This window comes from Mesorhizobium sp. WSM1497 (assembly GCF_001672455.2).
Classification (GTDB): Bacteria; Pseudomonadota; Alphaproteobacteria; order Rhizobiales; family Rhizobiaceae; genus Mesorhizobium; species Mesorhizobium ciceri.
This window is the reverse complement of sequence record NZ_CP021070.1, coordinates 1,129,097-1,243,367: the sequence shown is the minus strand read 5'-3', so window position 1 is coordinate 1,243,367 and position 114,271 is coordinate 1,129,097. Positions and strand designations below refer to the sequence as shown.

At 63.8% G+C, this 114,271-nt stretch carries 101 protein-coding genes, 1 tRNA gene and 2 pseudogenes (2 of these 104 cut by a window edge); 50 read left to right on the top strand and 54 right to left on the bottom strand.

Annotated elements, in window-relative coordinates; translation table 11 throughout:
• The 3 genes and pseudogenes from A9K65_RS36460 to leuS all read right to left on the bottom strand — a co-directional run.
• Nucleotides 1–1,942 (bottom strand): annotated as a pseudogene (locus A9K65_RS36460) (DNA translocase FtsK); it reaches 739 nt to the left of the window's first position.
• A gap of 301 nt (nt 1,943–2,243) precedes the next feature.
• Nucleotides 2,244–2,822 (bottom strand): LPS assembly lipoprotein LptE, encoded by a 579-nt coding sequence (gene lptE / locus A9K65_RS06055; RefSeq protein WP_013529029.1) that lies wholly within the window; start codon nt 2,820–2,822, stop codon nt 2,244–2,246.
• Nucleotides 2,809–5,433: a leucine--tRNA ligase gene (gene leuS / locus A9K65_RS06050; protein WP_064995945.1), complete on the bottom strand. Its 2,625-nt coding sequence runs from the start codon at nt 5,431–5,433 to the stop codon at nt 2,809–2,811. The genes lptE and leuS overlap by 14 nt, the downstream gene beginning before the upstream one ends.
• A 155-nt stretch (nt 5,434–5,588) precedes the next feature.
• Here leuS and A9K65_RS06045 point away from each other — a divergent pair, with 155 nt between their 5' ends.
• Nucleotides 5,589–6,251: a YggS family pyridoxal phosphate-dependent enzyme gene (locus A9K65_RS06045; RefSeq protein WP_063173292.1), complete on the top strand. Its 663-nt coding sequence runs from the start codon at nt 5,589–5,591 to the stop codon at nt 6,249–6,251.
• Nucleotides 6,252–6,361: 110 nt separating this feature from the next.
• A complete protein-coding gene (locus A9K65_RS06040; protein ID WP_064995946.1) occupies nt 6,362–7,411 on the top strand; it encodes an aldo/keto reductase in 1,050 nt (349 codons plus the stop codon).
• A 44-nt stretch (nt 7,412–7,455) separates the two neighbouring features.
• Here the strand turns inward: A9K65_RS06040 and A9K65_RS06035 are convergent, their stop codons facing one another.
• Nucleotides 7,456–8,364, bottom strand: coding sequence for a LysR substrate-binding domain-containing protein (locus tag A9K65_RS06035; RefSeq protein ID WP_064995947.1), 909 nt, complete (start codon nt 8,362–8,364; stop codon nt 7,456–7,458).
• A gap of 119 nt (nt 8,365–8,483) precedes the next feature.
• Between A9K65_RS06035 and A9K65_RS06030 the strand changes: the two genes are divergently transcribed.
• Nucleotides 8,484–9,665 carry an MFS transporter gene (locus A9K65_RS06030; RefSeq protein WP_064995948.1) on the top strand — a complete coding sequence of 394 codons (1,182 nt, stop codon included), beginning with the start codon at nt 8,484–8,486 and terminating at the stop codon, nt 9,663–9,665.
• Nucleotides 9,666–9,716: 51 nt separating this feature from the next.
• The gene (locus A9K65_RS06025; protein WP_064995949.1) at nt 9,717–10,751 is read left to right on the top strand and encodes an aldo/keto reductase; all 1,035 of its coding nucleotides are present in this window, start codon (nt 9,717–9,719) and stop codon (nt 10,749–10,751) included.
• A gap of 240 nt (nt 10,752–10,991) precedes the next feature.
• Here A9K65_RS06025 and A9K65_RS06015 read toward each other — a convergent pair whose 3' ends face one another.
• Entirely contained in the window at nt 10,992–11,264 is a 273-nt protein-coding gene (locus A9K65_RS06015) for an usg protein (RefSeq protein WP_013529022.1), read from the bottom strand.
• 302 nt (nt 11,265–11,566) lie between these two features.
• Between A9K65_RS06015 and acs the strand changes: the two genes are divergently transcribed.
• Both acs and A9K65_RS06005 read left to right on the top strand, forming a co-directional pair.
• The gene (acs, locus tag A9K65_RS06010; RefSeq protein ID WP_064995950.1) at nt 11,567–13,522 is read left to right on the top strand and encodes an acetate--CoA ligase; all 1,956 of its coding nucleotides are present in this window, start codon (nt 11,567–11,569) and stop codon (nt 13,520–13,522) included.
• The gene (locus A9K65_RS06005; protein ID WP_024504213.1) at nt 13,522–14,265 is read left to right on the top strand and encodes an MOSC domain-containing protein; all 744 of its coding nucleotides are present in this window, start codon (nt 13,522–13,524) and stop codon (nt 14,263–14,265) included. The genes acs and A9K65_RS06005 overlap by 1 nt, the downstream gene beginning before the upstream one ends.
• A gap of 1 nt (nt 14,266) precedes the next feature.
• Here A9K65_RS06005 and A9K65_RS06000 read toward each other — a convergent pair whose 3' ends face one another.
• From A9K65_RS06000 to A9K65_RS05990, 3 genes are all read right to left on the bottom strand, one after another.
• Nucleotides 14,267–15,535, bottom strand: coding sequence for a cyclopropane-fatty-acyl-phospholipid synthase family protein (locus A9K65_RS06000; RefSeq protein WP_064995951.1), 1,269 nt, complete (start codon nt 15,533–15,535; stop codon nt 14,267–14,269).
• A gap of 364 nt (nt 15,536–15,899) precedes the next feature.
• The gene (locus A9K65_RS05995; protein WP_064995952.1) at nt 15,900–17,378 is read right to left on the bottom strand and encodes a pilus assembly protein; all 1,479 of its coding nucleotides are present in this window, start codon (nt 17,376–17,378) and stop codon (nt 15,900–15,902) included.
• Between the two features lie 524 nt (nt 17,379–17,902).
• Nucleotides 17,903–18,772, bottom strand: a complete 870-nt coding sequence (locus A9K65_RS05990) for a transglutaminase family protein (RefSeq protein WP_064995954.1) — start codon at nt 18,770–18,772, stop codon at nt 17,903–17,905.
• A 166-nt stretch (nt 18,773–18,938) separates the two neighbouring features.
• On the opposite strand from A9K65_RS05990, the gene A9K65_RS05985 reads away from it, so the two are divergent.
• Nucleotides 18,939–19,604, top strand: coding sequence for an HAD-IA family hydrolase (locus A9K65_RS05985; protein WP_064995955.1), 666 nt, complete (start codon nt 18,939–18,941; stop codon nt 19,602–19,604).
• A gap of 7 nt (nt 19,605–19,611) precedes the next feature.
• Here the strand turns inward: A9K65_RS05985 and A9K65_RS05980 are convergent, their stop codons facing one another.
• Nucleotides 19,612–19,833, bottom strand: coding sequence for a DUF1674 domain-containing protein (locus A9K65_RS05980; protein WP_013529015.1), 222 nt, complete (start codon nt 19,831–19,833; stop codon nt 19,612–19,614).
• Between the two features lie 105 nt (nt 19,834–19,938).
• On the opposite strand from A9K65_RS05980, the gene htpX reads away from it, so the two are divergent.
• The 4 genes from htpX (at nt 19,939) to purH (ending at nt 25,917) form a co-directional block, all read left to right on the top strand.
• Nucleotides 19,939–20,958, top strand: a complete 1,020-nt coding sequence (gene htpX / locus A9K65_RS05975) for a zinc metalloprotease HtpX (RefSeq protein ID WP_013529014.1) — start codon at nt 19,939–19,941, stop codon at nt 20,956–20,958.
• Complete coding sequence (locus A9K65_RS05970) at nt 20,949–22,343, top strand: RsmB/NOP family class I SAM-dependent RNA methyltransferase (protein WP_245322105.1); 1,395 nt, start codon at nt 20,949–20,951, stop codon at nt 22,341–22,343. Before htpX ends, A9K65_RS05970 begins: the two co-directional genes overlap by 10 nt.
• 147 nt (nt 22,344–22,490) lie before the next feature.
• A complete protein-coding gene (locus A9K65_RS05965; RefSeq protein WP_013529012.1) occupies nt 22,491–24,215 on the top strand; it encodes a heparinase II/III family protein in 1,725 nt (574 codons plus the stop codon).
• Nucleotides 24,216–24,300: 85 nt separating this feature from the next.
• Nucleotides 24,301–25,917 (top strand): bifunctional phosphoribosylaminoimidazolecarboxamide formyltransferase/IMP cyclohydrolase, encoded by a 1,617-nt coding sequence (gene purH / locus A9K65_RS05960; protein ID WP_064995957.1) that lies wholly within the window; start codon nt 24,301–24,303, stop codon nt 25,915–25,917.
• Between the two features lie 250 nt (nt 25,918–26,167).
• On the opposite strand, the gene A9K65_RS05955 is transcribed toward purH, so the two are convergent.
• Nucleotides 26,168–27,544, bottom strand: a complete 1,377-nt coding sequence (locus A9K65_RS05955) for an MFS transporter (RefSeq protein ID WP_013529010.1) — start codon at nt 27,542–27,544, stop codon at nt 26,168–26,170.
• A 352-nt stretch (nt 27,545–27,896) separates the two neighbouring features.
• On the opposite strand from A9K65_RS05955, the gene A9K65_RS05950 reads away from it, so the two are divergent.
• On the top strand, nt 27,897–30,041 hold the full coding sequence (locus A9K65_RS05950; RefSeq protein ID WP_064995958.1) for a TonB-dependent siderophore receptor: 2,145 nt from the start codon (nt 27,897–27,899) through the stop codon (nt 30,039–30,041).
• Nucleotides 30,042–30,120: 79 nt separating this feature from the next.
• On the opposite strand, the gene A9K65_RS05945 is transcribed toward A9K65_RS05950, so the two are convergent.
• Nucleotides 30,121–34,935, bottom strand: coding sequence for an NAD-glutamate dehydrogenase (locus A9K65_RS05945; protein WP_064995959.1), 4,815 nt, complete (start codon nt 34,933–34,935; stop codon nt 30,121–30,123).
• A gap of 136 nt (nt 34,936–35,071) precedes the next feature.
• Between A9K65_RS05945 and A9K65_RS05940 the strand changes: the two are divergent.
• Nucleotides 35,072–35,634 (top strand): annotated as a pseudogene (locus tag A9K65_RS05940) (peroxidase-related enzyme).
• A gap of 138 nt (nt 35,635–35,772) precedes the next feature.
• Complete coding sequence (locus A9K65_RS05935; RefSeq protein ID WP_013529006.1) at nt 35,773–36,096, top strand: hypothetical protein; 324 nt, start codon at nt 35,773–35,775, stop codon at nt 36,094–36,096.
• Between the two features lie 9 nt (nt 36,097–36,105).
• Here A9K65_RS05935 and A9K65_RS05930 read toward each other — a convergent pair whose 3' ends face one another.
• The gene (locus tag A9K65_RS05930) at nt 36,106–36,720 is read right to left on the bottom strand and encodes a LysE family translocator (RefSeq protein ID WP_024504201.1); all 615 of its coding nucleotides are present in this window, start codon (nt 36,718–36,720) and stop codon (nt 36,106–36,108) included.
• 394 nt (nt 36,721–37,114) lie between these two features.
• Here A9K65_RS05930 and A9K65_RS05925 point away from each other — a divergent pair, with 394 nt between their 5' ends.
• Complete coding sequence (locus A9K65_RS05925) at nt 37,115–37,741, top strand: DUF1062 domain-containing protein (RefSeq protein WP_064995960.1); 627 nt, start codon at nt 37,115–37,117, stop codon at nt 37,739–37,741.
• Nucleotides 37,742–37,801: 60 nt separating this feature from the next.
• On the opposite strand, the gene typA is transcribed toward A9K65_RS05925, so the two are convergent.
• Nucleotides 37,802–39,631, bottom strand: a complete 1,830-nt coding sequence (gene typA, locus A9K65_RS05920) for a translational GTPase TypA (protein WP_013529003.1) — start codon at nt 39,629–39,631, stop codon at nt 37,802–37,804.
• 197 nt (nt 39,632–39,828) lie between these two features.
• Between typA and A9K65_RS05915 the strand changes: the two genes are divergently transcribed.
• A complete protein-coding gene (locus A9K65_RS05915; protein WP_224618852.1) occupies nt 39,829–40,110 on the top strand; it encodes a hypothetical protein in 282 nt (93 codons plus the stop codon).
• 48 nt (nt 40,111–40,158) lie between these two features.
• On the opposite strand, the gene A9K65_RS05910 is transcribed toward A9K65_RS05915, so the two are convergent.
• Both A9K65_RS05910 and A9K65_RS05905 read right to left on the bottom strand, forming a co-directional pair.
• On the bottom strand, nt 40,159–41,733 hold the full coding sequence (locus A9K65_RS05910; RefSeq protein ID WP_064995978.1) for an alkaline phosphatase: 1,575 nt from the start codon (nt 41,731–41,733) through the stop codon (nt 40,159–40,161).
• Nucleotides 41,734–41,913: 180 nt separating this feature from the next.
• The gene (locus A9K65_RS05905) at nt 41,914–43,197 is read right to left on the bottom strand and encodes an MFS transporter (protein WP_064995962.1); all 1,284 of its coding nucleotides are present in this window, start codon (nt 43,195–43,197) and stop codon (nt 41,914–41,916) included.
• A 74-nt stretch (nt 43,198–43,271) separates the two neighbouring features.
• On the opposite strand from A9K65_RS05905, the gene A9K65_RS05900 reads away from it, so the two are divergent.
• Together A9K65_RS05900 and A9K65_RS05895 are read left to right on the top strand one after the other, a co-directional pair.
• Entirely contained in the window at nt 43,272–43,889 is a 618-nt protein-coding gene (locus tag A9K65_RS05900; protein WP_064995963.1) for a TetR/AcrR family transcriptional regulator, read from the top strand.
• A 45-nt stretch (nt 43,890–43,934) separates the two neighbouring features.
• The gene (locus A9K65_RS05895) at nt 43,935–44,528 is read left to right on the top strand and encodes a hypothetical protein (RefSeq protein WP_064995964.1); all 594 of its coding nucleotides are present in this window, start codon (nt 43,935–43,937) and stop codon (nt 44,526–44,528) included.
• Between the two features lie 9 nt (nt 44,529–44,537).
• On the opposite strand, the gene ppa is transcribed toward A9K65_RS05895, so the two are convergent.
• From ppa to A9K65_RS05860, 6 genes are all read right to left on the bottom strand, one after another.
• Nucleotides 44,538–45,071 (bottom strand): inorganic diphosphatase, encoded by a 534-nt coding sequence (gene ppa / locus A9K65_RS05890; RefSeq protein WP_013528997.1) that lies wholly within the window; start codon nt 45,069–45,071, stop codon nt 44,538–44,540.
• A 112-nt stretch (nt 45,072–45,183) separates the two neighbouring features.
• Nucleotides 45,184–45,690, bottom strand: a complete 507-nt coding sequence (locus tag A9K65_RS05885; protein ID WP_013528996.1) for a GNAT family N-acetyltransferase — start codon at nt 45,688–45,690, stop codon at nt 45,184–45,186.
• Nucleotides 45,691–45,808: 118 nt separating this feature from the next.
• Nucleotides 45,809–46,447, bottom strand: a complete 639-nt coding sequence (locus A9K65_RS05880; RefSeq protein WP_064995965.1) for a TPM domain-containing protein — start codon at nt 46,445–46,447, stop codon at nt 45,809–45,811.
• Nucleotides 46,448–46,455: 8 nt separating this feature from the next.
• A complete protein-coding gene (locus tag A9K65_RS05875) occupies nt 46,456–47,334 on the bottom strand; it encodes a YgcG family protein (protein ID WP_064995966.1) in 879 nt (292 codons plus the stop codon).
• 4 nt (nt 47,335–47,338) lie between these two features.
• Nucleotides 47,339–48,190 carry a YgcG family protein gene (locus A9K65_RS05870; protein ID WP_063173306.1) on the bottom strand — a complete coding sequence of 284 codons (852 nt, stop codon included), beginning with the start codon at nt 48,188–48,190 and terminating at the stop codon, nt 47,339–47,341.
• A 177-nt stretch (nt 48,191–48,367) separates the two neighbouring features.
• Nucleotides 48,368–49,006 (bottom strand): LemA family protein, encoded by a 639-nt coding sequence (locus A9K65_RS05860; RefSeq protein WP_024504707.1) that lies wholly within the window; start codon nt 49,004–49,006, stop codon nt 48,368–48,370.
• Between the two features lie 163 nt (nt 49,007–49,169).
• Here A9K65_RS05860 and A9K65_RS05855 point away from each other — a divergent pair, with 163 nt between their 5' ends.
• From A9K65_RS05855 to A9K65_RS05830, 6 genes are all read left to right on the top strand, one after another.
• Nucleotides 49,170–49,421: a hypothetical protein gene (locus A9K65_RS05855; RefSeq protein WP_013528991.1), complete on the top strand. Its 252-nt coding sequence runs from the start codon at nt 49,170–49,172 to the stop codon at nt 49,419–49,421.
• A gap of 13 nt (nt 49,422–49,434) precedes the next feature.
• Nucleotides 49,435–50,319 carry a pyridoxal kinase PdxY gene (gene pdxY / locus A9K65_RS05850; protein WP_064995967.1) on the top strand — a complete coding sequence of 295 codons (885 nt, stop codon included), beginning with the start codon at nt 49,435–49,437 and terminating at the stop codon, nt 50,317–50,319.
• Nucleotides 50,316–51,086, top strand: coding sequence for a DUF429 domain-containing protein (locus tag A9K65_RS05845; protein WP_064995968.1), 771 nt, complete (start codon nt 50,316–50,318; stop codon nt 51,084–51,086). Before pdxY ends, A9K65_RS05845 begins: the two co-directional genes overlap by 4 nt.
• Before the next feature lie 148 nt (nt 51,087–51,234).
• On the top strand, nt 51,235–51,879 hold the full coding sequence (locus A9K65_RS05840) for a carbonic anhydrase (RefSeq protein WP_027037320.1): 645 nt from the start codon (nt 51,235–51,237) through the stop codon (nt 51,877–51,879).
• Complete coding sequence (locus A9K65_RS05835; protein ID WP_013528987.1) at nt 51,876–52,310, top strand: hypothetical protein; 435 nt, start codon at nt 51,876–51,878, stop codon at nt 52,308–52,310. Before A9K65_RS05840 ends, A9K65_RS05835 begins: the two co-directional genes overlap by 4 nt.
• Before the next feature lie 96 nt (nt 52,311–52,406).
• Entirely contained in the window at nt 52,407–54,461 is a 2,055-nt protein-coding gene (locus A9K65_RS05830) for a M3 family metallopeptidase (protein WP_064995969.1), read from the top strand.
• Between the two features lie 194 nt (nt 54,462–54,655).
• On the opposite strand, the gene A9K65_RS05825 is transcribed toward A9K65_RS05830, so the two are convergent.
• The 4 genes from A9K65_RS05825 to A9K65_RS05810 all read right to left on the bottom strand — a co-directional run bounded on the left by A9K65_RS05825 (nt 54,656) and on the right by A9K65_RS05810 (nt 59,548).
• Nucleotides 54,656–56,131: a M81 family metallopeptidase gene (locus A9K65_RS05825; protein WP_064995970.1), complete on the bottom strand. Its 1,476-nt coding sequence runs from the start codon at nt 56,129–56,131 to the stop codon at nt 54,656–54,658.
• 24 nt (nt 56,132–56,155) lie between these two features.
• On the bottom strand, nt 56,156–56,980 hold the full coding sequence (locus A9K65_RS05820) for a carbohydrate ABC transporter permease (RefSeq protein WP_013528984.1): 825 nt from the start codon (nt 56,978–56,980) through the stop codon (nt 56,156–56,158).
• Entirely contained in the window at nt 56,977–57,846 is an 870-nt protein-coding gene (locus A9K65_RS05815) for a sugar ABC transporter permease (RefSeq protein ID WP_024504714.1), read from the bottom strand. The genes A9K65_RS05820 and A9K65_RS05815 overlap by 4 nt, the downstream gene beginning before the upstream one ends.
• Nucleotides 57,847–58,315: 469 nt before the next feature.
• On the bottom strand, nt 58,316–59,548 hold the full coding sequence (locus A9K65_RS05810) for a sugar ABC transporter substrate-binding protein (RefSeq protein ID WP_064995971.1): 1,233 nt from the start codon (nt 59,546–59,548) through the stop codon (nt 58,316–58,318).
• A gap of 183 nt (nt 59,549–59,731) precedes the next feature.
• Between A9K65_RS05810 and A9K65_RS05805 the strand changes: the two genes are divergently transcribed.
• From A9K65_RS05805 to A9K65_RS05795, 3 genes are read left to right on the top strand one after another with little or no spacing between them, the layout of a single operon-like run.
• Nucleotides 59,732–60,520, top strand: coding sequence for an SDR family oxidoreductase (locus tag A9K65_RS05805; protein ID WP_064995972.1), 789 nt, complete (start codon nt 59,732–59,734; stop codon nt 60,518–60,520).
• Between the two features lie 2 nt (nt 60,521–60,522).
• Entirely contained in the window at nt 60,523–61,590 is a 1,068-nt protein-coding gene (gene ugpC / locus A9K65_RS05800; RefSeq protein ID WP_013528980.1) for a sn-glycerol-3-phosphate ABC transporter ATP-binding protein UgpC, read from the top strand.
• A gap of 10 nt (nt 61,591–61,600) precedes the next feature.
• Nucleotides 61,601–62,482 carry a MurR/RpiR family transcriptional regulator gene (locus A9K65_RS05795; protein ID WP_064995973.1) on the top strand — a complete coding sequence of 294 codons (882 nt, stop codon included), beginning with the start codon at nt 61,601–61,603 and terminating at the stop codon, nt 62,480–62,482.
• Nucleotides 62,483–62,498: 16 nt separating this feature from the next.
• Here the strand turns inward: A9K65_RS05795 and A9K65_RS05790 are convergent, their stop codons facing one another.
• Both A9K65_RS05790 and A9K65_RS05785 read right to left on the bottom strand, forming a co-directional pair.
• A complete protein-coding gene (locus A9K65_RS05790; protein ID WP_013528978.1) occupies nt 62,499–62,816 on the bottom strand; it encodes a DUF167 domain-containing protein in 318 nt (105 codons plus the stop codon).
• A gap of 13 nt (nt 62,817–62,829) precedes the next feature.
• Entirely contained in the window at nt 62,830–63,120 is a 291-nt protein-coding gene (locus A9K65_RS05785; RefSeq protein WP_013528977.1) for a YggT family protein, read from the bottom strand.
• A 160-nt stretch (nt 63,121–63,280) separates the two neighbouring features.
• Here A9K65_RS05785 and A9K65_RS05780 point away from each other — a divergent pair.
• The 6 genes from A9K65_RS05780 (at nt 63,281) to A9K65_RS05750 (ending at nt 66,958) form a co-directional block, all read left to right on the top strand.
• Nucleotides 63,281–63,356 (top strand) — tRNA-Ala (locus tag A9K65_RS05780).
• Nucleotides 63,357–63,687: 331 nt separating this feature from the next.
• Nucleotides 63,688–64,437: a helix-turn-helix transcriptional regulator gene (locus A9K65_RS05775; RefSeq protein ID WP_013528976.1), complete on the top strand. Its 750-nt coding sequence runs from the start codon at nt 63,688–63,690 to the stop codon at nt 64,435–64,437.
• Between the two features lie 530 nt (nt 64,438–64,967).
• Entirely contained in the window at nt 64,968–65,930 is a 963-nt protein-coding gene (locus A9K65_RS05765; protein WP_245267615.1) for a SagB/ThcOx family dehydrogenase, read from the top strand.
• A gap of 144 nt (nt 65,931–66,074) precedes the next feature.
• Nucleotides 66,075–66,251: a hypothetical protein gene (locus A9K65_RS05760; protein WP_224700463.1), complete on the top strand. Its 177-nt coding sequence runs from the start codon at nt 66,075–66,077 to the stop codon at nt 66,249–66,251.
• 4 nt (nt 66,252–66,255) lie between these two features.
• Nucleotides 66,256–66,516: a hypothetical protein gene (locus A9K65_RS05755; RefSeq protein ID WP_027163011.1), complete on the top strand. Its 261-nt coding sequence runs from the start codon at nt 66,256–66,258 to the stop codon at nt 66,514–66,516.
• A 121-nt stretch (nt 66,517–66,637) separates the two neighbouring features.
• Nucleotides 66,638–66,958, top strand: coding sequence for a hypothetical protein (locus A9K65_RS05750; RefSeq protein ID WP_027163012.1), 321 nt, complete (start codon nt 66,638–66,640; stop codon nt 66,956–66,958).
• A gap of 41 nt (nt 66,959–66,999) precedes the next feature.
• Here the strand turns inward: A9K65_RS05750 and A9K65_RS05745 are convergent.
• The 5 genes from A9K65_RS05745 to A9K65_RS05725 all read right to left on the bottom strand — a co-directional run bounded on the left by A9K65_RS05745 (nt 67,000) and on the right by A9K65_RS05725 (nt 71,270).
• Nucleotides 67,000–67,945, bottom strand: a protein-coding gene (locus tag A9K65_RS05745) for an IS630 family transposase (RefSeq protein WP_198327564.1) whose coding sequence is annotated in 2 segments (ribosomal slippage) — nt 67,000–67,605 and nt 67,607–67,945 — 945 coding nt in all. Because the reading frame shifts where the segments join, the coding sequence is not laid out codon by codon here.
• Between the two features lie 83 nt (nt 67,946–68,028).
• On the bottom strand, nt 68,029–68,973 hold the full coding sequence (locus A9K65_RS05740; RefSeq protein WP_086081291.1) for an energy transducer TonB: 945 nt from the start codon (nt 68,971–68,973) through the stop codon (nt 68,029–68,031).
• The gene (gene exbD / locus A9K65_RS05735; protein WP_013528969.1) at nt 68,970–69,437 is read right to left on the bottom strand and encodes a TonB system transport protein ExbD; all 468 of its coding nucleotides are present in this window, start codon (nt 69,435–69,437) and stop codon (nt 68,970–68,972) included. Before exbD ends, A9K65_RS05740 begins: the two co-directional genes overlap by 4 nt.
• Nucleotides 69,438–69,441: 4 nt before the next feature.
• On the bottom strand, nt 69,442–70,413 hold the full coding sequence (exbB, locus tag A9K65_RS05730; protein ID WP_063173314.1) for a tonB-system energizer ExbB: 972 nt from the start codon (nt 70,411–70,413) through the stop codon (nt 69,442–69,444).
• A 65-nt stretch (nt 70,414–70,478) separates the two neighbouring features.
• Entirely contained in the window at nt 70,479–71,270 is a 792-nt protein-coding gene (locus A9K65_RS05725) for an ATP-binding cassette domain-containing protein (protein WP_063170397.1), read from the bottom strand.
• A 212-nt stretch (nt 71,271–71,482) separates the two neighbouring features.
• On the opposite strand from A9K65_RS05725, the gene A9K65_RS05720 reads away from it, so the two are divergent.
• The 5 genes from A9K65_RS05720 (at nt 71,483) to A9K65_RS05700 (ending at nt 79,109) form a co-directional block, all read left to right on the top strand.
• A complete protein-coding gene (locus A9K65_RS05720) occupies nt 71,483–73,666 on the top strand; it encodes a TonB-dependent siderophore receptor (RefSeq protein ID WP_245321988.1) in 2,184 nt (727 codons plus the stop codon).
• Between the two features lie 25 nt (nt 73,667–73,691).
• Complete coding sequence (locus A9K65_RS05715; RefSeq protein WP_064992579.1) at nt 73,692–74,552, top strand: ABC transporter substrate-binding protein; 861 nt, start codon at nt 73,692–73,694, stop codon at nt 74,550–74,552.
• Nucleotides 74,549–76,552 carry a Fe(3+)-hydroxamate ABC transporter permease FhuB gene (gene fhuB / locus A9K65_RS05710; RefSeq protein ID WP_064992580.1) on the top strand — a complete coding sequence of 668 codons (2,004 nt, stop codon included), beginning with the start codon at nt 74,549–74,551 and terminating at the stop codon, nt 76,550–76,552. The genes A9K65_RS05715 and fhuB overlap by 4 nt, the downstream gene beginning before the upstream one ends.
• Before the next feature lie 109 nt (nt 76,553–76,661).
• Entirely contained in the window at nt 76,662–78,386 is a 1,725-nt protein-coding gene (locus tag A9K65_RS05705) for an ABC transporter ATP-binding protein (RefSeq protein WP_024504730.1), read from the top strand.
• A 36-nt stretch (nt 78,387–78,422) separates the two neighbouring features.
• Nucleotides 78,423–79,109 carry an isochorismatase family cysteine hydrolase gene (locus A9K65_RS05700; RefSeq protein ID WP_013528962.1) on the top strand — a complete coding sequence of 229 codons (687 nt, stop codon included), beginning with the start codon at nt 78,423–78,425 and terminating at the stop codon, nt 79,107–79,109.
• A 6-nt stretch (nt 79,110–79,115) separates the two neighbouring features.
• Here the strand turns inward: A9K65_RS05700 and A9K65_RS05695 are convergent, their stop codons facing one another.
• Nucleotides 79,116–80,057, bottom strand: coding sequence for an LLM class flavin-dependent oxidoreductase (locus tag A9K65_RS05695; protein WP_013528961.1), 942 nt, complete (start codon nt 80,055–80,057; stop codon nt 79,116–79,118).
• Between the two features lie 110 nt (nt 80,058–80,167).
• Nucleotides 80,168–80,323: a hypothetical protein gene (locus tag A9K65_RS05690; RefSeq protein ID WP_084015479.1), complete on the bottom strand. Its 156-nt coding sequence runs from the start codon at nt 80,321–80,323 to the stop codon at nt 80,168–80,170.
• Nucleotides 80,324–80,613: 290 nt separating this feature from the next.
• Here A9K65_RS05690 and A9K65_RS05685 point away from each other — a divergent pair, with 290 nt between their 5' ends.
• Nucleotides 80,614–81,381 (top strand): SDR family oxidoreductase, encoded by a 768-nt coding sequence (locus A9K65_RS05685; RefSeq protein ID WP_064992581.1) that lies wholly within the window; start codon nt 80,614–80,616, stop codon nt 81,379–81,381.
• Between the two features lie 27 nt (nt 81,382–81,408).
• Here A9K65_RS05685 and A9K65_RS05680 read toward each other — a convergent pair whose 3' ends face one another.
• The 7 genes from A9K65_RS05680 to A9K65_RS05650 form a co-directional block, all read right to left on the bottom strand.
• The gene (locus A9K65_RS05680; RefSeq protein WP_013528958.1) at nt 81,409–82,353 is read right to left on the bottom strand and encodes an ABC transporter permease; all 945 of its coding nucleotides are present in this window, start codon (nt 82,351–82,353) and stop codon (nt 81,409–81,411) included.
• On the bottom strand, nt 82,350–83,405 hold the full coding sequence (locus A9K65_RS05675) for an ABC transporter permease (RefSeq protein ID WP_024504732.1): 1,056 nt from the start codon (nt 83,403–83,405) through the stop codon (nt 82,350–82,352). Before A9K65_RS05675 ends, A9K65_RS05680 begins: the two co-directional genes overlap by 4 nt.
• Nucleotides 83,405–84,916, bottom strand: a complete 1,512-nt coding sequence (locus A9K65_RS05670) for an ABC transporter ATP-binding protein (protein ID WP_084015481.1) — start codon at nt 84,914–84,916, stop codon at nt 83,405–83,407. Before A9K65_RS05670 ends, A9K65_RS05675 begins: the two co-directional genes overlap by 1 nt.
• A gap of 236 nt (nt 84,917–85,152) precedes the next feature.
• Complete coding sequence (locus A9K65_RS05665) at nt 85,153–86,184, bottom strand: BMP family protein (RefSeq protein WP_013528955.1); 1,032 nt, start codon at nt 86,182–86,184, stop codon at nt 85,153–85,155.
• Nucleotides 86,185–86,329: 145 nt separating this feature from the next.
• A complete protein-coding gene (gene pcaF / locus A9K65_RS05660; protein ID WP_024504734.1) occupies nt 86,330–87,535 on the bottom strand; it encodes a 3-oxoadipyl-CoA thiolase in 1,206 nt (401 codons plus the stop codon).
• Nucleotide 87,536: 1 nt separating this feature from the next.
• Nucleotides 87,537–88,337: a CoA-transferase subunit beta gene (locus tag A9K65_RS05655; RefSeq protein ID WP_064992583.1), complete on the bottom strand. Its 801-nt coding sequence runs from the start codon at nt 88,335–88,337 to the stop codon at nt 87,537–87,539.
• A complete protein-coding gene (locus A9K65_RS05650) occupies nt 88,334–89,191 on the bottom strand; it encodes a CoA transferase subunit A (RefSeq protein WP_063173322.1) in 858 nt (285 codons plus the stop codon). Before A9K65_RS05650 ends, A9K65_RS05655 begins: the two co-directional genes overlap by 4 nt.
• A 119-nt stretch (nt 89,192–89,310) precedes the next feature.
• On the opposite strand from A9K65_RS05650, the gene A9K65_RS05645 reads away from it, so the two are divergent.
• Nucleotides 89,311–90,081, top strand: a complete 771-nt coding sequence (locus tag A9K65_RS05645) for an IclR family transcriptional regulator C-terminal domain-containing protein (protein ID WP_064992584.1) — start codon at nt 89,311–89,313, stop codon at nt 90,079–90,081.
• Between the two features lie 239 nt (nt 90,082–90,320).
• Here the strand turns inward: A9K65_RS05645 and A9K65_RS05640 are convergent, their stop codons facing one another.
• From A9K65_RS05640 to A9K65_RS05625, 4 genes are read right to left on the bottom strand one after another with little or no spacing between them, the layout of a single operon-like run.
• Nucleotides 90,321–91,622, bottom strand: a complete 1,302-nt coding sequence (locus A9K65_RS05640; protein WP_064992585.1) for an FAD-binding oxidoreductase — start codon at nt 91,620–91,622, stop codon at nt 90,321–90,323.
• A gap of 2 nt (nt 91,623–91,624) precedes the next feature.
• Complete coding sequence (locus tag A9K65_RS05635) at nt 91,625–93,004, bottom strand: glutamine synthetase family protein (protein ID WP_064992586.1); 1,380 nt, start codon at nt 93,002–93,004, stop codon at nt 91,625–91,627.
• Nucleotides 93,005–93,010: 6 nt separating this feature from the next.
• Complete coding sequence (locus A9K65_RS05630) at nt 93,011–94,294, bottom strand: glycosyltransferase (protein WP_064992587.1); 1,284 nt, start codon at nt 94,292–94,294, stop codon at nt 93,011–93,013.
• A gap of 10 nt (nt 94,295–94,304) precedes the next feature.
• The gene (locus A9K65_RS05625; protein WP_063169494.1) at nt 94,305–95,243 is read right to left on the bottom strand and encodes a GntR family transcriptional regulator; all 939 of its coding nucleotides are present in this window, start codon (nt 95,241–95,243) and stop codon (nt 94,305–94,307) included.
• A 238-nt stretch (nt 95,244–95,481) separates the two neighbouring features.
• Between A9K65_RS05625 and A9K65_RS05620 the strand changes: the two genes are divergently transcribed.
• From A9K65_RS05620 to A9K65_RS05580, 9 genes are all read left to right on the top strand, one after another.
• Nucleotides 95,482–96,546 carry a spermidine/putrescine ABC transporter substrate-binding protein gene (locus A9K65_RS05620; RefSeq protein ID WP_064992588.1) on the top strand — a complete coding sequence of 355 codons (1,065 nt, stop codon included), beginning with the start codon at nt 95,482–95,484 and terminating at the stop codon, nt 96,544–96,546.
• A gap of 103 nt (nt 96,547–96,649) precedes the next feature.
• A complete protein-coding gene (locus A9K65_RS05615) occupies nt 96,650–97,492 on the top strand; it encodes an ABC transporter permease (RefSeq protein WP_064992589.1) in 843 nt (280 codons plus the stop codon).
• A complete protein-coding gene (locus A9K65_RS05610; protein ID WP_063169496.1) occupies nt 97,485–98,279 on the top strand; it encodes an ABC transporter permease in 795 nt (264 codons plus the stop codon). The genes A9K65_RS05615 and A9K65_RS05610 overlap by 8 nt, the downstream gene beginning before the upstream one ends.
• A complete protein-coding gene (locus A9K65_RS05605; protein ID WP_027163035.1) occupies nt 98,276–99,349 on the top strand; it encodes an ABC transporter ATP-binding protein in 1,074 nt (357 codons plus the stop codon). The genes A9K65_RS05610 and A9K65_RS05605 overlap by 4 nt, the downstream gene beginning before the upstream one ends.
• A gap of 13 nt (nt 99,350–99,362) precedes the next feature.
• Nucleotides 99,363–100,637, top strand: coding sequence for a glycosyltransferase (locus A9K65_RS05600; RefSeq protein ID WP_064992590.1), 1,275 nt, complete (start codon nt 99,363–99,365; stop codon nt 100,635–100,637).
• Nucleotides 100,634–100,984, top strand: coding sequence for a cupin domain-containing protein (locus A9K65_RS05595; RefSeq protein ID WP_024504745.1), 351 nt, complete (start codon nt 100,634–100,636; stop codon nt 100,982–100,984). The genes A9K65_RS05600 and A9K65_RS05595 overlap by 4 nt, the downstream gene beginning before the upstream one ends.
• 17 nt (nt 100,985–101,001) lie before the next feature.
• Nucleotides 101,002–101,343, top strand: coding sequence for a cupin domain-containing protein (locus tag A9K65_RS05590; protein ID WP_064992999.1), 342 nt, complete (start codon nt 101,002–101,004; stop codon nt 101,341–101,343).
• A 23-nt stretch (nt 101,344–101,366) separates the two neighbouring features.
• Nucleotides 101,367–101,711: a cupin domain-containing protein gene (locus A9K65_RS05585; RefSeq protein WP_013528939.1), complete on the top strand. Its 345-nt coding sequence runs from the start codon at nt 101,367–101,369 to the stop codon at nt 101,709–101,711.
• A gap of 160 nt (nt 101,712–101,871) precedes the next feature.
• Nucleotides 101,872–103,380 carry an aldehyde dehydrogenase family protein gene (locus tag A9K65_RS05580; RefSeq protein ID WP_064993000.1) on the top strand — a complete coding sequence of 503 codons (1,509 nt, stop codon included), beginning with the start codon at nt 101,872–101,874 and terminating at the stop codon, nt 103,378–103,380.
• A gap of 147 nt (nt 103,381–103,527) precedes the next feature.
• On the opposite strand, the gene A9K65_RS05575 is transcribed toward A9K65_RS05580, so the two are convergent.
• The 6 genes from A9K65_RS05575 to A9K65_RS05550 form a co-directional block, all read right to left on the bottom strand.
• Entirely contained in the window at nt 103,528–104,235 is a 708-nt protein-coding gene (locus A9K65_RS05575) for a hypothetical protein (RefSeq protein ID WP_013528937.1), read from the bottom strand.
• Nucleotides 104,236–104,531: 296 nt separating this feature from the next.
• Nucleotides 104,532–105,293: a glucose 1-dehydrogenase gene (locus A9K65_RS05570; protein WP_064992591.1), complete on the bottom strand. Its 762-nt coding sequence runs from the start codon at nt 105,291–105,293 to the stop codon at nt 104,532–104,534.
• A 10-nt stretch (nt 105,294–105,303) separates the two neighbouring features.
• Nucleotides 105,304–106,116 (bottom strand): ABC transporter permease, encoded by an 813-nt coding sequence (locus A9K65_RS05565; protein WP_024504751.1) that lies wholly within the window; start codon nt 106,114–106,116, stop codon nt 105,304–105,306.
• A complete protein-coding gene (locus tag A9K65_RS05560; protein ID WP_064992592.1) occupies nt 106,116–106,979 on the bottom strand; it encodes an ABC transporter permease in 864 nt (287 codons plus the stop codon). Before A9K65_RS05560 ends, A9K65_RS05565 begins: the two co-directional genes overlap by 1 nt.
• A gap of 75 nt (nt 106,980–107,054) precedes the next feature.
• Nucleotides 107,055–108,218 (bottom strand): spermidine/putrescine ABC transporter substrate-binding protein, encoded by a 1,164-nt coding sequence (locus A9K65_RS05555; protein ID WP_063173327.1) that lies wholly within the window; start codon nt 108,216–108,218, stop codon nt 107,055–107,057.
• The gene (locus tag A9K65_RS05550) at nt 108,199–109,335 is read right to left on the bottom strand and encodes an ABC transporter ATP-binding protein (protein WP_013528932.1); all 1,137 of its coding nucleotides are present in this window, start codon (nt 109,333–109,335) and stop codon (nt 108,199–108,201) included. Before A9K65_RS05550 ends, A9K65_RS05555 begins: the two co-directional genes overlap by 20 nt.
• A 114-nt stretch (nt 109,336–109,449) precedes the next feature.
• On the opposite strand from A9K65_RS05550, the gene A9K65_RS05545 reads away from it, so the two are divergent.
• Nucleotides 109,450–110,256, top strand: coding sequence for a LuxR C-terminal-related transcriptional regulator (locus tag A9K65_RS05545; protein ID WP_024504754.1), 807 nt, complete (start codon nt 109,450–109,452; stop codon nt 110,254–110,256).
• Nucleotides 110,257–110,261: 5 nt separating this feature from the next.
• Here A9K65_RS05545 and A9K65_RS05540 read toward each other — a convergent pair whose 3' ends face one another.
• The 3 genes from A9K65_RS05540 to A9K65_RS05530 all read right to left on the bottom strand — a co-directional run.
• Nucleotides 110,262–112,328, bottom strand: coding sequence for a 3-hydroxyacyl-CoA dehydrogenase NAD-binding domain-containing protein (locus A9K65_RS05540; RefSeq protein ID WP_064992593.1), 2,067 nt, complete (start codon nt 112,326–112,328; stop codon nt 110,262–110,264).
• Between the two features lie 137 nt (nt 112,329–112,465).
• Entirely contained in the window at nt 112,466–113,413 is a 948-nt protein-coding gene (locus A9K65_RS05535; protein WP_064992594.1) for an ABC transporter permease, read from the bottom strand.
• 3 nt (nt 113,414–113,416) lie between these two features.
• Nucleotides 113,417–114,271, bottom strand: partial view of an ABC transporter permease gene (locus A9K65_RS05530; RefSeq protein WP_064992595.1) — the 3' portion only. Its footprint extends 126 nt past the window's final position; the window shows 855 of its 981 coding nt (coding positions 127–981); its start codon lies off the right edge, out of view; its stop codon occupies nt 113,417–113,419.

The following is a 114,271-nucleotide window of genomic DNA, read 5'->3' as shown; positions in this document are numbered from 1 at the left end:
GCTCGCCGGTGCCCTTTTCGAAGCCGGTCTGCACCGTCATGACCACGGTTTCGCCCTTGTCGCGGGCAGCGGCGGCGCGCTCGTTGTAGCCATCGATGTTGCGCACGCCGAGCCTGGCCATCTTGCGATACCGGTCCTCCATCTCGCGCACCGCCCATTTCAGCGCGGTGACGGCTTTTTTGGGATCGGTGACGACGGGCGTCAGCAGATGCGGAATGCCGTCATAGACGGACAGCTCGAGCATCTTGGGATCGACCATGATCAGCCGGCATTCTTCCGGCTTCAGCCGATAGAGCAACGACAGGATCATGGTGTTTATGGCAACCGACTTGCCGGAGCCGGTGGTTCCTGCAACGAGCAAATGCGGCATCTTCGCCAGCTCGGCAATGACAGGCTCGCCGCCGATCGTCTTGCCGAGACACAGCGCCAGCTTGCAGCTCGTCTTGCGGAAGCCCTCCGATTCGATCAGCTCCCGGAAATAGACGGTTTCGCGCATCTCGTTCGGGAGCTCGATGCCGATGACGTTGCGGCCGGGCACGACGGCGACGCGCGCCGAAATCGCCGACATGGAGCGGGCGATATCGTCGGCAAGCCCGATGACGCGAGAAGATTTGACGCCCGGCGCCGGTTCGAACTCATAGAGCGTGACGACCGGGCCGGGACGAACATGAATGATCTCGCCACGCACGCCGAAGTCTTCGAGCACGCTTTCCAGCAGATCCGCGTTCTGCTCGAGCCGCTCCTGCGACATGTAGAAACCTTGTCCCTCCGGTGGCTGCTGCAACAGCTCTTCCGAGGGAAGCTCGTAGGGATCGCCCGCGGTTGACAGCACCACCTTTCCAGCCCCAGGCAAGCGTGCAGAGCGGGCGCCAACGGCCTTGGCAGGGACGTTCGCATTTGGCGCGGCCGGCGCGGAAACGGCGACGCTTTTGGCGGCTGGAATTGCGACAGGCTGGACCGGCGACGGCGCATTGCTCGCCGGCACGTCAGGTTGGGCGACGGCCTGGTTCGAATTGGCCGGCCAAACATCCGGCAACGGCTTCAAGGCCTGGCCCGGCAGGCAGTCGATGACACGAAACAAGGCGGTGGCATCGGTCCCTGTCGTCGGACGGATGTCGATCGGCATAGTGGTGACTGGCGCTGCGGCGAGCGGCGCAGGCGACGCTGAACCGGTTTGCCGGGCCGGCGGCGAAACGTCGACCAGATAGGGTGCCATAGCCTCGAAGAAGGCATGATCCGAAAGATATGGCCAGCGCAGCCTTTCGGTTTTGATCGGGGCGCCCGGAGCAACGGACGCACGCGCGGATGCCCGTCCCGTTGCGACCGTCCTCGGCGGCACCGGCGCAACGGCTGGCACCCTCTCCCTGGCGCGCACGGGCGGGACAAAAGCAGCAGCCGGCGGCAGTGGCCCTTGCGTGGCGTGCCCGGTCTGCGGCTGGGAGGCAGGGCTTTTCACCGACGCCGGCAATGCCAGGAGCGAGGGCGCGGAGGACGCCCTGCCGACCATGGGTTGCGCAACGGCTTGCTGTGCCGGGCGCGTCGCGCCGTGTTCGACGACACGCTCGTGCTGCGGATGATGCTTCCTGGCCTCATAATCCGGCGTGCGTGTAAAACGCACGTTGGGTGCAAGGAAGAAATATTCCTGCCAGGCAGGGCTCTCGATATCGCCGATTTTCGAAGGCGTGTCGTCCGAGCCACTCCGCGGCTCCATATAGGGCCGCTTGTTGCCGCCGAGATCGACCATAGGCGCGGAATAGCCGGCCTGGCGTGTGGCGGGCTGCCGACCGTCCGGCTCCTTGCGAGCCATACGATCAAGGGCGCCTGCGGCGGAAGAACTTCGCTGATCACCCCTGTCGCCGATGCTCTCGAAGCGCTTCCCCTCGGGATCATCAGGCGGTGCGGCCGTCGACAAATTGACCCGGGAAAAACGCTTGGCTTCCATTCTCAAGACTCACTGTGAAATGTCTGCCGAGCAATAGGGAGCGAGTGGTTAACAGTTGCTTCCCGGATGGGTCGCCTACGATCCTGAGCGCCAAAATCTTCGCGAGCGACGCGGCACGATCGTCGCCTCGCCGCACCCACCGCGGTGGCGCGATCTACTCGCTGTGCCATAGCAGGCCGATGGGTCTCTTCGGCCAATCTCTGTTCAGAATCTGGCTCTGTTCGGGAATCTGGTCATGATCCCACGATCATCCCGTCATGCCTGGGGCGCCAGACCGTTTTCGTGAAGCAGATGAGGTGCGCTAGCCGGTCTTGCCGTGCCGGACAAGGTCCTGGGCAATGGACAGCTGCAGCGCTTCCGCCAACTCTCGCGCCGCGCGATTCTCGGCGTCGATCTGCGCCCGGTATGCGGCGAATTCCTGACGCGGCCTGTCGAAGGACGAGGTGATCGAACGCTTGCCGGATGCGATCACCACGCCGGTCTTCGCATCGGCCAGCGTATAGCTGCCGGTCAGCGTCACGGAACCGGCGGTCGGCTCGTCTTCGTCGGTTCCGACCTGCACAAGTGCCGCGGACTCGACCGCTTCGGTCACGCCGAGATTGAGCGAATAGGCCGGCGAGGCCGGCTCGCCGGCGCCTCGTCCAAACCCGAAAATGAGATTGTTGCGCACCTGTTGGCCGTAACGCGTATTGACCGGCTTGATGCCGATCAACGCCAGTTCGGCACTGGCACTGGCCTGCGAACCCGACAGTGGCGCGCTCGAATAGAGCGGCCGCACCGTGCAGGCCGAGACAAGCGCGAGCGAACCTATCAGGCCGGCAAGCGCCATGCGGCGCAGCAAATGGCTCAACTCTGTCTTTTCCCGATCAGGCAACGACATTGACGATCCTCTGCGGCACGATGATCACCTTGCGCGGAGCCTTCCCTTCGAGTGCTTTCTGCACGAAGTCGAGAGCCAATACCGCTTTTTCGACCGCACCTTGGTCCGCGTCGCGGGCAATTGTCAAATCCCCCCGCTTCTTGCCGTTGACCTGTACCGGATAGGTGACTTCGTTGTCGACGACCAGCGCCGGATCGAAGACCGGCCAGGGCCGTTCGGCAACGAGATCGGTGCCGCCGAGCGTTGCCCAGCACTCCTCGGCCAGATGCGGCATGACCGGCGCGATCAGATGCACGAGAATCTCCACCGCCTGCCGGCAGGCGCCTTTCAGCGTTGCATCGGCCTTGCCTTCGGCCACCTCGTTAAGCGGCGTGGTCAGCACGTTGGCCAGTTCGTAGATGCGGGCGATGGCGCGGTTGAAAGCGAGCTTCTCGATATCCTCTCCGACCGCCTTGAGGATCTTGTGCGCGGCCTTGGAAACCACCGCGGCCTCGCCGCTGCTGGCCGCCACGGGCTTGATGCCGGCCAGTGTTTCGGCCGCCGTCGACACCAGGCGCCAGATGCGCTGGATGAAGCGATGCGCGCCGGCGGCGCCATCGTCGGTCCACTCGACATCGCGCTCGGGAGGCGAATCCGACAGCATGAACCAGCGCGCCGTATCGGCGCCGTAGCCATCGGTGATGTCTTCCGGGCTCACCGTGTTCTTCTTCGACTTCGACATCTTTTCCAGCGGGCCGATGGAGACGGTCTCGCCGGTGGCGATCTCGATGGCGCTGCGCTTGCCGTCGACGTCCTCCAGCCGAACTTCGGTGGGCGCCAGCCAGCGGCCGTTCGATGCCGAGCCAACGCGATAGGTTTCGTGCACCACCATGCCTTGCGTGAACAGGCCCTTGAACGGCTCGGCCAGATCGACATGGCCGGCCTCCCGCATGGCGCGGGTGAAGAAGCGCGAATAGAGCAGATGCAGGATCGCGTGCTCGATGCCGCCAATATACTGGTCGACCGGCAGCCATTCGTTGGCCGCCTTGGGATCGGTCGGTTCATGTGCCCACGGCGCGGTGAAGCGGGCAAAATACCACGACGAATCGACGAACGTGTCCATCGTGTCGGTTTCGCGCCGCGCATCCCTGCCGCATTGCGGACATTTCACATGCCGCCATGTCGGATGACGGTCGAGCGGATTGCCCGGGCGGTCGAAATCGACATCGTCGGGCAGCTTCACCGGCAGGTCCGCCTTCGGCACCGGCACCACGCCGCAAGCCTCGCAATGGATCATCGGGATAGGGCAGCCCCAGTAGCGCTGGCGCGAAATGCCCCAGTCGCGCAGGCGGAAATTCACCTTGCGCTCGGCCATCGGCCGGTTGCCGATCGTCTTTTGCTCCAGCAGTTTGGCGACTTCGTCGAAAGCCTGATCCGGCTTCATGCCGTTGAGAAAGCGCGAATTGATCATCACGCCCTCATCGACATAGGCTTCATCGATGATCTGGAACGTCGCCGGATTCTCGCCTTCCGGCATCACCACCGGAATCACCGGCAGGCCGTATTTGTTGGCGAAGTCGAGGTCGCGCTGGTCGCCGGACGGGCAGCCGAAAATGGCGCCGGTGCCGTATTCCATCAAAACGAAATTGGCGACATAGACAGGCAGCGTCCAGTTGTCGTCAAACGGATGGACGACGCGGAGGCCGGTGTCAAAACCCTTCTTCTCAGCTGTCTCCAGCGCCGCGACCGAGGTGCCCATATGGCTGATATCCTCGATGAACTTCGCCAGCGCCGGATTGTGCGCAGCGGCCTTCTTGGCCAACGGATGATCGGCGGCGACAGCCATGAAGGAAGCGCCGAAGATGGTGTCGGGCCTTGTCGTATAGACTTCCAGCTCATGCTCGCCATCGGAGGCGTCGGCCAGAGGCCAACGGATCAGCAGGCCTTCCGAGCGGCCGATCCAGTTCTGCTGCATCAGCTTCACTTTTTCCGGCCATTCGTCGAGGCCTTCGAGCGAATCCAGCAGATCCTGGGCGAAATCGGTGATCCTGAAGAACCACTGCGTCAGTTCGCGCTGTTCGACCAGCGCGCCCGAGCGCCAGCCGCGCCCGTCGATGACCTGCTCGTTGGCAAGCACCGTCATGTCCTCCGGATCCCAGTTGACCTTGGAGGATTTGCGCGTCACCAGCCCCTTCTCGACAAAGTCGAGGAACAGCATCTGCTGGCGGTGGTAGTAATCGACGTCGCAGGTGGCGAATTCGCGCGCCCAGTCCAGCGACAGCCCCATGACCTTGAGCTGCTCGCGCATGGTGGCGATGTTCTGGTAGGTCCACTCCTTGGGGTGGACCTTGTTCTGCATCGCCGCGTTTTCGGCCGGCATGCCGAAGGCGTCCCAGCCCATCGGGTGCAGCACGTTGAAGCCCTTGGCCCGCTTGTAGCGCGCCACCACGTCGCCCATCGTGTAATTGCGGGTATGACCGATATGGATGCGCCCCGACGGATAGGGGAACATCTCCAGCACGTAGTATTTCGGGCGCGGATCGTCATTGTGCGCTTCGAACAGCTTCTTGGCGTCCCAGGCCTTCTGCCATTTGGGCTCTGACGCGCGCGGATTGTATCGTTCGGTTGCCATGGGACGTTTTTCACTTAAAAGCATGCGCGAACTGCGGGCGATGGCTCGGCAGTTCAGGGAATGTGGTCCGGGTGTTCACCATGGTTTGGCAAACCCGTCAACCATATGGGTACCGCGTCTGACAAAAACGCCGGTCAAAACAGCAGGATTTGCATATGGGTGACGCCGTTCAGCAATTTTTCGCGGTCAAGGCGAAGATCGCCGCCGCCGAACGCGAGGCCGGCCGCGAAGCCGGCGCCGTGACCCTGGTCGCGGTCTCAAAGACCTTTGATGCCGCCGACATCGGCCCGGTCATCGAAGCCGGCCAGCGCGTCTTCGGCGAGAACCGGGTGCAGGAGGCGCAAGCCAAATGGCCTGATCTGAAGGACGCATTTCCCGACATCGAACTGCATCTGATCGGCCCGCTGCAATCCAACAAGGCTAGGGAAGCGGTAGCACTGTTCGACGTCATCGAGACGGTCGATCGCGAGAAGATCGCCGCCGAACTCGCCAAGGAGATCGCCAAACAGGGCCGCGCGCCAAAACTCTATGTCCAGGTCAACACCGGCTCCGAGCCGCAGAAGGCCGGCATCGAGCCCCGCGACGCCGTGGCCTTCGTCGCCCGCTGCCGCGAGGTGCATGGCCTCGCCATCGAAGGCCTGATGTGCATCCCGCCGGCCGATGAGAACCCCGGTCCCCACTTCGCGCTGCTGGAGAAGCTTAGCAAGGAAGCCGACGTCGCCAAACTCTCGATGGGCATGTCCGGCGACTACGAAACGGCGATCGCCTTCGGCGCCACCAGCGTGCGGGTGGGCTCGGCGATCTTCGGCACTCGCTGAGACGCAACGGCCTTTGGGCCAATCCGACAGGCTCGTTGCTCCAGGACTGGAAACGAAACGTACCGTTCCTATTTGCTTTGCGTCATCACAAACTCTCTGGAGCCGCCACCATGCGCTACAACCAGCTTGGAAATACGGGGATGTTCGTCTCCGAACTGTGCCTCGGCACCATGACCTTCGGCGCCGCCGGTCAGAATGCCCAATGGGGCCTGATCGCCAGCCTCGACCAGAAGGGCGTCAACGAGATCGTTGCCCATTCGCTTGCCGCCGGCGTCAATTTCTTCGATACGGCCGACGTCTACTCCTTTGGCGAATCCGAACGGTTGCTCGGCCAGTCGCTCAGGGATCTCAAGGTCAACAGGCAGAATGTGGTCATCGCCACCAAGGCGCATGGCGCCATGGGTGAAGGCCCCAACCAGCGCGGCTCGTCACGCGGCCACATCATGGATTCGGTCGATGCCAGCTTGGAGCGGTTGCAACTCGACCATATCGATCTCTATCAGTTGCACGGCACCGACACCGTGACGCCGATCGACGAAACGCTGCGGGCGCTCGACGATCTCGTTGCCAGCGGCAAGGTCCGCTATGTCGGGGTCTCGAACTGGGCGGCATGGCGCATCGCCAAGGCGCTTGGCATCGCCGAGCGCAAGGGCTTTGCCCGTTTCGAGACCGTGCAGTCCTACTATTCGATCGCCGGCCGCGATCTCGAGCGCGAGATCGTGCCGCTGCTCAATGAGGAGAAGCTCGGCCTGATGGTGTGGTCGCCGATGGCCGGTGGCCTGCTCTCCGGCAAATATGGTCCCGGCGCACCCGGCAATGGCGAAGGCCGCCGCGCGTCCTTCAACTTCCCGCCGGTCAATGAGGACCGCGCCTGGGCGGCCGTTGCCGTCATGCGCGACATCGCAAAAAAACATGATGTGAGCGTCGCCACGGTGGCGCTCGGCTATGTCCTGGCCAAGCCCTTCGTGATGAGCATCATCATCGGCGCCAGCCGCATGGACCAGCTTGAACAGAACCTCGCAGCGACTGAAGTGAAGCTCGACACCGTCGATCTCGCCCGCCTCGACGAGGTCAGCGCGCTGCCGTCCGAATATCCAGGCTGGATGCTGGAGCGTCAGGCAGCGGGCCGCCGCCCGGCGGCGTTCACGCCGAAAACATAAATACAGCCCACGCTGACATCTCGGGAGCCGTGGCTCCGGAGATGTCAGGTCAGCCGGACGCTCTCGCCCAGAAAATCGAGAAAGGCGCGCACTCGCGCCGGCAGATGCCGGCCCTGACCGACATAGACGGCGTGGGTCGGCTCCTCGTCACCCGGATTGAATGCCTCCAACAGCGGCACCAGTCTGCCGGCCGCTATGTCTTCCGCCACATGCCAGCGCGCCAGCCGGGCGATGCCCACGCCCGCCAGTGCCATGAGCCGCATCGCCTCACCATCGCTGACCAGCGTGTTGCCGGTGATCGGAATCATGATGGCGCGGCCTTCCGCGTCGAGGAACGGCCAGCCATCGAGGTGCCTGACGAAGCCGAAGCCCATGCGGTTGTGCCTGTCGAGATCGGCTGGCGTCAGCGGTATGCCGTGCGTATCGAGGTAAGAAGGTGCTGCAACAACGACCACCGGGCTTTGCCCGAGCTTGCGCGCCACCAGCCGTGACCCACTCAATGGCCCGGCACGGATGGCAACATCGGCGCGCTCCGCCATCAGGTCGACGACGCTGTCGGTCAGCACCAGATCGACCGAAATCTCGGGGTAGCGTTCCAGGAACCGAGGCAGAAGCGGGACCAGCCGATGCACCCCGAAGGGCACGTAGCTGTTAATGCGCACACGTCCGCGCGGTGAAGCACCCGCCGCTGCCTCCTGCTCGGCTGCCGCCATGTCGGCGAGGATGCGCAGGCCGCTCTCGTAAAATGCTGTGCCTTCCGGCGTCAGTTGCAGCTTTCGCGTCGAGCGGCTGACCAGCCGCGCGCCAAGCCGGGCCTCCAGCCGCGCGATCAGCTTGCTCACCGCCGACGGCGTCATGCGCAACGCGCGTGCCGCGGAGGAGAAACTGCCTTCCTCGACGACGCGCACGAACACTTCGATCTCGCCGGAGCGATTGATGTCGGGCCTGGCCATTTATGAATCTATTTCACAGAAAATATGCCCAAGGCAAGTCTGGTTCACAATGCAGGGAAGCACGATCTCAGGGGTCGGGGCGCGGGACGGCGCTCTTCGCATCGAAGTGGAAAACCGCCATGCCTCTTGCTCTCTACGCCCTCGCCGCCGGTGCCTTCGGCATCGGCATCACCGAATTCGTCATTATGGGTTTGCTGCTCGATGTCAGCAAGGATCTCGGCGTTTCGATCTCGGCTGCCGGCCAGCTCATTTCGGGCTATGCGCTTGGCGTCGTCATCGGCGCGCCGTTGCTGACCATCGCCACCGGCAACTGGCCGCGCAAGACCGTGCTTCTGGCGCTGATGGCGATCTTCACGCTCGGCAATCTCGCCTGCGCGCTGGCGCCCGACTACTGGACGCTGATGGGCGCCCGCATCATCACCGCCTTTGCCCACGGCACCTTCTTCGGCGTCGGCTCGGTGGTCGCCACCGGCTTGGTCGCGCCCAACAGACAAGCCTCGGCGATCGCGCTGATGTTCACCGGCCTGACCATCGCCAACATCCTCGGCGTGCCCTTCGGCACCTGGCTCGGCCAGGCCTTTGGCTGGCGCGCGACCTTCTGGGCCGTGACAGTGGTCGGTGTGGCCGCCTTCGCCGTCATCCTGGCTCTGGTGCCACGCAGCCGGACGGCGCCCGAAAAGAGCGACCTGCGCGCCGATCTCGCCGTTTTGCGCCGCACCCCCGTCCTGCTCGGCCTCGCCACCACCGTGCTCGGCTATGCCGGCGTCTTCGCCGTCTTCACTTATATCGCTCCGTTGCTGACCGAGATAAGCGGCTTCAAGGAAGCAGCCGTGTCGCCGATCCTGCTCGTCTTCGGCGGCGGTCTCATCGCCGGCAATTTGCTTGGCGGCAAGGTCGCCGACCGCTGGCTTGTGCCGGCCGTGCTGGGCAGCCTCGTGGTGCTGGCCCTGGTGCTCGCAACGATGACCTTCGCCATCCACAGCCAGGTGATGGCCGTCATCTATGTCGGCCTGCTCGGTGCCGCCGCCTTTGCTACCGTGGCGCCGCTGCAGATGTGGGTGCTGGACAAGGCGCAAGGTGCCGGCCAGAGCCTCGCCTCGTCCTTCAACATCGCCGCTTTCAATCTCGGCAACGCCGCAGGCGCCTGGCTTGGCGGCGCGGTGATTGCCCAAGGGCTTGGCCTGGGTGCCCTGACCTGGGTCGCCGCCTTGCTGCCGCTCACGGCGCTCGGCGTGGCCGGACTGGCGCTGCGTCTCGATCGTACCCCGGCGCTCGGCGCACCTGCCTCCATCTGCTCGTGACTACCCTCGGCAAACCCTTCCGACACCCTTCATACCACCAGGAGTAAAAAGATGGATTATCGACGTCTCGGTGCATCGGGCTTGAAAGTGCCCGCACTCTCATTCGGCGCGGGAACCTTTGGCGGTTCCGGCCCGCTGTTCGGCGCCTGGGGCAGCAGCGACGCCAGGGAAGCGCGGCGGCTGATCGACATCTGCCTGGAGGCTGGTGTCAATTTGTTCGACACGGCCGACGTCTATTCGAACGGCGCTTCTGAACAGGTGCTTGGCGACGCGATAAAAGGCCGCCGCGATGCCGTGCTGATCTCGACCAAGACCGCGCTGCCGATGGGCGATGGGCCGGGCGATTACGGCTCGTCACGTTCGCGGCTGATCAGATCCGTGGATGATGCGCTGAGGCGCCTCGGCACCGACTACATCGACCTTTTGCAGCTACACGCCTTCGATGCCGGCACGCCGATCGAGGAGGTGCTGTCGACGCTGGACAACCTGATCCGTGCCGGCAAGCTGCGCTATGTCGGCGTCTCCAACTTCTCCGGATGGCAAGTGATGAAGTCGTTGGCGCAAGCCGACAGCCAAGGCTATCCGCGCTATGTCGCCCATCAGGTCTACTATTCGCTGGTCGGCCGCGACTATGAGTGGGAGCTGATGCCGCTCGGCCTCGACCAGGGTGTCGGTGCATTGGTGTGGAGCCCGCTTGGCTGGGGCCGCCTGACCGGCAAGATCCGCCGTGGCCAGCTCCTGCCGGAACAGAGCCGGCTGCACGACACGGCAAGCTTCGGTCCGCCGGTCGAGGACGAGCATCTCTATCGAGTGATGGATGCCCTCGATGTCGTGGCCGAGGAAACCGGCAAGACCGTGCCGCAGATCGCCATCAACTGGCTGCTGCAGCGCCCGACCGTATCGTCGGTCATCATCGGCGCCCGCAACGAGGAGCAGTTGCGCCAGAACCTCGGTGCCGTCGGCTGGACCTTGACGCCGGAGCAGATAAGGCAGCTCGACGCGGCAAGCGAAGTCACCGCGCCCTACCCGTACTTCCCGTATCGGCGGCAGGAAGGCTTTGCCCGGTTGAACCCGCCGGTGGTTTGAGCGCATCGGGCCGTCATGGCGCAAGGTTCGCGGCCAGCGCCCCCCTCTGGCCTGCCGGCCATCTCCCCCTCAAGGGGGGAGATCGGATGTCGCGGCGACTTTCGCCAATCGCAGGCGTAACAAGGGCGGCGTTGTCGGTGGAGCTGCCAATCTGCCCACTTGAGGGGGAGATGTCCGGCAGGACAGAGGGGGGCGTCGTAGAACGCCGACCTCAAGAAGCCGTTGCTGCGAAACTTGCCCCTAGTGCAGCACAAACTCCCCATCCACCTTGCGCCATTCATTCGGCGCGATCAGCTTTTGGTGGGTGTAGCTGATCGAATGCAGCGGCCCGTCCAGCTTGGCCTTCCAGAATTCGATGAACTTGATCAGCACCGGAAACTTCGGCGCGAGATCGTAGTCCTGCCAGATGAAGCTCTGCAGCAGATGCGGGTGATCGGGAAAGTGATAAAGAATCTTGGCAGTGGTCAAGCCATAGCCTTTGAGCATCAGGTCCATTTCGGCATGGTCGCGCATGACGGTCCCCAGGTTGATTCGCCTGTCCTCCCACGGCTGATTGTGCGCGCCGCTGATTAACCGTCTATTGATTTTTTCTTCATCTGAACCGGCTTTAGCATGCGAAAACATGCAGTTAGCAGCGCACCTCTTCGAGTGCTGACAGCCCTGGAGAAGCCCCCTGCGGCATCCCGCCGCGCGAATCCAACGTCTAATGTTGCCGTAACGGCGGAACTGGTAATAATGCCGCCGAATTCGCGGCCGTGTCGCCGCGATCCCGCCGGCATTTCAAGCCGGCGATTGGTTCGGGAGGAAAGTCAGGAATGTCCGAGGTTCATGTCCATCGCGTCCAGCCGGCGTGGAAGAAAAACGCGCTGATCGACAATGACACCTACCTGAAATGGTATGCCGACAGCGTCAAGAACCCGGACAAATTCTGGGGCAAGCACGGCAAGCGCATCGACTGGTTCAAGCCGTTCAGCAAGGTCAAGAACACCTCCTTCGACGGCAAGGTCTCGATCAAATGGTTCGAGGACGGACTGACCAACGTTTCCTACAACTGCATCGACCGGCATCTGAAGAAGCGCGGCAACCAGACCGCCATCATCTGGGAAGGCGACAATCCCTACGACGACAAGAAGGTCACCTATAACGAGCTCTACGAGCATGTCTGCCGGCTCGCCAATGTGATGAAGAAACACGGCGTCAAGAAAGGCGATCGAGTTACCATCTACATGCCGATGATCCCGGAAGCCGCCTATGCGATGCTGGCCTGCACGCGCATCGGCGCCGTCCATTCGATCGTCTTCGGCGGTTTCTCGCCGGATGCGCTGGCCGGCCGCATCGACGACTGCAAGTCGACCTTCGTTATCACGGCTGACGAAGGCCCGCGCGGCGGCAAGCCGATCCCTTTGAAGGAAAACACCGACAGGGCGATCGAGATCGCCGCGAAAGCCGGAACGAAAGTCGAAAAGGTGGTGGTCGTGCGACGCACCGGCGGCAAGACCGGCTGGGTTTCAGGCCGCGACGTCTGGTATCACGACGAGATCGCGACGGTGAAAGCCGAATGCAAGCCCGAGAAGATGAAGGCCGAGGACCCGCTGTTCATTCTCTACACCTCGGGTTCGACCGGCAAGCCGAAGGGCGTGCTGCACACCACCGCCGGCTATCTCGTCTACGTCTCGATGACCCACCAATATGTCTTCGACTACCATGACGGCGACATCTACTGGTGCACCGCCGATGTCGGCTGGGTAACCGGCCACAGCTACATCGTCTACGGCCCGCTCGCCAACGGCGCCACCACGCTGATGTTCGAAGGCGTGCCGAACTATCCGTCGCAGTCGCGCTTCTGGGAAGTCATCGACAAGCACAAGGTCAATATCTTCTACACCGCGCCCACGGCGTTGCGCGCGCTGATGGGCGCCGGCGATGCGCACGTGAAGAAGACGTCGCGCAAGTCGCTGCGCGTGCTGGGTTCGGTCGGCGAGCCGATCAACCCGGAAGCCTGGGAGTGGTATTTCAACGTCGTCGGCAACGGCAAGGTGCCGATCGTCGACACCTGGTGGCAGACCGAGACCGGCGGCATCCTGATCACGCCGCTGCCAGGTGCGACCGACCTCAAGGCGGGTTCGGCGACGCGGCCTTTCTTCGGCATCAAGCCGCAGCTGGTCGACGGCGAGGGCAAGGTGCTGGAAGGTGCGGCCGACGGCAATCTGTGCATCACAGATTCCTGGCCGGGCCAGATGCGCACCGTCTATGGCGATCACGACCGCTTCGTGCAGACCTATTTTTCGACCTACAAGGGCAAGTACTTCACCGGTGACGGCTGCCGCCGCGACGCCGACGGCTATTACTGGATCACCGGCCGCGTCGACGACGTCATCAACGTCTCCGGCCACCGCATGGGCACGGCCGAAGTCGAATCGGCGCTGGTCAGCCATGAGAAGGTTTCCGAGGCCGCAGTCGTGGGCTATCCCCACGACATCAAGGGCCAGGGCATCTACAGCTACGTCACCTTGATGAAGGGTGCCGAACCGACCGAAGAGCTGCGCAAGGAGCTTGTTGCCCATGTCCGCAAGGAGATCGGCGCCATTGCTTCGCCCGACAAGATCCAGTTCGCGCCGGGCCTGCCGAAGACGCGTTCCGGCAAGATCATGCGTCGCATCCTGCGCAAGATCGCCGAGGACGATTTTTCTGCCCTGGGTGACACCTCGACGCTGGCCGACCCGGCCGTCGTCGATGATCTGGTCGCCAACCGGCAGAACAAGAAGAGCTGATGCAGGCCGCGCTGGGCACTGTCAGCGAACTCTGGCGCTATCCGGCGAGTTCGCTTGCCGGCGAGCGCCTGAAAACAATCTCGGTCGACGTCGAGAGCATCGACGGCGACCGCCTGTTCGGCCTTGTCGACGTGTCCGACAACGAGATCGCACGACCGGACCGCGACGCGAAATGGCACAAGGTGCCGCGCATCCGCACCCGGCTGTCGCCGACCCTGGAACTCGAGATTGCCGTTCCCGAGGGCGACTGGCTGGCCGCGCCAAGCATCGAGAGCGACCGCGCGGTGTCGGCCTATCTCGGCTTCGAGGCCTCGCTCCGTCCGTTTCGCCGCGAGAATACCGGGCCTGACTATGCCGGCCCGCTGACCGCGGAGCGCTACCGCAAGGCGCCGATTCATCTATTGACCACGGCTTCGCTGGCACGCCTGAAAGCATTGCACCCGGAAGGGGTCGCCGACCCGCGCCGCTTCCGCCCCAACATCGTTGTCGACATGGCGGCGATCGAAGGCTCGTTTCCCGAAACGGAATGGATCGGCCGCAAGCTTGCCGTCGGCGATCTCCTGCTGACCATCTCGGAACCCTGCCGCCGCTGCGGTTTCACCATTGTCGCCCAGGATGGCTTCGACCATGATCCGGCGATCCTGCGCAACCTGGTCCGTCACAACGCCCATAACCTCGGCGTCTATTGCACGGTCGACAGGCCGGCGCGCGTCGAAGTCGGCGACGCGATGCGCTTCCTGTAAGCTATCGATACAGATTCGCCCGTGTCGGCGGCAGGCCGCTTGGACCGCGCGCGCGCTTGGTCACGACGGTCTGGAAAATCTGTGCCGATGCGCGCTCGAAGGTGATTGAACAGCCCGTCAGGTAAAGCAGCCATAGCCGCGCCCTGGCCTCGCCCACCTCGGCGATTGCCTCATCGAAGCGGGCCTGCAGCCGCTCGACCCACAGCCTGCAGGTGCGGGCATAGTGCTCGCGCAGGTTCTCGACATCGTAGACGAGAAAACCATGCGCCTCGAGATTGCCTGTTGTCATGCCGATGGTGTCGAGTTCGCCGCCGGGAAAGATATATTTGAGCAGCGCCTTGAACTCCGGCCCCTTGCGCAAGGTCTTCTTGATGTCGCCCTTGCTGCGTCGGGTGATGGCGTGGTGCAGATAGATGCCGCCCGGCTTCAGCAGGCGATGAATGGTCTTGAAATAAGTCGCATGGTTGGCGAGCCCGAGATGTTCGAACATGCCGATCGACGAGATCTTGTCGAAGCTGCCGGTGAGTTCGGCATAGGATTTGATCTCGATGGTGATGCGGTCCTCCAGCCCCTCGGCGCGAATGCGTTCGCGGGCCAGCTCGGTCTGCGCCTGCGACAGCGACACACCGTGGCCGACGACGCCGTAGTTCTTTGCCGCATGGATCAGCATGGCGCCCCAGCCGCAACCGATGTCGAGCAGTCGTTCGCCCGGTTTCAGCCGGAGCTTGCGGCAGATGTGGTCGAGCTTGTCGACCTGCGCCTCGTCGATGCCATTGGCGAAATCCTTGAAATAGCCGCAGCTATAGACCATGCGCTCGTCGAGAAAGAGCCGATAGAAGGCGTTCGAGATATCGTAGTGATGCTGGATCGCCTCCTGGCTCGAACCGCTGACATAGGGATTGCGCCCCGACAGATCGGTCCGCGCGCTCATCTGCTTGCGTGCCAAAAGCACGGAAGGCAGGTCGCGCAGGATCGCCATTTTCGGCAGCGACTTGAGCTTGGTTCTGAGCTTGCCTTGCGACGGCAGGGCATAAAAATCGAAGATCGTCCCGTCTTCGATGTCGATCGTTTTGGAAATCCACATCTCGATCAGCGTCGACAGGGACGGTCGCTTCACGATCTGCCAGACGATGTCCTGGTCGTTGATGGTGAGCACCGGACCAGTGGCGGGGCCGATCCGCTCCCCGGTCCACAGCCTGACCGCAAAACCCGGCTTCAATGTCTCGATCACCGTTCGAACGATGCGAGCGGCCTTTTCGGCTGCCTCCATGCGATTCCTCCGAATGCTGGCTCAGGGGCAGAAGTTTGCCCGGTCGGCCTGGCAATCGCAAGCCGGCCCGCACCAGGCCCGCCCGTTGGTTAATTTCAGACCTGCACCTTGTCTTTTGCTGCAATGCACCCCATCATGAGTATGTGTTCAACAAATCGAAAGGAGGTGATCCGATGTCGAGTGATTTCGTTTTCCAGAACGTGGCCTCAGCGGATTGCACTTTCGGGAAGCAGTCTTCCCGTTAAGGCGCGAAATGCGCGGCGGCTGACCTGATAGGTCATCGCCATGGGCCGCGCCACGGACGGAAACACGGAAGGCCGCCAGCTTCGAAAGAAGCGGCGGCCTTTTCCGTTTGCGGACTAGACTACTGGGTCAATGCGACCTTTTCGGTGTTGCGAATGATTTCCTGAAAGGCGTCGTCCAATTCGGCTCCGGTGGACACGTCGAAGAAATGCCTCTTGGCGCCGGAGGTATCCTTCGACGAACAATCCTTCAGCACCGCCTTTGCCTGGTCCCGCTCGGTTGTCGACATATCCTTGTCGTCCAGATCGAAGCCGATGGTGAAAATCTCGATGCCGTCGTTTTTCATGTTGTCGCACAGCGTTTCCGCGTTGCCGCGCGCAAGATTGCCCTGCCTGTTGTAGCTGTCCCCAGCACCGGCGAAGGCGGTATTGAACTGGCCATCGGTCATCAGGATCGCGACCTTGGCGATCTTCTTCGGATCGGCATCCGAGGCACCCTTGCCAAGACCGGCATTCCTGATCGCAGTGCGCCATTGCGGCGACAGCATATAATAGGTCCACTGAATGGCGATCGCGCCGGCCGTAAACCCATTGGCCCGGAAGTCCTCGATCGATCCAAGCAAGGCATCGGAATCGGCGGTCAGCGGGATCACTTTCGCATCAGGACACCTGTTCATGTCCCCGTCACCGAGATGATCGTCCCGGTTGACCAGGGCATAGTATTTCTTGCCGTTCCCGTCGGTGCGGACAGTATCCGGGCCGTCGGCGCTCATATCCGCGTTGCCGTTCTTGTCCTTGCGCTCGGTGGCGCAATTGTCGGGGCGTGGCATCGCCGCGCCGACAATGGAGATGTAGTCGCTGAACGACGGCAGCAGATTTTTGCCTGTCTTGGCGACGAGAAGCGGACTGCCGGCGATGGGTGGGAGCTCAGTGCTGTCTTGCTTCTCGGCATAGATGTTTTCCGCCAGCTTGCCGGCGTTGACGCCAGATGCATAAGGCACAATCGCGACGCGGATGCGGGGGTTCTGCGGATCCTGTTTCTGCAGCATCGTCTGGACGGCGTTTTTTGCAGCTGTTTTCAGATCGCCGATTTTGTCGACCTTGCCGCGCTTGGCCATCGACCCCGTTATGTCGAGCATCATCGCCACTTCGACGGTCTTGTCCGAATAGAGCGCCGTCGTGGAGGCGGCGACGCGTTTCATGTCGCCCGTGCCAAAAATCGGGAAATACAGCCCGACATCGACATGGGCGTCAGCCTGGACCGTCTTGGCGGTCCTGTTGACGATCAGCCTGTCGAGTACGATCTGGTCGGCCTGCAGAATGCCTGCCTGGCTGTTGGCGTCGAGAAAGGCCTGCACCGATTTGTTGGCATCGGCTTCCTTGATGGCGCCGGTCGTTAGGTCGCGTGCCGTCGATGTGACCGCGGCGTCGACGACGCCTTGGAGGCTCGATCTGGCATTGTAGAGCTGCGATACGTTGACCGAGAAGCCAACAGCCAGCGCCAAGACCGAGGCGCTGAGGCCGAACAGGATTGCGAAATTTCCACCGCGATCCCTGGCGAACCCGCCGACCGCGTGAACAAGACCCCCGTAATTCCGCATCCTACAGCCTCAATTTGCCTCGGCCTCGTCGCCGCGGACAGGGCAATGCAGGATTCCCGCCGGATGACGCCGCTGGCTGGCAGAAGGCCGGCCGCTTGCCGCCAAATCATTGTTTTTGTTCGGCTTCAAGCTCCGCAAAGGTGAATGACTGGTAAACAGAAAAGCGCGGCCGCGGCTGCGTTTACGAGCCGGTTACCATGCTCAAGACGAAGCAATCACGGAATCCCGATGACGTCCTGTTGCGGGACAGGGTCCGTGTGCCGAAGCGGGCCAGTTGTCCCGAGACTGCAAGGCGCGAAATGATCGGATCCAACGCCTCCGGCCGTCGAAAGACCAAAGCGCCATCACGTTTGAAAACCAGGGCCGCTTTTGGCCGCGCCTCAAGGGGGTGTTGAGATTCAGGTAAGGCCAGGTCGAAAATGATGGCTTTCGAGAACCGGAGCGGAGCGGACATTTGGTCCGTGAGCACCGGAAGCTCAGAAAGCCGTCATTTGCAGACCGGCCTCACCTGAATCGACATACCTTTAGGCCAGCATCTGTGCGCCGACGGTCCTGTCGATACCGTGGTAGGGCGGGTTGAACAGATTGCCTTCCTGTTCATAGGTCCATACCTTGAACAGGCTGAGCCGGTGGGCGCCGAAACTATGCAGCAGCGGCACGTCGGTGGCGTCGCGGCCGCGGGCGATGACGATGCGGCCGATTCTTGGCGTGTTGTGGCGAGGATCGAACGTGTACCATTTGCCGTCGAGGAACACTTCCAGCCACGCCGAAAAGTCCATCGGTGCCGGATCGGCTGGCACGCCGATATCACCGAGATAGCCGTTCACATAGCGTGCCGGAATATTCATGCAGCGGCAAAGCGTGATCGCCAGATGAGCGAAGTCGCGGCAGACCCCGACGCGTTCCTCATGCGCCTGAGCCGCCGTGCGGGTCGAGCGCGCATAGCCATAGCCGAACGACAGCCGGTTGTGGACATAGTCGACGATCGCGTGCACGCGCGCCCAGCCGGACGGAATGTCGCCGAAGAGCTGCCAGGCCAGGCTGCTCAGATGATCCGTCTCGCAATAGCGGCTGCCCAGGAGATAACCGAGAACTTCGTCCGGCAGGTCCGCCACCGGCACTTCCCTGGCCAGCGTGTTTACCTCGTCCGTCTCGCCGCTGTCCTCGACGACCGCGTCGTACTGGATGCGAAAACCACCGGCGGGCGCTGTGAAGCGCCGGCAGGCATTGCCATGCAGATCGTGGTACAGCCTTGTCGGCACCGCGGGCGAGGTCAGCACCCGCGTCTGCCGCTTGATATCAGCCTGCCTGTCCCGATGGATCTCGAGCACTGAAATCACCGGCGTGGCGGCTACGCATTCGATGGCGATTTCATAGCCGAGCCGGATCAGCATCGTTGGTCCCCCCCTTCGATCTCGTGAGAAGCAGTCCTTTCCAAACGCCCGGAGGATACCGTGGTTCCCTGGGCCGATCGAAAAGCCCACCCCGTGTCTTCCCCTGCCGCGGTCGAGACGTTAGATTCGGCAACCCCACCAGCGCTCCCCGGACTCGAGGAAAATCATGTATTCAAGCAGAAAATTCGCGGCCTTCCTCTTCGACATGGACGGCACGCTCATCAATTCCATCGCCTCGGCGGAACGGGTGTGGAGCGATTGGGCACGCCGCCAGGGCCTCGACGTCGCTGCCTTCCTGCCGACGATCCATGGCGTACGCGCGATCGAGACCATCACCGGCCTGGCGCTGCCGGGCGTCGACCCGGCACACGAGGCTGATCTGCTGCTGAAGGCCGAGGCGGCCGATCTCGAAGGCATTATCCAGATCGCCGGCGCCGTGGCATTTCTCGATTCGCTGCCGCCCGAACGCTGGGCGATCGTAACCTCCGCCCCACGTGAGCTGGCGCTGTTGCGCATGAAGGCCGCGGGCATCCCCGTCCCGGCCGTCATCGTCGCAGCGGAAGATGTCTCCCGCGGCAAGCCGGCGCCCGATTGCTTCCGGCTTGGCGCGGAACGGCTCGGCTTCGACGCGCGCGACTGCCTCGTGTTCGAGGATGCCCCGGCCGGCATAGCGGCAGCCGAAGCGGCGGGCGCGGCGGTCATGGTCATCAGCGCCACGCACAAGCACCCCTTGCCAACGCAACACGCCGCGATCGCGGGCTACGGCATGGTGGGCATCACCGTCGACGAGCGTGGCTGGATCGCGCTCGAGCCGCAGCGCAACGCCGCCTAGGCGGCGTCTAGAAATCGCTGGTCAGGCCCTTTACCTCCCAGTCGCCGTAGCGGCCGGGCTCCTTGCCGCCGCGGCCGCCGATTTCCTTCGGCGCCGAGGCTTCCTTTTCCAGGTACTTTGCACGCCTTGCTTCGGCTTCCGCGAGCGCACGTCTGGCTTCCGGCGTCAGCGCCTTTGGCTCGACATCATGGGCAAGCTCGGCATCGGTTTTACTGGCTTCGTCGTTCATGCGATATTTCCAGCGGATTGAAACGGGAACTGGTGTTTCCCATCATATAGCGATGAGACCAAGCGGATCGACCCCTTTTCGCTATCACCTGGACAGGAGCAGACGATGAACACACTTCGCACCGCCATGCTTCTTGCCGCGATGACCGCGCTGTTCATGGGCGTCGGCTTTTTGATCGGCGGAACCGGCGGCATGATGATCGCGCTGCTGATCGCCGCCGGCACCAATCTGTTCAGCTACTGGAATGCCGACAAGATGGTGCTGTCGATGAACCGTGCCGTCGAGGTCGACGAGAAGAACGCGCCCGAATATTACGCCATCGTTCAATCGCTCGCCAAACAGGCCGGCCTGCCCATGCCGAAGACCTACCTGATCGACAATCCGCAGCCGAACGCCTTCGCCACCGGCCGCAACCCGCAGAACGCGGCCGTCGCTGCCTCCACCGGCCTGTTGCAGGCACTGACGCCTGAAGAGGTCGCAGCCGTCATGGCGCACGAACTCGCCCATGTGCAGCACCGCGACACGCTGACCATGACGATCGTCGCCACCTTTGCCGGTGCCATTTCGATGCTCGGCAATTTCGCCTTCTTTTTCAGTGGCAATCGCGACAACAATCCGTTCGGCTTTGTCGGCGTGCTGGCGGCGATGGTCGTAGCGCCCTTTGCCGCGATGGTCGTGCAGATGGCGGTCAGCCGCACCCGCGAATACGAGGCCGACCGACGTGGCGCCGAAATCTGTGGACACCCGCTCTGGCTGGCATCGGCGCTTGACAAGATCGCCCGCGGCGCCGAACGCATCCGCAACCCCGATGCCGAGCGCAATCCCGCGACCGCGCATCTCTTCATCATCAATCCCCTTCACGGCGAGCGCATGGACAGCCTGTTCTCCACCCACCCCGCCACTGAGAACCGCATTGCAGCCTTGCAGGCGATGGCGCGCGACATGGCCGGCAGCGAAACCCGGGCTGCACCGCGCCAGGCCCCAACGCCACGCCAGGCGGACGAACTGCGGCCATCCGGCCCGTGGGATCAGACAGCACGGCCCGAGCAGCCGGCGGAGCCCGCCAAGCCCAAATCCAACCCATGGGGTCGCAATCCGACCGGGCCCAGGGGCCGGTGGTCGTGAGCGTGGCGGACAGAGGACCTCGACGCACGGTTTCAGGTGATCAGGAACACAGGGACGGCGGCGACTTCGTCGCCGGTCTCGCCGCGCGCAAGGCAGCGGCCCGCCTGCTGGCCGCCGTCATCGATGCCAGGACACCGCTTGACGGGCTGACCGATCACGAGAACGGCCACCCGCAATACAAGGTGCTCGATTTGCGCGATCGCGGCCTTGTCCGCGCCATTCTGGTCACCGCGCTGCGCTATCGCATGACCATATCGGGGCTCTTGGCGCGGCGCCTGGAAAAGCCGCTGCCGCCCAATGCCACGGCGCTGTCGCACATATTGCATGTGGCGGCCGCACAGATCCTGTTCCTCGATATTCCCGACAGCGCCGCCGTCGACATTGCGGTGACCCATGCCAAGTCCGATCCGCGCACGGTGCGGTTCTCCGGCCTCGTCAATGGCGTGCTGCGCACACTGGCACGGGCCAAGGAAACGGAATTGCCTGCCGCCCTTGCCGCCACCGACGAGGCGCCCAAATGGTTTTCCGACAGGCTGAAGACTACCTACGGCAACGAAAAGGCCAGACAGATCCTCGAAGCGCATCGCATTGAGGCGCCGGTCGACTTCTCGGTCAAGGCCGATCCCGGACTCTGGGCCGAAAAACTCGGCGGCATCGTCCTGCCGACCGGCACGGTGCGGGTCGAGAATCTTGTCGGTCCTGTCACCGAATTGCCTGGCTTTGCCGAGGGCGCCTGGTGGGTCCAGGACGCCGCGGCCAGCCTGCCCGCCCGACTGTTCGGCGATGTCACGGGATTGCGGGTTGCCGATCTCTGCGCCGCGCCCGGCGGCAAGACCGCGCAGCTGATCGTTGCCGGCGCGAAGGTCACCGCCGTCGACACGTCAAAAAACCGGCTTGCGCGGCTGACGCAGAATCTCGAGCGCCTCGGCCTGTCCGCCGAGATCGTCCAGGCCGACCTGCTCAAATTCGAGCCGAAGGAATTGTTCGACGCCATTCTCCTCGACGCGCCCTGCTCGTCGACCGGCACGGTGCGGCGGCACCCCGACGTGCCATGGACCAAGACTTCTGCCGATGTCGAAAAACTGGCCGACCTGCAGCGCAGGCTGCTCGCCCGCACTGTGACGCTGGTGAAGCCCGGCGGCAGGATCGTCTTTTCCAACTGTTCGCTCGATCCGCTCGAAGGCGAGGATCTCTGTCGCGCCTTTCTCGCCGGCACGCCTGCAATCACCAATGATCCGCTGCTGCAAGGCGAGATCGCCGGCATCGATCCATTCCTGACGCCGCAAGGCACGCTGCGCACCACGCCCGCCGACCTGGACCTCGGCGCGCCGGAACGCTCAGGCCTCGACGGCTTCTTCGCCGCTCGCATGCGGCGAGCCGGCTAGGGCTTGAACTGCCGGATTTGCTGCCTTTTTTAGGCAGGACCGGCGGCAGAAGCAGGTGAACCGGCCCGGGCTCGTGGAATTCGCCTTCGCACGAATCGTGCAATCATGTAGACTCGGCGCCGGGGTAGAGGACGATCAGGAGGGGTTTTGGCACTGGCTGCCAGCAGCACGACGCGTCTGTGGACACTTGTCGCGAAGGAGTTCTGGCGCAAAACGCGCCGGCGCCTGCGCGCCGGGCCTGTCTATCGCTGGCGCTATTCCGGCCGCACGCCGGAACGTGTGCTGATCGCACCGCCGGACCTGCGCCTCGCCGACCCGCAGATCGCACTCGAGATCTATTACGGCCGCTATCCCCTGTCGGGGCATCTGGTCGAGACCGGCGGCAAGTCGCCTTTCCAGATCAACGTGCCCAATCACGGCTGGCAGAAGACGCTGCACGGCTTTCGCTGGCTGCGCCATATGCGCGCCGCCGGCACGGAGCTTGCCGCTGCCAACGCCCGCGCCCTGGTCTCCGATTGGATCACCATGCATGGCAGCCATATTTCCGGCATCGCCTGGGAGCCCGGCACGACGGCCAAGCGCATCATCGCCTGGTTGCAGCACTCCTCGGTCGTATTGCAGGGCGCCGAGTTCCCTTTCTACCGCGCCTTCCTGAAGTCGGTTGCCATGCAGATCCGCTATCTCAGGTCGATGGCGCGCGAAATGCCCGACGGCAAGGACAGGCTGCGGGCCCGCATCGCGCTCGCCTTCGCTGCCTTGTCCCTGCCGGCGCCGGCATCGGCGCTGCGTGGCGCGACCCGCAACCTTGCCGAGGAACTCGACCGCCAGATCCTCGCCGATGGCGGGCACATTTCGCGCAATCCGATGGTCGTCCTGGAAATCCTCGCCGACCTTCTGCCACTGCGCCAGACCTATGCCAACCAGGCGGAAACGCCGCCGCAGGCGCTGATCGGCGCCATCGACCGCATGCTGCCGGCGCTGCGCTTCTTCCGCCATCAGGATGGCAGCCTCGCCCGCTTCAACGGCATGGGCGCCACCATCCACGACCGCATCGCCACCATCCTGCGCCACGACGACACCGCTGGCGCGCCGCTGCTGCATGCGCCGCATTCCGGCTATGAGCGCCTGTCTATGGGCGGCACCACGGTCATCGCCGACACCGGCCCGCCGCCGCCGGTCGACGTGTCCAATGCCGCACATGCCAGCTGCCTTGCCTTCGAACTGTCGTCCGGGCGCCAGCACTACATCGTCAATGCCGGCATCGACACCTACGGCGCGGCTGAATTCCGGCCGCTGGCGCGCGCCACCGCCGCGCACTCGACCGCCACCATCAACGACACCTCGTCGGCGCGCTTCAGCCACTCGTTGCGCGTCAACGACCTGCTCGGTTCGCCGTTGATCGGCGGCCCGCAGCATGTGCAGTGCAAGCGCACCGATCAGAAAGGCGTTCAGGGTTTCATCGCCCGCCATGACGGCTATGTCGCGCGCTTTGGTTTCCTGCATGAGCGCGAGCTGAAGCTGTCGTCGAACGGCAATGTGCTGGCCGGCCGGGACCGCTTCCAGCGCCCCGGCAGTGCCGCGATCCGCAACAATGGCCGCGACTTCGTCACCGTCCGCTTCCACGTTCATCCCGATGTCAACCTTTTGCAGGACGAGCATGACCGCCTGGTGCTGGCTGCCGATCAGGCCGACACCTGGGTGTTCACATCGGCCGAAGTGGTGCCGGAGGTCGAGGAATCGATCTATTTCGCCGGTCTTGGCGGCCCGCGCCGCAGCCGCCAGATCGTGCTTGCCTTCAAGGCCTCGGAAATCGCCGAAGTCCACTGGCAGCTGACCCGCACCAGCATCGCCGGCTACCCGGAAAACAACTGACCCACCTGACCGCTGGTTTGATTTCCGGGCGGCATGTGCTACGGGCCGGGCATCCACCACACCAGTCGTGAAAGGCCGCCAGCCCATGGCCGTCGCCGCCAAGAACATTCCCGCACCAGACCTGGTTCCCGTGCGTCGCGCCCTGCTCTCCGTTTTCGACAAAACTGGCCTCATCGATTTCGCCAAGGCGCTGGCAGCCGCAGGCGTCGAGCTGGTCTCGACCGGCGGCACGGCAAAGGCGATCGCTGACGCGGGCCTTCCGGTGCGCGACGTCTCCGAGCTCACCGGCTTTCCCGAGATCATGGATGGCCGCGTCAAGACCTTGCATCCCGGCGTGCATGGCGCGCTGCTTGGCGTGCGCGACGATCCGGAGCATTCAGCGGCAATGCGCAAATACGGCATCGAGCCGATCGATCTCGTCGTCTCCAATCTCTATCCGTTCGAGGAGGTCCGCCGCTCCGGCGCCGACTACGCATCGATCGTCGAGAACATCGACATTGGCGGCCCGGCCATGATCCGCGCCTCGGCCAAGAACCACGCCTATGTCGCCATCGTCACCGATCCCGGCGACTATGCCTCGGTGCTGAACGCGCTGGAGATGAACATCGGCTCGCTGTCGCTGGATTTCCGCAAGAAGCTGGCCGCCAAGGCCTTCGCCCGCACCGCCAGCTATGACGCGGCGATCTCCGGCTGGTTCGCCGAAGCGCTCGAGATCGAACACCCGACGTGGCGTGCCTTTGGCGGCAGGCTGGTCGAGGTGATGCGCTATGGCGAGAACCCGCATCAGAGCGCCGGCTTCTATATCAATGGCGACAAGCGGCCGGGCGTCGCCACGGCGCGTCAGTTGCAGGGCAAGCAGCTGTCCTACAACAACATCAACGACACCGACGCCGCCTTCGAGCTGGTCGGCGAGTTCGATCCGGCGCGTTCCGCCGCCGTCGCCATCATCAAGCACGCCAACCCGTGCGGCGTTGCCGAAGGCACCTCGCTGAAAGCCGCCTACGCCAAGGCGCTCGCCTGCGACCCGGTTTCGGCCTTCGGCGGCATCGTCGCGGTCAACCGCACCCTCGACGCCGAGGCGGCGGAAGAGATCGTAAAAACCTTCACCGAAGTCATCATAGCGCCCGGCGCCACTGACGAGGCAGCGGCCATCGTCGCGGCGAAGAAGAATTTGCGCCTGCTGGTCACCGGTGGGCTGCCGGATCCGCGCACGCCGGGCACGACGGTCAAATCCGTCGCCGGCGGTCTGCTCATCCAGGGCCGGGACAACGCTGTCGTCGACGACCTCGAACTGAAAGTGGTGACCAAGAGGGCGCCGACGCCGGTCGAAATGGCCGACCTGAAATTCGCCTTCCGCATCGCCAAGCACGTCAAGTCCAACGCCATCGTCTACGTCAGGGACGGCGCCACCGTCGGCATCGGCGCCGGCCAGATGAGCCGGGTCGACTCCTCACGCATCGCTGCCCGCAAGGCACTCGACGCCGCCGAGGCCGCCGGCCTTGCCGAACCGCTGACCAAGGGCTCGGTCGTCGCCTCCGACGCCTTCTTCCCCTTCGCCGACGGATTGCTGTCGGCGATCGCCGCCGGCGCCACTGCCGTTATCCAGCCGGGTGGCTCGATGAACGACAGGGACGTCATCGCCGCTGCCGACGAGCACGGCATCGCCATGGTGTTTACGGGCGTCCGGCATTTCAGGCATTGACGCACTTCTTCCTTCTCTCCTTGCGGGGTGAGAAGCGGTTCGCGCAGCGAACGAAAAGCCAATTGCCTGGCTTTTCGAGCTTCGAACGCCCTGAGCCCGCGAAGGGCCGGGCGGTGGACGATCCGCCCTGCCGGGTCCCCGCTGCTCCGCAGCGTCCCGGCGTTCGCCAGCCTTTCATCGTGCCACTGGCACGATGAATTCGCTTCGCGAACCGGCCGCTCACCCCACAGGGGGAGAAGGAAGAAAGAACTCAATCCGCCGGCCGGTCCGCTGGATAGGGCGTCTTGACCAGGATCGCCATGCCGATCCCGAGGAACAGCACGATCACCGCCATGCCGAGCCGTGCCGAGCCGCTGGCCAAGGTGACGGACGCGACCATGAACGGCGCCAGGAAACTGGTCGCCCGTCCGGCCAGCGCATAAATGCCAAAATAGCGGCCGGATTCTGCCGCCGTGACGCTGCGCGCCATGTAGGATCGCGACGACGCCTGCACCGGCCCGAAAGCCACACCGATCAACAGGCCGAAGAAGATGTAGGCCTTTTCCGCTGCGGTGCCGAACAGGCCGCCACTGTCCGGTCCAGGCATCATCCAGAGGCCGAACAAAGTATAGCCCGGTCCGGTCGAGACGATGCCGATCGTGGCGATGCTGAGCAGGACCAGCGAGATCATGACGATGGTTTTTGAGCCAAGCGCCGTGTCGAGACGGGCCGCAACCAGGCAGCCGAAGATGGCGACGACGTTGAGAATGATGCCGAAAATACCGATTTCGGTGATCGACCAGTGGAACATCGCTGCTGCGAAAGTGCCCCCCAGCGCCAGCACCGCATTGACACCGTCCTGATAGATCATGCGGGCGACAAGGAAGCGGAAGATGCCGCTGCGCTTGCGCACCTCGCCCAACGTCACTTTCAGCTCCGCCAACCCCTCTCGCACCGCAGGGCCGATCGGCAGGCCCTTGATGGCATCGGGGGTGAAAAAGAACATCGGCAGGATGAACAGGAAGTACCAGCCGGCTGACAAAGGCCCGGTTGCGCGCGCGTCCTCGCCGAGCTTCGGGTCGAGCCCAAAGAGCGGGTCGGTGCCGATGATCGTCTTGCCGGTCTCCGGCGAACCGGCCAAGCAAGCGACGACGAAGATCAGCGCGATCATGCCGCCGAGATAACCAAGGCCCCAGGCCATGTTGGAGATTCGGCCGATCTCGCTCTTCGGCACCAGGCGCGGCATCATCGAATCGTTGAACACGGTCGAAAACTCGGCCGCGACCGACGCCAGCGAAAAGAACAGCACGACCAGGAAAAGGTTCGAACCGGGGGCCGCGAACCAAAGCATGCAAAGGCAGGTGACCTTGACCGCGGCAAAGAATGCGATCCAGGGCTTGCGCGGGCCGGTCTGGTCGGCAATCGAGCCGAGGATGGGCGACAGCACGGCGATGACAAGACCGGCCGCGGCAATGCCGTAGCCCCAGGCCGCCTGGCCGGTCTCCGGATCGCTCGCCATGCGCGAGACGAAGTAAGGTCCGAAGATGAAGGTCGTCACGACCGTGAAGAACGGCTGCGCCGCCCAGTCGAACAGCATCCATCCCCAGATGCCGCGCCCGGACGCACGCTGCACTGTCTCTACCGTCATCATGATCCCTCGGCACCCGTTCCGTGTCGGGCGCCATGTCTGCATGTTTCATGCCCTCATGCAATGAACGAAGCTCGGTGCCGTACCCTTGACGCTGCCGGGCGTTCACTGTTCGAAAGCCATGCAACCGGCTTTCGTCCGCTACGCGAACCAAGCCCGTATTTTTCTCGTGGGAAGTCGGACCGCAGGTCCGGCGCCGTCCTCCACCCCCTGCTTCGCAACGATTGTCGCCGGCGTGGATCTCTTGATTATTAAGTTGACTCTTTTTGTCCGCTTTGACTAATTGCGCTCGCGCAGGGCCGGAACGGTGACCGGCCGAACTGCTCGAAATTGGTCTGACAGGGAATAAGAGATGACGATTGGTCGACAGGCATTGTTGCGCATTCAGGCAAGGCGATTGATTGCGAGCAGTGCCTTGATAGCGGCATCTTTTGGAATGGTGGGGACCGGCCGGGCCCAGGACGTTTCGCCGGACGATGCAACTCAACTGGAAACGATCGTCGTCACCGGCAAGTCGGACCGCGTTGGCGGGCCCGATCAAACGATCGTCGCCAAGGATACGGCGACCGCCACCAAGACCGATACGCCGATCGTCGACGTTCCCGCCTCGGTTTCAGTTGTAACCCAAAAGGAACTGGAGGCGCGCCATGTCGAAAGCCTCCAGCAGGCCGTGGCCTACACATCCAGCGTCCTCACCGACGAGTTCGGCAACGATGACCGATACGACTATATTCGCATCCGCGGTTTCGACCAGACATCGCTCGGTACCTATCGCGACGGCTTGACGGCGCGCATCCCAGCCTGGTTCACGGCCAGCCGTCTCGAACCTTACGGACTTCAGCGCGTGGAGGTCCTAAAGGGATCGACATCGACGCTTTTTGGTCTCAACGGCCCTGGCGGATTGGTGAACGCCATTACCAAGCGGCCGCTGGACCAGAAGCAGGGGGAGATTTACACGTCCTATGGCGACGGCACCAAGGAGATTGGCGTTGATTTTGGCGGGCCGATCGCCCCCGATGGCGTGTGGACCTATCGGCTTACCGGGCTGGCCAAGGATGGCGATCAAGGATGGGATTATTCCAACGACGACCGGCTTTACATCGCACCCGCGTTGACCATCAAGCCCGAGGAAGGAACCTCGCTCACCATCCTGACTGACTATTACAAGCGAGATGGCACAGGCGCACGCGGCACCCCCGCCGGCGCCAATATCGACATCGGCACCTTCCTGGGCGAGCCGGATTTCAACCGCTTCAACACCGAGCAGGTCGATATCGGCTACCAGTTCGAACATGAATTCAACGAGAATCTCACCTTCCGCTCCAATGCCCGCTACACGCATTTGAGCCTCGACTACGCCGAGGTCTACGGCGCGTCGCTTGACCCCACGGCGGACCGCACGGCATTTTCCGTCGGCGGCCTGTCCAACCGCTATGCCTTCGACAATCAGTTGCAATACGATACGGGCTGGGACCGGGTCGCCAGCAAGACGCTTGTCGGCGTCGACTACGCCAACGACAAGACCCGCGAAAACATCCTCTTCGGCACCGCCGGCCCCATCGACATCGACAACCCGACCTATTGCGGTCTGTCCTGCATCAACCTCGGTCCCTATGTGAACTGGCGGGTCAAGCAGCAGGCGGTCGGTGTCTATGCCCAGGAGCAATTGACGTTTGACGACCGCTGGATCGTCACCCTGGGCGGGCGCTGGGACCGTGTCCATACGACGGCGGACTATCTCGATCTGGGAACGCAGGACGACGACACCGCATCGGCCTTCACCAAGCGCGCCGGCCTGACCTACAAATTCACGCCGAACCTCGCGGTCTACGCCAACTATTCGGAAAGCTTCCAGCCGCTCGTGTCGCCAAGCGCCAACGGGTATGCGGTCTCGGGCTCGTTGAAGCCTCAGGAGGGCAAACAGTATGAGGCAGGCATCAAGTACAAGCCCGACGGCTTCGACGGCCTGTTCACAGCCGCGGTCTTCGACCTTACCCAAACCAATGTTCCGACCTATGTCACGCCTGTTGTCCAGCAGCAGATCGGCAAGGTTGGCGTCCGCGGCATCGAACTCGAGGGCAAGGCCGCCATCGCGGAAAACCTGAACCTGACGCTTGCCTATTCCTACTGGGATGCCGAGATCCTGGAAGACGGCATTGGCGGGAATGCCGGCAATCGGCCGCAGCGCGTTCCTCGCCACCTGGCGTCAGCCTGGGTCGACTACACGCTTCCCGAGGAAGGACCGCGTGGCGACCTGACCATCGGCGGCGGCGTGCGCTATATCGGACAAACCTACGGGGATGACGCGAACACCATTTCGATTGGCGGCTACGCACTGGTGGATGCGGCGATTAGCTACAAGATGACCAAGGACGTGACGTTGGCCTTGAACGCAACGAACCTGTTCGACCGGAAGTATCTGACAACCAGCTATTACGGGACCGAATTCTACGGCGACCGGCTGAAAATCGTCGGCACCCTCAAACATTCCTGGTGAGCTTGCTGAACGCCAAGCGCCGACAACATTGGAAAAGGCGCCACACGCACCCGACAATGCGTGTGGCAATCATCGACGGTCACATCCCCGTCAGATCGCTCATCAGCCCCGACGCCACCGACAGCCGCGACACGGTGATGTCGCCGCCCTCGGTCAACGCCTGCAGCCGCTCGCGGATGCGCGCCACCCGCTCGCCGCCGGCGTCCAGCCAGGCAGCCACCGGATCGGCCGTCTTGGCCTGGCCGGTGAGCGCCGCCACCGCGATGCCGCGCCGTGCCGCATCGATCGTGTCGGTGGCGCGCGAAAGCGCCAGCTGATCGTAGTAGTCCGATGGCGTGATCGAGCGTGCGGCATCCTCGACACGCGGAATGCGGAAGGCATCGCTGACGGCGAAGAACGCCTTGGCCGCGGCGACGATATCGGCGCCGGCGGTGCGCGCCGTCAGCGCGATGTCGGGGATGAGTTCCGCCACCTCGCTCAGTGCCAGCTGCCCGGCCAAGCTTTCCGGCGCGCCGGCCTTGAACAGCCCATGCCGCTTCTCCTCGATGCGCTCGCGTGAAAAGGCCGGCAGCAGCGAAACGAGCTTGGGCTCCAGCGCCTTGCGGGCTTCCTGCAACTCGGCAATGCGCTGGCTGAGGGGTGCCGTGCCGGCATCGTTCTTCAGATACCAGCCGCTGGTCACATAGATCAGCCGGCTGACCATCTGATAGAGATCAAGCTGCACCTGGCCGTCGATCTGGTTGTCGAGCGCGTCGATCTCGCGATAGAGCGCCGGCAAGGCAAAACCGTCACGCACCACCGCGAAGGTCCGCACCACGTCGGCGGCGGTGCGCCCGGTGGCCTCCTGCAGCCGGTTGACGAAGGATGGGCCGCCGCGATTGACCAGATCGTTGGCGACGACCCGTGTGATGATCTCGCGGCGCAGCCTGTGGCCATGGATCTCGGCGGCGTATTTCTTCGCCATCTGGTCGGGAAAATAGCCCATCAGGTCGCGGTCGAAATGCGCGTCATCAGGCACGTCGCTGGCGACGATGTCGGAAAACAGCACAATCTTGGCATAGGCGAGCAGCACGCCGAGTTCGGCTCTGGTCAGCGGTTCGCCACGCGCTTCGCGCTCGGCCAGCGCTGCCGGCGACGGCAGCGTCTCGACGGCACGGTCGAGCAGGCCGCGCGCCTCCAGCGCCGTCATGAAGCGGCTCTGATGCGCGATGTCGGCGAGGCCGCGCTTGCGGGCGATCGAAAGCGCCAGCGTCTGCTGGTAGTTGTTGGACAGCACCAGCGAGCCGACCTCCTCGGTCATCTCGGCCAGCAGCTTGTTGCGTGCCGGGCGTGTCAACGACCCCTTGCGCATGGCGGAAGCCAGCGCGATCTTGATGTTGACCTCGACGTCGGAGCAGTTGACGCCGCCCGAATTGTCGATGGCGTCGGAGTTGCAGCGGCCGCCATTCATGCCGAACTCGATGCGCGCCCGCTGCGTGACGCCGAGATTGGCGCCCTCGCCGATCACTTTCGCCCGGACGTCGAGCGCGGTGATGCGAATGGCATCGTTGGCGCGGTCGCCGACCTCGGCATTGGTCTCGGTCGATGCCCTGAGATACGTGCCGATGCCGCCGAACCACAGAAGATCGACCGGCGCTTTGAGGATGGCGGTCATGATCTCGACCGGCGTGGCGGTGGTCTTGGCCAGGCCGATCGCCGCCGCCGCCGCCGCCGGCAAGGTGATCGATTTCTGGTTGCGCGAGACGATGATGCCGCCTTCCGACAGTTTCGTCTTGTCGTAGTCCTGCCAGCTCGAACGCGGCAGCGCGAACATGCGCTCGCGCTCGGCCATCGAGGCTGCCATGTCGGGATCGGGATCGATGAAGATGTCGCGATGGTCGAAGGCCGCGATCAGCCGGGTTTTCGGGGACAAAAGCATGCCGTTGCCGAACACGTCGCCCGACATGTCGCCGACCCCAACGACGGTGAAGGACGAGGTCTGGATGTCGCGGTTGATCTCGCGGAAATGCCGCTTGACCGCTTCCCAGGCGCCCTTGGCGGTGATGCCCATCTTCTTGTGGTCATAGCCGGCCGAGCCGCCGCTGGCGAAGGCGTCGTCGAGCCAGAAGCCGTGCTTCTCCGAGATCGCGTTAGCGGTATCGGAGAAGGTCGCCGTGCCCTTGTCGGCGGCAACGACGAAATACGGATCGTCCGGGTCGCGTCTGATAACGCCGGCCGGCGGGATGACGCCGTCGAGGCCGATATTGTCGGTGATCGACAGCAGGCTGGAGACGAAGTTCTTGTAGGCCGAAGTACCGGCCTCGAAGATCGCGTCGCGGCCAGCGCTCATCGGCAGCTTCTTCGGATAGAAGCCGCCCTTGGCGCCCACCGGCACGATGACGGCATTCTTGACCTGCTGTGCCTTGACCAGGCCGAGCACCTCGGTGCGGTAGTCCTGGGCGCGGTCGGACCAGCGCAGGCCGCCGCGCGCCACCGGACCGAAGCGCAGATGCAGACCTTCGACCTCGGAGCCGTAGACGAAGATCTCCCGCCACGGCCGCGGCGCCGGCAAGCCCTCGACCGCGTGCGAGTCCAGCTTGATCGCCAGCGACTGGCCCTTTTCTTTCGTATCGGCAACGAAATGATTGGTGCGCAGCGTGGCTTCGATCAGATTGAGGTAGCGCCGGATGATGGTGTCGTCGTCGATGTTCGGCACATCCTCCAGCGCATCCTTGATCTTGGCCTTGAGATGCTTTGCGGCCACCACGCCTTCGGTCTCGGCTGTCGGGCCAAGCCGGGCGATGAACAGCGCATGCAGGCCACGCGCTATGTCGGGATAGCGGTTGAGCGCGGCGGCGATGAAATCCTGGCTTTGCGGAATGCCGACCTGCTGCAGATAACGGCCATAGGCGCGCAGGATGGTGATCTCGCCAGACCACAGGCCGGCGGTCTGGGCGAGGCCGTTATAGCCGTCATTGTCGACGTCGCCGCGCCAGACAGAGAGGAACGCATCTTCGAACAGCGCGCCGCCATCGGTCAGGTCGATCGGCTGGCCGTAGCTGTTCTCAAGCTCCATGTCATGAATAAAGACTAAGCCGGGCCGATCACTATTGATCGTGCCGACCTGGTCGTCGCCGACCTCGAAAGTGCGCTCGCTGATGACGCGGAAGCCGATGTTTTCCAGCACCGGCACGCGGCGCGACAGCGCCACCGGGCTGCCGTGGTGATAGATCTTCAGCGATGCCTGGTGCGGCTTCTGCTCGGCATGGCGATAATAGTCGATGGCGATCGGATTGCCGGCGCTGATCTTGGCAATGCGCCCGGCATCGGCCAGCGCCACCGCCGCGCTGAACGAATCGCGGTAGCTTTCCGGCAGCCGCGCGGCAATCGCCTTCAAAGCCTGGTCGCCGCCACTGGCCTCGGCCGCATCGGAAAGGGCGTCCTCCCAGGTACGCACGATGTCGCGGATCGCCGCCTCTATCGTCGCTTGCTCGACCTTCGGCGTCTTGCCGCCGGAGCGGCCGATGATGAAGTGCACGCGCGCCAGCCCGCCCTCGGGAAAGGCCGGGTAGTAGGCCGACAGCCGGCCTTCGAATACGGTTTTCAGATAGGAGCCAATCTTCTCGCGCACGACGCTGTCGTAACGGTCGCGCGGCACGAAGACGAGGATTGAGACGAAACGGTCGAACTGGTCGGCGCGCACCAGCGCCCGCACGCGTGGCCGCTCGACCAGGCCCAGAATGGCGGCGGCATGTTTGCGCAGGATCGGCACCGGCACCTGGAACAGCTCGTCGCGCGGATAGCTTTCCAGCACGTTGATCAGCGCCTTGCCGGAATGATCGTGCCGGTCGAAGCCGGACTTGGCGATGATGGTTTCGGCCTTGGACCTGAGATACGGGATCTTCATCACCGAGCGCGTGTAGGCGGTCGAGGTGAACAGGCCGACGATGCGCAATTCGCCCGCGAGCGTACCCTTGGCGGTGTAGGTCTTGATGCCGATGTAATCGAGATAGATGCGGCGGTGCACGGACGACTTGGCATTGGCCTTGGTGACGATCAGCGGCTCCGGCCCATGCAGGAAGGCGCGGATCTCCGGCGTCGTCGTTACCGCTTCGGTGCCGCGCCTGAGCACCAGCACGTCGGGATCGGACAGGATGCCGAGGCCAGGCTTTTCAGCGCGCTCCAGCGTGCCGCTTTCCTCGCCGCCGGTGTATTTGAACTCGCGCATGCCAAGGAAGGTGAAATTGTCGTCGCGCAGCCACTCCAGGAAGGCGAGAGCCTCGGCAACGCTCTTCTTGTCGAGCGGCACGGCCGTATAGCGGAATTCCGAGATCGCCTGATCGAGGCGGGCCAGCATTGGCCTCCAGTCGTGAACGGCGGCATGAACCTGGCCAAGGATCTTGCGCAGCCGCTCGCTCAATCCGCTCGCCTGCTCGGATGTCAGCCGCGGGATGTGGACATGGATGACGCTCAGCCGGTCGTGGCTGCCATCGTCCTTGGCGAAATTGCCGTCGCCGAGGATTTCTTCCACGCCGCCCTTGCCGTGGCGCACGACGATAACCGGATGGGTGACCAGGGTCGGTTCGCCCGATGTCTCGGTGATCTCGCCGAGGATGGAATCGAACAGGAACGGCATGTTGTCGTTGACGACCGTGACAACCGTCATCGGGCGGCCGTCTCGCACAACGCCCGAATCGGCATCGACGGCGACGACGCACTCGCCTTTCCTGTGAGTGGCGACTGCCTGGCCGGCGAGATCGGCAGCCCGCTCCAGGTCGGCCACATCGTAGGGAGCAATGTCTTCAGCTGGCGCGCGGGCGAGCAGATAGTCTGCAAGCCTGGCTGGCCTTTCCTCCGCTTTAAGCGCTGCCGTGGCTTTTTTCTTCGGCTTGCTCGCGGATTTCACGCTGGCCATGACGCACGTCCCTCCCGTCGAATGCTTTTACGACTATGGTAGCAGATGACCGCTGTTTGGCGACAAAGGTTTGACGGCTTGCCAAGAATTATCGGAATTTGGCGACAAGATGCCGCGCAACGAGGAGAAATGACCCATGACCGGCAAAATCAGCGCGCTTGATCTTGGCCAGGGAGAGCTGAGCGAGGCGACAAAAACCTATTTCGCCAAATGCGAGGAGAAGCTCGGCCTCGTCCCCAACGTGCTCAGGGCCTATGCCTTCGACGACAAGAAGCTGCGCGCCTTCACCGACATGTACAACGATTTGATGCTGGGTGAGTCCGGCCTGTCGAAGCTGGAGCGCGAAATGATCGCGGTCGCCGTCTCCTCGATCAATCATTGCTACTATTGCCTGACCGCGCACGGCGCGGCGGTGCGCCAGCTCTCCGGCGATCCGGCGCTCGGCGAAATGATGGTGATGAATTTCCGCGCCGCCGATCTTTCGCCCAGGCAACGGCAATGCTCGAATTCGCCGTCAAGCTGACGCAAGAGCCGGCCAAGATCGTCGAGGCCGACCGGGGCGCGCTGCGTCAGGCCGGCTTCACCGATCGCGACATCTGGGACATCGCCTCGACCGCTGCCTTCTTCAACATGTCGAACCGCGTGGCCGCGGCAATCGATATGCGGCCGAACGACGAATACCACGCCATGGCAAGGTGACGGATTGCGGCAGGATCCAGACCGGGGCGTTATATTAGCAGTGTCGCATTCTCGTTGCTTGTTTGCCGGTTTGGTCCGATGATCGGCAGGCGGCATGACCGCATGCCGGTTCGATGCCGCTCACCAAGGGAGGAGAACATGGCGAAGTATCTCTACGTCTATCATGGCTCGGGCAAGATGCCGACCGACGAGGCCGAGCGGAAGGCCGCAATGGACGCCTGGAACGGCTGGTACGGCAAGCTCGGCTCGGCTGTGGTCGACGGCGGCAATCCGGTCGGCATGTCGAAGATGGTGCTGCCCGGCGGCAAGGTCGAGAACAATGGCGGCAGCAATCCGGCCGCCGGCTACACGATCGTCGAAGCGAAAGACATCGACGATGCCGTCGCCAAGGCCAAGGACTGCCCGATCCTGATGAACCCGGCCTTCAGCGTCGAGATCGCGCCGATCATTGAAGTGATGTGACGCGCCGGCTCAGGACCGCGTCGCTATGGCGGCCGCCGCACCGGCCATCGTCGTGGCGCTGATGCGATTGGCGATCTTCATGGCGCGCTTGCTCTTCAAAAGCTTGCGCGCCTGTGATGCGGCGAGCACCCAGGCGAGATCGATGGCGACCAGCACCACGGCCATGGTCGCCGTCAGCTCGACCCAGCCGACGATGCTGACCGAAGCGAGGTCGATGATGGTCGGCAGCAGCGCCAGGTAGAACATCATGATCTTGGGATTGCCGAGCGTCACCGCCATGCCGGCGAAGAACAGTTTTATCGCCGAATCCTCGCGCGGCATCTCGCCCTCTTTTGCATCGACAGGCGCGGTCCACATCTTCCAGGCGAGGTAAGCGAGATAGGCAACGCCGACCCATTTCACCACGACGAAGGCGAAATGGAAGGTCTGCGCCACGACAGCCAGCCCGAACACCGCCAGCGATAGCCAGATGCCCTCGCCGATCCACATGGCGAGCAGGAACGGGAACACGTCGCGAAACCCTTTCGAGATGACGCGGGCGACAAGCGCCGCGATCGATGGCCCAGGCGAGCCCGCGGCAACGAACAGAGCGGCGGCGAAAATCAGGAGCGAGGTGGGGTGCATAACCGGGTCTCTGGTTGAAAACCTTCGATTTCGGATATTAACGCAAGTGGCTCGGCTGCGGTAGCACCGACAAAAGACCCTTGTCGGTCCGGCATGTCGCGGCTAGAAAGGCCATCGCGAAACAATTTTGAGCTTCACTTTGCCTACGTAACCGCCGGTCTCGCCAACTCCCCCGACACACTGCATGACACCGCATTTGCGGTATCTGTTTTCATGTTCATGTGTTCTTCTGGGCGGCGGTTCGAGACCGGTTTGGCACTGCTGAACCGTTGTTGCGCGCTGCCGCCCGTGACATCCGATTTCCAATCATAGCAAGCGACCGCCACGCCGCGCCCGCATGGGCATCTCGACATCGCCGGCCTGATGAACTTCCCGACGGGAAGGGCTTATCGGCATGTCTGGACTTCTGCGTATCCACTGGGCAATCGCACCCCAGACCGCACCTCGACCGCTCATCAATTGCAACCGCTGCGGCACCGTGAGGGCCTATTGCAGCAGCGGAAAGTTCCGCGTCAACGCCAATGGCAAACGCATCGACGTGTGGCTGATCTATCGCTGCATCGACTGCGACAATTCCTGGAATTTCGGCATTTTCGAACGCTGCAACCGCCGCGACATCGACCCGGCGCTGCTGGCGGCGCTCGAAAGCAACGATCCTGCACTCGCTCACCGTCATGCCTTCGATGCGGTGGCGTTGCGCAACCGGATCGGGCGCGTCGAGGAGTTCTCCGATGTCAGCGTTCACAAGCGCAGGCTCGGCGACACCAGGGAAGCCGCGACCGTGTTGGAACTCCAGCTCGGGCTCGAAATGCCGACATCGCTGCGGCTCGACCGGCTGCTCGCAAGCGAACTCTGCATCTCGCGATCATGGCTTCAGGCGCTGGAGGAGAAGCGGCTGCTCATCGTTGACCCGGATGGAGCAAAGGCCCTGCGCAAGCCGGCCCGTGCGGGAAACACGATCCGCATCGATCTGGCCGGCGAGGCCGATCGGCAGGCCATCATCGCGGCTGCCGGTGGATGAACGAAAAAGGGGGGGAACACTGGTTGCTCCGCCCCTCTCGATTATCGGAAAACAGAGAGCTTACGCCGCGCCGACCACCTTGGACGACTTCTCGAACCGCTTGCGCTCGTTCGGATCGAGATAGAGCTTGCGCAGTCGAATGGTCTTCGGCGTCACTTCGACCAGCTCATCGTCCTGGATCCAGGCCAGCGCGCGTTCCAGCGTCATGCGGATCGGCGGGGTCAGCTTGACCGCCTCGTCCTTGCCGGCGGCACGGATGTTGGTCAGCTTCTTGCCCTTGAGCACGTTCACTTCGAGATCGTTGTCTCTGGAATGGATGCCGATGATCATGCCCTGATACACCTTGACGCCCGGATCGATGACCATCGGGCCGCGATCTTCCAGGTTCCACATGGCGTAGGCGACCGATTCGCCCTGTTCGTTGGAAATCAGCACGCCATTGGTGCGGCCTGGCAGCTCGCCCTTGTAGGGCTCATAGGCATGGAAAAGCCGGTTCATCACGGCGGTGCCGCGCGTGTCGGTCAAAAGCTCCGACTGGTAGCCGATCAGGCCACGGGTCGGCGCATGGAAGACAATGCGCTGACGATTGCCGCCGGATGGGCGCAGTTCGACCATCTCGGCCTTGCGCTCGGACATCTTCTGCACGACGACGCCGGCATGCTCCTCGTCGACGTCGATGACGACTTCTTCGACCGGCTCCAGCAATTCGCCATTCTCGCCCTTCTGCATGACGACGCGCGGACGCGACACGGCGATTTCAAAGCCTTCGCGCCGCATCGTCTCGATCAGCACGGCCAGCTGCAATTCGCCGCGGCCGGAGACGAAGAACGAATCCTTGTCAGGCGATTCCTCGATCTTCAGCGCGACATTGCCTTCGGCTTCGCGCAGCAGGCGGTCGCGGATGACGCGGCTGGTCACCTTGTCGCCTTCGGTGCCGGCCAGCGGACTGTCGTTGACCAGGAACGACATGGTCACGGTCGGCGGATCGATCGGCTGCGCATGCAGCGGTTCGCTCACGCTCGGGTCGCAGAACGTGTCGGCGACGGTGCCCTTCGACAAGCCGGCAATGGCGACGATGTCGCCCGCCTGCGCTTCTTCGATCGGCTGGCGCTCAAGGCCGCGGAAGGCCAGGATCTTGGAAATACGGCCGGTTTCGATCTGGGTACCGTCATGGTGCAGCACCTTGACCGGCTGGTTGGCCTTCAGCGTGCCGCTCTCGATGCGGCCGGTGATGATGCGGCCGAGAAACGGATTGGCTTCCAGGATGGTGCCGATCATGCGGAACGGACCGGGATGAACGGTCGGCTCCGGCACATGCTTGATGACGAGGTCGAACAGCGGCGCCAACTGCTGGTCCTTCGGTCCTTCCGGATTTTCCGAAACCCAGCCATCGCGGCCTGAGCCGTACAGAATCGGGAAGTCGAGCTGCTCGTCGGTGGCGTCGAGCGCTGCGAAAAGGTCGAACACCTCGTTGACCACCTCGACATGACGGGCGTCCGGGCGATCGATCTTGTTGATGACGACGATCGGCTTCAGGCCGACCTTGAGCGCCTTGCCGACGACGAATTTGGTCTGCGGCATCGGCCCTTCGGCGGCATCGACCAGCACGATGGCTGAGTCGACCATCGACAGGATGCGTTCGACCTCGCCACCGAAATCGGCGTGGCCGGGGGTGTCGACGATGTTGATGCGGGTATCCTTCCAGTCGACCGAGGTCGCTTTGGCCAGGATGGTGATGCCGCGCTCCTTTTCGAGGTCGTTGGAATCCATGGCGCGCTCGGCCACGCGCTGATTGTCTCGGAAGGAGCCGGACTGCTTCAAAAGCTGGTCGACCAGGGTGGTCTTTCCATGGTCGACGTGCGCGATGATCGCGATATTACGGATTTTCATGTTCTGGTCTCGGAAGCGTTGCAGGCAGCAGGCCAAAAGGCGCTGCCTCTTTCGGTTGCGCGGCTCATACAGGGTTTTTCGCAGTTGCGAAAGAGGAGGCGCGTCACCAAATACTCATCAAATCTTAAGCATCTGCGTGTGAGATGATTTTGTTAACCAAGGCGGGAACCCTTCGGGGCCCGGGCAGTTCGAACGTCATGACCGATAAACTCAACCGATTCTGGCCGCTCATCGCCTCTGTTGCCTTCGCCGTCCTGCTGGCGGCCAACGCCGCGCAGTCGGCCGCGACGACGAAGGAATCACGGCCTGCCTTGCCGTCAGAGGCACAGTCGGCCGAGCAGATTTTCGCCGACGCGCCCGACGGCGTCGACCCGGTGGTGACCGGCCCGGTCAGCGCCGCCTTCAAGCAGCGGCAGGACGCCGCCAACTGCGACAGCGCCGTCTGGCCGAATATCCCCATGGTCTGCTACCCGGACTAAGGCATCGCGCGCCCTGGACGCGCGCGACACCTTTCCATCAGCGCGCGCTTATGCCGACCGCACCGGGTCGAGCGTCACCTTGTAGAGTTCGTTGTCGTCGCGATCCATCAGCCGCACCGTCATCTGCTCGCTGGCGCCTGAAATATCGACCAGCCCGAAGAATTGCAGACCTGCCGACGGCGGCAGGTTCTGTCCCTGTTCGGCGGTCGGCGCCTTGATGAACTTCAGCTCCGGACCGAACGTCATGTCGAAATCGTTCGGCCCGAATGTTCCGGCATGGATCGGACCCGAAACGAATTCCCAGAACGGATTGAAATCCTGGAACTGCGCCTTGTCCGGGTTGTAATAATGCGCGGCCGTGTAATGCACGTCGGCGGTGAGCCAGACGGTGTTGCTGATGCCGGCATTCTTGATGAAGCGCAGCAGGTCGGCGATCTCGAGCTCACGCCCTTTTGGCAAGCCATTGTCGCCATTGCTGACTGCTTCGGCACCAACCTTCTTGGTGCCGTCGTCCCAGACGACGAGGCCGAGCGGCATGTCGGCGGCGATGATTTTCCAGGTCGCCTTCGAATTCGCCAGTTCGCGCTTCAGCCATTTCGTCTGCTGCTCGCCGAGCATGCGCGATTGCGGCGTCATCTCATCCTGCATGTCGGGACCATTGGGGCCGCGGTAGGCACGCATGTCGAGGAAGAACACGTCGAGCAGCGGCCCGTAGGCGATCTTGCGATAGACGCGGCCGGGCTCGGAAGGTTCGTAGCGGATCGTCGTCATCTCGTGGAAAGCCCGCGCCGCACGGGCCGCCAGCACGTGGATGGATTTTTCCGTATAGCGGCTGTCGGCGCTGAGATCCTTCGAATCCGACCAGTTGTTCAGGACTTCATGGTCGTCCCACTGGTAGAAAGTCGGGCAGATGGCGCTGAGACCGAGCACGTTCCTGTCCATCATGTTGTATTTCCACTGGTCCCGGTATTCGTCCAGCGTCTCGGCAACCTTACGCTTGCCGTCGATCAGCACGACGTTCTTCCACTTGCCGCCGCCGGGCAGGTCGACCTCGTCCTTCATGGCGCCGTCGGCATAGATGGTGTCGCCCGAATGCAGGAAGAAGTCGGGCGTGTGCTTGCCGATCGTGGCGTAGGTCTTCATGCCGGTCTCATCGATGCCCCAGCCCTGGCCGGCGGTGTCGCCCGACCAGGCAAAGCGGATGTCGCGCTTCGAGGCCGGCGCCGTCCTGAAGCGCCCGGTGATCGGCTCGGAAACGGCGTTGATGTCGGCGAGATCGGCTGCCGTCATGCGATAGAAGATATCCTGGTCCGAAGCGAGGTCGGTGAGCAGCCGCTTGACGGTGTAGTCGCTGGCCGGCGACGTATCGAGCGACGCCAGGCGTGTCGCATTGACGAAATTCTCCGTCGACGACACTTCGAACATGACGCGCGACGGGCGATCGGTGCGCGTCCACACCATGCCGCTGGTTGCGTCGACATCGCCGGACTGGACGCCATGGGTGAAGGCCGGCCGCTGACTGGCGCGCGAATAGTAGGGCAGCGCCAGGCTCGAGACGCCGGCCAGGCCAACGGCGCTGGCGGAGGTGACGAAAGCGCGGCGAGTCATCGAAAGCTTGTTCACGGCTGTCTCCTGGATGGCTTGAACGGTGCCACCAAAATCCAGCGTCAATGTTTCAGGGACATCTCGGGATCATGAAGTTTTTCTGACGATCAACAGGCGGGTGGGCGTTTGCGCGGACGGCGAAGCTGCCGATCTTCCTCCGTGTGGGGGAGATGGCAGCTTGGCCGGTAGCGTCTCTCCCTACGCCGCCTGCGGCTCCGGCTCGAATGCCGGCTTGCTGGTGTTGATCAGCAGCGAGATACAGGCAGCGGCTATTGCCGTCATGCCGGCGATCAGGAAGGCCAGTTCGTAATTGCCCTGCAACTCGCGCATGGTGCCACCGAAGGCGGCGGCGGTCGCCGCACCGATCTGGTGGCCGGCGACGATCCAGCCGAACACGATCGGCCCACTGCGATCGCCGAACGCCTCATTGGCGAGCCTCAGAGTCGGGGGCACGGTGGCGATCCAGTCGAGACCGTAGAGCACGGCGAAGATGATCAGGCTGGTCGCTGAGAAGCCGGAATAGGGCAGGTAGATCAGCGACAGGCCACGGATGCCGTAATAGACGCCGAGCAGCTTGCGCGGGTCGAAACGGTCGGTGAGCCAGCCCGACAATGTCGTGCCGATCAGATCGAAAATGCCCATCATCGACAGCAGGCCGGCGGCCTGCACCTCGCCGATGCCCATGTCGCCGCAAAACGCGATCAGATGCGTGCCGACCAGCCCGTTGGTGGTGAAGCCGCAGACGAAGAAGGTGGCGAACAGATACCAGAACACCCGCGTTCCGGCGGCACGGCGCAGCGTCGAGAAGGTATGCGCCAGAAAGTTGCCCTGTGACGCAGGCGGCGTCGGCGGCACATCGTCAGCCTCGGCGCCATAGCGCACCATGCCGATCGATGCCGGCCGCTCCGGCACCAGCAGCCAGACCAGCGGTATCAGGGCAGCGGTCGCGATCGCGACCGCAATGACAACCGGCTGCCAGCCGCCCGACTGTGCCAGAGCGGCGATCAGCGGCAGGAACACCAGCATGCCCGAGGCACTGGAGGCCGACATCAATCCCATGACAAGGCCGCGATTGGTCTTGAACCAGCGATTGACGATGGTCGCGCCGAGCACGCTGGCGACGGCACCGGAACCGATCCCCGAGAACACGCCCCAGGTGATGAACAGATGCCACGGCTTGGTCATCAGCAGGCTGAGCATGGTCGAGCCCGACATCATCACCAGCGAGGCGAGCAGCGTGCGGCGCAGCCCGATGCGCTCCATCAGGGCTGCGGCAAATGGCCCCGTCAAACCGTAAAGCAGAATGCCGACACCGGCGGCCAGGGAGATGATGTCGCGGCGCCAGCCGAAACTGTTCTCGAGTGGCAGCATCATGACCGAGGGTGCGGAGCGCAGGCCAGCCGCGACCAGCAGGCTGAGGAAGATGACGCCGACCACGACGAAAGCGTAGCGCTGGCCAAAGGGGCGAGATTGAGTTATCATGTTACTGACCGGTACGTTGCAGGGTGGGAACATGTATACGTACCGATCGGTAACATTGTCAATCGAGTCACACGATGCCAACCGACAAAAATATTGAACTGACCATCAGCGACGGTCATGCATCCGCTCCGCCGAAAGCCGCCAAGAAGATCCTCGATGTGGCCTATGACCTGTTCTACCGGCGCGGCATCAGGGCGATCGGCGTCGACGAGATCGTCAAGCGTGCCGGCGTCACCAAGCCCAGCCTCTACCGCAGCTTTCCGTCAAAGGACGAACTGGCCGCTTCCTATCTCAGGCAATATGACCGTGAATACTGGGAGCGCTTCGACGAAGCGGTCGCCGCTCATCCCGGCGACCCGCGCGCTCAGATCAAGGCTTTCCTGACCCGCATCGGCAAGCGCACGCAGGTGGCGGACTATCGCGGCTGCGGCATGACCAATGCGGCGGTCGAATATCCCGACCACAGCCACCCGGCTCGCGTGGTCAGCGAGGCCAACAAGCAGGAACTGCGCCGCCGGCTGCGCGCCATGGCGGCTGCGATGGGCGCGCAAGACCCAGACACGCTCGGCGACGGCCTGCTGCTGCTGATCGAGGGCGCCTATATCAGCGGCCAGTTGTTCGGCCTCGGCGGTCCGGCGCGAGCGGTTGCCCGCAATGCCGACCTGCTGATCGAAGCCAGCTTGAAGAAATAGCGTTTGACGCTACGCTGCAATGGCTTGCAACGGAGATTGACCGCCATGCGTGCCATTCTGATCCCGCTTGTCCTGGTCGGTCTCGGTCAGGCGGCGCAAGCCGACGGCATTTCCAGCACCTACACCGATCTGGATTCGAAAACGGACTGCGTGACCTACGCGCAGGCAGAAGAAGGCGACGGCGACTGGGCCGAACTCGCCTGTTCAGGCTATCGCGGCTATCCCGTACTGATCGCCTATGACGACGCCCGTGAATCGCTGTTCTACGGTTTTCCGCCCGGCGGCGACATGACGACGGTCTGGGAAAGCTTTTCCGGCCTCAATTCGTCCGGAGCCAAAGTCGAATGGCGCATCGAAACCAAGGGCGACACGGCAGTGCCCTATGCCGTCATCCATCGCCGCTCGATCAGCAATCCCGAGGACGAGAAAAAGCCGACCGAGGTGCTGCTCGTCGCCAAGGTCGGCCAGATGGACGCCCGCGACGGCTGCACCGTCGGCCTGGTGCTGGCCACCGGCAATCCCGCCGCCAACGACCAGGCGCGCAAGCTTGCCGACGACAAGGCGCGCACCTTCGCCTGCGGCAAGGACAGACACACCGTCATCGGCAAAGTGCCGGCCTTCGGCCGGGTCGACAACTGACCGGTCGGGCTACTTGCTCGCCTTGGCCCGCTCGATCGCGTCGACGATCATCTTCTTGGCGTATTTGGAATCGTGCCAGCCTTCGATCTTGACCCATTTGCCGGGCTCGAGATCCTTGTAGTGCTCGAAGAAGTGCTGCACCTGCTGGCGCGTAATGTCGGGCAGCTGAGTGTATTCGGTGACGTTCTCGTAACGCAGCGTCAGTTTTGGCGACGGCACGGCGATGATCTTCTCATCCTGGCCGGCATTGTCTTCCATGATCAGCACCCCGATCGGCCGCACGTTGATGACGCAGCCCGGCACCAGCGCGCGCGTGTTGCAGACCAGCACGTCGATCGGATCGCCGTCGCCCGACAGCGTGTGCGGCACGAAGCCGTAATTGCCGGGGTAGCGCATCGAGGTGTGCAGGAAGCGGTCGACGAACAGCGTGCCGGCCTCCTTGTCCATCTCGTACTTGATCGGCTCGCCGCCGATCGGCACCTCGATGATGACGTTGACGTCCTCAGGCGGATTCTTTCCGCTGGCTATGGCTTCAATGCGCATGGCTTAAATCCCTCTCTCGATGGACGATCGATAGCGGGCGGCGCGTCATGGTGCAATGCGGCGAATGGTGCTGGGTGCGAATGGAACGCCCAATTGCCGAAAGGCCGGGTTGTCATTCCCAGACGAAAGCGACCTTCTTCAGCGCCTTCTGCTCGAAGATCTCGACGCCCTCGGCGACATCGCGGCCACCGGCGCCGGCATAGAAGGCAAGCGCGTTCTGGTTGTCCTCCAGCGCCCACACGACCATGCCTTTCAGCCCGTGATCGGCCAGCCGCGCCTTGGCCGCCGAAAACAGGCGGCTGCCGAGCCCGATGCCCTGATATTCCGGGCGCAGGTACAATTCGTAGATTTCGCCCTGCTGGCGCAGTTCACGGGCGCGGTTCTTGCCGATCGTCGCATAGCCGGCGATCTTGCCGCCGATTTCGACGACCAGAACGGTGGCGGCGCGGCGAATCGCATTCGCCCACCAGTCGGCGCCACGGCGGTTGATCATCGATGTCAGGGTCCGGTGCGGAATGATGCCGGAATAGGCGCCGCGCCAGGCTTCCAGATGCACCTCGGCGATGGCACTGGCATCGCGCGGGTCGGCTTTCCGGATGTCGATCGTCAGCGTATTCATGATTTGTTAACCATAAACCCGCATCGCCCGATTGCAAGGGTCCGGGCCGCCCGCCGACTGCTTTCTCACAGGCGATCACCGCGCTGGTGAGGGGCCTTCAAGACTTCTGTGGAAAGGCTCAAATCTCGACGAGATGGTCGTCGAGCTCGTTGCTGTCGCCCGCAGTGACCGGGAAATGCTCGGCCAGCACCGCACCCACCAACTCGATCGCCTTGACGAAGCCGTCGGCAAGCCGGTCGTCGCCGGCATGCACAGTAAGGTCGCGCACGACGCCATCCCAGACATGCTGGCCGACCTTGGCGTCGATACCCGAATCGGCGACCACCTCGGCATAGCGCTCGGCGATCGAGACAAAGATCAGCACGCCGGTGCGCGCCGTGGTGCGGTGGACGTTGCGGGCGAGGAACTGCTTGATCGCGTTGGCGTGCGCCGCCTGGTAGCGCAGCCGCCTCGGCACCAGGTGGATGCGCATACCAGGCAGCGCCCACAACAAGGCCAGCACGCAGGCAAGCGCCAGGAGCTGGGCGAGGACGAAATGCGGCAGCCGGATCGACAGCCACCAGGCCTCCAGACCGTAGCCGACCGCCAGGCTGACGATCAGCATGCACACGGTCGCCATGAAGGCGGCCGGGAAGAAATAGCCGTCGCTGGCATGCGCCACGACACAGTAGATTTCGCCGTCGGTTTTCTCCTCGGCGGCGCGGATCGCGGTTGCGATGCGCTCATGATCCTGCGGGCTGATTGGTCGCGTTGCCATGATCTGTCTCACCAGCTTCCTGAAGAACCGCCACCACCCGACGAGCCGCCGCCACCGGAAAATCCGCCACCGCCGCTTGACCCCGAGGGCCAGCCACTGCCCGAACCCGAAGACCAGCCGCCGCCCGACGACGAACCGGTTGTCCAGCCAGTGCCCGAGTACCCGCTCGGCCCGCGGCCATAACGAAACGTCATGCCCAGCCATTTGTACACGCCCGGCGACAGTTTCGTCCCAAACATCGGCGGCAGGAACGCCATCGCCATCCCGCCGAAGAACATCGTCGCCCACAGGATCAGGAACACGGCAAAGATCGGATCGATGGACGTGCCGTCATCGGCGGGATTGCGCTTGCCCCGCGCTTCCAGTTCTTCGGGATTGCCCTCCAGCACCATGACCATGTCATCGACGGCTTTGCTGATGCCGCCGGAGAAGTCCCCGGCGCGGAAGGCCGGCACCATGTCATTCTCGATGATGAGCTTGGTGTGCAGGTCGGTCAGCGTGCCTTCCAGCCCATAACCGACCTCGATGCGCATCTTGCGGTCGTTCGGGGCAACCAGCAGCAGGACGCCATTGTTCTCGCCCGCCTGGCCAAGTTTCCAGAAGCGGAACAGCCGGTTGGCGTAAGGCTCGATCTCCTCGCCATCGAGGCTGGGAATCGTCGCGACGACGATCTGGTCGGAGCCTTTCGTCTCGAAATCGGCGAGTTTTTGGGTCAGCGCCGCCCTGGTCGCGGCGTCGATGATGCCGGCATTGTCGACGACACGGCCGGTCAGCGCCGGCAGGTCGGCCGCGTAGGCCATGACGCAGGAGAACAGCACGACCGCAGTAATCAGGACGGCCGAGGCGAGGCGGTCGCGTTTCGACAGGCTGATGCTGGATACCATCATGCCATCACCAGCTTCCCGACGAGCCGCCGCCGCCGGACGAACCGCCGCCGCCGGAAAAGCCTCCACCGCTGCTTGACCCCGAAGACCAGCCGCCGCCGGAACTCCCCGACGACCAGCCGCCACTGGAGGATCGCCGGCTTGGCTCGAAGGTCATGCCAAGCCAGCGGTAGCGGCCGGGGCCAAGCTTCTGGCCGAAGATCGGCGGCAGCACGGAAGCCGCAATGCTGCCGAAGAAGATGATCGCCCAGATGCTGATGAAGACGGCGAAGAACAGGTCGTCGGAATCGAAAGGCGCTTGCTGGTTGCGCTCGCCGCGCGCCTCCAGCTCCTCCGGATTGCCTTCCAGCACCATGACCATGTCGTCGACGGCCTTGCTGATACCGCCCGAGAAGTCCCCGGCGCGGAAGGCCGGCACCATGTCATTTTCGATGATCAGCTTGGTGTGCAGGTCGGTCAGCGTGCCTTCCAGCCCATAGCCGACCTCGATGCGCATCTTGCGGTCGTTCGGGGCCACCAGCAGCAGGACGCCATTGTTTTCCTTCGCTTGGCCGAGCTTCCAGAAGCGGAACAGCCGGTTGGCGTAAGGCTCGATCTCCTCGCCATCGAGGCTGGGAATCGTCGCGACGACGATCTGGTCGGAGCCTTTTGTCTCGAAATCGGCGAGTTTTTGGGTCAGCGCCGCCCTGGTCGCGGCGTCGATGATGCCGGCATCGTCGACGACACGGCCGGTCAGCGCCGGGAGATCGGCCGCGAGGGCGGTGAAGGGGAGGAAGAGGAGGCTTAGAAGAGCGAAAAGGAACCCTAGGCTTGCGTTCCGGAGCGCCCCCCTCTGCCCTGCCGGGCATCTCCCCCTCAAGTGGGGAGATTGGCCGCCATCTCCACTTTCACCAATTTTCAACGTCGCAAGATGGGCGTCAGCGCCGAAGCTGCCAATCTCCCCCCTTGAGGGGGGGATGTCCGGTAGGACAGAGGGGGGTGTTTGCACGCCAGCAGCCCGTCATTTCGCGGGATTTATTCCGATGACAGTGGACGTTCACCCGCCCTGCTTCGTGCCGAAATCGACCTTCGGCGGCTGCATCTTGTCTTCGGCGACGGTGAAATTGGCGAAGGGCTCGTTGCCGCGGAACCAGAAGGTCGCCCACAGCACCGAGGGAAACGTCCTCAGCGTCAGATTGTAGTCCCTGACCGCCTGGATGTAATCGCGCCGCGACACCGCGATGCGGTTCTCGGTGCCTTCGAGCTGCGCCTGCAGCGCCAGGAAGTTCTGATTGGCCTTGAGGTCCGGATAGGCCTCCGAGACCGCGATCAGCCGCGACAGCGCGCTGGTCAGCCCCGCCTGGGCATCCTGGAACTTCTTGAGGGCTTCGGGATCCTTCAGCGTTTCCGGTGTTACCGTGATCTGCGTTGCCTTGGCGCGTGCCTCGACCACCGCGTCGAGCGTATCCTTTTCATGCGAGGCATAGCCCTTGACCGTCTCGACCAGGTTGGGGATGAGGTCGGCGCGGCGCTGATACTGGTTCAGCACCTCGCTCCATGCCGCCCTGGCATTTTCTTCCGCCGTCGGGATGGTGTTATAGCCGCAGCCTGCAAGCAGCGGCAGCACGATCGCCATCATCAGGAAGGCGGGCAGCGTGCGGAACGTGGACGGCAAGGCAAGGCGCTGGGCAAACATGATGGGGTCCCTCGGTAGAAGTTGCACGCGAAGCATTACCACAATCAGCGCGCAAGAAAACCGCCCGCGCCGGCAGCCCCTCGCCTGGCACGCCCGGTGCCGCTGCAAGGCTCTGTGATTGGCCGTGCGAACGCGATAAGGTCCGGCAAAACGGGACATCATCATGGCGGAACGCCAGGACAGCGACAAGGAATCGCGCCGTATCCTCGAGCGCATTGCGCGCGAGACGGATCCGGCCGGCAACTCGTTTGTAGCGCGGGCAGCGAAAGGCATGCACGATCACGTCACCGCGGCCGATGCCGATCGTGCCGATCCGATCGAAGTCTGGGGCACCCGCTTTGGCCGCACGCTGGGCCTGCTGCTGGCGCTGGGCCTGATGGTCTGGCTCGTGCTTTACGTCATCCGGGGCAGTTAGGAATCAAACGACAATGAGCGCCGAACAAACCGACGCGCCGCGTGCGGTCATCGTCATTTCCAGCCATGTCGCGCGTGGCTCGGTCGGCAACCGTGCCGCCGTCTTTGCGCTGGAGACCCTGGGGTTCCCGGTCTGGGCGGTGCCGACCGTCATCTTGCCCTGGCATCCCGGCCATGGGCGCGCGACGCGCATCGTGCCGCCGCTCGACGAGTTCAAGGCTCTGATGGCCGATCTCGAGCGGGCGCCATGGCTGGGTGAGGTCGGCGCCGTGCTGTCCGGCTATCTCGGCGAGGCGGGCCAGGCCGAGGCCGTCGCCTCGCTGGTCGCCGCGGTCAAGGCAAGGACGCCCGGCGCCGTCTATATCTGCGATCCGGTGATGGGTGATTCGGGCGGCCTCTATGTGCCCGAACCGACCGCCATCGCCATGCGCGACCGGCTGATGCCGATCGCCGACATAGCCACCCCTAACCGCTACGAACTGGAATGGATGGCCGGCGCCGCGTTGCCAGACATGAAATCGGTGATCGCGGCGGCGCTGCATGCCGGGCCATCGACCATGCTGGTCACCTCGGCGCCGTCGATGATGACGGGCGGCACCGGCAACCTCCTGCTCGATAGCAGCCAGGCGCTGCTCGCCGAACACCGCCTGATCGACAAGCCGCCGAATGGCCTGGGCGATCTGACGGCGGCCGTCTACCTGGCACGTATCCTGTCCGGCCAGCCGCCGATCAAGGCGCTGCAATCGACGACGGCGGCGGTCTACGAGATCCTGGCACGCACCGCCAAGCGCGGCGGCGACGAACTGCAGCTCGAAACCGATGCGCAGAGCCTGTCGCATCCGATGGCGATGGTCCAGCTTCGCCACCTCACACATCCAGGGCGGGGCCGCCGGGCGTGACATCGACTGAGGCCGTACTTGTCGGCGTCGATGGCTGCAAGGCCGGCTGGATCGCCGTCCGACGAACTTTTGGCATGGCACCGTCGGTCGGTGTCTTTGCAACCTTCACTGCCCTGCTCGCATCCCTTCCCGAAGACGCTGTCATCGCCGTCGACATGCCGATCGGCCTGCCCGGCTTTTCGGGCAAGGGCGGGCGCGGCCCCGAAGCCCTGGTGCGGCCGCTGCTCGGGGCACGCCAGTCCAGTGTCTTCTCGATCCCGTCCCGTGCCGCGCTCTATGCGGATACCAACGGCTTCACCACCATCGAAGCCTGGTATGCCGCGCACATCAGGGCAAGCGAGGTGGCCCTGACCACATCCGATCCGCCGCGCGGCGTCTCGATCCAGGCGTTCGGCATTTTTGCCAAGATCCGCGAGATCGACGCCCTGCTGATCGCGCGGCCCGATTTGCGCCGCCGCGTGTTCGAATCCCATCCGGAAGTCGCTTTCTGCCGCTTGAACGGCGATCAAGCCATGCAACTGCCGAAGAAGATCAAGGGCAGCATCAATCCGGCCGGCATGGCGGAACGCAAGGCGCTGCTCTGCCGGCTCGGCTATGATAAGGGCTTTCTCGACCAGCCGCCGCCCCGCGGTGCCGCCGCTGATGACTTCCTCGACGCAGCCGCGATGACGCTGATCGCCGGTCGCATCGTCGGCGGCGAGGCGCGGCCGTTTCCCGACCCGCCGGGCCGCGACAGCTTTGGCATTCCCGTCGCCATCTGGGCGTGACGCTGTTGGCCACCGTTGCGCTCGATGCATGGCATTTCTAGCCAGCCCTCATAATTCTGCATTGCTCGCGACCGGCTTTTGCCGCTAGAGCCTCTCTAGACCGCAACGAGCTGCCGCATCCAACCCGGAAAGGCTCCAGACGCCGCCCATGTCCCATCTCCCTGAACATCTTCTCGCCGGCTATCGCAATTTCATGAATGGCCGCTATCTCACCGAGAGCGGGCGCTATCGCGATCTCGCTCGCGAAGGCCAGGCGCCGGAGACGATGATCGTTGCCTGCTGCGATTCGCGTTCGGCGCCCGAGGCGATCTTCGACGCTGGGCCGGGCGAACTCTTCGTTCTGCGCAATGTCGGCAATCTGGTGCCGCCCTATGCACCCGACGGCGAGTTCCATTCGACCTCGGCGGCGCTTGAATTCGCCGTACAGAGCCTCAAGGTCAAGAACATCGTCGTCATGGGCCATGGCCGCTGCGGCGGCATCCGGGCGGCGCTCGACAGCAATTCCGCGCCGCTGTCGCCGGGCGACTTCATCGGCAAGTGGATGAGCCTGATCGCGCCGGCGGCCGAAACCGTCTCCTCCAGCACCTTCATGACCGCCTCGGAGCGCCAGACCGCGCTGGAGCGCATCTCGATCCGCTATTCCATCGCCAACCTCAGAACCTTTCCCTGCGTCTCGATTCTCGAAGGCAAGGGACGGCTGTCGCTGCATGGGGCCTGGTTCGATATCTCGACCGGCGAACTCTGGACGATGAACAAGGAGACTGGCGATTTCGAACGGCCGGAGCTGGGATGAACGCGGCGGCGCGCAAGCTGGTGAACATCAGGTCGGTCGCTTTTGTGGCGGCCGCACTGCTGCTGGCGATTATTGCCGCCCGCGCCGATGATCGTGCCCTCATCAGCCGCTGGTATTCGGCGCTGCTGGTCGCCGACCGCACGGAACTGTCCGACCTGCTCGCCGACGATGTCCGCATCAAGCTGGACGACCTCGGCATCGTGCAAAGCAAGCAGGAATTCATCGCTTCGATCGACGAATGGAAAGGTGCCGTTGCCGGTGCTGCGATCCGGCACCGGATCGAGAAAAGCGAAGGCGGCGTCACCACGGTGGTCGCCTGCTACGATTTCCCCAACAACGACATGCTGATGCAGGAAACTTTCGCGGTCACCGACAACCGCATCACCGCCAGTTCACAAGCGGCGATCGCCGAAAACTGCGACGGCTTTTGAGGGCGATATCGGCCAAATCCGCATATTGCGGGTCCGCCGGCCGCGCCCTACATCGGGTACGACCCGCCTGCCTGCCCCACCAACGAAAGACTGTCCATGCCTTCCACGAAAGCCGTCGACCTCGCCGCCCATCCGCTGACCGCGTGGCAGGGGCCGCTCGGCCTGCCCGATTTCACGCGCATTGGCGACGGCGACTTCTCCCCGGTCTTCGACGCGGCGCTGAAGGCGCACGAGGCCGAGATCGAGGCGATCGCCGGCAACAAGGATGCGCCGACCGTCGAGAACACGCTTGCCGCGCTGGAACTTGGTGGCGAAGCGCTCGATCGTGTCTCGTCGATCTTCTGGTGCCGCGCCGGCGCCTACACCAACGAGACGATCCAGGCGCTGGAGCGCGACATCTCGCCGAAAATGTCCAAGCATTTCTCGGCGATTTCAATGAATGAGCGGCTGTTTGCCCGCATCGACGATCTCTACCAGCGCCGTGAGAGCCTGAAGCTCGACGCCGAGACCTTGCGGGTGCTGGAAAAGACCTGGAAGGGCTTCGTCCGTTCCGGCGCCAAGCTCGACGCCGACGGCAAGAAGCGGCTGGCAAGCATCAGCGAGGAATTGTCCTCGCTCGGCACGGCTTTCGGCCAGAATGTTCTGGCCGACGAGCGCGACTGGGCGCTGTTCCTCGATGAAGCCGACCTTGCCGGCCTGCCGGACTTCGTGAAAAGTTCCATGGCCGAAGCGGCCGAGATACGCGGCCAGAAGGGCCGCTATGCCGTCACTCTGTCGCGCTCGATCTATGAGCCGTTCTCGACCTTCTCCGAACGCCGCGATCTGCGCGAGATCGCCTTCCGCGCCTTCACCATGCGCGGCCAGAATGGCGGCGCCACCGACAACACGAACGTGGTGCGCGACATGCTGCGCCTGCGGGCCGAAAAGGCAAAGCTGCTCGGCTATGCCTCTTTCGCCGCGCTGAAGCTCGATGACACCATGGCCAAGACGCCGAAGGCCGTGCACGCGCTGCTCGATCCGGTGTGGGAAAAGGCGCTTGAGAAGGCAGCAAGCGACCAGATCGAATTGCAACGGCTGGCCACCGCAGCCGGCAGCAACGAAAAATTCGCTGCCTGGGACTGGCGCTTCTACCAGGAGAAGCTGCGCGCGGAGAAATTCGCCTTCGACGAGGCGGAACTGAAACCCTATCTGCAGCTCGACCGGATCATCGACGCTTGCTTCGACGTGGCGACACGGCTGTTCGGCATCACCTTCGAAGAGAAAAAGGACATCGCGGCCTGGCATCCGGACGCCCGCGTCTTCGTGGTGAAGAATGCCGACGGCAGCGAGCGCGGCCTTTTCCTGGCCGACTATTTCGCCCGGCCGTCAAAGCGATCCGGCGCCTGGATGAGCGCGTTGCAATCCGGCTACAGGCTCGGCCACGGTGCGAGCCCGGTCATCTACAACATCATGAACTTCGCCAAGCCGCCGGTGGGCGAGCCGGCTCTGCTGTCGGTCGACGAGGCCAAAACGCTGTTCCACGAGTTCGGCCATGCTTTGCACGGCATGCTGACCGACGTCACCTGGCCCTCGGTTTCGGGCACTTCGGTCAGCCGCGATTTCGTCGAACTGCCTTCGCAGCTCTACGAGCACTGGCTGACCGTGCCGGCAGTGCTGGAGAAGCACGCGCTGCACGTCAAGACCGGCAAGCCGATGCCCAAGGCGCTGCTCGACAAGATGCTGGCCGCGCGCACCTTCGGCGCCGGCTTCGCCACGGTCGAATTCACCGCCTCCGCCTTGATGGACATGGCCTATCACGCGCGGGCGGACGCGCCTGAAGCGCCGCTTCGTTTCGAAGCCGAAACGCTTGCAGAACTGCATATGCCGGACACCATAGCCATGCGTCACCGCACCCCGCATTTCGGCCATGTCTTTTCCGGCGAAGGCTATTCGGCCGGCTACTATTCCTACATGTGGTCGGAAGTGCTCGATGCCGATGCTTTTGCCGCCTTCGAGGAAACCGGCGACCCCTTCAACCCGGCACTCGCCGAGCGGTTGCGCAAGAACATCTACGCGGCCGGCGGGTCGAAGGATCCGGAAGAACTCTACACCGCATTTCGCGGCAAGATGCCGTCGCCGGAAGCGATGATGGCCAAGCGCGGGTTGGTGTAGCATCCTCTTCCTTCTCCCCTGGCGGGAGAAGGTGATCGGCGCGCATCGCCGAGACCGTTGAGGGTGTTCCAGCGAAGTGAACGTTAGCGACAGGCCGGGCGAGGCTTTGCAAGCGATGACGTCAAGCTGGAACACCCCTCATCCGACCTCGCTTCGCGAGGCCACCTCCTCCCACAAGGAGAGAAGGGAGAACCCTACACTTTCCAAGGATCCGTCACCCTCGGCCACACCGGCCTTGTCAGCTTCTTGTAATCGGTCACCGCCGGATTGCTGGGATACGAACTCGGCGCCGAGACATAGATGATCTCGGCGGCGATCGGCTCGAAGCCGGCGTAGAAATGATTGGTCGACTTGATCAGCAGCATGTCCTTGGCTAGCGGATCGACGCCGATGTTGGAAAAGATATCCGGCTCGAAGGTCTGCGTGCGGTTGGTGTTGAGGATGATGTCGACCTCGGTGCCTTCGAGGCGGACCAGCGCCGTCGGCCCAAGCGTCACCCGGCTTGGCCCGAAACTCTGCCAGCCCTCCGCAACCGCCTTCAGCACGCGCACGCGCGCATCGATCGGCTCGCCGGCTTGCGGCCCGGCCTTGCCGCCGAAGCGCAGGTCGATGACTGCGCCCTCGCCTGCCGCCAGGCAGAAGGTGACCGCGATCGGATCCCAGATGGTCGCGACGGCGAACCTGTCCAGGCCACGCGCCAGCATCTGGCGCAGCACGAAGGTGCCGTCGCCGGGCACACCGCCGCCGGGATTGTCCCAGATATCGGCGATGACCACCGGCTTGCCCGGATTTTCTGTGCGCACGGCCAGCGCCCGATCGATGCCGTCGGCAGCACTCAGCATCGTCATCGCCGTCTTTTCGCGCAGCGCGTAGAGTTCCCGCCCGAGCCGTTCCGCCAGCGCGTCGCCCTTGGCCTTGTCATTGTCGGTGACGACCAGGATGCGCGTGCCCATCTCGGGCACATCGGCCGCCATGAAGCCGTGGATGACGGAGACCGACAGCACGCCGTCCTTGCCGTGCAGCGCCTTGATGCGATCGACGAAGGACCGCATCGGCTCGCGGCTGGTCGGCAGCACCTGGATCATGCGGCAGTCGAAGGTCGAAATGACAGGGTTGATCTCACCACGCACTGCTGCCAGGCCAAGCTCGACGACATGTTCGCCGCGCTCGTAGAAATCGGTGTGCGGAAATTCGAGGAAATAGGCGAGAATGTCGGAGGCCGCGACGCGCTTCGGTGTCAGATGGCTGTGCGGATCGAGTTCCACGGCGATCACCACCTCCGGCCCGACCATCGCGCGAACCCGTTCGAGCAGATCGCCTTCGCAATCGTCATAGCCTTGCGCCACCATGGCGCCATGCAGGCCGAGGATGACAGTATCGACCGGCAGCGCCGCCTTGAGCTGGCCCAGAATCTCGTCGCGCAGAGCCTCATAGGTCTGCCGCTGCACCAGGCCGCCCGGCTCCGCCCAGGTGGCGGTGCCTTCGATGACGTCGAGGCCTTCGGCCACCGCACGCCGGCGTAGCGCCACCATCGGCGAGGAGCACAGTGTCGGCGTTTCCGGATGCTTGCCGGGCCCGGCATAGAAGGCCATCTCGAACGAAGCCCTATCGGTCGGCACCGGCGAGAAGGTGTTGGTTTCCGTCGCCAGCGAGGCGGTGAAAATGCGCATGAAAGCTCCGTCCGTGAATAGGCGCTATTTGACCGCCCCGAGCGCCAGACCTCTGACGAGGTAGCGCTGCAGCCAGATGAACAGGATGGCCACCGGCAAGGTCGCCAGCAGCGTCGCGGCCATGACGTGATGCCATTCGATGGTGTAGCGGCCGGCGACCAGCGAAAACACCTGGATCGGCAGCGTGTAGCTTTCCTGGCTGCGCAGCATGGTGAGCGCCACGACGAACTCGTTCCAGGCGTTGATGAAGGTGAAGATCGCCGTCACCGCGATCGCCGGCAGGCAGAGCGGCAGGAACACCTTGCGCAAGGTCAGCCAGCGGCCGGCGCCCTCCATCCAGGCGGCTTCCTCGAGATCGCGGGGGATGGTGTCGAAATAGCTCTGCAGCATCCACACCGTGAAGGCGACGTTGAAGGCCATGTAGATGAAGCCGAGCGCCGTCGTGCTCTCGACCAGGCCCCAGGCGGCCATCAGCCGGAACAGGCCGAGCACCAGCACGATCGGCGAGATCATCTGCGAAATCAGCAGGAACTGGCGCAAGGCGCCGTAGCCGGCAAAGCGGAAGCGCGACATCGCATAGGCCGCCGGAACCGAGATCAGGATGGCGCCGACGGTGGCGATCACAGACACGTAGAGCGAATTGAGCAGCGCCTGGCCGAAGCCCGTCGCCACCCACATGTCGGAAAAATTCGACCAGCGGAATTCGCTCGGCCACCAGGTCGGCGACAGCACTTCCTGTCTCGGCTTGACTGCGGTCAGGAACATCACCGCGAAGGGAAAGAGCGTCACCACAATCAGCGGCGCCAGCAGCAGCCAGGCGATGATCGAACGCTTGAGCTTGCTCGTCATGCGCGTTGCTCCCGCATCGCCAGCCGCACATAGATCATGGTGAAGACCAGCAAGATGGCGAACATCACCAGCGACACCGCCGATGCTTCGCCCAGCTTGCCGATGCGGAAGGCCAGCTTGTAGAGATGGGTGACCAGGATATCGGTCGAGTTGGCCGGCCCGCCCTGCGTCATCACCCAGATGATCGGGAAGGAATTGAAGACGTAGATGGTGTTGAGCACGATGGCGATGTTGATGAACGGTTTCAGGAGCGGAAAGGTAATTTCGCGGAACTGCTGCAGCGGCGTCGCCCCTTCAAGCGCCGCCGCCTCGTAGAGATCGTCCGGGATCGACGACAGCCCGCCGAGGAAGATCGTCGTCGTGAACGGCACCGTCACCAGGATGCCGATCAGCACTTGCATCGGAAAGGCGGTTTCGGCACTCGCCAGCCACTGGATGTTGTGATCGATGAGGCCGAGGCCGATCAGCGCCGAATTGAGCATGCCACTTTCGCCGCTCAGCGCCCAGCGCCAGACCACCGCAGTCATGGTCAGCGACACCGCCCAGGGCAGCATGATGATGACGCGGGCAATGCCGCGGCCATAGAAATCGGTGTTGAGGATCATCGCCACCGGGATCGACAAGAGAAGCGCGCCGCCGACCACCATCACCGTCCATTGGCCGGTGCGCCAAAGCGCGGCCGTGAAATCGGGATCGGCAGCGAGTGCCGCGAAATTGGCGAAGTCGTTGAAGTCACGAAGCTGGCCGAAGCGGCTGACGTCATGCGTCGAGATCTGGATCAGGTCCCAGACCGGCCAGAAGATGACCACCGCCGCCAGAAACAGGCTGGGCAAGGTCAGGAGATAGGGCAAGAAACGATTTTGCATCGGCTGGCTTTGTACCGCGTTGCGGGGAGATTGGATTTCGCTGGCTTAACAGATTGACTTGGTCCGGCCTCGTTCTTCTCAGGGCACCGCTTCAGGATTCCTTGCAACCGTCGGCGCTGCCCTCACCTGCTCGTCCGTTCTCCGCAGCAGTTGCGGAAGGGCCCCTTTCCTCTCCCCCGTCGATCGGGGGAGAGGTGTCGAGCGAAGCTCGACGGAGTGGGGGTCGACCCCTTGGGCGCAAGGCAAGGCTTGCGCCTGGTGCTCTTCCTATATCCGTTCGCGGTGGCTGCCAGGTGGTTCCCCCACTCCGTCTCGGCTTCGCCGAGCCACCTCTCCCCCCCTCCGGTGGGAGAGGAAAGGAGCCTGGCTGGGCGGCGTTGACATCGACGAACTATCTTTCTGCTCGAGGCTGCAAGATGTGACGCGCCCCGCTTGAGCGGAGCGCGCCACGGGCGCAGGGAGATACGCCCTATTTCTTCAGCACCGCATTGGCCTTGGCGGCTGCGTCTTTCAAACCGGCCTCGGGGTCGCCGCCGAGATAGATCTTCTGCATGGCGTCCGACGTGATCTGGGCGACCTCTTCCCAGCCCGGGATGACCGGCGCGAAGCGGGCGTCGGGCAGCAGAGCGGTGAACGCGGCCAGATCGGCATTGTTGACGTAGTAATCCATCTTGGCCTCTTCCTTGTTCACCGGCAGGAAGCCTTCGCCCTGTGTGAACTTGGCACGCTGCTCCGTGGTGAACAGGAAATCGAGCAGCTTCCAGGCCTCGTCCTTGTTCTTGGAGTTCTTGAACATGATGATGGAATCGGTGACGCCATAGGTGCCGCGCGCGCCGGTCGGTCCAGCGGGAATGGCCGCAACGCCGTATTTCAGGTTCGGCGCCTCGTCCTTGATCTGGTTGGACAGGAAGGGTGCGGTGATCATCATGCCGACCCTGCCCTGCTTGAACAGGTTCTGCACGTCCTCGCGGTTGTTGGAGGTGACGCCGGGTTCGGTCAGGCCTTCGTCGATCATCGACTTGTAGAGCTTGGCGGCTTCAAGCGCGCCGGGCGTGCTCAGGCCCGACGTGCCGTCCTTGTTGAGGATTTCCGTGCCGTAGGACCACATCGCATAGTAGTAATAGACGTCGGTCTCGATCTCCTTGCCCTGCAGGCCGAAGCCGAACGTGCCCGACCCCAGAGCCTTGATCTTGCGCGCATCTTCCTGCAACTCGGTCCAGTTTGCCGGTGGCTTGGCGATGCCGGCCTTCTCGAACAGCTCCTTGTTGTAGTACATGGCGCGCGCCGAGGCAGCGATCGGCAGGCCGTAGGTCTTGCCATCCATGATCGAGGGCGACAGGAAGGTGTCGATGAAGCGGTCCTTGAAGTCGGGCTTGATGTAGCCGTCGAGCGGCTCGGCGACATCCTGCTGGACGAAGTCGATCAGCCAGCGCGTGCCGATGATCGACAGATCGGCATTGGTGCCGGCGGTGATGTCGGTGGTCAGCTTCTGCAGCAGCACATCCCACGGCACCACTTCGAACTTGACCGTGATGCCGGGGTTCGCCGCCTCGAATTCCTTCTTGACGCTGTCGAAATATGGGCCAGTCTTGGCGCTGTACTCGGCCACGGTGACCCGCACCTCGCCCGCATCCGCCTGCGCCGCAATTGCCAGCATGCTCATTCCGGCCATCAGGCCGACAGTCCATTTTGCAAGACTCATTTGAACTCTCCCATTTTGATTTTTGCGCCTGCGCGCCTCTTCGTTACCCAAGCAGAAGATTTATGTGACTTTCCTACATTATCGAGGATTTGAAGGCTTGCAAGCAGATTATTCTGTTGCTTAATTACATTTTGTGGACTAGGCCTGATCCGACCTGTCGAAGATCCCGGAGGATGACGCACGGTGGTTTCGCAAACGGAACTCGAAGGCAGGGCCGAATTCGAGGGCAAGACTGTCGTTGTGACGGGTGCGGGCGGCGGCCTCGGCACGGCCATCGTGGCGCTGATGGCGCAAAGGGGCGCCAGGGTCGTAGGCTGCGACCAGTCGAGCGAGGCGTTGAAGAGCCCGCATTTTGCCGCCTGCCACGTCTTCGATCTTCTCGACAAGGCGTCGATAGCCACGGCGATCGCCGCCATCCTCGACCGGGACGGTGTGCCCGACATTCTCATCAACAATGCCGGCTGGACGCGCGCCGAGACGCTCCCCGCGCTCAACCCCGACAGGATTGAGCAGGAACTCGACCTCAACCTGACCGGCGTGATGAATTTCGCCGATCCGCTGGTCAAGGCGATGGCCAGCCGTGGCTCCGGCAGCGTCGTCTTCATCTCCTCGGTCAACGCCATCGCGCATTTCGGCAATCCCGCCTATGCCGCGGCCAAGGCGGGCATCAACGCCTATGCCAAGGCGATCGCCGTCGAGCTCGGCCGCAGCGGCCTGCGCGCCAATGTCGTCTGCCCCGGATCGATCCGCACCGCCGCCTGGGACCACCGCCTTGCCAAGGATCCCGAAATCCTCGGCAAATTGCAGCGGCTCTATCCGCTCGGTCGCATCGTCAACGCTGCGGAAGTGGCGGAAGCCGTCGCTTTCCTTGCGTCCGATCGCGCATCGGGAGTAACAGGCGTGGTGATGCCCGTGGACGCGGGACTGACCGCCGGTTGCCTGCCCTTCATCGACGACATATTGGGAGCGTGAGCATGACCGACGTCGAGTTCCGCGACCTGTCGAAATCCTTCGGGCAGCACAAGATCCTCGAGAACATCAGCCTCGATATCAAGAGCGGCGAGTTCGTCGTCCTGGTCGGCCCGTCCGGCTGCGGCAAGTCGACCTTGCTGCGCATGCTCGCCGGCCTGGAGACGATCACTTCCGGCGATCTGTTGATCGGCGGCGTGCGCGCCAACGCGCTGCCGCCGCAGCAGCGCAACATCGCCATGGTGTTCCAGTCCTATGCGCTGTTTCCGCATCTGAAGGCATCAGACAATATCGGTTTCGGCCCGAAGATACGCGGCGAGACGCGCACGGTAATCGATGAGAAGGTCAAGAAGGCGTCCGGGGTCCTCAATCTCTTCTCCTATCTCGACCGCTATCCCCGCCAGCTGTCGGGCGGCCAGCGCCAGCGCGTCGCCATGGGCCGCGCCATCGTGCGCGAACCGTCTGTGTTCCTGTTTGACGAACCGCTGTCCAATCTCGACGCACAATTGCGCGTGCAGATGCGCGTCGAGATCAAGGCGCTGCACCAGCGGCTGAAGTCGACGATCGTCTACGTCACCCACGACCAGATCGAGGCTATGACCATGGCCGACCGCATCGTCGTGATGGATCGCGGCAGGATCCAGCAGGTCGGGGCGCCGCTGGAGCTCTATGACAGGCCGGCCAACAAGTTCGTCGCCTCCTTCCTCGGCTCGCCGTCGATGAGTTTCGTCTCGGGTTCGCTCAAGACGACGCTTGAGAAAACCTGGTTCGAATCGGCCGGTGGCGGGCGGCTGGCGCTTGCCGGCAAACAGGTGCCGGCGGACAGCGCGGTGGAGGCCGGCATCCGGCCCGAGCATTTTGTCATCGGCGAGGCTGTCGACGCGATGGCGATCAGGGTGGATGTCGTTGAGCCCACCGGCTCCGAAACACATGTCTATGGCGCTATCGGTGCTGATACGGTACGCGCCGTGTTCCGTGACAGGGTGCCGGTCAGGCCGGGAGACCTGCTGCCGGTCTCGGTCGATCCCGGCAACATCCATCTGTTCGACAAGGCGACGGGCCTGCCTCTATGAAAATATCAGCATGAAGACGCCGGCCGACATCATCACGCGCCTGCAGCTGATGTCGCAGGACGGAACGAAGTCGGATCGCAAGCTGGCCGGCTTCGTGCTGGCAGACCTCGACTTCGTTTCCAAGGCGGCGATTTCGGAAATTGCCGCGCGCGTCGGTGTCAGCGAGCCGACGGTGACGCGGTTCTGCCGCAACCTCGGCTGCGAGGGCCTGCGCGACTTCAAATTCTATCTGGCGCAAGCCATCGCCATCGGCGGCCAGTATCTGTCGCCGGAGCCGTTGAGCCGCGATGCCCGCGAACAGCGCATCGCTTCCGCCATCACCGAAGCGGCGATATCGGCCATCCAGCGCGCCAGCGAAAACCTCGACATGACGACGCTGGTCGCCGTCGCCGCACGTATCGCGGTTTCCGGCAATGTGCTGTGCATCGGCTCCGGTGGCATTTCGTCGATGATGGCGACCGAAATGCAGAACCGGCTGTTCAGGCTTGGCGTGTCCGTGCTGGCGCAAATCGACGGACAGTTGCAACGCATGTACGCTGCCGTCGCCACCCCCTACACCACGCTGATCGCCTTCTCCGTCTCCGGCTATGCACGATCGGTCATCGATGCGGTGCAGGTCGCCCAGCAATATGGCGCCACCACGATCGCCATCACCCCGCCGGACTCCGCGCTCGCCAAGGTCGCCGACACGGTCATCCATTTCCAGTCGCTGGAAGACGGCAATATCTACAAGCCGACATCGTCGCGCTATGCGCTGCTGTCGATCGTCGACATGATCGTCACCTCGGTCGCCGAGACGCGCGGACCAAGGGTTCTGGAAAATCTGCGCCGCATCAAGCAGAGCGTCAACACGTTGAAAGTTGACGATCCGCGTTTGCCGCTGGGGGATTGACCCTCCGGCAAGGACATCAGGCCTGATGGCCGAGCGCCTCGATGCTTTTCGCCAACGTCTCCGGATCGCCTTCAATGCGCACGGTCTTCAGCCGCGCCGTGCCGCCGGCGACAACCGAGACGGCGGACCCCGGCACGCCAATCGCCTTGGCAATCAGCTTTTCGAGCGCATGATTGGCGGCGCCGTTTTCCGGCACGGCGCGGACGCGCGCTTTCAGATGGCTTCGCTCGTCCGCCGTGGTCTCGATGCCTTCGAGCCTGTCCAGCGCAGCCTTCGGCGTCAGCCGGACAAACAGCTCGACGCCATCATCGCGCAGGCGAAACGGCGCGCTCATACGATCATCGGCCTCACAGGACCAGAGGCGCCACACTGGTCAATATGAACTGCCGCAGGAAGAACAGGATCAGAAGCAGGATGATCGGCGAGATGTCGATGCCGCCAAGGTCCGGCATGAAACGGCGGATCGGCCGCAACGCCGGTTCGGTCAGCCGATAGAGCATGTTGCCGATGGAACCGACGAACTGATTGCGCGAGTTGACGACGTTGAAGGCGTAAAGCCAGGAAAAGATCGCCGATGCGATGATGATCCACCAGTAGAGGTCGAGCGCCATGACGATTGTCTGAATGAGGGCGAGCATGCCGGTCTCCAATTGTTGCCGACATGTAGCCATTGCACGCGAAACCGGCAAGGGCCGCCTGCCACGGTGCGCCGGTACGGCTGCCAGGCCACTGGATTTCGGCAAACCTCCGCCTTGACAGGAAACCGCGGCGCCCGATAAATGCGCCCATCCGCTGGACGGGGCTGTAGCTCAGCTGGGAGAGCGCGTCGTTCGCAATGACGAGGTCAGGAGTTCGATCCTCCTCAGCTCCACCAGCGGATTAATTCCTCGCTCTCCGCGCCATATGCAGTCCGCGACGCTCGTCCGGGCTGGCCTCCACGGCTGGCATTTGCCGTGCCGGCGCGCCTAAAAGGCCGCGCGCCGCGCCGCCTGTTTTCGCAATCTCCGGCAAGACTTTTGTCAATTGGACTTATGGCGGAAGCGCTCGTCGATTGTTTCCGTTTTTTTTGCAAACCGCCCCACTAAATTGACGTTACCAAATCAGTTTTTTCTGTGCGTTGTGGCCAAGGCGTTTCGGCGGGGGCGACCGGAGACGCTATATGGATTTCGAGTCGAAATGAAAAATCCGCCTGCGGAAGCAAAGACGTGTCAATTCGCGAGAATCTCGCTGCAAACCTTAGACGGCTGTGCAAGGACCATGCCTCCGTAAGCGCGGTATGCCGTGAGCTGCACATCAATCGCACCCAGTTCGAACGCTACCTGCAAGGGCAGACCGTTCCCAACAAGGCCACAGCCAAGCTGATATGCGACTACTTTCGCATCGACGAGGCGGAACTGTACCAGGATCCCGGCACACCCGAGCCAGTGATGCGCGGCCTGCCGCCGGTGTCCGAGAGCCTGTTCAACCAGATGATCCGCCCTCCCAGCCCTTCGATCGCGGGCGGCACCTATTTCACCTATTTCTCGATCCCGGGCCGCCTCGACCTCCTGGTGCGCTCGGTGACCTTCGTGCGGCGCGAAGCCGAACTGGTCACCTTTCGACGGGTCACCGGGTGGTCGGAGCGCCGGGGATCGACCTGGGCACGAGCGCGCGGCAATCACTATGGCGTGGCGATCTCGCGGCTGAACTGGATTTATTTCAGCGGCATCAATCGCCGCCAGACCGGAGAGCCGTCGCTGATCTCCGTGCAATGGGCTCCCATCTCCGAACCGGTGCTGATGGGCAAGGCCATGCTTCTGACGGAGGCCGGCCCGGCATTCGTGTCCGTCATCATGCGGCGCGACATTGCCAACATCCACGCAAGGGATGCCATCAGCATGGCGCATGTCATCAGTCTCGACGATCCGGGCGTCGACCAACTGGTTGTCAGCCTCACCCGGGACGGGTTGGGCTAATCCCTCGGATCGCCGTGTCTTACGCCAATTAAGAATAAGCGTACGCCGATAAAGCGTACGCCAACGATTGTCTACTCTGTATCTGAATAAAATCGATATTTTACACTTTGGTACCAAGAAAGATAATCAACGCATCCGCCTTCGACTCGTGGTTTTACTATAATTTTAACAAACCATTAACTCTTCCGACCTTACCTTTCTTCGCGCGGATCCCGTTCCGGGGGTCCTTCAACGGATCCCAGATTGGGGTCAGGAAAGGGATAAAAATGGCCAAGAAAGTGACCAATACTCCGAAGCTGACGATTGCCGCCGGCACGCAGACCGTCTTCTTTTCGCAGGGCATGCACTACAACAAGCGCTGAAGCCGTTCTGCGCCGACGAGCGGTTCGCTTGTCGGCGCCTCGGCTCCGCAGATGGCATCCAGCTTCATGAAAATGCGCTCTTCGAAAACGCTTGTTTTCTACCCTGGACCGAACAAGGTCACGGCATGCAACTTCCTGACCAGAAGCGTATTTGAATGCAGCCCTGATATGGTCGGCCTTCTCGCATCGTGGGACAAATGGGCATCGACGGCGGACATTGCCCGCGCCCATGGCTGGTCGAAGTCCGAGCTGAAAGCTGTCGTTCCCCGGTTGCTCGATTTTTCCGCCCTGGTCACCGCCGGATCGCCTCTCGCCGAGCAGGAGGAACAGTTTTCAGGACAATGGAGTTGGGGGCTTCCGACGGCGCTGATGCATTTCTGCGTCCAGGACAGCGAATACATGACCATCGAGCAAGCGGAAGAGCGGCAGATAGAACGCGCCGGCCATACGCCGCAGCCGGACCTCCTGCTCAAGAATTCCGCCGGCGCCATCCAGCTGCCGAATGCACTGGAAGACAACGAACTTCTTGGCTTGATGGCGCGGCGCCGCACCAACCGCACGGCGGCTCAGCCCACCATCACGGCCAAACAGCTTTCCGATTGCCTGTTCGCCGGGCTCGGCATCATCGGTGAGACCGCCAATTGCGTCGGCACCCTGCCGCTTGGCATGACCCCTTCCGGCGGCGCGCGAAATCCCTATGAGGCCTATGTGGTCGCGCTCGGCGTCGATGGCCTCGAACCGGGTGTCTATCACTATTCCGCCGCCGACCACGACCTTGGCAGGATTTCCGCGAACCATCTGCCGAAGATCTCCGAACTGGTCGGCGGACAGGAGTGGGCTGACGCCATGCCGTGCCTGATCCTGCTTTGCGCCAGGCTCGACCGCACGATGTGGAAATATGAGGACGCCAACGCCTATCGTGTCGTGCTGATCGAGGCCGGCCATATCGGCCAGAACATCATGCTGGCGGCGACCAATCATGGCCTGTCGGCGTGCCCGACAGCCGCGCTCAGTCATTCCGCGATCAAGCGGCTGCTTGGTCTCGACAGCCTCACCGACGCACCGATCTATGCCTTGACCCTCTCGACCCCGGAAAGAGATCCCTCCACCGCGGGCCAATCCATCAATTAGTCGACCAACAATGTGTATTCGGCCAGTAACGCGTTCCCAGGGTATAACCAGAGACAGGAGCAGCACGTGCCAAATCAATCCTTACGCCAGTCGGAAATCGATAGTCTTCAATATATTTCGTCGATGACCAATGAGCTCGTGCAAATGGCCGAAGCAAGCCGTTTTCCGATGATCTCCTATCTGCTGGGCATGGCCTATGCAGAGGCCTTCGACGTTCTTCGCGGCGCACGGCCAGCCAGGCACGCGCAGCTCAGCGGCAACCCGCTGCACCCCAAGGCGCAGGCAAAAGACAATCGCGCCGCCCAGCCACGGAGAGCCTAACGAGATGCAATCGTCAGCCGCATGCGCGGTGGCCGGCTCGACCTCGCGGCCAAACCGCTGGGAGACGCTGTGCGCATTGCAAAGCCTGCTGCCGCTGCTGAAGAAAGCCGCGACGGACCTGCGCCGCGCCGACATGGTCTACTGGTTCGAGCAGGCAGATGCCGAGGTCGCCAACATCATCAGGGGCCACCCCTCCGATGCAACCGCAATCCCGGCCCTGATTGCATCCTGCCCGCAGGACCGGCATCCGGTCGCGCTAGCTTGATGCATGTCGCCCGCCAAAACGCCACGCGCTTATTGGCGCCGCTGAAAATGCTCTGCTCACCAGTTTTTCAATTTCAGACCGGAACCTATTGCGCGTCTGGAATGCCAAGGGGGACCTGCACATGAACATGATAGCCAACATCAGAAGCGTCGATGCCAGGGAAAGCATTTTCAGCCGGCTCGACGTCTTGATCGTCAGGCGGCCGCCATCGCCTGACGCCGCGCGGATCGAGGCCCGCCAACTCGTCTCGATGGCGATTGCCGACAGCTGCCAGGCCGACAGTCTCTGGGGTACAGTGGACGCCTTCCACGCCCATTTCGACTTCATGATGCAGACCATCGAAATCAACGGCGCCGATGCCCCGGGCCTCGGGCTGTTGCGCACGAAATGCCGTTTCTATCTCGAACAGGTCGAGGCCCTGAGCCTGTCGCTGGCCTACTGACAGGCCGCTTCGACCAAATTCGGTCCTAGAGCGGTTCGCATTTAGGTTGACTTATAGCCAGCGCTTTCGATGTAGTTGTTGCATTCGTTTGGGCTGACCTGGTCGAGGGTGTGGGCGATGGCGTTGTGTACGGCCTCGATGCTTCGTTTGGCGGCACGTCGCATGCAGTGCTTGAGCTTGGCGAACAGTTTCTCGATTGGGTTGAGATCTGGACTGTAGGGCGGCAGGAAGAAGAGCCGCGCCCCAGCAGCTCTGACGATGTCGCGGACGGCTTGGCCCTTGTGGGAACCGAGATTGTCGAGAATGACGATGTCCCCCGGCTTCAGGGTTTTGATGAGTTCGGTTTCGACATAGGCACGGAAGGCTTGCGCATTGATGGGACCGTCAATGACCCACGGCGCCTCTACCCGGTCATGGCGAAGTGCTGCGATGAAGGTCATCGTCTTCCAATGGCCATGTGGCGTGTGGGCCATCAGCCGCTTGCCACGCACACCCCAGCCGCGCGATGGCGCCATGTTGGTCTTGACCCATGTCTCATCCAGGAAGACCAGGCGCGTAGGGTCAATGCGGGTCTGGTAGCGCATCCATTGCGCTCGCCGGCGCATCAGCTTTGGCTTGAGCTGCTCGGCCGGCAGAATGGTTTTTTTTAAAACTCTTGCCCTCGCGATGCAGGAAGCGCCCGACGCTCGCAGGGTGGATGGTAAGACCACGTTCAGCCAGTGCCGCCGTCAATTGATGAAGCGTCACGTTGGCATCTCGCTCAACCTCGCCCAGAACGAAAGCACGGTGCTCCCCATCGATCAGATAGGGCCGGTGACCGCCCATCTTGCCGGGTGCCGCACTGCCAAGGCGACGCTTGCGCGCCGCCCACTTGATTACGCTCGACACCGCCACCTTCAGCGCCGCAGCCACCTCGCGGCTCGTTTCACCCTCTTCAAGGCGGGCAAGCGCCCGCTCCCGAAGATCCATCGAATAAGGCTTCGCCATATTTTCCGACCTCCAACGGTCAGAACATCGAATCTGATTTGCTCAACCTTGGGAATCCCGATTCAGCCATAACGCGAACCGCTCTAGTTGCGCAGGCTGAACACGAACGGCGCTGTACGGCTCAGACGCGAACCGAGTTCCGGCGGCGGTGCCGGCACCGTGGCGCCTTGCAGCACGGCGAGCGCCGCACGGTCCAGATCCGCATCCCCGGAGGAACGAGAGAGCCTGGCAGACAGGACCCGGCCGGACGAGTCGACCGTGAAGGCGACATACGGCCTGCCTTCCACGCCTCGGGCCTTGGCAGAACTGGGATAGCGCGTGTGCCGCTTGATCCAGGCACCCAGACGGGAGTCCCATTTGCTGGAGTCGCCGGAGCGCGACGTCGATTCCGCTGCCTTCGGCGCGGCGGTCCTGGCCGCGGGCCGTGCGTCGGCGCTGGCGACGGTTGCCGTCTTCGGCGGAGCCGCCTTCTCCTTCTTAAGCCGCGGCTTGGGCTTCTCGACAGGTTTTTTCGCCTTGGCCTCGACCGGTTTCTTGTCTTTGACAATTTCGACCGGTTTCGGCTGCGGCAAGGGAATGACGACGTCTGGCGTGACAGCCTCGACAACATCCGGGATGACCTCATCCGGCGGCGGCTGATCGGCCTGTTCAGTCGTTTCGGTCCGGTTGGGTTCGGCCTCGTCGGGCGCGACCGCTTCCGGTGGCTCGACAACCGGCTTCGCCTTTTCGACCGGTTCTTCAGGTGTCGGCTCGGTCGTCGGTGTCGGTTCGGTCTGATCTGGCGTCACCGCGTCCAGCGCGGCGACCTGTTCTTGTACGGCCGGCATCACCACCATCGGCGCCATCTCGATCACCTGGGCCGGTGGCGGACCGCCGTCCGCTTCGGTGACTATGGTGAGATTCTGCACTGCATAGGCGACCGCGACATGGGCTCCGAGGACCAGCGCGGCAGCACCGGCCCACAAGCCAAGATCGCGCCAGCCGAAGCGCGACATCTGGACCGAGGGCACGGCGACCGCTTGCGTCATGGCGCCGCCGCACCGGTGGCCGTGGGCGCGGGAGCATTGGACGCGGGAGCCGTCTCCAGGCCGACCAGCGCGATCTTCAGATAGCCGGCGCCGCGCAACAGGTTCATCGCCTCCATCAGGTCGCCATAGGCGACCGCCTTGTCGGCGCGCAGGAAGATGCGCGTCTGCTTGTCACCCTTGGTCTTGGCGTCCAGCGTCGCGGCGAAAGCCGGGCGTGGCACGCCGTCATTGCCGATCGCCAGCGTCAGATCGTCCTTCAGCGTCAGGAACAGCGGTGTCTCGGGCCTCGGCGCGGGCGTTGCGGTCGAACCCGGCAGGTCGACATTGACATCCACCGTGGCCAGCGGTGCCGCGACCATGAAGATGATCAACAGCACCAGGATGACATCGATGAACGGGGTGACGTTGATCTCGTGGCTTTCCTCGAGATCGTCATCCATGGTCTGTCGGATTCTGCTTCCCATGGCGCTACTCCGCTGCCAGTGGCGCGGCCGGCGCGACGGTGCGGAAGTCGAGGTCGCGGCTGACCAGTCGTTCGACCCCTGCCGAGGCATCGGCGAGGATCTGCCGATAGCCGGCTATCGAGCGGGCGAAGACGTTGTAGATGACGACGGCCGGTATGGCCGCGACCAGGCCCATCGCGGTGGCCAGCAGCGCTTCGGCGATGCCCGGCGCGACCACGGCGAGATTGGTGGTCTGCGCCTGCGAGATGCCGATGAAGGCGTTCATGATGCCCCAGACCGTGCCGAACAGGCCGACGAAGGGCGCCGTCGAGCCGATCGTCGCCAGCACGCCGGTGCCGCGTGACATGCGCCGCGCCGCCGCCGCCTCGATGCGCGACAGGCGCGACGTAACCCGTTCCTTGAGGCCATCGCCTGAGACATGATCGAGGGCGCCGGCTGAGAGTGCGGTCTCCTCCTCGGCCGCCCGCACCAGCAGCGCGCCCGGGCCGCCGCTGCGGTCGAGGGTACTGCTGGCCTGCTTCAGCGTGGCGGCCTTGCCGATCGCCCGCACGGCGCGACGGATGCGCAGCTTGCCGCCGAAAAGCTCCAGCGACTTGGCCAGCCATATCGTCCAGGTGACGAGGGAGGCAAAGGCCAGCCCGATCATCACCGCCTTGACGACGATATCGGCCGCCATGAACATGCCCCATGGCGACAGGTCATGCGGCAAGGTCAATTCCATCGCCGTCGAAGGTCCGGCCTCGGCTGGCGCGGCTGTATTCGGCTGGGTGCCTGGCTGCGAAGGCGCCATCGTGGCCGGCGGAGCGACTGCCGGTGCGGCGGGCGCCGGCGCAATCGGCGCTGGGGCCGTGGGAGCAGCCGGGGTGGGGGCATCAATCGCCGGCGCGGCACCGGCGGGTTGCTCCTGGGCCATCGCGCTGCCGGCCGACAGGATGACGGATGCGACCAACGCCGCCAACAAACCACTTCTCGACAACAGCTTCTTCCTTGTTCTCACAGCGGCCAGCCGCCTTCTATTTCCCGCCGCCGCACCAGATCTCGTCACTGCACATAGCCGACGGGCTGGCCGGTGACGGGGTGCGCGAACACGCCCATCTCCACGCCGAAAATGCCTTTCAGAACATCGCTGCGCATGATCTCGCCGGGTGTGCCGCGCGTCAGCAGCTTGCCGTCCTTGAGCGCGATCAGTTCGTCGCAGTAGCGCGCCGCCATGTTGGGATCGTGCAGCACGACGACGACGCAGAGGTCGCGTTTGCGGCTGAGTTCCTTGACCAGCCCGAGCACCTCGACCTGATGGGCGATGTCGAGTGCCGAGATCGGCTCGTCGAGCAGCATGACGCCGGCGTTCTGCGCCACCAGCATGGCGAGCCAGGCGCGCTGGCGCTCGCCGCCCGACAATTCGTCCACCAGCCGGTCCGCGAACCCGTCCATGTCGGTCAGGGCCAGCGCCTCGTCGACATGCTGCCTGTCCTGCGCGCGGAAACGGCCAAGCGCGCCATGCCAGGGATAGCGCCCGAGCGTCGCCAGTTCGCGCACGGTCAGGCCGGTCGCCGCCGGCGTCGTCTGCGGCAGATAGGCAAGCGCGCGGGCAAACTCGCGGGCGCCCCATTGCGGCAGCGGACGCCTGGCGAAAGTGATGGCGCCTGAGCTTGCCGGCTGCTGGCGCGCCATGAGCTTGATCAGCGTCGACTTGCCCGAACCATTGTGGCCGATCAGCCCGTAGACCCGCGAGCGCTGCAGTTCGAGCGAGACCGGACCGAGCAGCGTCCGCTCGCCGACGGCAAAGCGCACCGCGTCGATATGGAAGGCAGTCTGGGCATCAATTCCAGCCATGCTCATGGCTTTTCTCCAGTGCGGCCGCCCGCATTTCCAGATTCCGGCTTTCGACGGCTCATGCCCGGTTGACTATGAAACATGACCTTACTAGTCAACATTGAAGATGACTGCAACGATCAACAAATCGTCGCGACCGGCAATATCGACATGAAATTTGGAAAAGGGGGCGCAGGATGATCTCGGGACGTCGACTGATTTGGCAGGACCGGATGGCGCGAAAGCGCCTGCTGATCGCAGCGGTGTCGGTGCCGGCCCTGCTTGGCTGCGGCCATGCCCTGGCCCAGGAGACGGTCACCACCACCCTGGACCCGATCAACGTCCAGGAACGTGTCGAAAGCGCCTTCGGGCCGGTCAAGGGCTACGTGGCCACCAAGGGCTCCACCGGCACCAAGACCGACACGCCGCTGATCGAGACGCCCCAGTCGATATCGGTGATCACCAAGGACCAGATGGAAGCACAGGCGATTGACAACCTCGGCGGCGTTCTGCGCTACACGCCCGGCGCCACCGGCGATCTCTACGGCACCGACAATCGCGGCCTCGGCCTGCAGTTGCGCGGCATTTCGAACGCCAACGGCGTCTTCTACAGGGACGGGCTGCAGCTCAAGGAGAGCAATTTCACCCTGTTCACCGCACTCGATTCCTATGGCGCGGAACGCTACGAGGTGCTGCGCGGACCAGCGTCGGTGCTCTACGGCCAGGCTAGCCCCGGCGGCATCATCAACTATGTCAGCAAGCGGCCGACCGAGGAAAACCTGCGCGAGATCGAACTCGGTGGCGGCAGCTTCAATCGCTATGAAGGCAAGTTCGATTTCAGCGGTGCCGTGAACGCCGACAACCCGCTGCTGTTTCGCCTCACCGGTGCCGCTCACATGGGCGACACGCAGACCGATTTCGTCAAGGACGATCGCATCTTCATCGCGCCGGCGATCACCTGGCAGCCCGATGCCGACACCAGCCTGACCATCCTCGCCAACTATCAGCGCAATCGCTCGGGATGGGCGATGCAGTACCTGCCTGCTTACGGCACGGTCGTACCGGGCAAGGACGGCAAGTACCTGCCGAACAGCATGTTCGTCGGCGAACCCGGCTTCGACTCCTACAACAACGACCAGGCCTCGATCGGCTACGAATTCGATCACCGTTTCAACGAAACCTGGCAGGTGCGACAGCATGCCCGCTACGTCCACCTCACTCACACCGAGGAGGGCGTCTTTGGTGGCGGACTGACGGACTCGAACGGCCTGGAACCTTCAAGCGGCGACTACTACCGTTACGCAGATGCCGGCGGCACCAAACTCAGCGGCGTCACCATCGACAACCAGGCACAAGCCGATTTCGACACCGGGCCGCTTGCCCACACGCTGCTCGTCGGCCTCGACTACAAACGCTACACTTACCGCGACTATGCCTCGGAAGGGACCGTCGAGGACGGTTTCAACATCTTCGATCCGGTTTACGGGTACCCGATCACCGATCTGACGCCCTACACCGATACCGACACCACCCAGCAGCAGGTCGGTCTCTATGCCCAGGACCAGGTCAAGTTCGGCAACTGGCGGCTGACCCTTGGCGGCCGCCAGGATTGGTCGGACGCCAAGGTCTACGACAATCTGGCCGGCGGCTACATTCCCGAGCAGAAGGACAACGCCTTCACCAGCCGCGCCGGCCTGGTCTATCTCGCAGACAACGGCCTGGCACCCTATGTCAGCTATTCCGAATCGTTCCAGCCGGTGGCCGGCGCCGATAGCGACGGCAATCTGTTCGTGCCCGAGACCGGCAGGCAGTACGAGATCGGGCTGAAGTACCAGCCGACCGGCTGGAATTCCTTCATTACGGCATCGGTTTTCGACCTGACCCGACAGAATGTCGTGCGTTCCGGTAATGAGGGCTCGCCCAACGATCTGTTCCAGACCGGTGAGATCCGTTCGCGCGGCGTGGAACTCGAGGCCGTTGCCAGCCTCGATTCCGGCTTCGACCTGAGAGCGGCCTACACCTACCTCGACACGAAGATCACCAGGGCGACCGCTGTCGAAGACGTCAACGGCGTCTGGGTCAGCAACGAGGGCAACACGCCCTTCGGCGTGCCGGCCCATTCCGCATCGCTTTGGGCCAATTACACCTTCATGAGCGGCAAGCTCGAAGGTCTCGGCCTGGGCGCCGGCGTCCGCTATGTCGGCTCGACCTATGGCGACGACGCCAACAGCTTCAAGGTTCCGTCGGTCGTGCTCGCCGACGCGGCGGTGCATTACGCCTGGCAGAACGCCACGCTCAGCCTCAATGCCAGCAATCTGTTCGACAAACGCTACGTCGCCTCCTGCTTCTCCTCGGGCTTCGGCTGCTTCTACGGCGAGGGCCGCAGGATCAACGGTTCGGTGAAATACACATGGTAGAAGCAATGTGGCGGGCCGGCCCAAAATGGCGGCGCTGACACGGCGCCAGTATCTTGCCGGCCTCGCCGCGACCGGTCTCGCTTTGCCGGGCGGCACGGCACGCGCGGCACCTGCCCGCGTCGTCTGCCTGGAATGGACATCGGCCGAAATGGTGGTCTCGCTCGGCGTGTCGCCGCTCGCCGTCGGCGACACCAGGGGTTATGGCGACTGGGTCCAGGGCCCGGCGCTGCCGCAGGCCACCATCGACCTGGGGTCGCGCAGCGAGCCCAATCTCGAACTGCTTCGGGAATTGCGGCCCGACCTGATCGTCGGCGCCTATGGCTATGGCTTGGACGAGAACAGCTTCACCAGATTGGCGCCGACCTTCAATGTGCCGTTCTACAGCGGCAAGGCTCCACCTTACGCGCAGGCGCAGCAGGTGACGCTGCAGCTTGGCAACATGCTTGGCCGTGGGACGGAAGCAGAAAACCTTGTCGGGCGCACCGAAGCCTCGATCGCCCAAGCGCGTGCCAGGCTGGAGCGGGCGGTGCAAAAACCGGTCTGCGTCGTCAGCATGTTCGACGATCGCCATGTCCGCGTCTACGGCGCCGGCAGCCTGCTGCAGGACGTCCTCGACCGGCTCGGCCTCGTCAACGCCTGGACCGGCGCCACCAATGAATGGGGTTTTTCGACGGTCGGCATCGAGGAACTGGTCGCCGTCGGCGAGGCGCAACTGATCTCGCTCGATCCGATCCCGCCGCACGTCAGGATCAGGATCGCCCGCAACTCGCTCTGGGCCAATCTGCCCTGCGTCCGGAACGGCCAGGTGCGGACCATTCCGCCGGTCTGGCCGTTCGGCGGTCTCACTGCCGCCGGGCGTTTCGCCGAATTCGTGGCAGCGGCATGATCGCTCAGGCAATGTCCCTGCCGCGACAGCGCGACGGCATCGGCGCGCTCATCCTGCTGGTTGCCGTGCCCGCGGGTCTGGCGCTGGTGCTGAGCGTCATCGATCTCATCCACCTTCTGCCGGCGCACCTGTGGTGGCAGGCGCTCACCGCCCCCGACACATCCGATCCAGTGCAGTTGCTGTATCGCTATGCTTTCCTGCCACGTGTCGCCGCCAGCGTGCTGGCCGGCGCGGCGCTCGGTCTCGCCGGTGTCGTCATGCAGCATGTGCTGCGCAACCCGCTGGCCGAGCCGACCACGATCGGCACCAATGCCGGAGCAAGCCTCGCTTTGGCGGCCGCCACCCTCTACGCACCATGGCTGCTGGAAGGCGGCCGTGAAGGGGTGGCGCTGGCTGGCGGCGCTCTCGCCACATCAGCCGTTTTCGCACTGGCGCGCGGGCGCAGCTTTTCGCCAGTGTCGATCATCATCGCCGGCCTCGTCGTCAGCCTCACTTTCGGTTCGGCCGGCGCGCTGCTGATGGCGCTCAACCGCGAATACACCGAGGAGCTGTTCATCTGGCAGAGCGGCTCGCTGGTGCAGAATGGCGATGCGGCCGTCGTTGCTCTGGCGCCGTGGCTGCTGGCCGGCATCTGCGCCGCGTTCCTGCTCTGGCGACCGCTACGCCTGCTCGATCTCAGCGACGACGGTGCGGCATCGCTCGGCACCCGCCCGGCCGTCATCCGCCTTGCCGGCATGGCTGTCGCCGTCTCGCTTGGCGCGTTGGTCGTCGCCGAGGTCGGCGTCATCGGGTTCGTGGCGCTCGCTGCCCCGGCGCTGGCGCGGCTGGCCGGAGCGCGCACGCTTGGCCGCCGCCTGGTCTGGTCGCCGCTGGTCGGCGGCGCCCTGCTCTGGCTCACCGACCGTCTGGTGCAGCATCTGCCGTTCGCCGGCGAAATCCCCGCCGGCACCGCGACCGCTTTGCTCGGCGCGCCGCTGCTGCTGTTCCTGTTGCCGCGAATGCGAACCACCCCCGAAAGGCAGGCCGATATGATGTCGTCCGTACGCCTGCCGACAAACGGCCTGCCGTTGATCGCCGGCCTGCTGGCGCTCATCCTCGCGGTTGTCGTCGCAATGGGCTTTGGCCGTGGCGCAGGCGGTTGGCACTGGATCGCATCCGAGGATTTGACCGAGCTGCTTGCCCTGCGCGCGCCTCGCGTCGTCGTCGCCCTGTCGGCGGGCGTCCTGCTCGCGGTCGCCGGCACGCTGATGCAGCGCATGACCGGCAACCCGATGGCAGCACCCGAAGTGCTCGGCATTTCCGGCGGCGCCTCTTTCGGCGTGCTGGCGCTGCTGTTGCTCAGCGACGGCTTCGACCGCGCGGCAATGCTCGGCGCCGCACTCGCGGGCGCCTTGCTGGCGCTGACGATCGTCGTGCTGGTCGGGCGGCGCAATGCACTGTCGCCGGCGCGGCTGCTGCTTGCCGGCGTCGCCGTGGCGACGGTCGCGTCGGCCTTCGCCGCGCTGCTTCTGGCCAGCGGCGATCCGCGCACGGGCTTCCTGCTCGCCTGGCTATCGGGATCGACCTATCGCGCAACGCCCAATGATGCCTTCACTGCCGCTGCGGTCGCGGTCGCCGTCCTCGCGCTGGCGCCGCTGACGGCGCGCTGGCTCGATATAGGGCCGCTCGGCGAAACTGCCGCGCGTGGCCTTGGCCTGCGGCTTGGACGGGTTCGCGCCATTCTGCTGGCACTTACCGCGCTGGCCACCGCAACCGCGACATTGGTCATCGGCCCGCTGAGCTTCGTCGGCCTGATGGCGCCGCATCTCGCGCGCATGCTCGGCTTCCGCCGTGCCGTGCCGCAGCTTCTGGCCTCGGCCATGACAGGCGGGCTGATCCTCGTTGCCGCCGACTGGGCAGGCCGGACGCTGATCTTTCCCTGGCAGGTGCCGGCCGGGCTCATCGCCGCCTTCGTCGGCGGCCCCTATTTCATGGCGCTGATGTGGAAAGGCAGGCAATGAAGTCGGCCCTGGCATATTGCCGACCCTGCCCTGCCGATTGTAAGCAGCGCCCATCGATGGCGGCCGGTGCCCTCGCCGCGTCCATCAAGACAGCTTGCGGTTCACCTCGATGATCAGACGTTTCCTGTCCTATTACGCGCCCTGGAAGGGGCTGTTCGCGCTCGACTTCTCCTGCGCGGTGCTGGCCGGCCTGCTCGAACTCGGCTTTCCCATGGCGGTCCGCACCTTCGTCGACCAGCTCCTGCCACGGCAGGACTGGACGCTGATCATCATCGCCTCGGCCGGGCTGCTGGTAATCTATCTGCTCAACACGGTGCTGATGGCGGTCGTCACCTATTGGGGCCACATGCTTGGCATCAACATCGAGACCGAGATGCGGCGCAAGAGCTTCGATCATCTGCAGAAACTGTCGTTCCGCTTCTACGACAACCACAAGACCGGCCATCTCGTCGGTCGCGTCACCAAGGATCTCGAGGAGATCGGCGAGATCGCGCATCATGGCCCCGAGGACCTGTTCATCGCCATCATGACGTTCGCCGGCGCCTTCGTGCTGATGTTCACGGTCAACATGCATCTGGCGCTGATCACGGCGGTGATCGTGCCTCTGATCGCCTGGGTGACGATGCGCTACGGCGACCGCATGGAGCGCAACTGGCAGGCGCTCTACCGGCGTGTCGGCGATTTCAACGTCCGCATCGAGGAGAATGTCGGCGGCATGCGCGTCGTCCAGGCCTTCGCCAACGAGGAGCATGAGCGCACGCTGTTCGCGCATGACAACCAGCGCTACCGCCAGACCAAGCTCGACGCCTACCGCATCATGTCGGCCAGCAATTCGCTGAACTACATGGGCATAAGGCTGATCCAGCTCGTGGTCATGATTGCCGGCAGCTACCTCGTCATCACGGGAGGCCTGAGCAATGGCGGCTTCGTCGGCTTCCTGCTTTTGGTCGGCGTCTTCGTGCGGCCGATCGAGAAGATCAATTCGGTGATCGAGACCTATCCAAAAGGCATTGCCGGCTTCCGCCGCTACACAGAGTTGCTCGACACCGAACCCGACATCGCCGACCGGGCCGGTGCCGTTACCGCCAGCGGCCTCAAGGGCGACATCAAATATCGCGGTGTGAGCTTCGGCTATGGCGACGGCAAGCCGGTGCTCAGGGATATCGATCTCACCATCCGCGCCGGCGAAACCATCGCCTTCGTCGGGCCGTCGGGTGCCGGCAAGACCACCATATGCTCGCTGCTGCCGCGGTTCTACGAAGTCAGCGCCGGGCGGATCAGCATCGACGGCATCGATATCAGGGACATGACGCTCGCTTCGCTGCGCGGCCAGATCGGCATCGTCCAGCAGGATGTCTTCCTGTTCGGCGGCTCAATCCGCGAAAACATCGCCTATGGCCGTCTAGGCGCCTCCGACGACGCCATCGCCGATGCCGCGCGGCGGGCGCAGCTCGACGGCATGATATCAGGCCTGCCGGCCGGTTATGACACGATCATCGGCGAGCGCGGCGTAAAACTGTCCGGCGGCCAGAAGCAGCGGCTGGCGATCGCCCGCATGTTCTTGAAGAACCCGCCGATCCTGATCCTCGACGAGGCGACGTCGGCGCTCGACACCGAGACCGAGCGCGAAATCCAGAAATCGCTGGCCGAACTTGCCGAAGGCCGAACCACGCTGGTCATCGCACACCGGCTGGCAACGATCCGCGGCGCCGACCGCATCGTCGTCGTCTCGGAGTCGGGCGTCGTCGAGCAGGGGTCGCACAGCGAACTGATCCGTGCCGGCGGAATCTATCGACGCCTGCACGACGCCCAGCATCTGGTGTCATCGCGTTGATCCACTATGGTAGCGGCCAAAGCAGGGAGCGCCCGGATGATCAAGGCAACGCCCTTCGACTTTCCCTTTGACGGCAGGCTGGTGGCCGAAAACACCGCTCTGATCGTCATCGACCTGCAGCAGGATTTCCTGTCGACGACGGGCTACTTCGCCAGGCAGGGCTATGACCCGTCGCCTCTGAGGGCGATCCTGCCGACGGTGAGCCGGCTGATCGCGGCCGCGCGCAAGGCCGGCGTCAGGGTCATCCATACCAGGCAGGGCTATAGGGCCGACATGGCCGATATGACGCCTTACGAAAAATGGCGCCGCAAGCGCTCCGGTCTCGACGGCACCGATATCCTGCTGCGCTCGGGCACGGGGTTCCAGATCGTTCCGGAGATCGACGTGGCACCGCACGACATCATCGTCGACAAGACCTGCAACAGCGCCTTCATTTATACGGATTTCGAGCTTGTGCTCCGCGCGCAAGGCATCACGCATCTCATGTTTTCCGGATGCACGACGGATGTCTGCGTCCACACCACGCTGCGCGAAGCCTGCGACCGCAACTTTCAATGCCTGACGATTTCCGACGCCTGCGCCAGCGGCGACAAACAAGCCCACGAGGCCGCGCTTCATATGGTGACGGTCGAAGATGGCGTCTTCGGCGCGCTGGCGGATTCGGGCGCTGTCATTGAAGGCCTGTCGCGGCTTGGCGACAGGCCAGAGGCAACAAAAGGCTGAAGGACTTCAGCCCGTTGCGCGCGTCTCCAATCCTGCACGAGACGCATATGCCCCAGGCTGGAATGCCTCGTGTTCGCGACGCGCCAGCGAATTGCGCAGCAGGGCGATCGTTTCCCGGCCGAGCGTTGCGATCTCGCGTGGCGTGTCGACACCGACAATCATGAATTCATCGATCCCGAGGGCTGCATAGGCAAGCAGCGACAGGGCGGCCTGGGCTGGCGGCCCGGCAACATCGACCGCCTTGTGACCGGAGGCGGAAGCACCTTGGTGAATCCCGACCGGAAGCGCGAAGCGCAGCTTGCCGGCCCGGCCATGTTCGGCGGCGGAGCGGCGCACCCGCTCCATCAATTGCCGGATCTCGTCGATCGAGCCCGGCGCCAGTTCAAAGACATCGGCATGTCGGCCGGCCACCTTGAGCGCCGTTCCGGACTGCCCGCCCATGCGGATGACCAGGTCGGCGCCGTGCGGTCCCTTGCGCGGCACGTAGCCGCCCTTGATGCTGTAGAACGTTCCTTCGTGGTCGAAGGGCCGGTCGTTCGACCACAGCCGCTTCAGCAGCACCAGATATTCGTCTATTCGCTGCCAGATGACGGTGTGCCCGACCGGCCGTGTTTCGGCGTCGGCATCGCTCAGCGGCTCGCTGATCATTCTCAGCGCCAGGCGTCCGCCGCTTTGCCTGTCGATCGACGCCAGTTGGCGGGCCGCCACGGTCGGTTCGACCACGCCCGCCCAATGGGTGAGCACGACTTCCAGCGACGAGGTGCGATCGAGCACCTGGGCCGCAAGATCCATGTTGGTCAGCAGTCCGGCCGAATCGTCGACGACGATCTTGCGGAAGCCGCCGTCCTCGATCAGCCCGAGCTTGGTCGCGGTCTCGGCAAAGTCGTAGAAAAAGGGAACCGCGGCATCGGCGGTCTTGCCGGGAATATGCGTGAACTCGATCGGCATTGCCATGTCCTCCGTGGTGTCGGGCGCGCGAAAGCACGCCGAGGATTCGGTTCATTCAACTCCAATTGCCTGTAAGTGGTGGGGCAGCTAACCCCGGTCGATCTGACGACTCAGGGAATAAGACCCAGAACAACGGCCCCGGTGAACACGAACGCAAGGGCAAAGACGAGATAGGCGAAAGCCCCGGCATAGGCCGGGCGGAAGGTCTGGGCATTGGCCGCCCGCTGGCCACTGCGATCCGCCTGGGCGTTCTGGATATAGGACATATCGACCTCCGTCTCGCCGGTTAATCTATAAAACTTGTAGACTTTGTCGATTGCTATTTTTCGGTCAAATCTAGAATAATTTTCTCTTATGTGATGGGAGGTTGGTAGTCACTTGCTTACAAGGCGCACTCGGGCGGCCGATCCGTATGGCGCGTCCGTTTTCGGGTCTGCGTCCGAATGGACCTATGGCCTTGCCCTCGCTGCACTCAATTCGTGGATTGGCCGCCCGGCGCCGGCGCGGTAGCATCGCCCAACCAGCAACGCGAAATCGTCACATAGGGGCAGAAAAAATGGGCACAAGACTGGCCGGCAAGGTCGCCATCATTTCGGGCGGCGCGACGGGAATGGGTGGAGCAACCTCGGAGCTGTTCGCCGCCGAAGGCGCCAAGGTGGCGATCATCGACCGCAACGGCGAGGCGGCCGCCGCAACCGCAGCGACAATCAGGGCACGCGGCCATGTCGCCGAGCATTTTGTCGCCGACGTCTCCGACGAGGCACAGGTCGAAGCCGCCGTGAAGGGTGCTATCGAAAAACTCGGGCCCATCACCGTGCTGTTCAACCACGCCGGCACCATCGTGATAAAGCCCTTCCTGGAGACCACGGTGCAGGAATGGGATTGGCTGCATGCCGTCAATGTGCGCTCGATGTTCCTGATGACGCGCGCCGTTTTGCCCGGCATGATTGCGGCGGGCGGCGGCTCGATCGTCTGCACCTCGTCGATCTCGGCGGTGGCGGCTACTCCCAACGAAGTGCTCTATGACACCACCAAGGGCGCCTGCCACATGTTCGCCCGCGCCATCGCCGTCGAGTTCCGCGACCGCAACATCCGCTGCAACGCCGTCTGCCCGGGCTTCATCCGCACGCCGCACGGCCTGCGCGAGGTTGCCGACCTCGGCAGGCTCGGCATCGATGTCTCGGACGCAGCGCTGGCCGCGCAGCAGGGCCGCATCGGCGAGCCGGAAGAGGTGGCGAGGGCGGCGCTTTACCTCGCCAGCGACGAGTCGAGCTTCGTCAACGGCACGCATCTGTTCGTCGACAACGGTTTTACCGCGATGTGAACAGCTACGCCGACAGCCGCCCGGCTGTCAGCGCTCTTCCCGTCTAAATGGCTTGAGCAGCGCCGACGGCGCCACCGCGTTGCGCGACATCACAGCCATGGCGACGATGGTGAAGATGAACGGCAGCATCAGGAACGCCTCGTAGGGGATGTGTCCGAGCCCGCTCGCCTGCATGCGCAGCTGCAAGGCATCGACGAAGGCGAACAGAAGTGCCGCACCCGCCGAGCGCCATGGATCCCAGCGGCCGAAGACGACCAGCGCGATCGCCACCCAGCCGCGCCCCGACACCACGCCGAAGGTGAAGGCGTTGAACTGCGCCATCGACAGGAAGGCGCCGGCCAGCCCCATCAGCGCGCCGCCGAGGACAACCGCCTGGAAGCGTGTGGCGATGACACTGACACCGGCCGAATCCGCGGCGCGCGGATTTTCACCGACCATGCGCACCGACAGGCCCCATGGCGTGCGGTAGAGTATGAAAGCGGCCAAGGGAATGGCCAGGATCGCCATGTAGACCAGCGCGAACTGGTTGAACACCGCCGGCCCGAGCACCGGAATGTCGGACAGGATCGGGATCGGCAGCGTCTGAAAACCATTGATGTTGGGCGGCACAGACTGCTGGCCGAAGATCAGCCGGTAGAGGAAATAGGCAAGGCCCGACGAGAACAGCGTCACGCCGATGCCGCAGACATGCTGGCTGAGGCCGAGCACCACCGTGAACAACGCATGCAGCGCGCCCATCAGCATGCCGGTCAGCACCGCCGCCAGCACGCCGAGCCACAGGCTGCCGCTGAGGCTGGCAGCGGTGAAGCCTGTCATCGCGGACAAAAGCATGATGCCTTCGATGCCGAGATTGAGCACGCCTGCCCGTTCCGAGAACATTTCGCCCAGCGTTGCAAAAGCCAGCGGCGTGGCGATGCGGATGATCGCGGCCAGAAAGCCGACCTGGAAGATCTGTTCGAACACCGCGCTCATCGGGCAACCCCGACGCGGCGGATGCGATAAGCGGTGAACAGCAGCGCCACCAGCATGGCGAGCAGTGCGGTGCCCTGGATGACATCGCTGAGGAAGGCCGGCACGCCGGTCGCCCGCGACATCGCCTCGGCGCCGGTCATCACGGCGGCAAGGAAGATCGCCGCCGGCACGACGCCGAGCGGGTTGAGCCGCGCCAGCATGGCCACGACGATGCCGGAATAGCCGTAGCCCGGCGAGATGTCGCTCATCACCTGGAAATGCACGCCGCCGACCTCGCCGACGCCGGCCAGTCCGGCCAGCGCGCCGGACAGCAGCGCTGTCGAGATCAGCACGCGCTCGACATGGATGCCGCCATATCTGGCCGCTTCCGGGTTTTCGCCGGTGACCCTTATCCTGAAGCCGAGCGTGGTGCGCACGATCAGGAACCAGATCAGCGGTGCCGCCAGCAGCGCCACGATAACGCCGAGATGCAGCCTTGTACCTTCGATCAGCACAGGGAAATTGGCCGAATCCTCTATCGGCGGCGAGATCGGATAGCCGCTGAAGGAGTCCTTCCACGGTCCTTCGATCAGCGCCATCAGCGCGTAGTAGATGACCGAGTTGAGCAGCAGCGAACTGACGACATCGTCGACCTTGAATTTTACCCTGAGGGTCGCCGGCACCAGCGCGACCGCGGCCCCGGCCGCAGCGCCTGCGACCGCCATCAACACCATGGCGAGCGGTCCCGGCATCGGGATGGCGCCGACAAAGCAGCTGGCCACCGCGCCGGCCAGCAATTGACCCTCGGCGCCGATGTTCCAGAATTTTGCCCGGAAGGCGACCGCCACCGCCAGTCCGGTGAAGATCATCGGCGCGGCGCGCACCATCGTTTCGGTGATCGCATAGCTGTCGCCCAGCGAGGCCGTGAACATCACGCCATACGCATTGAGCACGCCGGCGCCGGCCAGCGCGATCAGGCCACTGCACAGGACAAGCGTCGCGCCGATAGCCAGCAGCGGCAAAGCGAGGTTGAACCAGGCCGGCGTAGAGGTGCGGACTTCCAGGCGAAACATCAGCTGTGCCCCTCCGCCCCGGTCATCATCAGGCCGAGCTGTGCGATCGTTGCATCGGCGCTGTCGAGCGTGCCGACAATGCGGCCCTCATACATCACCGCGATGCGATCGCAGAGCACCAGCAGCTCTTCCAGATCCTCGCCGATGACGATGATGCCGCAGCCCTTGGCCCGCATGTCGAGGAACTTTTCGTGGATGAAACGCGCCGCGCCGATATCGAGCCCGCGCGTCGGTTGCGAGACGATCAGAACCTTCGGGTCGAAAGCGAGTTCGCGCGCCAGAAGGGCCTTCTGCAGATTGCCGCCGGACAGCGCTCCCGCGCGGGTCATCGGCCCAGGGCACCTGATATCATAGGCCTTGATCTGCTCTTCCGCGAAGGCGCGGATCGCATCCGGCTTGAGCAGGCCTCTGCTGCTGAACGCGGCGGTGCCGATGCGCGGCAACACCATCGAATCCGCGAGCGGCAGGTTGGTAACCAGCCCCGTCGTCATACGGTCTTCCGGGATACGGCCGAGACCGAGCGCCTGCACCTCGCGGAGCGAAAAGCGTGAGACTTTCTGGCCGGCGATCGTCATCCGGCCGGCGTCAGGTACGCGCACGCCGGAGATGACCTCCGCCAGCGCGCGCTGGCCATTGCCCGACACGCCGGCAATGCCGAGGATTTCGCCTGCACGCACGGCAAGCGACACGTCGCGCAGCGCCGTACCCGAATGACGCGAGGTGGAAATGCCATTGAGGGTGAGCACAGCGGCACCCGGCGTCGATGGTCCCCGCGCCGGCGGCACGATCTCATGGCCGCACATCAGTTGCGCCATTGCGGACGATGCCGTGTTGGCGGGATCGTCGACGCGGCCGGCGACGCGCCCATGCCGCAGCACGGTGCAGCGATGCGTCAGTGCCCGCACCTCGTTGAGCTTGTGCGAGATGAAGATGATGCCGAGCCCTTGCGCCGCCATCGACCGCAACGCCGAAAACAGCCCGTCGACCTCGCTCGGCGCCAGCACCGCCGTCGGCTCGTCGAGGATCAAGAGCCTGGCGCCGCGAAACAGTGCCTTGACGATTTCGAGCCGCTGCTGCTCGCCGACCGACAGCGCCGAGACCGGAAGATCGGGATCAAGCGTCAGCCCATGCTGGCGGCCGATCTCGGCCAGCCGCGCCAGCCCGCCGGCGCGGTCGATCCGCCCTGTCTTGCCGGGAATGCCTATCAGCAGGTTCTCCAGCACCGTCAGCCTTGGCGCCAGATGAAAATGCTGGTGCACCATGCCGATGCCGGCGGCTAGCGCATCGGCGGAACTTGTGATCCGCACCGGCCTGCCCTGGATGAGAATCTCGCCGGCGTCGGGCGCATAGGCGCCGAACAGCACATTCATCAGCGTCGTCTTGCCGGCGCCGTTCTCGCCCAGCAACCCGAGGATTTCGCCGGGCGCGACGCTGAGATCAACGGCCTCGTTCGCCTTGACGGCGCCGAAGCTCTTGGTGATGCCGCGCATTTCGATGAGGGGGGCGGACAAGGGGGCTCCTGAACGGACGGGCTTTGCGATTCAACTTTGATTGAGAGGAATGCGCTGCACCCCCCTCTGGCCTGCCGGCAATCTCCCCCTCAAGGGGGAGATTGGATGTCATATCGGCTTTCGCCAATTTTCTTGAAAGAACAGCGCGTCGCCGAAACTGCTAATCTCCCTCCTTGAGGGGGAGATGTCCGGCAGGACAGAGGGGGGCGCCTAGCGCCAGCCCCTCAAACCAGAACTCAATCCGAAACCGGCGTGTTCTCGTCCACGTCGACGCGGAAATTGCCTTCGAGGATCTCGGCTTTCTTCTTTTCGACCAGCTCCTTCACATCAGCCGGCAGCGTCTTGTCGAACTTGTGGTAAGGCGCCAGATGCGAGCCGCCCTTGGCCATGCGCGAGAAGTCGCCATAGTCCTGCGCGGTGAAGACGCCGGCCTTGACCAGCTTGATCGCCTGTTCGACCGTCGGATACATGTCCCAGACCGGGCCGGTGATGACCGTATCCGGGCCGAGGCTCGACTGGTCGGACATGTTGGAGATGGCAAGGATCTTCTTGTCGACCGCCGCTTCGATGACACCGAAGCGCTCGGCATAGATGACGTCGACGCCGGCGTCGATCTGCGCGACCGCCGCTTCCTTGGCCTTGGGCGGATCGAAGAACGAGCCGATGAAGGCGACCTTCTTCTTGATGTTCGGGTTGACCTCCTTGGCGCCGGCGAAGAAGGCGTTGACCAGCCGGTTCACTTCCGGAATGCCCATCGCCGCGACGGCGCCGATCGTGCCCGACTTCGACATCTTGCCGGCGATCATACCGGAGAGATAGGCGGGCTCGTGGATCCAGTTGTCGAAAACGCCGAAATTCGGTTCCGCCGGCCCGGCACCCGAGCCGAACAGCCAGGCGGTCTTCGGGAACTGCTTGGCGGTGCGGCGCGATTCACGTTCGGCGGCGAAAGCATCACCCAGCACCAGCTGGTAGCCGCCTTGCGCGTATTCGCGCATGACGCGGCTGAAATCGGCGGTTTGCACCTTCTCCGACCATTTGTATTCGATGCCGAGTTCCTTCTCGGCCTTCTGCAGGGCGACATGGATCTGGTTGTCCCATGGCTCCTCGATCGGCGTGGCGAAGATCGCCGCCACCTTCAGTTTCTTGTCCTTGCCGAAGGCAGCGCCCGGCAGCATTGCCGCAGCCAGGCCAAGCGCGCCCAACTCCAGCACATTGCGTCGCGAAAGCCCTTCGCGTGCGGATTGAAATCTGTTCTTTCGGTTTTCCATTGTATTCCCCTCTGTTCGACAGCCGTGTCGAGCCGGCTGTTCTAAAAATCAGACGAGGAACTATGGAACGGGTCCGGACTTTTGTCCACGTGGTCAAATTTGACCGCACACCGGATTCTCGAAGTTAGCCGGAGAGACTTGCCGATCAGACCCGTTCCAGCGCGATCGCGATGCCCTGGCCGACGCCGATGCACATGGTGGCAAGCGCATACCGGCCGCCGCGCTCGCGAAGCTCCAGCGCCGCCGTGCCGGATATGCGGGCGCCCGACATGCCCAGGGGATGGCCGAGCGCGATGGCGCCGCCATTCGGGTTGACGTGTTCGGCGTCCTCGGCAATGCCGAGCTGGCGCAGCACGGCGATGCCTTGCGAGGCAAAGGCTTCGTTGAGCTCGATGACGTCGAACTGTTTTGGCGTCAGGCCAAGCCGCGCGCAGAGTTTTTGCGTCGCCGGCACCGGGCCGATGCCCATGATGCGCGGCGCCACACCTGCGGCGGCTCCGCCGACGATGCGGGCGATCGGCGTCAGCCCATACTTTTTCACCGCCGCCTCGGAGGCAACGATCAGCACCGCCGCGCCGTCATTGACGCCGGAGGCGTTGCCGGCCGTCACCGTGCCGCCCTGCCGGAACGGCGTCGGCAGCTTGGCCAGCGCCTCGACCGTTGAGCCCGCGCGGGGGTGTTCATCCTTGCTGACAATGAGCGCATCGCCCTTGCGCTGCAGGATGGTCACTGGGGTGATCTCCTTCGCCAATCTTCCATTGGCTTGTGCGGCGACGGCCTTGTTCTGGCTGCGCACTGCGAAGGCGTCCTGGTCGGCCCGCGACACCGAAAAATCCTCGGCGACGTTCTCGCCGGTTTCCGGCATGGAATCGACGCCATACTGCTTCTTCATCAGCGGGTTGACGAAGCGCCAGCCGATGGTGGTGTCGTAAATCTCGGCATTGCGCGAGAACGCCGTGTCGGCCTTGGGCATGACGAAGGGTGCCCGGCTCATCGATTCGACGCCGCCCGCGATCATCAGCTCCGCCTCGCCGGCCTTGATGGCTCGGGCGGCAATGGTCAGCGCATCCATGCCGGAGCCGCACAGGCGATTGACGGTCGAGCCCGGGACCTCCTTTGGCAGCCCTGCCAGCAGCAGCGCCATGCGCGCTACGTTGCGATTGTCCTCGCCGGCCTGGTTGGCGCAGCCATAGACGACATCGTCGATCGCCTGCCAGTCGATGCCGGCATTGCGCTCAACCAGTGCCCTCAGCGGGATGGCGCCTAGATCGTCCGATCGTACCGAAGACAGCGAACCGCCGAAGCGGCCGATCGGCGTGCGGATGTAGTCGCAGATGTAGGCCTCGGCCATGTCATGCAGCCTTTGCTTTTCCGGTTCCCTCATGCGCCGCCTTGGTGCGGGCCTGCAGGTCGCGCAATGTCTTCAATTCGAGTTCGCTTGGCGCCGGTGTTTCGTCAAGCGCCTCCGCGAACTTTACCACCCAGCCACAGCTCTCCTGCACCTGCTGGCGCGTGACGCCCGGATGCAAAGACACGATAGTGAATTCCTTGGTCACCGGATCCGGCTTCCAGATGGCGAGATCGGTGATCAGCAAGGTCGGACCTGATGTGTCGATGCCAAGCCGCTTGCGATGGTCGCCGCCCTCGCCATGGCCGAAGGAGGTGAAGAAGTCGATCTTCTCGACCATGCCGCGCTTGGTCTGCGCCATTGTGATGTAGATCTGCTTCGACGAGGTCGCGATCTCCGGCGCGCCGCCGCCGCCGGGCAGCCTGGTCTTGGGATGGAAATAGTCGCCGATGACCGTGGTGTTGATGTTGCCGAACTTGTCGATCTGCGCCGCCCCCAAAAAACCGATCGAGATGCGGCCGCCCTGCAGCCAGTAGCGGAACATCTCCGGCACCGCGACGGTGGTGACGGCGGTCTCGCACAATTCGCCATCGCCGATCGACAGCGGCAGCACGTCGGGCGCGGTGCCGATCGTGCCGCTCTCGTAGATCAGCGTGATGTCAGGCGCATGCGTCAGCCGCGCCACATTGCAGGCCGCGGACGGTGCGCCGATGCCGACGAAGCAGACATCGTCATTCCTGAGCGCCCTGCTGGCGGCGATCGTCATCATCTCGTTGGGGGTGAAACCCAATGGATTGTCGCTCATGCCGCTTTCCTCAAATGCTCGACCCGGGCCGCGAAATCGCCGGCGCTCTTCTCCAAGACATTGGCCTGCATCCACGCCTGGAATTTGTCACGGTCGGCAGCGATCTCGTCCCATTCCAGATAGGCCGCATTGTCACGTGCATAATAGCCATGCGCATAGGACGGATGCGAGCCGCCGGGCACGACGGATATCGCCGCGATCGTCCAGCGCGGCAGCACGGTCAGATTGGGGTGCAGATCGTCGAAATTGTCGACCACTTCCTCCACCGTCACCACCGCTCGCTTGGCCGCCAGCACCGCTTCCTTCTGGATGCCGATGATGCCTTCGACCAGCACATTGCCTTGTCTGTCGGCCTTCTGCGCATGGATGAAGGTGACGTCAGGCCTGATCGAAGGAACAGCCGCCAGCACCTCGCCGGTGAACGGACAGGTGACAGACTTGATGTTCGGATTGACCGCCGCGAGGCCAGCACCGCGATAGCCGCGAAACACCGCGCAGGGCAGACCGGCCGCGCCCGCCTCATAGGCATTGGCCATGCCGGCATGGCTGTGCTCCTCGATCTCGATCGATCTGGGGAAACCGTTCTCGATGGCGTCGCGGGCGCGCCGCAGCAGGCCGACGCCGGGATTGCCGACATAGGAGAAGACGATTTTCTTCGCCATGCCCATACCGATCATCTGGTCGTAGATCAGGTCCGGCGTCATGCGGACCAGGGTCAGGTCGCGAAAACCCTGACGGATCGCCTCATGCGCCGCCGCCGTCGGGATCAGATGGGTGAAACCCTCGAAGGCGACCGTGTCATCATCGTTCAAATTCTCCGCAACGGCCTGTTTGAGCGGCAGGAACTTGACCATCGCATCGGCTCCGGGTTCAAAAGTTCGTATTGCGAACATATGTTTTGTATGCGATACTCTCTACGCTGGGCGAGGGCGCGGAGTCAATCCTGGCGTCGATGCCGTTCCGCGGAGTTGAGATGGACGAAGAAGCCGCTTCCCGTGATCATGTCGGCTCGCTCGAGCGCGGCCTTGCCGTCATGGAGATCCTGGCTCGGCATCCCTCGGGCATGACGCTGACCGAAATGGCCGAGGAAGCGGGCCTGACCCGCGCCGGCGCCCGCCGCTTTCTGCTGACGCTCACCGCCACCGGCTATGCAACGCAAGCCGGCCGCGTGTTCTCGCTGTCGCCACGCTTGCTGACGATCGCCCGCACCTGGCTCGGCGGCGCCTCGCTCTGGGCCTTCGCCGCACCCATCATGCGCGCGGTCGCCGCACAGCTGAACGAGGCCTGTTCGGCGGCGATCCTGTCGGGTGCCGATGTCGTCTATGTCGCCCGTATTCCCGGCCGCCGCATCCTCAGCGTGTCGCTCGATGTCGGCACCAGGCTGCCGGCCTATTGCACCTCGATGGGACGCATCCTGCTTGCCGGTCTGACGCCTCAGGAATTGGACGCATTCCTCGGCCAGACGACGATCGAGAGACGGACGCCTAAGACGATCACCGACAGGCGTTTGTTAGCCAACGCCATCGGCAAGGCGAAAGCGGACGGCTTTGCCATCGTCGACGAGGAACTGGAACTCGGCCTGCGCTCGATCGCCGTGCCGATCCGCGACCGCGCAGAACGCACGGTCGCGGCCATCAACGTCTCGACGCAATCGGCGCGGTTCTCCGTCGCGGAGATGGAGCGGGAGATTCTGCCGGTGTTGCTGGAGGCCAGGCAGCGGATTGAAGATTTTTTTGTGGTTTAAGAGGCCTTCTCCAACAACCTTCACCGTCGGCGGGACAGCGCCCCCCTCTGCCCTGCCGGGCATCTCCCCCTCTTGGGGGGAGATCGGACGTCACGCCGGCTTTCGCCAATCTCCAACGACGCAGGAATGGGCGAAGCCACCAATCTGCCAATCTCCCCCCTTGAGGGGGGATGTCCGGCAGGACTGAGGGGGCGCGAAGGATCGCGGCGTTTTGCAATTCGCCGCCGCCCCGCCGACCCTCAATGCTTGATGCGATCCCGCATGGCATACCACAGCATGCCCAGCACATAGAGCGGACCGCGCAGCGCCGTGCCGCCGGGGAATGGCATCGGGGTCAGCGTCGAGAACAAATCGAGCCGCGAGGCGTCGCCGGTGATCGCTTCGGCCAGGAGCTTGCCGGAAAACGTCGACAGGATGACGCCCTTGCCGGAATAGCCATGCGCGAAATAGACTTCGCCATAGTGCCCGACATGCGGCAGCCTGGATGTCGTCACCGACACCAGCCCGCCCCAGGCGTGATCGATGCGGCAGCTCTGAAGTTGCGGGAAGGTGGCTTCCATATGCGGCCGCACGAAGCCGGCGATATCGGCCGGCGGTGACGGCGTGTAGCGCTCGCCGCCGCCGAACAGCAGCCGGCCGTCCGCCGACATCCGGTAATAGTTGACGACGAAGCGTGTGTCGGACACCGCGACATTGGCCGGGATGACATTGCGCTTGCCCTCCAGCGGCTCGGTGGCGACGATGTAGTTGCCAACCGGCATGATGCGGCTGTTGACGCGCGGCTCCAGCCCATCGAGCAGAGCGTCACCGGCCAGCACGACATGTTTTGCACGCACCGATCCCTTTGCCGTCGAGATCCGGATCGAAGGCTCACGCTCCAGCTTCACCGCCACCGAATTCTCATGGATGACGACGCCGGCAGCAATCGCCGCGCGGGCAAGGCCGAGCGTGTAGTTCAGCGGATGCATGTGGCCGCCGAGCGGCTCATACATCGCGCCATGATAGGGTGTGTCGACCTTGGCTCGGGCTTCCGCCGCCGACAGGATTTCGGCGTGCGGGAACTTCATCACCGTAGCCAGGCACTCGACCTCTTCCTCGAGATCCTTGAGGTCGGAACCGTTGACCGCGCCGACCAGATGGCCGGTCAGCCTGAGATCGCAATCGATGGCATGGCGCTCGATGATGTCGAGCACCAGCCCGCGCGCCTCGAAGGCAAGATCGAACAGTACCTTTGCCCGCTCAGGCCCATAGAGCTTGACCAGTCCCTTGGCGCCCTTGCGCAGGCCGGGGATCATCTGGCCGCCATTGCGGCCCGACGCGCCCCAGCCGATCTTGCCGCCTTCGAGCAGCACCACCTTCAGCCCGCGCTCGGCGGCGTGAAGGGCGGCCGACAGGCCGGTGCAGCCGCCGCCGACGACCACCAGGTCGGTGTCGACATCGCCGACCAGCGCCGGATGGTCCGGCGCCGGATTGGCGGTGGCGACATAATAGGATTTTGCGATATCGAGGCCCGAATTGAAGCCCGTTGAACTGGAAGCCATGATCACACCTTCAGCAGAAGGTGGTCGCGTTCCCAGCTCGTCACCACGCCCTGGAACAGGTCGAGCTCGACGCTCTTTACGCGCAGATAAGTCTGGAAGAAATCCTCGCCGAGCAGTTCCCGCACCGGGCCGCAAGCCTCGAAACGATCGAGCGCCTCCTCCATCGTCTTCGGCAGCGTGCTCTTGATCTTGTAGGCATTGCCCGACGCCTCGGGCGAGCGCGCCAGTTTCTGCTCGACGCCGAGATAGCCGGCAAGCAGCGAGCCGGCGATCGCCAGGTAAGGATTGGAATCCGCACCCGGAAGCCGGTTCTCCACCCGCCGCGCGGCGCGGCCGCCGGCCGGCACGCGCAGGCCGCAGGAGCGGTTGTCATGCGACCATTCGATGTTGGCCGGCGCGCTGTGATTCGGCCTGATGCGGCGGAACGAGTTCACGTTGGGCGCGAACAGCGGCATGATTTCGGGGACATATTTCTGAAGGCCGCCGATGAAGTGGCCAAACATTGCGGTGTCGGCATCGTCGCTGCCGGCAAACAAAGTCCTGCCGGCCTCGTCGATGACCGACATGTGCAGATGCATCGAGCTGCCGGCCTGTGCGGCGATCGGCTTGGCCATGAAGGTGGCGTGCATGCCGCTTTGCTGCGCTGCCTGGCGCGTCAGCCGCTTGAACAGCAGCACCTTATCGGCCAGCGGCAGCGCATCGCCATGCAGGAAGTTGATCTCCAACTGCGCGGTTCCCGACTCATGGATCAGCGTGTCGAGCGGCAGGCAGGCCGCCGCCGCATAATCGTAGATGCGGCGGATCACCGGTTCGAACTCCTCGAGCCCGGCCATATCGTAGGGATGCTGCACGGTCTCGGCGCGGCCATTGGCGCCGACCGGGGCGGTCAGCGGCCGGTCCGGATCCGGATTGGGCGCGGTGAGATAGAATTCCACCTCGGGCGCCACCACCGCCCGCCAGCCGCGCTTGGCGTAGAGGTCGAGCACGGCCCTGAGCACATGGCGCGGCGAGGCCATCCATGGCCGGCCGTCCATATGGAAGGCATCGGCGAAGACATAGGCCTTGCCGGGAGCGGCACCCGGCGCCAGGCAGAGCGTCGATACATCGGGCACCATGCGCATGTCCGGATCCGAATAGGCAAAACCCTCGTCGATCGAGCCGGAATAGCGGCCGTCGATGCTGACCAGGAAAGCGCTGCTCGGCAGATAGAGTGCGCGGTCTTCAAGCGCCTGGAGGAATTTGGCCGTTGGCAAGGCCTTGCCGCGCAGGACGCCGTTCATGTCGGGCACCAGGCACTCGACTTCGTTGATGCCGTGCCGGGTCAGCCAGGCTTTGGCATCGGTGCCGCTGGAGAGCGAGATGTTCGTGTTGTTGTCAGGCATTTTCGTTCAAATCCGGATCAGAGAGAGTATGGCTTGCGCGGCCGCATCCGTTCCGGGTTTCAGCGCCATTTGGGCTGCATTGTCCTTGAGGCGGGCGCGCATGGCATCGTCGGCCAGCAGGCCGAGAATGGCTTTCTCCAACACTCCTTCGGTCCAGGCATCACGGCCGATATGGTCGCCGGTGCCGGTCTCTTCGGCGCGTTGCGCGTTGTCGTGTCCATCCCAGCAATAGGGCATGATCAGTGACGGCACGCCGAAGCGCAGCGCTTCGCAAAAGCTGTTATTGCCGCCGTGATGGATGAACAGGTCCGACTTCGCCACCACCGAGGGCTGCGGAAACCAGGCGTCGAGATAGACATTGTCGGGCACTGCGCGATAGGCGTCGCGCAGGCCGCCGGCATTGACGATAAAGCGGGCCGGCAGCCTGTCGAACACCACCAGCATGCGCTCGATCAGGCCGACATCCATGGCGCCCAGGCTGCCGAAGCTGACATAGACCAGCGGCCCGCCATTGCGCGGGAACACCGGCACCTCGAACGGCCCTTCCGAACGCACGCAGCCCTCGAGATAGATGAAGCGCGCGGGGTCGAGCGGCTCGGCACGCTCGCGGCGCACGATCGTCGGCGTCAGCAGCAGGTTGAGATCGGGCGACGTCTCGAGGAACTGACCCTTCGGCAGCGGCCCCAGTCTGGCATCCGCCCGGAAGCGGTTGAAGCGGTCATGCGCCGGCGCGCAAGCCGCCAGATACCTGGCCTCGAACGCCGCGCGTTGCGGGTCGTCCACGCCAAGCCCCGACAGATAGGGCGGCACATTGGCGTCCGGCAGCTCGGTCTCGGCGCAGGAGACGACGCGCACCCACGGACAGCCGGCTGCGGCGATCGCCGGGAACATGATGACATTGTCGAGCACCACGGCATCCGGCTTGAGCCGTGCCAGCAATTGGCGCAGCGGCGCCTCGGCATTGACCGCGGTGTCGACGATGGCCTGCCAGGTCGGAGCGACATAGGTCTCGAGCTGGTCGATCGGGCTCAGCCTGAAATGCGGCAGGTGCCGGCGCACGAAAGCCTGCCAGTAGCTCTGGCGTTGGCTCTCGCTCAGCGGCTCGTCGGTTGGCAGCTGGTATTCCTGGAAACCATAGTCGGCAAAGACGCCGGAGAAACCGGCATGGCAGATGAAGACGGGCCGGGCGCCTTTCGCACGCAGAGCCTGCGCGATGCCGACGCAATTCAACGCCGCGCCGAAGCTTGCTTCGGGAAACAGCGCGATGGTCGGGCTGGCTTTACGCGTCAATTAATCCTCGTCATTCCGGCCGGCTGATCGTGCCGAACAGCGCGGGAGCCCCGCGGCTGGCCGCTTGCGGTCGCTGGTTGCGGGAGAGCCGCAGATGAATGCGAAGCAGATCGGCAGCCACCTCATACTGCAGGCTTTCAAGATGGTCGAGTATGACAAGGTGTTCGCGCAGCGATTGCCGCAATCGGAAGACGTTGACGCCGGCATAGATGCCCGGCAGCCGGCGCAGCCTGAGGTGATCGGCGAGCGCGTCGGCGATGAAGCGGTTGGCGCTGCCCTCGGCGAGCATGCCGTGAAAATCGATGTCCAATCGCTGGAACTCGCGTGTGTCGAAGGCGGCGTCCGGCAGCGTCACCAGCGCTTCCATAGCCTGGCGCAACGTCGCCGCCCGCGCGCCGTCCAGCCTGAAGCCGGGCGTCAGGATGGCCGCGGGCTCGAGCAGCAAGCGGAACTCGTAGCTGTCGCCTTGCGCTTCCGGATCGTCGGGCGTGCGCCGAAACAGCCAGGACTGGCCAGGCGCACGATCCAGCAGATTCTCTTCGGTCAGTTTGTTCAACGCTTTTAATACCGTCTTGCGCTCGGCACTGTAGCGCCGCATCAATCCCGCGACGGTCACCGTCTGGTCCAGTCGCCGCGCCGAGCGGTCGCGCAGGATCGCCTCGGCCAACTCGTCCTCCTCGGCAGCGGGCAATTCCGTGGCGACCGAAGCCTGCGCGGTGAGGTCGATGGCCAGATGATAACCGGATTCCGCCTCCCAACGCACGACGCCCCGTTCCGCGAGCAGGCCGAGTGCCGCCCGCACCGGCGTGCGCGAGACATTGCACAGCGACGCGATCTGCTGCTCGGGCAAGCGTGCACCGGGCTCGAAGCCGCGCTGGCGCGCGACATCCAGGATGCGCTGCGCCAGATCAAGATGGTTGGTGCGGGGTCGTCTGGCTGCGGCTTGCATGGCTGATCCAGCGGAAAACGGATGACCGCATTGCTTTGACCGATCGCCCGAACGGACGCAATCGGCCAGTTTCCTCGGTCGTCTGACAAATTATGGATTGACGTACTTTTTTCTGCAATAGTACTGTCAACACAATCGGCGAGAAAAAGACCGAGGGAACAGGATCGAGGCAGCGGCAAGGGTCGCAAGCGTTGGTCCGGCGAATGAAATTCGACGATCAACCGAATGGGAGTCTGTCATGACCGCTACCAGCCTGCGGCGCCGTGCGCTGAAAACATCTTCGATCGCACTTGGCCTGGCCTTGGCGCTGTCCGCACCGGCGATGGCTGCCGACCTCGTCATTTCGAACTGGGACGGCTACATGGCACCCGACGCCATGGCCACCTTCAAGACCGCAACCGGCGTTTCGGGCGAAGTGGTGGTGCATGCCACCAATGAAGAGATCATGGGCAAGCTGATCGCCGCCGGCGGCAAGGGCTATGACGTGGTCTTTGTCTCCTCACCCTTCGCCGAGGTGCTGAACAAGCTCGGCCTGACCGAGCCGATCGACCACGCCAAGATCCCCAACCTCGCCAACCTCTATCCGGAAGCAGCCAAGCTGCCGCACGATGTCGGCAATGCCTTCTCGGTGCCCTACACCTGGGGCACCACCGGCCTCTGCTATCGCTCGGATCTGATGAAGGTCGCACCGGCCAGCTGGAGCGACCTGCTCGCGCCCTCCGACGAATTGAAGGGCAAGACCACCATGCTGGCGACCGACCGCTGGCTGCTGGCCGCCGGCCAGCTCGACAAGGGCTATTCGGTCAACGAAACCGATCCGGCCAAGATGGCCGAGGTCAAGGATCTGCTGATCTCGGCCAAGAAGACCCTGCTCGCCTATGACGACACCACCTTCTATTCCAAGCTGGTGTCCGGCGAGGCACTGATGGTGCAGGCCTGGGACGGCTGGTGCAATTACGGCATCGCCGAAAAGCCGGAGATCAAATACGTCATTCCCAAGGAAGGTTCGGACCTCTGGGTCGACACGATGGTGGTGATGAAGGCCTCCGCCAACAAGGACGCCGCCTTCCAGTTCATCAACTTCATGCTCGACGCCAAGAACCACGCCTGGGCGGCGCAGAACATCGACTACAAGGTGCCGAACAAGCCGGCCATGGAAAGCCTGCCGGCCGATTTTCTGGCAAAATTCCCCAACATGGCGATGCCGGTGGCCGATCTCGTCAAATTCGAGCAGTTGCGTGACGTCGGCGACGCCCAGCGCGACTATTCGAAGATCGTCAGCGAGATCAAGGCTGCACAGTAAGCGGCGGCACATCAGAGACCACGGCCGACGGCGGGTTTCCGCCGTCGGCCGCTGAATGCGGTACCCAATCGTGTCCTCAACCAGACTTCGTTCCTCCTTGCTGATGGCCCCGGCGCTGGCCTGGCTCGCGGCCTTGATGGTGGTGCCGTGCGCGCTGGTACTGGCGCTCGCCTTCTTCCGGCGTGGCATCTATGGCGGCATCGAATACACCTTCACGCTGGAGAATTTCGGCCTGGTCTTCGACCCGCTCTATGCCGGCGTCTTCCTCAATTCGGCGCGCATCGCCGGCACCGCGACCCTGATCGCTGTGGTGATCGGATATGCCGCCGCCTACGCCATCGCAGCCGCCCCGCGTCGGTGGCAGCCAGTGTTCCTGTTCTTCGCCGTGCTGCCGTTCTGGTCCAACTATCTGATCCGCACCTATGCCTGGATCGTGCTGCTCAACCGCGAAGGCCTGATTACCCAGCTGCTGCGCTGGTTCGGCTACACCGGCGAGCCGCCATCGATGCTCTATACGGAAGGCGCGGTTATCGCCGGCCTGGTCTATAACTACCTGCCCTTCGTCATCCTCGCCTGCTACGCGCCGCTGTCGCGGCTCAACCCGGAACTCGCCGAGGCCTCGCGTGATCTCGGCGCTTCGGCAGCCACCACGTTCCGTCGTGTCATCCTGCCGCTGACCGTACCGGGCATCGCCGCCGGCGCGGTCTTCGTCTTCGTGCTGTCGATCGGTAATTTCGTCACGCCCGCGCTGCTCGGCGGCGGCCGCTTCCAGATGATCGGCAACCTCGTCTACGACCAGTTCCTGACCGCCAACGACTGGCCTTTCGGGGCGGCACTGGCGATGGCGCTGATTGCCATCATGCTTCTGGTACTGATGGCGCAAGCGCTGGCCGCCAATCGCGCCTCGGGTCACGTCACGCAAGCCGGCGGAGACACCGATGGCTGAGCGCTCCCCTGCCACGCGGCGCACGCTCTGGCTCGTGCTTAGCCTGGTCTTCGCTTTCCTCTACATCCCGATCGCCGTGCTGGTGGCGCTGTCCTTCAACGAAGGCGGGTTGCCGACGGCGTGGTCGGGCTTCTCCCTGAAATGGTATGTCTCGCTGGCCTCGAACAGCGCCATCCTCTCCGCGGCCCTCAACACGCTGATCGTGGCGCTGGTCTCGACCGCGATCGCCACTCTGCTCGGCACGCTGCTGGCGATCGGCATCGAGATGCGCCGGCAATACGGCAAGGCCCTCGAAGCGCTGATTTTCGCACCGATGATCATTCCCGACATCGTGCTGGCGATCGCGCTGCTCTCGTTCTTCTCCATGCTCAACCTGACAATGGGCCTGCACACCATCATCCTCGCCCATGTCGTCTTCAACCTCGCCTTCGTCTGCTCGGTGGTGCGCGCGCGGCTGAAGAGTTTCGACTGGTCGATCGTCGAGGCCTCCGCCGATCTCGGCGCCTCCGCGCTCACCACCTTCCGGCGGGTGACATTGCCGGTCATCGCGCCGGCGGTGATTGCAGGGGCGCTGCTCGCCTTCACGCTCTCGGTCGACGAGTTCATCATCGCCTTCTTCACCGCTGGTGCCGGTCGCGCCTCGACGACGCTGCCGATGCAGATCTACGCCATGATCCGCTTCGGCATCACGCCGGAGATCAACGCGCTGGCGACCATCGTCATGGCGGTCTCGATCACCGCGCTGACCCTGTCGCAGCGGCTCAACCGTGGGATCATCGGCCAATGAGCGAACCCCGCACTCTGCTGGCCATCGATCATGTGTCGAAGAATTTCGGCAGGGTGACGGCTGTCGACGGCATCTCGCTCGACATCCGCGAGAACGAGTTCTTCGCTTTGCTCGGCCCGTCCGGCTGCGGCAAGACCACGCTCTTGCGCATGCTGGCCGGTTTCGAGACGCCCAATGACGGGCGCATCCTGCTCGACGGACGTGACATCGCCAAAACCCCGCCCAACAAGCGGCCGGTCAATCTGATGTTCCAATCCTATGCGCTGTTTCCGCATATGAGCGTTCGCGCCAATGTCTCCTACGGCCTGGAGATGGAACGTTTGCCAACAGCTGAAATCCGCTCCCGCGTCGATGCCATCCTGGCGACGACCGAGCTCGTCCCCTTCGCCGACCGCAAGCCGGAGCAATTGTCGGGCGGCCAGAAGCAGCGCGTCGCGCTCGCCCGCGCGCTGGTCAAGCGGCCCCGGCTGCTGCTGCTCGACGAGCCGCTCGGCGCGCTCGACAAGAAACTGCGCGGCGCCATGCAGCTGGAATTGAAGCGCCTGCAGCACGAGGTCGGCATCACCTTCGTCATCGTCACCCATGACCAGGAGGAATCGCTCGTCATGGCCGACCGCATGGCGGTGCTGAAAGACGGCAGATTGCTGCAATGCGACACGCCGCACGCGATCTACGAACACCCCGCCGATCGCTTCGTCGCCGACTTCATCGGCGTGATGAATTTCGTGCCGGGCCAAGCCGCCGCCGATGGCGTTGTGGCCACGAATGGCGCACGCATATCAGGCAAGGTTCCGGCGACGCTCTCGCCCGGCACATCCGCTGTCGCTTCGGTGCGCCCTGAGCGCATCCGGCTATTCCCATCGGCGGAAACCGCCAACCGCATCACCGGCACGGTCGAGGCGCTGGCCTATCAGGGGCTTGACCTGCAGCTGCATGTCCGCACGCCCCTGTCGCCAAAGCCGTTCCTGGTGCGCGTCACCGCAGATGCCGCCGACCGCCGGCCGGTCTCGTCGGGCGACCAGGTCGAACTCGGCTGGGATGCCGCCGATGTCAGAATTTTCGCAGAATGACAGGAGAAGCCTGATGGCGCAGAAGACGATCGCGTTTTTTCCAGAAGCCGCCTACGGCCCGGCGCTCAATTCCGTCGGCATCGCCCAGGCAGTCGAAGCGCGCGGCCACAAGGCGGTGTTCCTGTCCGACCCAGGCTTCGTCGATGTCTACAAGGGCTACGGCTTCGAGGCGCATCCGGTGAACCTGTCGGAGCCGATGCCGCCCGAGCAGATGGCGAAATTCTGGGAGGATTTCATCAACGGCCATATCCCGAACTTCCGCAAATCGCCCTACGACCAGGTCGACAACTACGTCAAGGATTGCTGGACGGCGATCGTCGACAGCGCCAAATGGGCGCAGAAAGATCTGCCGCGCGTTCTCTCAGCCATCAAGCCGGATGTGATCTGCGTCGACAACGTCATCCTGTTCCCGGCCATCAAGCAGTACGGCAAGCCGTGGGTGCGCGTCATCTCGTGTTCGGAAAACGAGATCGAGGACGAGGACATCCCGCCCCATCTCTCCGGCTGCGGCGAGAACGACCATGCCGGCCACCAGCGCTACCGCGACCACTTCAATGCGGTGATCAAGCCGATCCATGACGACTTCAACGCCTTCCTCACCGCCAACCACGAGGCGCCCTATCCGATCGGCCAGTTCTTCGAAGCCTCGCCCTATTTGAACCTGCTGCTCTACCCGGAAGCGGCAAAATTCAAGCGCCGCCATCCGCTCGACCCGGCAAAATTCCAGTATCTCGAAGGCTGCGTGCGGCAGGAAAAGCCCTATGCGGTGCCGACCTTCGCCAAAAACAATGATGGGCCGCTGTTCTACGTCTCCTTCGGCAGCCTGGGCGCCGGCGATGTCGAGCTGCTGAAGCGCATCATCGCGACATTGGGCAAGACGCGCTACAGGGCTCTGGTCAATGTCGGCGGCTACAAGGACCAGTACACGGACGTGCCCGGCAACGTCATTGTCGACAGCTGGTTTCCGCAGCCCTCGGTCATCCCGCAGGTCGATGCCGTCATCCACCATGGCGGCAACAACTCGTTCACCGAGTGCCTCTATTTCGGCAAACCGGCCATCATCATGCCCTATGTCTGGGACGGCCACGACAACGCCACCCGCGTCGAGGAAACCGGCCACGGCTTCGGCATGCCGCGCTACGACTGGACCGATGCCGAGCTGGTTGCCAGGATCGAAACCTGCCTGACCGACCCGAAGATGAAAGCCGAGCTGGCGAAGACATCGGCGCGGATGCGCGCGCAGAATGGCCCGGAGAAAGCTGCCGGGTTGCTGGAGACGCTGCTGTGACCTCCTCCGCCCCACACCTCCACCAGGCCTCCACCCGCACCGATCTCGTCGACTGGGGCGTCCAGCCGGATGCGCTCGGCGGCACTTCGCACTCGACCGGCAGGCTCGTGCACAAAGGGCCAAACAATCAGCCGGAATCCGGCATCTGGGTCTGCACGCCAGGCCGCTGGCGCCTCAGTATCCCGCGCGACGAATTGTGCCATTTCGTCGCCGGCCGCGCGACCTACCGGTCGGATGTCGGTGAGGTGATAGAAGTCTCCACCGGCACCGTGGTCATGTTCCCTGCCGGCTGGAGAGGCGAATGCACCGTGCATGAGACGATGCGCAACGTCTACATGCTGGCGTGACCACGGAGCTTGATGACATGTCGACACCGCACTGGCCGAAGGCTTCGGCCGTGGAATTGGAAGACTGGGGCGCGGGCAGCAACACGCTCGCCGGTTCGCCGCGCGCTTCGGGCAAGATCCTGGCGCAGAACCCGGACGGATCGAGCGAATGCGGCCTGTGGACGTGCACGCCGGGCACGCGCAAGGTCACCTTTGGCGCGGACGAATTCTGCCACTTCCTGTCGGGACGCGGCAGCTATGTCCATGACGACGGCGAGGAGATCGCGGTCGAGGCCGGCACGCTGGTATTCTTCCCCGCCGGCTGGACCGGCATCTCCATCATCACGCAAACGCTGATCAAGGCTTTCATGTGCCGCTGAGCACTCATTTCCAAGGAATCGATATGACAACCCCCATCATGAAATCCCCGCTTACCATTACCGACCTCGTCGACTGGGGCGTCATCCCGACCATGATCGAGGGCCAATCCCATACCTCGGGCAAGCTGCTGTACAAGGGGCCGGAAGGCCGCTCCGAATGCGGGCTTTGGGTCTGCACTCCGGGCAAATGGCACTGCCATGTCACCCGCGACGAGTTCTGCCACTTCCTCGAAGGGCGCTGCACCTATGTGCATGAATCCGGCGAGGTCATCGAGATCGAGCCGGATACGGCAGCGTTCTTCCCGCAGGACTGGAAGGGCGTCTGCACCGTCCATGAGACAATCAAGAAGGTCTACATGATCCGCTGAGCCTTCTCGATAATTCTGCCCTGCCGGACACCTGACGCGGCTTTCTGCGCTTCCGGTGCTCACGGACTAAATGTCCGCTGCGCTCCGGTTCTCGAAAGCCACGCCATCTGCCTCGGCAGGACGAATTCTCAAAAAGGCTCCATAAATGGAGAAGGACAAAATGGATATCTCTCCTGACCGGCCAACCTTCTTCGTCAATCCGGACTACCGGTCGATGGCCGGCGCGGCAAAACCGGTGATCGATCCGGCGACGCTGGAAACCGTCGGCGCCATTGCCGCCGCCAGCGAGGGCGAGATCGACGCTGTGCTCACGGCGGCAACCAGGGCGCAGGCCGCCTGGAAGAAGCTCGACGCCAAGAGCCGGGCCAAGCAACTGCATGCCGTCGCCAACGCCATCGAGGCGGCGGACTTCACGCGTTGCGCCGAGCTGATGGTGCGCGAGATGGGCAAACCCTACCCCGAAGCGATCGGCGAGATCGCCAATTGCGCGCCGATCTTCCGCTACTATGCCGAGATGGCGCGCGACGATGCCGGCAAGATCGCCGGCACGACGCAGGCCGGTTCGTTCCAGTATGCGCGCTACGAACCTTACGGCGTCTCCGTACACATCATGCCCTACAATTTCCCGATCCTGCTGATGTGCTGGACGGTCGCCGCATCGCTCGCCGCCGGCAATGCCTGCATCATCAAGCCGGCCGAGGCGACGACGCTATCGACGCTGGACTACATGACCGTGTTCCGCTTGCTGCCAGAGGGGCTGGTCTCCTGCCTGCCCGGCGGAGCGGCCACAGCGCAGGCGCTGATCGCCTCCGACCGCACCCATGCCGTTGCCTTCACCGGCTCGGTCGCCGCAGGCAAGGCGGTGGCGGTGGCCTGCGCCGAACGCATGAAGCCGTGCGTCATCGAGGCCGGCGGCAGCGACCCGCTGATCATAAGCGAGCATGCCCCGCTCGAGATCGCGGCGGCCGGCAGCGTCACCGCCGCCTTCCACCTCACCGGCCAGGTCTGCACTTCGGCCGAGCGCTTCTTCGTCGTCGATTCCGTGCACGACCGCTTCGTCGCGCTGTTCGCCGAAAGGACGCGGGCGCTGCGCATCGGCAACGGCATGGACAAGACCGAGATCGGCCCGCTGGTCAGCGAAAGCGCGCGGACCAAAGTGATGCGCCTTGTGGATGACGCCATTGCCCATGGCGCCGAGGCGGTGACCGGCGGGCGCATCCCGCCGGCGCACAACATCGGCTGGTTCTACGAACCGACGATCCTGACCGGCGTCACCCCTGATATGGCGATCGTGCGCGAAGAGTGTTTTGGACCCGTCGCCGCCATCTGCCGGGTCAGGGATTTCGACGAGGCGATCCGGCTTGCCAATGACAGCCCGTTCGGGCTCGGCGCTTCGGTGTTCACATCGGATCTGGCCGAAGCCCACGAGGCGGCTGAACGGCTCGAAGCCGGCATGGTCTGGGTCAACAACCCGCTGATCGACAACGATGCCCTGCCGTTCGGCGGCTGGAAGGCCTCGGGCCTTGGCCGCGAGCTCGGACGCCAGGGGCTCGACGCCTTCCGCCGCTCCAAAATGGTGATCATCGACCACAAGCCTGCGATCCAGGACTGGTGGTATCCCTATCCCGACAGCTGGTTCCGCGAAACCGGCGGCCGCAAGCATGTCTGAGTGTTTCGAGCCTGGCTATCCCTGGACGCCAGCTCGGTGGCTATCCCTGGATAGCCAGCCCGACCATGAGCGGGAAAAGGCAATGCCGCCGAGTGAAACCCGGCGGCATTGCCTTTGACTGACCACTACCGTTTCGGCGGCGGTTCGTTACGGCGTCGTTTCCGTCTGCATCGCGGCAGCCGTCTGGTCGATCTTGCCGGCAAGGACGTCTTGAGCCCAGGACGTGACCGCAGCGTCGACGGGCTTGTTGGCCATATCCGCCAATGCCGCGTCGAGCGATGCATCATCGGTGCCGACCGCGGCCGCAGCAGCAGCAGCGTTGTCGGCAGCGACCTCGGCCTGCAGAGCAGCTATCTTCCCAGGCAGGGCCGCCTGATCTTCGGGCGACATCGCGGCAATCTGATCGGGTGTCAGGGACGTCAGCGCATCCAGCTTAGCCTGTGCTGCGTCGGCGGCGGCCTGAGCGACCTTGGCTTTGGCGGACTGCGTCACGAATGCCTGAAGGGCGGCGAATTTCTTGCTCTTCGAGTTCATATAGGCATTGATGTTGCGCTTCAGCGAGCTCACCCGGCCAAGCTTGGCGTGGATGTTCTTGCCTTTGGGCACGGACGAGACCTTGGTGGTCTTGTCGACCGTGGTGTCGTCCGCTTTGGCCACCTGGCCGGGGGCCGACGACGACTTGCCGTGCGAAGCGCCGCTCTTGCCATTGCCGCCGTTGCCATTGCTACCGCCGTTGCCGTGCCCGTTGCCTCCGGCATTGCCACCGCCACCGCCGTGCCCATTGCCGGCGAGCGCCGGAGATGCCAGGAGCGCCAATGCAGCAAGCGCCGCCAGCAGAGTTTTCCGGTTTGTCATGGTAATCTCCTCGGGAATCGTCGCCCTGGCCCGACCGCTAAGCGACCGTCCTATGAGGAATTGCTAATAGTGCAGAGTAAACTTTAGACAAATGCTGTCTCAATACGCGATCTGGCACCCGGCCAGAAACTTAACCGACTGATATCAAACACAAATTCACGCTCTTGGACGGCCATGGCACTGAAGTCCCATGCCGGCAGGACTATAGTCCTGCCGGCAAGCAGCGGCATGGGTGAAAGTCTTTGCGTGGTATATCGGACAAGCTTTGAGGGGAGTTGATAGCGAAAGCAAAAGGCTCAGCCGATACTTTCACCGCCGTCGATTACCAGCGCCTGGCCGGTCATGAAGGATGAACGGTCGGAGACAAGGAACAGGATCGCTTCGGCGATCTCATCGGCGCTGGCCCAGCGGCCCATCGGGATCTTGGTGCGGACATAGGTTTCGATCGCCCCGCGTCCGCCCATCTGGGCGATGAACGGTTCGTTGAACGGCGTGTCGACCCATCCCGGGCAGAGCGCGTTGACGCGCACATTGTGCCGGGCATAGTCGAGCGACATCTGCCGTGTCATTGCCACCACCGCATGTTTGGAAGTTGCGTAGGCAATCATCTCGCGGTCGTAGAACACGCCCGAATTGGAGGCGGTGTTGAGGATGACCCCGCCGCCCTGCGCGATCATCGAGGGCATGACCTGTCTCGCCGCCAGGAACTGCGCCCGCACATTGACCCGCCACGAGGCATCCATGCCGCCGACCTCCACTTCGGTCAGCGTGCCGCCGATCTGGATGCCGGCGTGATTGTGCAGGATGTCGATGCGCCCATGCCTGTCGAGCGTGCCGGCAATGAGCTGTTCGACCGCCGCATCATCAGCGACATCGGTCGTGATCGCCTCGGCTTGGCCACCGATCGCGCGGATGTCCGAAGCCGTTGCTTCGCCGGCGGCCTGATCCCTGTCGGCGATGACGACCACCGCGCCTTCCCTGCCCATGATCATGGCGCCGGCGCGCCCGATGCCGGAGCCGGCGCCTGTCACCACGGCGATGCGGTCTTTGAGGATCATGATGCGGCTTTCAGTTCGACGGCTTGCGCTGGCGCAACTGCCATTGGGCAAGCACCACGAGCAGCACGGAAGCGACGAGCACGATCGTCGCGATGGCGTTGATCTCCGGCGTCACGCCGCGCCGGATCGACGCGAAGACATAGATCGGCAGCGTCGTCTGCGCGCCGGCGACGAAGAAGGCGATGATGAAATCGTCGAAGGAGAAGGTGAAGGCGAGCAGGAAGCCGGCAACGACCGCCGGCATGATCTGCGGCAGCACGATCGAGCGGAACGTCGTCAACGGCGTCGCGTAGAGATCGCTCGACGCCTCGACCAGATTGCGGTCGAGGCTGCCGAGCCGCGTGCCGACGATCATCGTCACCAGCGCCATCGAGAACAGCCCGTGCGCCGCGATGATCGAACCGTAGCCGAGCGCCAGCCGCGGCGGCTGATCGTCCGGCCAGATCGAGGCGAGGAACGGATTGACGACGGTGAACAATTGGACGAGCGCGACCAGAGTCGAAATGCCGATGACGACGCCCGGAACGACGATCGCGGCGCCCAGAAGTGCGTCGAAGACCGCGCGGGTCCGCACGCCGACGCGCGCCAGGCCGAGTGCCGCCGCGGTGCCGCACAGCGCCGCCAGCAAAGCGCTGGTGGTGGCGATGAACAGGCTGTTCTTCAGCGCTTCGACCAGGAACGGGTTCGCCAGTGCCTTGCCGTACCATTGCACCGAAAAGCCGGTGAACTCGCTGGCATGGTGGCCGGCGTTGAAAGAAAACAGCACCACCAGCGCGATCGGCAGATAGAGGAAAGCGAACACCGCAATGACGAAAGCCCGCATCAGATCAGATCCACCCGGCGCGCGCCCGAAACCCGGGTCGAAATGCGGTTTGCGGCAATCAGCACCACCACCGAGACCAGCACCAGCGTGATGGCGATGGCCGATCCGAACGGCCAGTTGCGCGATTGCAGGAACAGATCGACCAGCGCATTGCCGATGAAGAACACCTTGCCGCCGCCAAGCAGCGTCGGGATCAGATATTCGCCGAGCAGCAGGATCATGACCAGCGAGAAGCCGGTCATGACGCCCGGCAGCGACAGTTTCAGTGTCACGCCGAGGAAGGTCGAAAGCGGTGTCGCGCCGAGATCGGCGGAGGCCTCCAGCAGCCTGCGGTCAAGCCGTTCGAGGCTGACATAGACCGGCAGGATCATCAGCGGCAGGTAGCCATAGACGATGCCGAGCAGCACCGCGCCCGGCGTGTTGATCAGCCTGACATCCTCGATGCCGACAAAGGCGAGCAGCGCCGGAATGCCGCGCCCGCCCAGAATGTACATCCAGGCATAGGTCCGCATCAGCAGGCTGGTCCAGAACGGAATGACGACCAGCGCGAGCAGGATCAGCCGCCAGCGCTGCGGCGCGCGCAAGGCGAGATAGTAGGCAACGGGATAAGCGACGAGAAGGCAGGCGAGCGCTCCCACCGGCGCCAGCACCATGGTGTTCCAGAAGGCGGTCGCCCGCGCCGGAAGATTGGCATATTGCGCCAGCGTAAAGGCGGCCTGATAGCCGCCTTCCGGTGCGCGTTCGCCGACGCTGAACACGGCGATGGCGATGAACGGCAGCACCAGGAACACCACCAGCCACGCGGTCGCCGGACCGAGCAGCATGGCGGTCAGAAAATTCCTACGAAGACGGCTGCCGTGCATGGAAAGATTGCCCCGGTGCCGGCGGGCATAAACCCGCCGGTCAAATTATCTGAGTCGAATTTGAGGCCGCCTGGCTCAGGCCGACTTGAAGCGCGCCATCAGTTCGGCACGGCCGGGGTCGGTCAACGTTGCCGCCGCGCCGAATTCCAGCGGCGTCAACAGGTCGGCTGCCGGATAGAGGATCGGGTTGTCGAGCACCTCCTTGGGCAGCAGCTTGTTGACGCGCGCATCGGTCGACGGCGCACCATTGGCCAAATGCTCCTTCACCGCCACCTGCGGATTCATCAGGTAGTTGAGCAGCGCGTAACCGGCGGGCTTGTTCGGCGCGTCTTTCGGAATGGCATAGAAATCGGTCCAGATCTCGCCGCCTTCCTTGCCCAGCACATAGGCGATCTCGGGAATGTCGCGATGCAGCTGCGCGCCGTCATTCGTCCAGCACATGGTCATCCACGCGTCGCCGGCGCGCATCCCCGGCTGGTAGTCGGAGGAGACCGCGAACAGATGCGGCTTGACCTTCAGCAGCAGTTCCTCCGCCTTGGCCAGTTCGTCCTGCTTGAGCGAATTGAACGAGTAGCCGTAATATTTCAGTGCATTGCCGATCGTGGTCAGCTGGTAGTCATGCACCATGGTGCGGCTGTCGCCTTCGGCCATGGCGGTGTCCCAGAACTCCTTCCAGCTCGTCATCGGCTTGGTCAGCTTCTTGGTGTTGACGGCAAAGCCGGTGGTGCCCCAGTTCTTCGGCACGGCGTAGATCGTCCCATCGATCGTGCCCTCCGAGGTGAAGCGCGGATCCTCTTGCGAGCCGTCGAAATTCGGCAGCTTCGCCATCTCCAGCGGCTCGATGATGCCGAGCTTCTTGTAGGTCGAGATCGTGTAATTGGTCGGCACGAACAGGCTCCAGCCCGAGGCCCCGGCCTGCAGCTTGGCCAGCATCTCCTCATTGGAGCCGAACACGTTGACCTCGACGGCGACGCCGGTGTCCTTCTTGAAGTTCTCGAAGGTCGCCGGGTCATGATAGTTCGGCCAGGTGGCGATCGACATGCGATCGCCAAGGCCTTCCGCGGCAAAGGCCGGTGTCGGCATGATGCCGATCTCGCGCGCCATCACCGCCGTGGCAATGCCAAGGCCAGTGAGGCCGAGGAAGTCGCGGCGGCCGATCGAGCCGCGCTTCAAACGCATCAGCTGGTCGACGAAATTCTCGGGGCTTATCGGCAGTCCGTCACGATATGATTTCGACATGTTTATCTACCCTCTGGTTGGCCCCGTTGTTCTTGGTCTCCGCAAACGCCAGCGGCGTTCCGGAGGCAAAGCCGATGGCGACGGGTTCACCCGGCTTGAAGAGATTGCCGTGACCGATCAGGTGATCGGCTTTGGCCAGCAGCGTTCCGATGCCCTTGACCTCGATCGCGTATTCCGCCGTCGAGCCCAGGAATATCCGGTTGCGGACGATGCCCTTGAATGGGCCGCTTGCCTGGGCGCCGAGACTGAGCGATTCAGGACGCAGGCTGACCGAAACGACCTCGCCCTGCTGCAGGGCGGTCCGTTTGCGCGCCGCAATGACGGTGCCGTCGGCAAGCGCCACCTCCACCAGATCGCCCGAATGCCCGGCGACAGTACCGCTCAAGAGATTGGTCTTGCCGACGAAATCGGCAACAAACAGGTCGGCCGGTTCGTCATAGATCTCGCTCGGCTGCCCGAGCTGGACGATGCGGCCGCCATTCATGACGCAGACGAAATCGCTCATCGACAGCGCTTCCTCCTGGTCGTGGGTGACCAGCACGAAGGTGATGCCGATCTCGCGCTGCAGGTTCTGCAGCTCGATCTGCATGTCGGTGCGCAGCTTCTTGTCGAGCGCCGCCAGCGGCTCATCGAGCAAGAGCACCGCCGGCTTGTTGACCAGGGCGCGGGCAAGCGCCACACGCTGCTGCTGGCCGCCCGACAGTTCGTGGATCTTGCGGCGGCCATAGCCGGCGAGCCGCACCATTTCGAGCGCCTCGCCCGCTCTTGAGGCGATCTCGCGCGAAGACAGCCTTGGCCGCGCCTGGCGCAGCCCGTAGGCGACATTGTCCTCGACATCGAGATGCGGAAACAGCGCGTATTGCTGGAACACCATGTTGACCGGCCGCCGGTAGGGCGGCGTGCCGGCCATGTCCTGGCCGCGAATGAACACCTGGCCTTCGCTCGGCTGTTCGAAGCCGCCGATCATGCGCAGGCAGGTGGTCTTGCCGCAGCCGGAGGGACCGAGCAGCGCGACAAAGGCGGAGGGCGGGACAGCGAGATCGATGCCGCTGACCGCGGTCACCGCGCCATAGCGCTTGGTGACGCCGCGAAACTCGATGTCGGGCACTGCGGTCAAGGCTGATGGCTCCAGCAACAGGGCAATATCGGAACGCTACCAGAGCCAATGGCGGCTAGTATATACCTCTCAGGTGGTATATCTGATCTATTTTCTCGTTTAAGGGGGTATGTATTGTCCCGCAGCGACGAATACAGCCGGCTCGCCACGCTCGTCGCGACGACGCGGGAGACCAGCGGCGATCTCTTTGGCCAGGCGCTGGTCGAGTGGCTGCGGCAGCACGTTAGATTCGACCACTGCGTGATCTTCGGCTATCGCGGCGCCTCGCGCCCGCCGCTGCTGTTCGAGACCTTCTCGCCCACCGAGAGCCATGTGTTCGTCGCGCTCTATCAGGAAGGGCCGTATCTGCTCGATCCGTTCCATCACGCTGCGGTCGAGCGCAAGGAAGGGTTCTGGCGCATGCGCGAGCTGGCGCCGGACCGTTTCTATGCCAGCGAGTATTTCCGCTCCTATTACAGCCAGACCAGGCTGGCCGAGGAGGTCGGCTTCTTCGTGCCGCTGCCGGGCAAGGATGCGCTGGTGTTGTCGCTGATGCGGCTGCGCGCTTCAGGCCCTTTCGGCACCGCCGATGCCAGATTGCTGCGCGACATGGCTCCCGCGGTGATCAGCTTCATCAGGTTGCGCTGGCCTGCTCTTCCGGCCGACGAAACGGCGGAAGCGAAGCAGGACGAGACGGCCGCTATGGTCAACGAATTCGACCGCGCCCATATCTGGCAGAGCCTGTCGCTGACGCCGCGCGAAAAGCATGTCGTCGACCTGGTGTTGCAGGGGCATTCGACGGAGTCGATCGCCCGCGCCATGCGCATCGTGCCGGGAACCGTGAAGGTCCATCGCCGCAACATCTACCGCAAGCTCAAGATCAAGTCGCAGGCCGGCCTGTTCGCGCGCTTCGTCGAGATCATCGATGCACGGATCCGGTAGGCTCTCTAACCGCCGGCTTCCCACGACCCGGTCTCGGCCATCCGCTTCAGCAACGGCGCCGGCTTGAACACATCCTTGCCCGTCCGTTGATGCCAGTATTCGAGCCGCTCGATGATCCTGGCCGGACCTTCAAGGCCAACCCAGAACATCGGTCCGCCCTTGCCGATGGGAAAGCCGTAGCCATTGACCCAGACGACATCGATGTCGGACGCACGGGCCGCTATGCCTTCCTCCAGGATCTTGGCGCCCTCGTTGATCAGGGGGTAAAGCGTGCGCTCTACGATTTCCTCCGCACTGATCGCACGCGGTGCGATACCGTTCTCGGCGGCCTTGTCGCGGATCAGCGCTTCAACCTCGGGATCCGGCACTGGCGTGCGCGCGCCAGCCCCATAGAGGTAAAAACCCCGGCCGGTCTTCTGGCCGAAACGTCCTTGTTCGCACAGCGTGTCGGCGATCACGGCTTTCTGGCCGCGTGCCTTGCGGTTGCGCCAGCCAATATCGAGACCGGCGAGATCGCCCATTTGGAACGGCCCCATCGGCCAGCCGAAATCGGTGAACACCTGGTCGATCTGGCTGGGCGTTGCGCCTTCCAGAAGAAGCGCTTCCGATTCCGAGCCCCGCGCGGCAAGCATGCGGTTGCCGACGAAGCCCTGGCAGACGCCGACCACGACGGCCACCTTGCCGATCCGCCTCGCCAGGTCGACTGATGTCGCCAGCGCATCGGGCGCGGTCTTCTCGGCGCGCACGATCTCCAAGAGCTTCATGACATTGGCCGGCGAAAAGAAATGCAGGCCGAGCACATCCTGCGGCCGCGAGGTCGAGGCAGCGATTTCGTTGATGTCGAGATAGGAGGTGTTGGTGGCCAGGATCGCGCCGGGCTTCGCCACGGCTTCGAGCTTGCCGAACACTTCCTTCTTGACCGCCATGTCCTCGAACACCGCCTCGACGATCAGGTCGCAGTCGGCGAGATCGGCATAGTCGGTGGAGCCCTTGAACTGGGCGAGCCGTTGCCGCTTGGCGTCTTCGCTGAGCGAACCGCGCGTGACGGACACCGAGTAGTTCCTGTCGATGGTCGCCAAGCCGCGTTGCAGGGCCTCGTGGCTGGTTTCCAGCAAAATCACGGAATAGCCGCCATTGGCGAAGGCCATGGCGATGCCGCCGCCCATCGTACCGGCGCCGATGACGCCGACGCGGGCGATCCTGCGCTTGACGACGTCTTTTCCTGGAAGCTTTGCCGCCTCACGTTCGGCGAAGAACAGATGGCGCTGCGCCCGCGATTGGTCGCTGGCGACCAGCTTGACGAACAGCGCACGCTCTGCCGCCAGTGCCGCATCGAACGGCAGCGTGACGGCATTGCGCACCGACTGCGCACAAGCGATCGGCGCCTCGAGGCCGCGCGCTTTCCTGGCAAGATCCGCAGCCCCGGCGTCGAACGCCGCGAGATCAGTCTGCTTGAGACCATCATTGCGATCGCGCACCGGCGTGAAGGGACCACCCTTGCGGGCGATTTCCCCAGCGAAGTTCACGGCATGCGTGGTCAGATCGCCTTCGAAGACGGCATCGACGAGACCGGCGGCGTGCGCCTCGGTCGCGCCGATCGGCGCACCTGAGACGATCATCTTCAACGCCTTCACCGCGCCGACAAGGCGCGGCAGCCGTACCGTGCCACCGCCACCCGGCAGCAGGCCGAGTTTGACTTCCGGCAGGCCGAGCTTGGCGCCGGCATCGGCAACACGGAAATGGCAGCCCAGCGCCAGCTCCAGCCCGCCGCCGAGCGCGGTGCCGTGGATGGCTGCGACCGTCGGCTTGGCGATGGTTTCCAGCGTCGCCACGATGGCGCGCAGTTCGGGCTGCTGCATCGGCTTGCCGAACTCGGTGATGTCGGCACCGGCGACAAAGGTCCGGCCGGCGCATGCAATGACGATGGCGGCAACCGACGCATCGTCGCGCAATTCGACCAGCGCCTGCATCAGCGGTTCGCGGACATGGAAGCTCAGCGCGTTGACCGGCGGATTGTCGATGGTGACGACGGCAACGTCGCCGTCGCGGCTGACCTTCACAAAATCGGACACGCAAACCTCCCAGCATTATTCAGCGGCCGTGGCCACGCGAACGGGATTTACAGCGCCATAACGTCGAAGGGAACCGGATGTCGGCCTGGCACAATGATTACAGGCCTTGAAGGTGTCTGGGACGACGAAGGCGGAGGCTACCGCAGCGCCTTCTGCCCGCCCGCCGCCGTGATCACCCCGACAATGATCAGCCCCGTCAGCAGCAACCGCACCCCGGCGCTCACCCCAAACGTGTTGAGCATGGTCAAAAGCAGCACCAGGAACAAAGCCGCGCCCCAGACGCCGGGGACATTGGCCTTGCCGCCGGCGACCGACGTGCCGCCGATGACGACGACGGCGATCGAGGCCAGCAGATATTCGTTGCCGATGTCGACATTGGCGCCGCGGAAATAGCCGGCGAGCAGCGCGCCGTCGATGCCGCCGAGCGCGCCCGACAGCGTGTAGGTGAGGAAGCGGATGCGGCCGACATTGACGCCGGCCAGCCACGCCGCGCGAATGTTCTGGCCGATCGCCAGCACCGAGCGGCCATAGATCATACGCTGCAGCGCGATGGCCGCGCCGACGGTGAACAATACCGTGAGGATCGCCAGCACCGGAATGCCCAGCACCTGCCAGTTGGCGAAATCGGCGAAGCCCGGCGGCGGCTTGATCTGCAGCCCGCGGCCATAGCTGATGTCGATCGACTGGATGATGAAGCTGGCCGATAGCGTGGCGATGATCGGCGGGATGCGCAGCGCCCAGATCAGCAGGTAGTTGGCGGCGCCGATCGCCGCCCCGCAGGCAAGTGCCGCCAAAAGCCCGACCGCGATCATGGAATCGTTGCCGTCCATCACCTTCATCGCGACGGCGCTGGCAAGGCCGATATTGGCCGGCAGCGACAGGTCGACATTGCCTGGTCCCAGCGTGATGACGAACATCTGGCCGACGCCGACAATGACGGTGAATACCGCCAGCGAAAGGGCTGCCGTCACCATGCCACCCCCGCCATAGCCGCCGGTGAAGGCGATCGTCGCCAGCCACACCAGCAGCGCGCCGAGGAACGACCAGACCCAGGGTTTGGTAAGCAGCGATCTCACCGATGTCATCGCTCACCTCTCCTTGCGGCTGATCAGCACGCGCGCCGCCAGCACGATGATCAGGATGGCGCCGTTGGCGGCCACCTGCCAGTCGGGCGGGATGTGCATGAAGGTGAGCAGCGGCGAGGCGGCCAGCGCCAGCGTCAGCGCGCCGATCACCGCACCGATCGGCGACACCCGGCCGCCGACGAATTCGCCGCCGCCGAGGATTACGCCGGCGATCGCCAGCAGCGTGTAGCCATTGCCGATATTGGCATCGGCCGAGGTGGTGATGCCGATCAGCGCCATGCCGGACAGCACGCCGAACAGGCCGGCGAGCGCAAACAGCACGATCTTGGTTCGGAGCAGCGACCAGCCGGCGCGACCGAGTGCCGCCGGATTGCCGCCCGAGCCGCGCAGGATCACGCCATAGGAGGTGCGCATCAGGCCGAAATGGACGATGAGGCCGATCAGCAGCGCCGCAATGATCGGGAACGGCACAAAAGGCGGCTTGAACGCCATCAGCCCGAGCAGCCAGTCCGGCGCCTTGCCGCCCGGCTTGGGCAGCACGAGAATGGCCAGCCCCTGCCAGACGAAGCTCATGCCGAGCGTCACCACGATCGACGGCAAATTGCGCAGATGGATCAGCGCCCCGAGCAGCGCATAGATGCCGATCGATCCGAGCAGGATGGCGGCGCCGAGCAGCGGCGCGTCCTTCAGCCAGGTCGCGGTGACACAGCCGACGAAGCCGACGAAAGTGCCGATCGACAGGTCGAGCTCGTTTCCGGCAATGACGAACATCTGCGCGATCGTCGCCAGCGCGATCGGGATCGCCAGGTTCAGCATCAGGCTGAAGCCGAAATAGCTGATGGCGCGCGGGTTGAGCCA

Bases quoted from the DNA above. Each gene is read 5' to 3' on its own strand.
- lptE (WP_013529029.1), bottom strand. From the start codon at position 2,822: ATGTCGTTGCCTGATCGGGAAAAGACAGAGTTGAGCCATTTGCTGCGC.
- leuS (WP_064995945.1), bottom strand. From the start codon at position 5,433: ATGGCAACCGAACGATACAATCCGCGCGCGTCAGAGCCCAAATGGCAG.
- A9K65_RS06045 (WP_063173292.1), top strand. From the start codon at position 5,589: ATGGGTGACGCCGTTCAGCAATTTTTCGCGGTCAAGGCGAAGATCGCC.
- A9K65_RS06040 (WP_064995946.1), top strand. From the start codon at position 6,362: ATGCGCTACAACCAGCTTGGAAATACGGGGATGTTCGTCTCCGAACTG.
- A9K65_RS06035 (WP_064995947.1), bottom strand. From the start codon at position 8,364: ATGGCCAGGCCCGACATCAATCGCTCCGGCGAGATCGAAGTGTTCGTG.
- A9K65_RS06030 (WP_064995948.1), top strand. From the start codon at position 8,484: ATGCCTCTTGCTCTCTACGCCCTCGCCGCCGGTGCCTTCGGCATCGGC.
- A9K65_RS06025 (WP_064995949.1), top strand. From the start codon at position 9,717: ATGGATTATCGACGTCTCGGTGCATCGGGCTTGAAAGTGCCCGCACTC.
- A9K65_RS06015 (WP_013529022.1), bottom strand. From the start codon at position 11,264: ATGCGCGACCATGCCGAAATGGACCTGATGCTCAAAGGCTATGGCTTG.
- acs (WP_064995950.1), top strand. From the start codon at position 11,567: ATGTCCGAGGTTCATGTCCATCGCGTCCAGCCGGCGTGGAAGAAAAAC.
- A9K65_RS06005 (WP_024504213.1), top strand. From the start codon at position 13,522: ATGCAGGCCGCGCTGGGCACTGTCAGCGAACTCTGGCGCTATCCGGCG.
- A9K65_RS06000 (WP_064995951.1), bottom strand. From the start codon at position 15,535: ATGGAGGCAGCCGAAAAGGCCGCTCGCATCGTTCGAACGGTGATCGAG.
- A9K65_RS05995 (WP_064995952.1), bottom strand. From the start codon at position 17,378: ATGCGGAATTACGGGGGTCTTGTTCACGCGGTCGGCGGGTTCGCCAGG.
- A9K65_RS05990 (WP_064995954.1), bottom strand. From the start codon at position 18,772: ATGCTGATCCGGCTCGGCTATGAAATCGCCATCGAATGCGTAGCCGCC.
- A9K65_RS05985 (WP_064995955.1), top strand. From the start codon at position 18,939: ATGTATTCAAGCAGAAAATTCGCGGCCTTCCTCTTCGACATGGACGGC.
- A9K65_RS05980 (WP_013529015.1), bottom strand. From the start codon at position 19,833: ATGAACGACGAAGCCAGTAAAACCGATGCCGAGCTTGCCCATGATGTC.
- htpX (WP_013529014.1), top strand. From the start codon at position 19,939: ATGAACACACTTCGCACCGCCATGCTTCTTGCCGCGATGACCGCGCTG.
- purH (WP_064995957.1), top strand. From the start codon at position 24,301: ATGGCCGTCGCCGCCAAGAACATTCCCGCACCAGACCTGGTTCCCGTG.
- A9K65_RS05955 (WP_013529010.1), bottom strand. From the start codon at position 27,544: ATGACGGTAGAGACAGTGCAGCGTGCGTCCGGGCGCGGCATCTGGGGA.
- A9K65_RS05950 (WP_064995958.1), top strand. From the start codon at position 27,897: ATGACGATTGGTCGACAGGCATTGTTGCGCATTCAGGCAAGGCGATTG.
- A9K65_RS05945 (WP_064995959.1), bottom strand. From the start codon at position 34,935: ATGGCCAGCGTGAAATCCGCGAGCAAGCCGAAGAAAAAAGCCACGGCA.
- A9K65_RS05935 (WP_013529006.1), top strand. From the start codon at position 35,773: ATGGCGAAGTATCTCTACGTCTATCATGGCTCGGGCAAGATGCCGACC.
- A9K65_RS05930 (WP_024504201.1), bottom strand. From the start codon at position 36,720: ATGCACCCCACCTCGCTCCTGATTTTCGCCGCCGCTCTGTTCGTTGCC.
- A9K65_RS05925 (WP_064995960.1), top strand. From the start codon at position 37,115: ATGTCTGGACTTCTGCGTATCCACTGGGCAATCGCACCCCAGACCGCA.
- typA (WP_013529003.1), bottom strand. From the start codon at position 39,631: ATGAAAATCCGTAATATCGCGATCATCGCGCACGTCGACCATGGAAAG.
- A9K65_RS05915 (WP_224618852.1), top strand. From the start codon at position 39,829: ATGACCGATAAACTCAACCGATTCTGGCCGCTCATCGCCTCTGTTGCC.
- A9K65_RS05905 (WP_064995962.1), bottom strand. From the start codon at position 43,197: ATGATAACTCAATCTCGCCCCTTTGGCCAGCGCTACGCTTTCGTCGTG.
- A9K65_RS05900 (WP_064995963.1), top strand. From the start codon at position 43,272: ATGCCAACCGACAAAAATATTGAACTGACCATCAGCGACGGTCATGCA.
- A9K65_RS05895 (WP_064995964.1), top strand. From the start codon at position 43,935: ATGCGTGCCATTCTGATCCCGCTTGTCCTGGTCGGTCTCGGTCAGGCG.
- ppa (WP_013528997.1), bottom strand. From the start codon at position 45,071: ATGCGCATTGAAGCCATAGCCAGCGGAAAGAATCCGCCTGAGGACGTC.
- A9K65_RS05885 (WP_013528996.1), bottom strand. From the start codon at position 45,690: ATGAATACGCTGACGATCGACATCCGGAAAGCCGACCCGCGCGATGCC.
- A9K65_RS05880 (WP_064995965.1), bottom strand. From the start codon at position 46,447: ATGGCAACGCGACCAATCAGCCCGCAGGATCATGAGCGCATCGCAACC.
- A9K65_RS05875 (WP_064995966.1), bottom strand. From the start codon at position 47,334: ATGATGGTATCCAGCATCAGCCTGTCGAAACGCGACCGCCTCGCCTCG.
- A9K65_RS05860 (WP_024504707.1), bottom strand. From the start codon at position 49,006: ATGTTTGCCCAGCGCCTTGCCTTGCCGTCCACGTTCCGCACGCTGCCC.
- A9K65_RS05855 (WP_013528991.1), top strand. From the start codon at position 49,170: ATGGCGGAACGCCAGGACAGCGACAAGGAATCGCGCCGTATCCTCGAG.
- pdxY (WP_064995967.1), top strand. From the start codon at position 49,435: ATGAGCGCCGAACAAACCGACGCGCCGCGTGCGGTCATCGTCATTTCC.
- A9K65_RS05840 (WP_027037320.1), top strand. From the start codon at position 51,235: ATGTCCCATCTCCCTGAACATCTTCTCGCCGGCTATCGCAATTTCATG.
- A9K65_RS05835 (WP_013528987.1), top strand. From the start codon at position 51,876: ATGAACGCGGCGGCGCGCAAGCTGGTGAACATCAGGTCGGTCGCTTTT.
- A9K65_RS05830 (WP_064995969.1), top strand. From the start codon at position 52,407: ATGCCTTCCACGAAAGCCGTCGACCTCGCCGCCCATCCGCTGACCGCG.
- A9K65_RS05825 (WP_064995970.1), bottom strand. From the start codon at position 56,131: ATGCGCATTTTCACCGCCTCGCTGGCGACGGAAACCAACACCTTCTCG.
- A9K65_RS05820 (WP_013528984.1), bottom strand. From the start codon at position 56,980: ATGACGAGCAAGCTCAAGCGTTCGATCATCGCCTGGCTGCTGCTGGCG.
- A9K65_RS05815 (WP_024504714.1), bottom strand. From the start codon at position 57,846: ATGCAAAATCGTTTCTTGCCCTATCTCCTGACCTTGCCCAGCCTGTTT.
- A9K65_RS05810 (WP_064995971.1), bottom strand. From the start codon at position 59,548: ATGAGTCTTGCAAAATGGACTGTCGGCCTGATGGCCGGAATGAGCATG.
- ugpC (WP_013528980.1), top strand. From the start codon at position 60,523: ATGACCGACGTCGAGTTCCGCGACCTGTCGAAATCCTTCGGGCAGCAC.
- A9K65_RS05795 (WP_064995973.1), top strand. From the start codon at position 61,601: ATGAAGACGCCGGCCGACATCATCACGCGCCTGCAGCTGATGTCGCAG.
- A9K65_RS05790 (WP_013528978.1), bottom strand. From the start codon at position 62,816: ATGAGCGCGCCGTTTCGCCTGCGCGATGATGGCGTCGAGCTGTTTGTC.
- A9K65_RS05785 (WP_013528977.1), bottom strand. From the start codon at position 63,120: ATGCTCGCCCTCATTCAGACAATCGTCATGGCGCTCGACCTCTACTGG.
- A9K65_RS05765 (WP_245267615.1), top strand. From the start codon at position 64,968: ATGGTCGGCCTTCTCGCATCGTGGGACAAATGGGCATCGACGGCGGAC.
- A9K65_RS05760 (WP_224700463.1), top strand. From the start codon at position 66,075: ATGGCCGAAGCAAGCCGTTTTCCGATGATCTCCTATCTGCTGGGCATG.
- A9K65_RS05755 (WP_027163011.1), top strand. From the start codon at position 66,256: ATGCAATCGTCAGCCGCATGCGCGGTGGCCGGCTCGACCTCGCGGCCA.
- A9K65_RS05750 (WP_027163012.1), top strand. From the start codon at position 66,638: ATGAACATGATAGCCAACATCAGAAGCGTCGATGCCAGGGAAAGCATT.
- A9K65_RS05740 (WP_086081291.1), bottom strand. From the start codon at position 68,973: ATGACGCAAGCGGTCGCCGTGCCCTCGGTCCAGATGTCGCGCTTCGGC.
- exbD (WP_013528969.1), bottom strand. From the start codon at position 69,437: ATGGGAAGCAGAATCCGACAGACCATGGATGACGATCTCGAGGAAAGC.
- A9K65_RS05725 (WP_063170397.1), bottom strand. From the start codon at position 71,270: ATGGCTGGAATTGATGCCCAGACTGCCTTCCATATCGACGCGGTGCGC.
- A9K65_RS05720 (WP_245321988.1), top strand. From the start codon at position 71,483: ATGGCGCGAAAGCGCCTGCTGATCGCAGCGGTGTCGGTGCCGGCCCTG.
- A9K65_RS05715 (WP_064992579.1), top strand. From the start codon at position 73,692: ATGGCGGCGCTGACACGGCGCCAGTATCTTGCCGGCCTCGCCGCGACC.
- fhuB (WP_064992580.1), top strand. From the start codon at position 74,549: ATGATCGCTCAGGCAATGTCCCTGCCGCGACAGCGCGACGGCATCGGC.
- A9K65_RS05705 (WP_024504730.1), top strand. From the start codon at position 76,662: ATGATCAGACGTTTCCTGTCCTATTACGCGCCCTGGAAGGGGCTGTTC.
- A9K65_RS05700 (WP_013528962.1), top strand. From the start codon at position 78,423: ATGATCAAGGCAACGCCCTTCGACTTTCCCTTTGACGGCAGGCTGGTG.
- A9K65_RS05695 (WP_013528961.1), bottom strand. From the start codon at position 80,057: ATGCCGATCGAGTTCACGCATATTCCCGGCAAGACCGCCGATGCCGCG.
- A9K65_RS05690 (WP_084015479.1), bottom strand. From the start codon at position 80,323: ATGTCCTATATCCAGAACGCCCAGGCGGATCGCAGTGGCCAGCGGGCG.
- A9K65_RS05685 (WP_064992581.1), top strand. From the start codon at position 80,614: ATGGGCACAAGACTGGCCGGCAAGGTCGCCATCATTTCGGGCGGCGCG.
- A9K65_RS05680 (WP_013528958.1), bottom strand. From the start codon at position 82,353: ATGAGCGCGGTGTTCGAACAGATCTTCCAGGTCGGCTTTCTGGCCGCG.
- A9K65_RS05675 (WP_024504732.1), bottom strand. From the start codon at position 83,405: ATGTTTCGCCTGGAAGTCCGCACCTCTACGCCGGCCTGGTTCAACCTC.
- A9K65_RS05665 (WP_013528955.1), bottom strand. From the start codon at position 86,184: ATGGAAAACCGAAAGAACAGATTTCAATCCGCACGCGAAGGGCTTTCG.
- pcaF (WP_024504734.1), bottom strand. From the start codon at position 87,535: ATGGCCGAGGCCTACATCTGCGACTACATCCGCACGCCGATCGGCCGC.
- A9K65_RS05655 (WP_064992583.1), bottom strand. From the start codon at position 88,337: ATGAGCGACAATCCATTGGGTTTCACCCCCAACGAGATGATGACGATC.
- A9K65_RS05650 (WP_063173322.1), bottom strand. From the start codon at position 89,191: ATGGTCAAGTTCCTGCCGCTCAAACAGGCCGTTGCGGAGAATTTGAAC.
- A9K65_RS05645 (WP_064992584.1), top strand. From the start codon at position 89,311: ATGGACGAAGAAGCCGCTTCCCGTGATCATGTCGGCTCGCTCGAGCGC.
- A9K65_RS05640 (WP_064992585.1), bottom strand. From the start codon at position 91,622: ATGGCTTCCAGTTCAACGGGCTTCAATTCGGGCCTCGATATCGCAAAA.
- A9K65_RS05635 (WP_064992586.1), bottom strand. From the start codon at position 93,004: ATGCCTGACAACAACACGAACATCTCGCTCTCCAGCGGCACCGATGCC.
- A9K65_RS05625 (WP_063169494.1), bottom strand. From the start codon at position 95,243: ATGCAAGCCGCAGCCAGACGACCCCGCACCAACCATCTTGATCTGGCG.
- A9K65_RS05620 (WP_064992588.1), top strand. From the start codon at position 95,482: ATGACCGCTACCAGCCTGCGGCGCCGTGCGCTGAAAACATCTTCGATC.
- A9K65_RS05615 (WP_064992589.1), top strand. From the start codon at position 96,650: ATGGCCCCGGCGCTGGCCTGGCTCGCGGCCTTGATGGTGGTGCCGTGC.
- A9K65_RS05610 (WP_063169496.1), top strand. From the start codon at position 97,485: ATGGCTGAGCGCTCCCCTGCCACGCGGCGCACGCTCTGGCTCGTGCTT.
- A9K65_RS05605 (WP_027163035.1), top strand. From the start codon at position 98,276: ATGAGCGAACCCCGCACTCTGCTGGCCATCGATCATGTGTCGAAGAAT.
- A9K65_RS05600 (WP_064992590.1), top strand. From the start codon at position 99,363: ATGGCGCAGAAGACGATCGCGTTTTTTCCAGAAGCCGCCTACGGCCCG.
- A9K65_RS05590 (WP_064992999.1), top strand. From the start codon at position 101,002: ATGTCGACACCGCACTGGCCGAAGGCTTCGGCCGTGGAATTGGAAGAC.
- A9K65_RS05585 (WP_013528939.1), top strand. From the start codon at position 101,367: ATGACAACCCCCATCATGAAATCCCCGCTTACCATTACCGACCTCGTC.
- A9K65_RS05580 (WP_064993000.1), top strand. From the start codon at position 101,872: ATGGATATCTCTCCTGACCGGCCAACCTTCTTCGTCAATCCGGACTAC.
- A9K65_RS05575 (WP_013528937.1), bottom strand. From the start codon at position 104,235: ATGACAAACCGGAAAACTCTGCTGGCGGCGCTTGCTGCATTGGCGCTC.
- A9K65_RS05570 (WP_064992591.1), bottom strand. From the start codon at position 105,293: ATGATCCTCAAAGACCGCATCGCCGTGGTGACAGGCGCCGGCTCCGGC.
- A9K65_RS05565 (WP_024504751.1), bottom strand. From the start codon at position 106,116: ATGCGGGCTTTCGTCATTGCGGTGTTCGCTTTCCTCTATCTGCCGATC.
- A9K65_RS05560 (WP_064992592.1), bottom strand. From the start codon at position 106,979: ATGCACGGCAGCCGTCTTCGTAGGAATTTTCTGACCGCCATGCTGCTC.
- A9K65_RS05555 (WP_063173327.1), bottom strand. From the start codon at position 108,218: ATGTCGAAATCATATCGTGACGGACTGCCGATAAGCCCCGAGAATTTC.
- A9K65_RS05535 (WP_064992594.1), bottom strand. From the start codon at position 113,413: ATGACATCGGTGAGATCGCTGCTTACCAAACCCTGGGTCTGGTCGTTC.